This is a genomic window from Nocardia sp. NPDC058244, assembly GCF_042882065.1.
Classification (GTDB): Bacteria; Actinomycetota; Actinomycetes; order Mycobacteriales; family Mycobacteriaceae; genus Nocardia.
The window spans coordinates 481,434-595,408 of record NZ_JBHVWX010000002.1 but is presented as its reverse complement, the minus strand read 5'-3'; the positions used below and the strand labels follow the sequence as shown (position 1 = coordinate 595,408).

General features: G+C 69.6%; 101 protein-coding genes, 5 tRNA genes, 1 other RNA gene and 1 pseudogene (2 of these 108 cut by a window edge). 52 read left to right on the top strand and 56 right to left on the bottom strand.

All coding sequences use genetic code 11. The annotated features are described in order from the left end of the window. Positions 1-973: the 5' portion of a molybdopterin oxidoreductase family protein gene (locus tag ACFVW6_RS09010; RefSeq protein WP_378824786.1), read on the bottom strand. The gene continues 1,199 nt to the left of window position 1, outside the view; only the first 973 of its 2,172 coding nucleotides appear in the window; the start codon lies at positions 971-973; its stop codon lies beyond the left edge, outside the window. Positions 974-1,081: 108 nt separating this feature from the next. Next, positions 1,082-1,591 (bottom strand): hypothetical protein, encoded by a 510-nt coding sequence (locus tag ACFVW6_RS09005; protein ID WP_378824788.1) that lies wholly within the window; start codon positions 1,589-1,591, stop codon positions 1,082-1,084. A gap of 181 nt (positions 1,592-1,772) precedes the next feature. Here ACFVW6_RS09005 and ACFVW6_RS09000 point away from each other — a divergent pair, with 181 nt between their 5' ends. Next, positions 1,773-2,378 carry a DUF4282 domain-containing protein gene (locus ACFVW6_RS09000; RefSeq protein WP_378824790.1) on the top strand — a complete coding sequence of 202 codons (606 nt, stop codon included), beginning with the start codon at positions 1,773-1,775 and terminating at the stop codon, positions 2,376-2,378. Positions 2,379-2,512: 134 nt separating this feature from the next. Then, complete coding sequence (locus ACFVW6_RS08995; RefSeq protein ID WP_357345821.1) at positions 2,513-3,358, top strand: helix-turn-helix transcriptional regulator; 846 nt, start codon at positions 2,513-2,515, stop codon at positions 3,356-3,358. 1 nt (position 3,359) lies between these two features. On the opposite strand, the gene ACFVW6_RS08990 is transcribed toward ACFVW6_RS08995, so the two are convergent. Then, positions 3,360-3,761: a MarR family transcriptional regulator gene (locus ACFVW6_RS08990; RefSeq protein WP_355284772.1), complete on the bottom strand. Its 402-nt coding sequence runs from the start codon at positions 3,759-3,761 to the stop codon at positions 3,360-3,362. An 85-nt stretch (positions 3,762-3,846) separates the two neighbouring features. Here ACFVW6_RS08990 and ACFVW6_RS08985 point away from each other — a divergent pair, with 85 nt between their 5' ends. Next, entirely contained in the window at positions 3,847-5,325 is a 1,479-nt protein-coding gene (locus tag ACFVW6_RS08985; protein ID WP_378824793.1) for an MFS transporter, read from the top strand. 61 nt (positions 5,326-5,386) lie between these two features. Here ACFVW6_RS08985 and ACFVW6_RS08980 read toward each other — a convergent pair whose 3' ends face one another. Then, positions 5,387-5,935, bottom strand: a complete 549-nt coding sequence (locus ACFVW6_RS08980; protein ID WP_357345825.1) for a dTDP-4-dehydrorhamnose 3,5-epimerase — start codon at positions 5,933-5,935, stop codon at positions 5,387-5,389. Positions 5,936-5,943: 8 nt separating this feature from the next. Next, positions 5,944-6,816, bottom strand: coding sequence for a glucose-1-phosphate thymidylyltransferase RfbA (rfbA, locus tag ACFVW6_RS08975; protein ID WP_355284764.1), 873 nt, complete (start codon positions 6,814-6,816; stop codon positions 5,944-5,946). A gap of 235 nt (positions 6,817-7,051) precedes the next feature. Between rfbA and ACFVW6_RS08970 the strand changes: the two genes are divergently transcribed. Next, positions 7,052-8,107 carry an alpha/beta hydrolase gene (locus tag ACFVW6_RS08970; protein WP_378824796.1) on the top strand — a complete coding sequence of 352 codons (1,056 nt, stop codon included), beginning with the start codon at positions 7,052-7,054 and terminating at the stop codon, positions 8,105-8,107. Between the two features lie 119 nt (positions 8,108-8,226). Here the strand turns inward: ACFVW6_RS08970 and ACFVW6_RS08965 are convergent, their stop codons facing one another. Further along, positions 8,227-8,937, bottom strand: coding sequence for a hypothetical protein (locus tag ACFVW6_RS08965; protein ID WP_365009618.1), 711 nt, complete (start codon positions 8,935-8,937; stop codon positions 8,227-8,229). 324 nt (positions 8,938-9,261) lie between these two features. Here ACFVW6_RS08965 and rfbB point away from each other — a divergent pair, with 324 nt between their 5' ends. Beyond that, positions 9,262-10,263, top strand: coding sequence for a dTDP-glucose 4,6-dehydratase (gene rfbB, locus ACFVW6_RS08960; protein ID WP_355284089.1), 1,002 nt, complete (start codon positions 9,262-9,264; stop codon positions 10,261-10,263). Between the two features lie 22 nt (positions 10,264-10,285). Here the strand turns inward: rfbB and ACFVW6_RS08955 are convergent, their stop codons facing one another. Beyond that, on the bottom strand, positions 10,286-11,821 hold the full coding sequence (locus ACFVW6_RS08955) for a DUF2142 domain-containing protein (RefSeq protein ID WP_378824799.1): 1,536 nt from the start codon (positions 11,819-11,821) through the stop codon (positions 10,286-10,288). Then, a complete protein-coding gene (locus ACFVW6_RS08950) occupies positions 11,818-12,786 on the bottom strand; it encodes a glycosyltransferase (RefSeq protein WP_355284084.1) in 969 nt (322 codons plus the stop codon). Before ACFVW6_RS08950 ends, ACFVW6_RS08955 begins: the two co-directional genes overlap by 4 nt. 126 nt (positions 12,787-12,912) lie before the next feature. Between ACFVW6_RS08950 and ACFVW6_RS08945 the strand changes: the two genes are divergently transcribed. Continuing rightward, positions 12,913-13,443 (top strand): GtrA family protein, encoded by a 531-nt coding sequence (locus ACFVW6_RS08945; protein WP_365009624.1) that lies wholly within the window; start codon positions 12,913-12,915, stop codon positions 13,441-13,443. 113 nt (positions 13,444-13,556) lie between these two features. After that, positions 13,557-15,455, top strand: a complete 1,899-nt coding sequence (locus ACFVW6_RS08940) for a glycosyltransferase (protein ID WP_378824802.1) — start codon at positions 13,557-13,559, stop codon at positions 15,453-15,455. Positions 15,456-15,549: 94 nt separating this feature from the next. Here ACFVW6_RS08940 and ACFVW6_RS08935 read toward each other — a convergent pair whose 3' ends face one another. The 7 genes from ACFVW6_RS08935 to ACFVW6_RS08905 form a co-directional block, all read right to left on the bottom strand. Beyond that, positions 15,550-15,954 (bottom strand): hypothetical protein, encoded by a 405-nt coding sequence (locus ACFVW6_RS08935; protein WP_378824804.1) that lies wholly within the window; start codon positions 15,952-15,954, stop codon positions 15,550-15,552. Further along, entirely contained in the window at positions 15,951-16,577 is a 627-nt protein-coding gene (locus ACFVW6_RS08930) for a hypothetical protein (protein WP_378824806.1), read from the bottom strand. The genes ACFVW6_RS08935 and ACFVW6_RS08930 overlap by 4 nt, the downstream gene beginning before the upstream one ends. A gap of 1,190 nt (positions 16,578-17,767) precedes the next feature. Further along, positions 17,768-18,799, bottom strand: a complete 1,032-nt coding sequence (rsgA, locus tag ACFVW6_RS08925; RefSeq protein ID WP_378824810.1) for a ribosome small subunit-dependent GTPase A — start codon at positions 18,797-18,799, stop codon at positions 17,768-17,770. 197 nt (positions 18,800-18,996) lie between these two features. Further along, positions 18,997-20,034 (bottom strand): glycosyltransferase family 2 protein, encoded by a 1,038-nt coding sequence (locus ACFVW6_RS08920; protein ID WP_355284070.1) that lies wholly within the window; start codon positions 20,032-20,034, stop codon positions 18,997-18,999. Further along, on the bottom strand, positions 20,031-20,873 hold the full coding sequence (locus tag ACFVW6_RS08915) for an ABC transporter ATP-binding protein (protein WP_355284068.1): 843 nt from the start codon (positions 20,871-20,873) through the stop codon (positions 20,031-20,033). Before ACFVW6_RS08915 ends, ACFVW6_RS08920 begins: the two co-directional genes overlap by 4 nt. A gap of 12 nt (positions 20,874-20,885) precedes the next feature. Then, positions 20,886-21,713, bottom strand: coding sequence for an ABC transporter permease (locus tag ACFVW6_RS08910; protein WP_355284102.1), 828 nt, complete (start codon positions 21,711-21,713; stop codon positions 20,886-20,888). A gap of 227 nt (positions 21,714-21,940) precedes the next feature. Next, complete coding sequence (locus ACFVW6_RS08905) at positions 21,941-22,528, bottom strand: bacterial proteasome activator family protein (protein WP_378824813.1); 588 nt, start codon at positions 22,526-22,528, stop codon at positions 21,941-21,943. A gap of 86 nt (positions 22,529-22,614) precedes the next feature. Between ACFVW6_RS08905 and ACFVW6_RS08900 the strand changes: the two genes are divergently transcribed. Then, a complete protein-coding gene (locus tag ACFVW6_RS08900) occupies positions 22,615-23,817 on the top strand; it encodes a cysteine desulfurase-like protein (RefSeq protein ID WP_378824815.1) in 1,203 nt (400 codons plus the stop codon). Here the strand turns inward: ACFVW6_RS08900 and ACFVW6_RS08895 are convergent, their stop codons facing one another. Continuing rightward, on the bottom strand, positions 23,818-24,816 hold the full coding sequence (locus ACFVW6_RS08895; protein WP_378824817.1) for an NAD(P)H-quinone oxidoreductase: 999 nt from the start codon (positions 24,814-24,816) through the stop codon (positions 23,818-23,820). It lies immediately after the preceding gene. Positions 24,817-24,879: 63 nt separating this feature from the next. On the opposite strand from ACFVW6_RS08895, the gene ACFVW6_RS08890 reads away from it, so the two are divergent. Continuing rightward, positions 24,880-24,967: transfer RNA gene (locus tag ACFVW6_RS08890), tRNA-Ser, on the top strand. Positions 24,968-25,091: 124 nt separating this feature from the next. On the opposite strand, the gene ACFVW6_RS08885 is transcribed toward ACFVW6_RS08890, so the two are convergent. Together ACFVW6_RS08885 and ACFVW6_RS08880 are read right to left on the bottom strand one after the other, a co-directional pair. Further along, complete coding sequence (locus ACFVW6_RS08885; RefSeq protein ID WP_355284057.1) at positions 25,092-25,463, bottom strand: nuclear transport factor 2 family protein; 372 nt, start codon at positions 25,461-25,463, stop codon at positions 25,092-25,094. Positions 25,464-25,563: 100 nt separating this feature from the next. Continuing rightward, positions 25,564-26,514 (bottom strand): Lrp/AsnC family transcriptional regulator, encoded by a 951-nt coding sequence (locus tag ACFVW6_RS08880; RefSeq protein WP_378824819.1) that lies wholly within the window; start codon positions 26,512-26,514, stop codon positions 25,564-25,566. A gap of 83 nt (positions 26,515-26,597) precedes the next feature. Between ACFVW6_RS08880 and ACFVW6_RS08875 the strand changes: the two genes are divergently transcribed. Next, complete coding sequence (locus tag ACFVW6_RS08875; RefSeq protein ID WP_378824821.1) at positions 26,598-27,470, top strand: VOC family protein; 873 nt, start codon at positions 26,598-26,600, stop codon at positions 27,468-27,470. Positions 27,471-27,479: 9 nt separating this feature from the next. Continuing rightward, positions 27,480-28,001 carry a hypothetical protein gene (locus ACFVW6_RS08870; RefSeq protein ID WP_378824823.1) on the top strand — a complete coding sequence of 174 codons (522 nt, stop codon included), beginning with the start codon at positions 27,480-27,482 and terminating at the stop codon, positions 27,999-28,001. Here ACFVW6_RS08870 and ACFVW6_RS08865 read toward each other — a convergent pair. After that, positions 27,944-29,044 (bottom strand): nitric oxide synthase oxygenase, encoded by a 1,101-nt coding sequence (locus ACFVW6_RS08865; RefSeq protein WP_378825687.1) that lies wholly within the window; start codon positions 29,042-29,044, stop codon positions 27,944-27,946. The genes ACFVW6_RS08870 and ACFVW6_RS08865 overlap by 58 nt on opposite strands. 329 nt (positions 29,045-29,373) lie before the next feature. Next, on the bottom strand, positions 29,374-30,450 hold the full coding sequence (gene hisC, locus ACFVW6_RS08860) for a histidinol-phosphate transaminase (protein ID WP_378824825.1): 1,077 nt from the start codon (positions 30,448-30,450) through the stop codon (positions 29,374-29,376). Positions 30,451-30,539: 89 nt separating this feature from the next. Between hisC and ACFVW6_RS08855 the strand changes: the two genes are divergently transcribed. The 3 genes from ACFVW6_RS08855 (at position 30,540) to ACFVW6_RS08845 (ending at position 31,565) form a co-directional block, all read left to right on the top strand. Beyond that, on the top strand, positions 30,540-31,277 hold the full coding sequence (locus ACFVW6_RS08855) for a dienelactone hydrolase family protein (protein ID WP_378824827.1): 738 nt from the start codon (positions 30,540-30,542) through the stop codon (positions 31,275-31,277). Between the two features lie 93 nt (positions 31,278-31,370). After that, positions 31,371-31,460, top strand: a tRNA-Ser gene (locus tag ACFVW6_RS08850). Positions 31,461-31,492: 32 nt separating this feature from the next. Beyond that, a tRNA-Arg gene (locus ACFVW6_RS08845) sits at positions 31,493-31,565 on the top strand. A 55-nt stretch (positions 31,566-31,620) separates the two neighbouring features. Here the strand turns inward: ACFVW6_RS08845 and ACFVW6_RS08840 are convergent. Both ACFVW6_RS08840 and ACFVW6_RS08835 read right to left on the bottom strand, forming a co-directional pair. Further along, positions 31,621-32,346 carry a maleylpyruvate isomerase family mycothiol-dependent enzyme gene (locus ACFVW6_RS08840; RefSeq protein ID WP_378824829.1) on the bottom strand — a complete coding sequence of 242 codons (726 nt, stop codon included), beginning with the start codon at positions 32,344-32,346 and terminating at the stop codon, positions 31,621-31,623. A 143-nt stretch (positions 32,347-32,489) separates the two neighbouring features. Continuing rightward, a complete protein-coding gene (locus ACFVW6_RS08835) occupies positions 32,490-32,885 on the bottom strand; it encodes a RidA family protein (protein WP_357345864.1) in 396 nt (131 codons plus the stop codon). 85 nt (positions 32,886-32,970) lie between these two features. Here ACFVW6_RS08835 and ACFVW6_RS08830 point away from each other — a divergent pair, with 85 nt between their 5' ends. After that, positions 32,971-34,551, top strand: coding sequence for an esterase-like activity of phytase family protein (locus ACFVW6_RS08830; RefSeq protein ID WP_378824831.1), 1,581 nt, complete (start codon positions 32,971-32,973; stop codon positions 34,549-34,551). Here ACFVW6_RS08830 and ACFVW6_RS08825 read toward each other — a convergent pair. Beyond that, positions 34,544-35,233 (bottom strand): DUF998 domain-containing protein, encoded by a 690-nt coding sequence (locus tag ACFVW6_RS08825; RefSeq protein WP_378824833.1) that lies wholly within the window; start codon positions 35,231-35,233, stop codon positions 34,544-34,546. The two genes, ACFVW6_RS08830 and ACFVW6_RS08825, sit on opposite strands and share 8 nt — an antisense overlap. Positions 35,234-35,376: 143 nt before the next feature. On the opposite strand from ACFVW6_RS08825, the gene ACFVW6_RS08820 reads away from it, so the two are divergent. After that, positions 35,377-35,505, top strand: a complete 129-nt coding sequence (locus ACFVW6_RS08820; RefSeq protein ID WP_355284033.1) for a hypothetical protein — start codon at positions 35,377-35,379, stop codon at positions 35,503-35,505. 9 nt (positions 35,506-35,514) lie between these two features. On the opposite strand, the gene ACFVW6_RS08815 is transcribed toward ACFVW6_RS08820, so the two are convergent. Next, a complete protein-coding gene (locus tag ACFVW6_RS08815; protein ID WP_378824835.1) occupies positions 35,515-35,985 on the bottom strand; it encodes a very short patch repair endonuclease in 471 nt (156 codons plus the stop codon). Beyond that, the gene (locus tag ACFVW6_RS08810) at positions 35,982-37,115 is read right to left on the bottom strand and encodes a DNA (cytosine-5-)-methyltransferase (RefSeq protein WP_355284096.1); all 1,134 of its coding nucleotides are present in this window, start codon (positions 37,113-37,115) and stop codon (positions 35,982-35,984) included. Before ACFVW6_RS08810 ends, ACFVW6_RS08815 begins: the two co-directional genes overlap by 4 nt. A 234-nt stretch (positions 37,116-37,349) precedes the next feature. Between ACFVW6_RS08810 and ACFVW6_RS08805 the strand changes: the two genes are divergently transcribed. From ACFVW6_RS08805 to ACFVW6_RS08795, 3 genes are read left to right on the top strand one after another with little or no spacing between them, the layout of a single operon-like run. Next, positions 37,350-39,182 (top strand): ABC transporter ATP-binding protein, encoded by a 1,833-nt coding sequence (locus ACFVW6_RS08805; protein ID WP_378824837.1) that lies wholly within the window; start codon positions 37,350-37,352, stop codon positions 39,180-39,182. Next, positions 39,179-41,032 carry an ABC transporter ATP-binding protein gene (locus ACFVW6_RS08800; RefSeq protein ID WP_378824840.1) on the top strand — a complete coding sequence of 618 codons (1,854 nt, stop codon included), beginning with the start codon at positions 39,179-39,181 and terminating at the stop codon, positions 41,030-41,032. The genes ACFVW6_RS08805 and ACFVW6_RS08800 overlap by 4 nt, the downstream gene beginning before the upstream one ends. A gap of 49 nt (positions 41,033-41,081) precedes the next feature. Further along, positions 41,082-41,699: a putative glycolipid-binding domain-containing protein gene (locus ACFVW6_RS08795; protein ID WP_355284023.1), complete on the top strand. Its 618-nt coding sequence runs from the start codon at positions 41,082-41,084 to the stop codon at positions 41,697-41,699. 67 nt (positions 41,700-41,766) lie between these two features. Here ACFVW6_RS08795 and ACFVW6_RS08790 read toward each other — a convergent pair whose 3' ends face one another. Then, positions 41,767-42,714, bottom strand: coding sequence for a prephenate dehydrogenase (locus tag ACFVW6_RS08790; RefSeq protein ID WP_378824842.1), 948 nt, complete (start codon positions 42,712-42,714; stop codon positions 41,767-41,769). Positions 42,715-42,772: 58 nt separating this feature from the next. Here ACFVW6_RS08790 and ACFVW6_RS08785 point away from each other — a divergent pair, with 58 nt between their 5' ends. The 4 genes from ACFVW6_RS08785 to ACFVW6_RS08770 all read left to right on the top strand — a co-directional run bounded on the left by ACFVW6_RS08785 (position 42,773) and on the right by ACFVW6_RS08770 (position 44,289). Then, positions 42,773-43,312, top strand: coding sequence for a tRNA adenosine deaminase-associated protein (locus ACFVW6_RS08785; RefSeq protein ID WP_218721287.1), 540 nt, complete (start codon positions 42,773-42,775; stop codon positions 43,310-43,312). A gap of 26 nt (positions 43,313-43,338) precedes the next feature. Next, positions 43,339-43,773, top strand: a complete 435-nt coding sequence (locus tag ACFVW6_RS08780; RefSeq protein ID WP_355284093.1) for a nucleoside deaminase — start codon at positions 43,339-43,341, stop codon at positions 43,771-43,773. A gap of 46 nt (positions 43,774-43,819) precedes the next feature. Further along, positions 43,820-43,910: transfer RNA gene (locus ACFVW6_RS08775), tRNA-Ser, on the top strand. 187 nt (positions 43,911-44,097) lie between these two features. After that, complete coding sequence (locus ACFVW6_RS08770; protein WP_355284018.1) at positions 44,098-44,289, top strand: hypothetical protein; 192 nt, start codon at positions 44,098-44,100, stop codon at positions 44,287-44,289. Positions 44,290-44,294: 5 nt separating this feature from the next. On the opposite strand, the gene ACFVW6_RS08765 is transcribed toward ACFVW6_RS08770, so the two are convergent. Next, positions 44,295-46,583, bottom strand: a complete 2,289-nt coding sequence (locus ACFVW6_RS08765; RefSeq protein WP_378824845.1) for an MMPL family transporter — start codon at positions 46,581-46,583, stop codon at positions 44,295-44,297. 172 nt (positions 46,584-46,755) lie between these two features. Then, positions 46,756-49,050, bottom strand: coding sequence for an MMPL family transporter (locus ACFVW6_RS08760; protein ID WP_378824847.1), 2,295 nt, complete (start codon positions 49,048-49,050; stop codon positions 46,756-46,758). A 200-nt stretch (positions 49,051-49,250) separates the two neighbouring features. On the opposite strand from ACFVW6_RS08760, the gene ACFVW6_RS08755 reads away from it, so the two are divergent. The 5 genes from ACFVW6_RS08755 to tgt all read left to right on the top strand — a co-directional run bounded on the left by ACFVW6_RS08755 (position 49,251) and on the right by tgt (position 55,403). Continuing rightward, positions 49,251-49,847 carry a TetR/AcrR family transcriptional regulator gene (locus ACFVW6_RS08755; RefSeq protein WP_378824850.1) on the top strand — a complete coding sequence of 199 codons (597 nt, stop codon included), beginning with the start codon at positions 49,251-49,253 and terminating at the stop codon, positions 49,845-49,847. 47 nt (positions 49,848-49,894) lie between these two features. Beyond that, complete coding sequence (locus ACFVW6_RS08750; protein ID WP_355284008.1) at positions 49,895-50,371, top strand: Rrf2 family transcriptional regulator; 477 nt, start codon at positions 49,895-49,897, stop codon at positions 50,369-50,371. Positions 50,372-50,453: 82 nt separating this feature from the next. Beyond that, positions 50,454-52,187 carry an ABC transporter ATP-binding protein gene (locus tag ACFVW6_RS08745; protein WP_378824853.1) on the top strand — a complete coding sequence of 578 codons (1,734 nt, stop codon included), beginning with the start codon at positions 50,454-50,456 and terminating at the stop codon, positions 52,185-52,187. Beyond that, complete coding sequence (locus tag ACFVW6_RS08740; protein ID WP_378824855.1) at positions 52,184-54,091, top strand: ABC transporter ATP-binding protein; 1,908 nt, start codon at positions 52,184-52,186, stop codon at positions 54,089-54,091. The genes ACFVW6_RS08745 and ACFVW6_RS08740 overlap by 4 nt, the downstream gene beginning before the upstream one ends. A gap of 58 nt (positions 54,092-54,149) precedes the next feature. Further along, on the top strand, positions 54,150-55,403 hold the full coding sequence (tgt, locus tag ACFVW6_RS08735) for a tRNA guanosine(34) transglycosylase Tgt (RefSeq protein ID WP_378824857.1): 1,254 nt from the start codon (positions 54,150-54,152) through the stop codon (positions 55,401-55,403). 32 nt (positions 55,404-55,435) lie between these two features. Here the strand turns inward: tgt and ACFVW6_RS08730 are convergent, their stop codons facing one another. Further along, the gene (locus ACFVW6_RS08730) at positions 55,436-56,218 is read right to left on the bottom strand and encodes a queuosine precursor transporter (RefSeq protein ID WP_378825690.1); all 783 of its coding nucleotides are present in this window, start codon (positions 56,216-56,218) and stop codon (positions 55,436-55,438) included. A gap of 53 nt (positions 56,219-56,271) precedes the next feature. Between ACFVW6_RS08730 and ACFVW6_RS08725 the strand changes: the two genes are divergently transcribed. Next, complete coding sequence (locus ACFVW6_RS08725) at positions 56,272-56,835, top strand: DUF4190 domain-containing protein (protein ID WP_355283997.1); 564 nt, start codon at positions 56,272-56,274, stop codon at positions 56,833-56,835. 70 nt (positions 56,836-56,905) lie between these two features. On the opposite strand, the gene ACFVW6_RS08720 is transcribed toward ACFVW6_RS08725, so the two are convergent. From ACFVW6_RS08720 to ACFVW6_RS08710, 3 genes are read right to left on the bottom strand one after another with little or no spacing between them, the layout of a single operon-like run. Next, positions 56,906-57,592, bottom strand: a complete 687-nt coding sequence (locus ACFVW6_RS08720; RefSeq protein WP_355283994.1) for an RDD family protein — start codon at positions 57,590-57,592, stop codon at positions 56,906-56,908. A 43-nt stretch (positions 57,593-57,635) separates the two neighbouring features. Further along, positions 57,636-58,562 (bottom strand): tRNA glutamyl-Q(34) synthetase GluQRS, encoded by a 927-nt coding sequence (gene gluQRS, locus ACFVW6_RS08715; RefSeq protein WP_378824860.1) that lies wholly within the window; start codon positions 58,560-58,562, stop codon positions 57,636-57,638. Between the two features lie 9 nt (positions 58,563-58,571). Beyond that, positions 58,572-59,060 (bottom strand): DUF309 domain-containing protein, encoded by a 489-nt coding sequence (locus tag ACFVW6_RS08710; RefSeq protein WP_378824862.1) that lies wholly within the window; start codon positions 59,058-59,060, stop codon positions 58,572-58,574. A gap of 431 nt (positions 59,061-59,491) precedes the next feature. Between ACFVW6_RS08710 and ACFVW6_RS08705 the strand changes: the two genes are divergently transcribed. Together ACFVW6_RS08705 and ACFVW6_RS08700 are read left to right on the top strand one after the other, a co-directional pair. Continuing rightward, positions 59,492-59,689, top strand: a complete 198-nt coding sequence (locus tag ACFVW6_RS08705) for a DUF397 domain-containing protein (RefSeq protein ID WP_308248653.1) — start codon at positions 59,492-59,494, stop codon at positions 59,687-59,689. A gap of 87 nt (positions 59,690-59,776) precedes the next feature. Further along, on the top strand, positions 59,777-61,228 hold the full coding sequence (locus ACFVW6_RS08700; RefSeq protein ID WP_378824865.1) for a wax ester/triacylglycerol synthase domain-containing protein: 1,452 nt from the start codon (positions 59,777-59,779) through the stop codon (positions 61,226-61,228). Here ACFVW6_RS08700 and ACFVW6_RS08695 read toward each other — a convergent pair. Both ACFVW6_RS08695 and ACFVW6_RS08690 read right to left on the bottom strand, forming a co-directional pair. After that, a complete protein-coding gene (locus ACFVW6_RS08695) occupies positions 61,225-61,695 on the bottom strand; it encodes a helix-turn-helix domain-containing protein (RefSeq protein WP_378824867.1) in 471 nt (156 codons plus the stop codon). The genes ACFVW6_RS08700 and ACFVW6_RS08695 overlap by 4 nt on opposite strands. Before the next feature lie 265 nt (positions 61,696-61,960). Beyond that, a complete protein-coding gene (locus ACFVW6_RS08690; protein ID WP_355283981.1) occupies positions 61,961-62,605 on the bottom strand; it encodes a helix-turn-helix transcriptional regulator in 645 nt (214 codons plus the stop codon). A gap of 345 nt (positions 62,606-62,950) precedes the next feature. On the opposite strand from ACFVW6_RS08690, the gene ACFVW6_RS08685 reads away from it, so the two are divergent. Beyond that, complete coding sequence (locus ACFVW6_RS08685) at positions 62,951-64,402, top strand: threonine/serine exporter ThrE family protein (RefSeq protein WP_378824870.1); 1,452 nt, start codon at positions 62,951-62,953, stop codon at positions 64,400-64,402. Between the two features lies 1 nt (position 64,403). Here the strand turns inward: ACFVW6_RS08685 and ACFVW6_RS08680 are convergent, their stop codons facing one another. Then, positions 64,404-64,823 carry a DUF5994 family protein gene (locus ACFVW6_RS08680; RefSeq protein ID WP_355283976.1) on the bottom strand — a complete coding sequence of 140 codons (420 nt, stop codon included), beginning with the start codon at positions 64,821-64,823 and terminating at the stop codon, positions 64,404-64,406. Between the two features lie 258 nt (positions 64,824-65,081). Continuing rightward, positions 65,082-65,169: transfer RNA gene (locus tag ACFVW6_RS08675), tRNA-Ser, on the bottom strand. 147 nt (positions 65,170-65,316) lie between these two features. On the opposite strand from ACFVW6_RS08675, the gene ACFVW6_RS08670 reads away from it, so the two are divergent. Then, a complete protein-coding gene (locus ACFVW6_RS08670; protein WP_378824873.1) occupies positions 65,317-65,868 on the top strand; it encodes a TetR/AcrR family transcriptional regulator in 552 nt (183 codons plus the stop codon). A 2-nt stretch (positions 65,869-65,870) separates the two neighbouring features. Here ACFVW6_RS08670 and ACFVW6_RS08665 read toward each other — a convergent pair whose 3' ends face one another. Beyond that, positions 65,871-66,821, bottom strand: coding sequence for a hypothetical protein (locus tag ACFVW6_RS08665; RefSeq protein WP_378824874.1), 951 nt, complete (start codon positions 66,819-66,821; stop codon positions 65,871-65,873). 102 nt (positions 66,822-66,923) lie between these two features. Here ACFVW6_RS08665 and ffs point away from each other — a divergent pair. After that, an RNA gene (gene ffs / locus ACFVW6_RS08660) (signal recognition particle sRNA small type) lies at positions 66,924-67,018 on the top strand. 167 nt (positions 67,019-67,185) lie between these two features. Then, positions 67,186-68,478, top strand: coding sequence for an aminotransferase class I/II-fold pyridoxal phosphate-dependent enzyme (locus ACFVW6_RS08655; protein ID WP_378824876.1), 1,293 nt, complete (start codon positions 67,186-67,188; stop codon positions 68,476-68,478). A 42-nt stretch (positions 68,479-68,520) separates the two neighbouring features. Here ACFVW6_RS08655 and ACFVW6_RS08650 read toward each other — a convergent pair whose 3' ends face one another. Next, positions 68,521-69,327 (bottom strand): methyltransferase domain-containing protein, encoded by an 807-nt coding sequence (locus ACFVW6_RS08650; RefSeq protein WP_378824878.1) that lies wholly within the window; start codon positions 69,325-69,327, stop codon positions 68,521-68,523. Positions 69,328-69,406: 79 nt separating this feature from the next. Here ACFVW6_RS08650 and ACFVW6_RS08645 point away from each other — a divergent pair, with 79 nt between their 5' ends. From ACFVW6_RS08645 to ACFVW6_RS08635, 3 genes are all read left to right on the top strand, one after another. Then, positions 69,407-69,985 (top strand): HhH-GPD-type base excision DNA repair protein, encoded by a 579-nt coding sequence (locus ACFVW6_RS08645; RefSeq protein WP_355283963.1) that lies wholly within the window; start codon positions 69,407-69,409, stop codon positions 69,983-69,985. Positions 69,986-70,090: 105 nt separating this feature from the next. Further along, a complete protein-coding gene (locus ACFVW6_RS08640; protein ID WP_378824881.1) occupies positions 70,091-70,810 on the top strand; it encodes a hypothetical protein in 720 nt (239 codons plus the stop codon). A 372-nt stretch (positions 70,811-71,182) separates the two neighbouring features. Further along, positions 71,183-72,463, top strand: a complete 1,281-nt coding sequence (locus ACFVW6_RS08635; protein WP_355281012.1) for an ROK family protein — start codon at positions 71,183-71,185, stop codon at positions 72,461-72,463. Positions 72,464-72,524: 61 nt separating this feature from the next. Here ACFVW6_RS08635 and ACFVW6_RS08630 read toward each other — a convergent pair whose 3' ends face one another. Then, entirely contained in the window at positions 72,525-74,150 is a 1,626-nt protein-coding gene (locus ACFVW6_RS08630) for a DUF2207 family protein (RefSeq protein WP_355281010.1), read from the bottom strand. A gap of 277 nt (positions 74,151-74,427) precedes the next feature. Here ACFVW6_RS08630 and ACFVW6_RS08625 point away from each other — a divergent pair, with 277 nt between their 5' ends. Together ACFVW6_RS08625 and ACFVW6_RS08620 are read left to right on the top strand one after the other, a co-directional pair. Further along, entirely contained in the window at positions 74,428-75,339 is a 912-nt protein-coding gene (locus ACFVW6_RS08625; protein WP_355281009.1) for a neutral zinc metallopeptidase, read from the top strand. After that, positions 75,300-76,466 carry a neutral zinc metallopeptidase gene (locus ACFVW6_RS08620; protein ID WP_378824884.1) on the top strand — a complete coding sequence of 389 codons (1,167 nt, stop codon included), beginning with the start codon at positions 75,300-75,302 and terminating at the stop codon, positions 76,464-76,466. Before ACFVW6_RS08625 ends, ACFVW6_RS08620 begins: the two co-directional genes overlap by 40 nt. A gap of 3 nt (positions 76,467-76,469) precedes the next feature. On the opposite strand, the gene ACFVW6_RS08615 is transcribed toward ACFVW6_RS08620, so the two are convergent. Then, positions 76,470-77,750, bottom strand: coding sequence for an ammonium transporter (locus ACFVW6_RS08615; protein WP_378824886.1), 1,281 nt, complete (start codon positions 77,748-77,750; stop codon positions 76,470-76,472). 77 nt (positions 77,751-77,827) lie between these two features. Beyond that, positions 77,828-78,652 (bottom strand): hypothetical protein, encoded by an 825-nt coding sequence (locus tag ACFVW6_RS08610; RefSeq protein WP_378824888.1) that lies wholly within the window; start codon positions 78,650-78,652, stop codon positions 77,828-77,830. A gap of 440 nt (positions 78,653-79,092) precedes the next feature. Between ACFVW6_RS08610 and ACFVW6_RS08605 the strand changes: the two are divergent. The 3 genes and pseudogenes from ACFVW6_RS08605 to ACFVW6_RS08595 all read left to right on the top strand — a co-directional run. Then, positions 79,093-80,646, top strand: a pseudogene (locus tag ACFVW6_RS08605) (DNA polymerase III subunit gamma and tau); the annotation flags it as partial. A 1,892-nt stretch (positions 80,647-82,538) separates the two neighbouring features. Then, on the top strand, positions 82,539-83,753 hold the full coding sequence (locus ACFVW6_RS08600; protein ID WP_355281002.1) for an acetyl-CoA C-acetyltransferase: 1,215 nt from the start codon (positions 82,539-82,541) through the stop codon (positions 83,751-83,753). 39 nt (positions 83,754-83,792) lie between these two features. Next, positions 83,793-85,943: a 3-hydroxyacyl-CoA dehydrogenase NAD-binding domain-containing protein gene (locus ACFVW6_RS08595; protein WP_378824891.1), complete on the top strand. Its 2,151-nt coding sequence runs from the start codon at positions 83,793-83,795 to the stop codon at positions 85,941-85,943. Between the two features lie 74 nt (positions 85,944-86,017). Here ACFVW6_RS08595 and ACFVW6_RS08590 read toward each other — a convergent pair whose 3' ends face one another. Continuing rightward, complete coding sequence (locus ACFVW6_RS08590; RefSeq protein ID WP_378824893.1) at positions 86,018-86,893, bottom strand: exodeoxyribonuclease III; 876 nt, start codon at positions 86,891-86,893, stop codon at positions 86,018-86,020. Between the two features lie 253 nt (positions 86,894-87,146). Here ACFVW6_RS08590 and ACFVW6_RS08585 point away from each other — a divergent pair, with 253 nt between their 5' ends. Beyond that, positions 87,147-90,674 (top strand): protein kinase, encoded by a 3,528-nt coding sequence (locus ACFVW6_RS08585; protein ID WP_378824896.1) that lies wholly within the window; start codon positions 87,147-87,149, stop codon positions 90,672-90,674. A 46-nt stretch (positions 90,675-90,720) separates the two neighbouring features. On the opposite strand, the gene ACFVW6_RS08580 is transcribed toward ACFVW6_RS08585, so the two are convergent. After that, the gene (locus ACFVW6_RS08580; RefSeq protein WP_365009725.1) at positions 90,721-92,037 is read right to left on the bottom strand and encodes a class I SAM-dependent methyltransferase; all 1,317 of its coding nucleotides are present in this window, start codon (positions 92,035-92,037) and stop codon (positions 90,721-90,723) included. Then, a complete protein-coding gene (locus ACFVW6_RS08575; RefSeq protein WP_357346601.1) occupies positions 92,034-93,470 on the bottom strand; it encodes an FAD-binding oxidoreductase in 1,437 nt (478 codons plus the stop codon). The genes ACFVW6_RS08580 and ACFVW6_RS08575 overlap by 4 nt, the downstream gene beginning before the upstream one ends. 175 nt (positions 93,471-93,645) lie before the next feature. Here ACFVW6_RS08575 and ACFVW6_RS08570 point away from each other — a divergent pair, with 175 nt between their 5' ends. Then, positions 93,646-94,080 carry an SRPBCC family protein gene (locus ACFVW6_RS08570; RefSeq protein ID WP_355280994.1) on the top strand — a complete coding sequence of 145 codons (435 nt, stop codon included), beginning with the start codon at positions 93,646-93,648 and terminating at the stop codon, positions 94,078-94,080. 1 nt (position 94,081) lies between these two features. Here the strand turns inward: ACFVW6_RS08570 and ACFVW6_RS08565 are convergent, their stop codons facing one another. The 3 genes from ACFVW6_RS08565 to ACFVW6_RS08555 are packed head-to-tail and all read right to left on the bottom strand — an operon-like array spanning position 94,082 to position 95,870. Continuing rightward, a complete protein-coding gene (locus ACFVW6_RS08565; protein ID WP_378824899.1) occupies positions 94,082-94,432 on the bottom strand; it encodes a VOC family protein in 351 nt (116 codons plus the stop codon). Continuing rightward, on the bottom strand, positions 94,429-95,259 hold the full coding sequence (locus ACFVW6_RS08560) for a MerR family transcriptional regulator (protein ID WP_378824901.1): 831 nt from the start codon (positions 95,257-95,259) through the stop codon (positions 94,429-94,431). The genes ACFVW6_RS08565 and ACFVW6_RS08560 overlap by 4 nt, the downstream gene beginning before the upstream one ends. A gap of 44 nt (positions 95,260-95,303) precedes the next feature. After that, positions 95,304-95,870 (bottom strand): hypothetical protein, encoded by a 567-nt coding sequence (locus tag ACFVW6_RS08555; protein WP_378824903.1) that lies wholly within the window; start codon positions 95,868-95,870, stop codon positions 95,304-95,306. Between the two features lie 251 nt (positions 95,871-96,121). Between ACFVW6_RS08555 and ACFVW6_RS08550 the strand changes: the two genes are divergently transcribed. Both ACFVW6_RS08550 and recR read left to right on the top strand, forming a co-directional pair. Then, positions 96,122-96,439 (top strand): YbaB/EbfC family nucleoid-associated protein, encoded by a 318-nt coding sequence (locus tag ACFVW6_RS08550; RefSeq protein ID WP_378825692.1) that lies wholly within the window; start codon positions 96,122-96,124, stop codon positions 96,437-96,439. Continuing rightward, on the top strand, positions 96,439-97,047 hold the full coding sequence (gene recR / locus ACFVW6_RS08545; protein WP_019044526.1) for a recombination mediator RecR: 609 nt from the start codon (positions 96,439-96,441) through the stop codon (positions 97,045-97,047). Before ACFVW6_RS08550 ends, recR begins: the two co-directional genes overlap by 1 nt. Here recR and ACFVW6_RS08540 read toward each other — a convergent pair. Continuing rightward, a complete protein-coding gene (locus tag ACFVW6_RS08540) occupies positions 97,044-97,685 on the bottom strand; it encodes a hypothetical protein (protein ID WP_378824906.1) in 642 nt (213 codons plus the stop codon). The two genes, recR and ACFVW6_RS08540, sit on opposite strands and share 4 nt — an antisense overlap. A gap of 147 nt (positions 97,686-97,832) precedes the next feature. Here ACFVW6_RS08540 and ACFVW6_RS08535 point away from each other — a divergent pair, with 147 nt between their 5' ends. The 5 genes from ACFVW6_RS08535 to ACFVW6_RS08515 all read left to right on the top strand — a co-directional run bounded on the left by ACFVW6_RS08535 (position 97,833) and on the right by ACFVW6_RS08515 (position 107,898). Beyond that, a complete protein-coding gene (locus tag ACFVW6_RS08535) occupies positions 97,833-101,771 on the top strand; it encodes a DUF2126 domain-containing protein (protein ID WP_378824908.1) in 3,939 nt (1,312 codons plus the stop codon). 27 nt (positions 101,772-101,798) lie between these two features. Next, the gene (locus ACFVW6_RS08530) at positions 101,799-104,948 is read left to right on the top strand and encodes a circularly permuted type 2 ATP-grasp protein (RefSeq protein WP_378824910.1); all 3,150 of its coding nucleotides are present in this window, start codon (positions 101,799-101,801) and stop codon (positions 104,946-104,948) included. Beyond that, a complete protein-coding gene (locus ACFVW6_RS08525; RefSeq protein ID WP_355280986.1) occupies positions 104,945-105,841 on the top strand; it encodes a transglutaminase family protein in 897 nt (298 codons plus the stop codon). Before ACFVW6_RS08530 ends, ACFVW6_RS08525 begins: the two co-directional genes overlap by 4 nt. 4 nt (positions 105,842-105,845) lie before the next feature. Beyond that, positions 105,846-106,910: a putative zinc-binding metallopeptidase gene (locus tag ACFVW6_RS08520; protein ID WP_357345946.1), complete on the top strand. Its 1,065-nt coding sequence runs from the start codon at positions 105,846-105,848 to the stop codon at positions 106,908-106,910. A 103-nt stretch (positions 106,911-107,013) separates the two neighbouring features. After that, positions 107,014-107,898: a bile acid:sodium symporter family protein gene (locus tag ACFVW6_RS08515; RefSeq protein WP_378824912.1), complete on the top strand. Its 885-nt coding sequence runs from the start codon at positions 107,014-107,016 to the stop codon at positions 107,896-107,898. A gap of 3 nt (positions 107,899-107,901) precedes the next feature. Here the strand turns inward: ACFVW6_RS08515 and ACFVW6_RS08510 are convergent, their stop codons facing one another. From ACFVW6_RS08510 to ACFVW6_RS08475, 8 genes are all read right to left on the bottom strand, one after another. Beyond that, on the bottom strand, positions 107,902-108,678 hold the full coding sequence (locus ACFVW6_RS08510) for an ABC transporter ATP-binding protein (RefSeq protein WP_378824914.1): 777 nt from the start codon (positions 108,676-108,678) through the stop codon (positions 107,902-107,904). Then, positions 108,675-109,736: an ABC transporter substrate-binding protein gene (locus ACFVW6_RS08505; protein ID WP_378824917.1), complete on the bottom strand. Its 1,062-nt coding sequence runs from the start codon at positions 109,734-109,736 to the stop codon at positions 108,675-108,677. The genes ACFVW6_RS08510 and ACFVW6_RS08505 overlap by 4 nt, the downstream gene beginning before the upstream one ends. Beyond that, entirely contained in the window at positions 109,733-110,602 is an 870-nt protein-coding gene (locus ACFVW6_RS08500; protein WP_378825694.1) for an ABC transporter permease, read from the bottom strand. The genes ACFVW6_RS08505 and ACFVW6_RS08500 overlap by 4 nt, the downstream gene beginning before the upstream one ends. Positions 110,603-110,747: 145 nt before the next feature. Further along, the gene (locus ACFVW6_RS08495) at positions 110,748-111,107 is read right to left on the bottom strand and encodes a hypothetical protein (RefSeq protein ID WP_355280979.1); all 360 of its coding nucleotides are present in this window, start codon (positions 111,105-111,107) and stop codon (positions 110,748-110,750) included. Beyond that, positions 111,104-111,571, bottom strand: coding sequence for a hypothetical protein (locus ACFVW6_RS08490; RefSeq protein ID WP_378824920.1), 468 nt, complete (start codon positions 111,569-111,571; stop codon positions 111,104-111,106). The genes ACFVW6_RS08495 and ACFVW6_RS08490 overlap by 4 nt, the downstream gene beginning before the upstream one ends. Positions 111,572-111,610: 39 nt before the next feature. Continuing rightward, entirely contained in the window at positions 111,611-112,327 is a 717-nt protein-coding gene (locus tag ACFVW6_RS08485; protein ID WP_378824922.1) for a type 1 glutamine amidotransferase, read from the bottom strand. Next, positions 112,324-113,559, bottom strand: a complete 1,236-nt coding sequence (locus ACFVW6_RS08480) for a MurT ligase domain-containing protein (protein WP_357345957.1) — start codon at positions 113,557-113,559, stop codon at positions 112,324-112,326. The genes ACFVW6_RS08485 and ACFVW6_RS08480 overlap by 4 nt, the downstream gene beginning before the upstream one ends. A 57-nt stretch (positions 113,560-113,616) precedes the next feature. Then, positions 113,617-113,975, bottom strand: the 3' portion of a protein-coding gene (locus ACFVW6_RS08475) for a hypothetical protein (protein WP_378824925.1). 259 nt of this gene lie beyond the right edge of the window; only the last 359 of its 618 coding nucleotides appear in the window; its start codon lies beyond the right edge, outside the window — the gene reads right to left on this strand; the stop codon is at positions 113,617-113,619.

Below are 113,975 nucleotides of genomic sequence, written 5' to 3'. Positions count from 1 at the left end.
GGGCGTCGAGATTGCCGGTGAGCGCGTTGAGCGCGTCGACCAGCCACTGGGTGAGGGTGCCGAACTCGGCGGTGCAGGTGCCGATCCTGGCGTAGACGGCGGCGGTCGGCGCGGCGGCGAGGTCGCGGGCCAGCGCGCGGATGACGTCGGCGGGGATGCCGGTGCGCTCGACCACCGCGTCCGGGCCGAACGCCGCGGCCGCGGCGCGCAGTTCGTCGAGGCCGTCGACCTCGATCCGCAGGTCGACCAGGTTCTCGGCGAACAGCGTGTGGATCACCGCGAAGAGCAGGTACGCGTCGGCGCCGGGCCGGATGAACAGGTGTTGGTCGGCGAGGTCGGCGGTCCTGGTCGCCCTCGGGTCGACGACGACCAGCGTGCCGCCGCGCGCCCGCAGCGCCTTCAACCGGCCGGGGAAGTCCGGCGCCGTGCACAGCGAGCCGTTGGATTCGAGCGGGTTCGCGCCGAGCATCAGCAGGAAGTCGGTGCGGTCCAGGTCGGGAACCGGCACCGTCAGCGGGTCGCCGAACATGAGGCCTGCGGCGACCTGCTTGGGCATCTGATCGGCGGTGCTGGCGGTGTAGATGTGGCGGGTGCTCAGCGCGCGGATCAGCGCGGGCAGATACAGCGCCCCCGCGACGGTGTGCGCGTTGGGATTGCCCAGGTAGATCCCGGTCGCGCCGCTGCCGTGCGCGGCGTTCACCGCGGCGAAACCGGTCGCGATCAGGTCGAAGGCCTCGTCCCAGCTCGCGGGGCGGAACGTGTCGCCTTCGCGGATGAGCGGGGTGGTGACCAGGTCGGGGTCGTCGTCGAGCTTGCCGAAGCTGGCGCCCTTCGGGCAGAGGAAGCCCTTGCTGAACGGGTCGTCGCGATCGCCGCGGACCGAGAGCACCCGGTCGGCCTCGTCGAGGGTGATGGTCAGGCCGCAGACGGCCTCACACAGCGGACAGGTGCGCAGCAGCGTTCGCGGAGCCATGACTCCATCCTTACGCCGTCCGGTGCGCCCGGGTCCGGAAACGCCGAAAACCCGCTACCGCGACGTCGGGGAGGCGTCGCGGTAGCGGGTCTGCGGTGCTGTGCTGCCTCAGCTGGCCAGGGTCAGCGCGGGCGTGGTGGTCAGCGTGGCGCGCTTGCGGCTCGCGGCGGCGCGCACGGCGGCACCGAGCGCGACGACCGGCGGCACCCAGCGGGCCTCGGACGGGGCGACGCCCCAGGCGGCGGAGCCGGCGGCGAGCTGGGTCGGGGGCAGCGGGATGCTGGCACCGTCGGTGTGCACGACGACACCGGCCTCGCGCATGGCCTCGATCGCCATGGCGGCCTTGCGGATGCCGGTGACCAGGTGGATCTCGCGACGCTCCTGGCCCGGGATCTCGATCACGGGGCCGGACAGGTTGTTGGCGCGCAGGAAGCGGCGGACCTCGCCCGCCATCTCACCGGTGACCTCGATGGCCGAGATGTCATCGTCGGTGATCAAGCACAGGCCGTTGGCCGTTTCGGCAACCGTCCAGCCCCGCGCGGCGTACTCCTGCGCGGCGGCACCCTTCTCGGTGCCCATGGTGGTGGTCGGAAACGTCGTGCGCACTGTGTTCTCCATTCCCCGAAGAGCTCTGTTCCTGCGTTCATGGGGCGTATCGGCCGGGGGTGGCAGTCTCGTTACGCTGTTGCCGAAAAATATTCGAGAGTGTCTGCTTCGTCTCAGTTCGCACACCTTCGCTATCGGCGAAGGGATGCGAACCGGCTTGGCGTGCGGCCCGAAAACGGGCAGGATTTCGACCATGACCGACGCACCGGGCACCACCTCGTCTCCCGGCGAGGATCCCGAGGAGTTCGAAGCCGAATCGCGGTGGCTCTCTTGGAAAGAGACCGACGTGAAGCGCGCGGGGGCGCGGCAGGCGCCGTCCGCCGACGGCGGCGAATTTCCGGACGATTCGGACATGCCGCGCGATGCGGGCTTCGACGACCCGTTCCGGAGCACCGGATCCGCCAAGCAGTGGGCCGCCGAAGTCCTGCGCTCGCTGCTCGATGTCCAGTTCCGCAGGCCCGCGACCAGGACCTTGCTGCCGCTGGCCTACATCCTCGGCGTCGTCTCCTTCGGTATCGGCGTCCCGGTGGCCCTCACCGTGCTGATGTGGAAGGCCTCGGTGCTGCTCGGCATCCTCGCCGCGCTGGTCGCCGTCCCGCTGGGGCTGACCATCGCGGCCTCGGTGCGCCTGATGCTCGAGTTCGCCGACAACGCGGCCCGGCTGGCCGGGCGGGTCGAGCACATCAGCGACCTGGCCGACGGACTGTTCCAGGCGCTCTCCGATGTCGCCGAGCCGGTGAACCAGCTCTCCGAGGACGTCCGCGCCGTGCAGTTCTGGCGGTTCCGCAAGAAGAAGTAGCCCCGAAGTATGTGGTGCGCGTTGTCCGATTCATTGTGAAACAATCCGTACGCAGATCCGACGCCTATTGTCGGCTGCGTAGGGCGGTCTCCGAAAGAGATGGGGGAGACCGGATTTGGATACAGGGGGGCAGTATGGCTTCACCACAGGGCGTCACCGGTTCGACGATGCCGCGCAGGCAGCTGGGCAGGCACTTACGTGACCTGCGCAATCAGGCGCGGATGACGACCAGGACCGCGGCGGCGCAACTCGAGTGGTCGGAAGCGAAGATCTGGCGGATCGAGACGGGGCAGACGTCGTTGCGCAGCCTCGACGTCGAGGCCATGTGCAAGGTATACGGCGCGCCGGCGGAGCTCGTCGAGCCGCTGGCCGCGCTGGCTCGCGAAACCAAGGCACGGGGTTGGTGGACGAGCTACGGCGATGTGATTCCGGAGGGCTTCGAGGTCTACATCGGTCTGGAGGAAGCCGCGACCGGCCTGTCGATCTACGAGGACGGCCTGGTCCCGGCGCTGCTACAGACCGAGGACTACACCAGGGCACTGCTCGAGCAGACCGTCCCCGGCCTGACCGAGGAGGAGCTGGAGCGCAGGCTGCGCGTCCGCGCGGCCAGGCAGGCGCTGATCACCCGCGCGCAGGCGCCGCTGCGGCTCCAGGTCGTGCTCGCCGAAGCGGTGCTGACCAGGCGCATCGGTGACGACCGGGTGCTCGCGGGCCAGCGCGCGTGGTTGCGCGAGCTGGCCGAGCTGGACTCGGTGCGAATCCAGGTGGTCCCCGGCGATACCGGGTATCACGCGGGGCTGGAGTCGGGCCGGTTCGTGATCCTGGACTTCGGCATCGACGGTTCGCTGGACCGGCCGGAGCCGCCGGTGGTCTTCGTGGAGACCTTCGCCGGCTCGGCCTACCTGGACAAGCCGAACGACTACGACCGCTATCGCGGCGCGTTCACCGACATCAGCGCGGCGGCGTCCGGCGCGCTGTAACTCACCAGGAGTCGGCGAGCACCGAACGGTGCGTGGGCAGGGCACGGTCGTAGACCGCCCTGCCCTTTTCCGTGAGCCGGACGAAGATGGCGCGGCGGTCCTCGGCGCACATGGTGCGCTCGACCAGGCCGTCGCGTTCCAGTCTGGCCACCGCGCGCGAGAGCGCGCTCTGGCTCAGGTAGATGTCACCGGCCAGCTCGGTCATCCGGTACTTCTGACAGTCCGCGTCGACCAGTCGATCGAGGGTCTCGAACTCACTGAGTCCGATGCGGTGTTCGTGCTGAAGCGCCTTCTCCAGTGCGCAACTCACGGCGGCGTGCCGTCCGAGCAGTTCGCGCCACTGGCCGACCAGCTCGGTGGGCGCTCCATTGCGCCGAGCTGATGCTGTGGCCGGGTTCGACATGGCCCCATCTTAGTGGTCCGGACATCTCCATGCAACCGCATTTAATGTGTTGGCATTTAATGCGTGCGCATGTAATGTTCCCCGCATGACTTCGCCAGCAACGCTCTCGGCCGCAGATCAGGCGACCGATCCGACCAGATGGTCCGCCCGGCTCTGGGGCATGCTGATCACCCTGTGCATCGTCCTGTTCCTCGACGGTCTCGACGTTTCGATGATCGGCGTGGCGCTGCCGTCCATCGGCGCCGAGCTCGATCTGTCCACCTCCACCCTGCAGTGGCTCGTCAGCGGCTACGTCCTCGGTTACGGCGGCCTGCTGCTGCTCGGCGGCCGCACGGCCGACCTGCTCGGGCGCCGCAAGGTCTTCCTCATCGCCCTGGCGGTGTTCGCGATCGCCTCCCTGGTCGGCGGCCTGGTCAGCGATCCGACGCTGCTGATCGTCACCCGCTTCATCAAGGGCCTCGCCGCCGCGTTCACCGCGCCCACCGGCCTGTCGATCATCACCACGACCTTCGCCGAAGGAAAGGCGCGCAACAAGGCGCTGTCCATCTACACCGTGTTCGGCGCGGGCGGCTACTCGATGGGCCTGCTGTTCGGCGGCCTGATGACCGGCGTCGGCTGGCGCTGGACCTTCCTGCTCCCGGTCCCGATCGCCCTGGCCGCGCTGGTCGCCGCCTTCGTGCTGGTGCCCAAGGACGGTAAGGCCGAGGAGGGCGGACACGATCTGCTCGGCGCGCTGCTGTCCACCGCGGGCATGCTGCTGCTGGTCTACACCGTGGTCACCGCGCCGGAGGTCGGCTGGGCCTCGGTCCGCACGCTGGGCTCGTTCCTCGCCGTCATCGCCCTGTTCGCCGCGTTCGTGATCACCGAGCAGCGGGTGAAGCACCCGCTGGTGCGCCTGGGCATCCTGCGCAAGGTGTCGCTGGTGCGGGCCAGCCTGGCCATCATCGCGGTCGCCGGTTCGTACTTCAGCTGGCAGTTCATCGTCACCCTGTACATGCAGGACACGCTGGAGTGGTCGGCGCTCAAGCTGGCGATGGCGCTGCTGCCGGTCGGCATCCTGGTCGTCGGGTCGGCGTTCTTCTCGGAGAAGCTGATCGACCGCTTCGGCACCGGGCCGGTCATCGCCGTCACCATGTCCGTGATGGCCGTGGGCTACCTGCTGTTCCTGCGGGTCGACACCGCGCCGGACTACCTGACCGTGCTGCTGCCCGCCATCCTGCTGATCGGCATCGGCTGGGTCGGCTTCCCGGCGATCAACGTGCAGGCCACCAGCGGTATCGACGACGAGGAGCAGGGTCTGGCGGCCGGTGTGCTGCAGACCTCCATGCAGGTCGGCGCGGCCATCGTGCTCGCGGTGACCACCGCGATCGTCACCTCCGGCGCGCACGGCGCGGGCGCGACGCCGCAGCAGATGCTCGACACCTACCGGCCGGGCCTCGAGTTCGCCGCGGGCGTCACCATCGTCGGCGCGCTGGTCGCCCTGACGGTCTTCCTGCCGCGCCGCCGGTCGACGGTCGTCGACGCGCCCGCCGCCGAGGAGAAGCTGCTCGAGCCGGTCGCCTGACCGCACAACGCCGAACGGCCCCACCTTTTCCCAGGTGGGGCCGTTCGACGTTTCACGTGGATCAGGAAAAAGGCGGAGCCACTTCGTCTTTGGCGGAGCGGATATAGGTGAGCGGGGTGCCGTCGCGGCCCTCGGTCGGCCAGTCGATGCCGAGGCGGGCGTCGAAGGCGTCCATGTCCCGGTCGAATTCGGGGGTGTACTCGAGCGAGCACAGGTAGGTGACCGTCGAGCGGTCCTCCAGCGAGAGGATGGCGTGGCCGAGGCCCTCGGACAGGAACACCGAGCGGCGGTGCACGTCGTCGAGCAGGACGCTGTCCCAGCGGCCGTAGGTCGGCGAGCCGGGCCGCAGGTCGACCACCACGTCCAGGAACGCGCCGCGCACGCAGGTCACGTACTTGGCCTGCCCGGGCGGATCCTCGGTGTAGTGGATGCCGCGCAGCACGCCCGCCGCCGAGACCGAGGTGTTCACCTGGTGCAGTTCGAACGGACGGCCGGTGGCCTTCTCGAACTCCGAGGCCTTGAACGACTCACAGAACATCCCGCGGTCGTCGCCGAGCAGGCGGGGCGTCACCTCCCACGCGCCGGGGATGGCCAGTTCACGGATCTGCATGCCTGTAGTTACCAGTCTTTCCCGCGGTCGATCAGATCGAGCAGATAGCGGCCGTAGCCGGAGCGCACCATCGGTTCGGCCAGCTCACACAGCTGGTCGTCGCCGATCAGCCCGCGCCGCCAGGCGACCTCCTCCGGCACGCCGATCTTGAGGCCCTGCCGTTCCTCGATGGTGCGCACGTAGTTGGCGGCGTCGAGCAGCGAGTCGAAGGTGCCGGTGTCGAGCCAGGCGGTGCCGCGGGCGAGCACGTCGACGCTGAGCTTGCCCTGCTCCAGGTAGGCGCGGTTGATGTCGGTGATCTCGTACTCGCCGCGCGCCGACGGCCGCAGCTCGCGGGCGATCTGCACCACGTCGTTGTCGTAGAAGTAGAGGCCGGGGATCGCGTAGTTCGAGCGCGGCTTCTTCGGCTTCTCCTCGATGGAGACCGCGCGGCCCTGCTCGAACTCCACCACGCCGTAGGCGGTCGGGTCCTTGACCCAGTAGGCGAACACCGCGCCGCCGTCGATGTCGTGGAAGCGTTCCAGGCTGGCGCCGAGGCCGGGGCCGTGGAAGATGTTGTCGCCGAGCACCAGGGCCGCGGGCTCGCTGCCGATATGGTCGGCACCCAGCACGAACGCGCGCGCGAGTCCGTCGGGTTCGGGCTGGACCACGTAGCTGATGGCGACGCCGAACTGACTGCCGTCACCGAGCAGCCGGGCGAACGCGTCGGCGTCCTCCGGCGTGGTGATCACCAGAATGTCGTCGATCCCTGCCAACATGAGGGTGGACAACGGGTAGTAGACCATGGGCTTGTCGTAGACCGGGACGAGCTGCTTGCTCACCCCGCGCGTGATGGGGTGCAGCCGCGAACCGGTGCCGCCCGCCAGGATGATTCCGCGCATGGGGGAAGTCTGCCAGCTCTCCCCGCCGCGGAGTCGGGGAGGTTCCGACACGTCGACGAATTGGTCACGAACGTTTCGTATCCGGGTGTGTCGGGCGATAACTGGGACAGCACGGCGCTTATCTGATTATGTGAGCGTCGATGTGTGAAACATCACTATGTTAGATGTCAGCGTGGACATCCGTACCGGGCCAGCCTGGTGGGGGGTGACGCGCCAGCTGTGAGGTAGGTGCGCGATGGGATCGTCGAAGATCGCCGGGCCGGGTGTGGTGGGCGGGATCGCCGCCGCTGTCGTGGGGAAGAAGCCGGCGCGGGGGCCCGAACAGGGCATCATCGTCAATTCCGGGCGGACGAGTACCTCGTCGCGCGTGCTGATGGGCGCGTGCGTCGGCGTCATCGGGCCGCTGCTGCGGACCGTGCCGATCAACCGGGCGACCATCCCGATCGGCGCCGTCGCCGTCGACCTGCTGTCGCGGCTGCGGCCGGAACCGCACGGTATCGAGCGCGAGCAGATCCAGCTGGACGGCTTCCGGATGGAGATGGTCCGGCCCGCGGGCGGATCGCGCGCGCTGCGCCACGGCGCGGTGCTGTACATGCACGGCGGTGGCTTCGCCGTCGGCGGCCTGGAGTCGCACCGGGCGATCGTCGCCGGGATCGCGCGGCGGACCGGGCTGGCCGTGCTCAATGTCGAATACCGGCAGCTACCCGGTCGCGCGATCACCGAGTCGATCGACGACTGCGTGCTCGCCTACCGCTGGCTGCTGCGCCACGGCGCCGACCCGGCCAAGATCGTCTTCGCGGGCGACTCCGCCGGTGGCTTCCTCACCTTCGCCACCGCGCTGCGCTCCAGGGAGATCGGCCTGCCGCTGCCCGCGGCGCTGGTCGGGCTGAGCCCGCTGCTCGATCTCGACTACCGGGCCAAGGAGGGATACGTCAACGTCACACGTGACGCCTACATCCCGCTGTCGGGTCTGGAGGCCGTCGTGCGGCTGGGCGCGGAGGCCACCGGTCTGCTCGACCCGGCGCTGTCCCCGGTCAACGCCGAGCTCACCGGGATGCCGCCGGTGCTGCTCATCGCCGCCGAGGACGAACTGCTGCGCTACGACTGCGAGCTGATGGCCCACCGGCTGACCGCCGCGGGCGTGCCGGTCACCCTCGAGCTGTGGCGCGGCCAGGTGCACGCCTTCATGAGCATCCTGCCGAGCATGCCGGAGAGCCGTTCGGCGCTCGGCCGGGTCGCCAAGTTCGTGCGGGTGGCGCTGGAGCCCGCGCAGCGGGCTCGCACGGCCTGAGTACGGCTCGGACGGTCTTGACCACGGTCGGCCGGCCGAGCCTCCCGGGAAACGAAACAAGGGGCCCCGGTTCGGATTTCTCCGAACCGGGGCCCCTTGCTGATGGGGTGCTGGCCGAATTACTTGGCCGGCGAGGGAGCCGGGGTGGGGTACGGCTGGGTGATGGTGATGAAGTACTGGATCGCGGCACCGATCGCGACCGGGGCGGTCACGAAGATCTGGCCGGCGATGACGCCCAGCGCACCGATGGTGGTGGCGCCGACGACGCAGCCCGCGATGGGGCCGGCGCCGAAGAGGGCCAGGAGGACACCGGTCGCGACGAGGCCGGCACCGGCACCCGCGATGCAACCGACGGCAGCGCCACCGAGGCCACCGACCAGGGTGCCGATGGTGGCGCCCATGGAGATGGTCTGGGTCAGGCGGCTCCAGGCGGCCTGCTCACGCTCGTACTCGTTCTTCCAGGGAGCCTGGTTCTCGAACGGCAGGGCGACGGGCTTGTAGACGGCCTTGGAGGCGTCGTAGACCGGGCTCAGGGTGGCCTTGTTGCCCGAGATCTCGGCCGCGATGGGCAGCTCGAACTCGTCCAGGCGGAAGGTCAGCGGGGTGCCCGCGACGGTGGTGCCGTTGGCGGCCTTGACCTTGAAGGCGCCGTCCTCGACGACGAGCGAGCCCGCATCGGTGGTGATGACAGCCTTCGAGTCTTCGACGACCTCGGCGGAGTAGTTGATCGGAGCGGCCTCTTCGACCGGCGCGGCGTTGACGGTGCCGGCGGTGACGCCCATGGCAGCGATCAGCAGCGCCGAGGTGGCGGCGAATTTCCTCATCAGCATTTTGTGGAACCTCGATGTTGGAGCGTTCGGAGGGGACCCGCTGATCAAAATCCCTCGCAGCTAACGAGCGGTGAACCCGGTGTGACCGTCTATTCAAATTCCGTTCACCGTTGATACCCCAGTACCAGTGCGGTGCCCGAAACCTGAGCGATGACCGGGGTTTTTCTCAGGAAACCAGACCCGAAGTCGTAACCTGGGGCGCTCCATAGTGATGGACGTCACAGTGAATATATCTGGGACGTCACAGGTCGGACGCTGTACAGCATCGCATTCCGGCCCACCTCCTGTCCTGAAGAGCGCCGGCGAGCACGTATCGTTGGCCAGGTGCGAGTGCTCGTAACCGGCGGGGCCGGGTTCATCGGTGCGAATTTCGTCCAGCAGACCGTGGCCACGCGCCCGGATGTGCACGTGACCGTCCTCGACGCCCTCACCTACGCGGGTAACCGCGCGTCGCTGGATTCGGTCGCCGACCGGATCGAATTCGTGCACGGCGACATCGCCGATCTGGACCTGGTCGACAATCTGGTCAGCGGTGTCGACGCGGTCGTGCATTTCGCGGCCGAATCGCACAACGACAACTCGCTGGCCGAGCCGTGGCCGTTCGTGCAGACCAATATCGTCGGCACCTACTCGCTGCTGCAGGCCGTGCGCAGGCACGACGTGCGCTACCACCACGTCTCCACCGACGAGGTGTACGGCGATCTCACCCCGGACGACCCGGCTTTCACCGAATCCACCGCCTACAACCCGTCGAGCCCGTATTCGGCGACGAAAGCGGGCAGCGATCTGCTGGTCCGCGCCTGGACCCGCTCGTTCGGTGTCCGCGCGACCCTGTCGAACTGCTCCAACAATTACGGGCCGTATCAGCACGTCGAGAAATTCATCCCGCGCCAGATCACCAATCTGATCGACGGCGTGCGGCCCCGGCTCTACGGCGCCGGTCACCAGGTGCGCGATTGGATCCACGTCGACGACCACAATCGCGCGGTCTGGGACATTCTCGACCGCGGCCGGACCGGGCAGACCTATCTCATCGGCGCCGACGGCGAGCTCGACAATCTCAGCGTCGTCCAGCTCATCCTGCGGGCCTTCGATCGTGAGCCCACCGACTTCGACCACGTGACCGATCGCCCCGGCCACGACCAGCGCTACGCCATCGACGCGAGCCTGCTGCGCGAGGAACTGGGCTGGTCACCGCGGTACGCGGACTTCCGGGCCGGGCTCGCCGACACCATCACCTGGTACCGCGAGAACGAGGACTGGTGGCGGCCCAAGAAGGCCGCCACCGAAAGCGCCTACGCGGCGGCGGGCGAAAAGACACTCTGAGTCCGCGCCGTCGTCCGGGGAGTTATCCCCAGACGACGGTGTAATACGTCGCGGCCGCGCCGATCAGCGCGAAAACCGACGCGCAGGTGACGGTGATCGCCGTCGCGCGCGTGGGAATCACACCCTCGGAATCGGTGAGCCGCAAGGGCACCCAGCGGGCGACGACGGCCAGCCCCATGATCGCCAGCGGCACGAAATACCGGCCCTGCACACCGTCGATGATGTAGAAATCGACCGGCGTGAAAGACATGTACAACGTCACGTAGATCATCGCGACGCTCGCCAGTACGGTCAGCGCCACGATCAGCGTGCGCCGGAAAGTGGCTGTCGCGGTGTTCATCCGGTCGGCGATACCGAAACTCACCGCGAACGCGATCAGGCACGCCAGCATGGAGACGGCGGGCACGTCGACATACGCGAAACCGAGTTCCCCGAAGAACTGGTTGAACCAGCGGTGATCCCGCAGCGCGATACTCTCGCCGAAGGTGTGCACGAATTGCGCCGGGTCGCTGAGGATTCCCTTCAGCTGATCACCCGGGCGCACCTCGTACCACTGGTGCGGCGGCCGCATCAGGCCCATTCCCTCGCCGGTCGGCGCGGCGATCTTGGTCCAGGCCAGGAAAAGCGCGCCGCCCGTCGCGGCGAATGCCCACGGAATCAGCTTGAGTTTCCCGGTGAAACCGAGCCGGTCGGCCGGGACGATCACGACGAGCATCGCCAGCAGCACATAAGTCGGCTTGCTCAGCGGGAGCGCGATCGTGGCGGCCAGCAGCGCGCCGGTTTCCACCGGCCGCAGCCGGTCACCGATGAACAGCGCCTTCAGCAACAGCGCCGACACCATGATCGCGAGCGCGTTGGTGAGCGTGTCCGCGGTGACGGTGCCCGCCTGGAACAGCGCGATCGGCAGCACCGCGACGGTGAACACCAGCCACTGACTGCGCCGCTCGCGCAGCGCGTACAGCGCGAAGCCGACCACGGCCAGGTAGGCCACCAGCCCGGCCAGCCTGGTCAGCAGGTACATCCCGCCGACGTTCAGGCCGAGCGCCTCGCCGAGCCGGATGCCGACGGCGGCGGGCACGTACGGCACCGGCGAGTACGCGGCGGTGTTGGTGAACCACATCTGCTTGGTGGCCGAGCCGATCTCGGCCGCGCCGAGCCGGTCGTAGGCGCCGGGGTCGGCCACCATCGCGTCGGGCTCGTCGGGGTTGTCGTTGTAGTCGCGGAAGGCGTAGCCCATCAGCGCGTCCACGCTGACCGGGATCTGGCCGCCGTAGGCGACCCCGCGGTCGTCGGCGATGCGCTGCGGGAGCACCCCGCCGTGCGCCACCTGGTAGGCCCGGCCGAACTGGGTCAGCTCGTCGTGACCCCAGAACGGCGGCGTGAGCACGGCGAACAGGGCGCCGAACACGGTGGCGACCACCGCGAAGGCGACCGTGGCCGCGCCCAGCCTGGCGGTCAGGGTGTGGACCGGCGCGAGGACGCGATCCTTGGCGCTGGGTGCGGGCGGTGCGGTCTTGCTGAGCTCGACGGCGGTGTCCGGCTCGGTGGAAGTCGTCACCGACGGTCTCCGGCGGCGACGTCGTCGTGCGCACCGGCGGCCGAATACCGCAGGTAGACCAGGCGCGCCGCCTCGTGGCGGGACCGGCGGATGCCGTCGAGGATCATGCCGGCGGTCCACGCGAGGCTGCCGAGCAGCATCAGGGTGAACGCGAAGAACAGCGTCGGGAACCGCGCCACCTCGTGGGTGTCGTAGAACTCGACCACGATCGGGACGGTCAGGATCAGCGACACCAGCCAGGCCAGCGTGCCGAACAGGCCGTAGAACGCCACCGGGCGCTCGTGCCGGGCCAGGCCGAGGATCAGCGCCAGGATCTTGGTGCCGTCGCGGTAGGTGCGCAGTTTGGACTCGCTGCCCGCCGGGCGGTCACGGAAACCGACCTGCACCGCGGTCTGCGGCACCCGCAGGTGCAGCGAGTGCACGGTCAGCTCGGTCTCGATCTCGAACTCGCGGGAGACGGCCGGGAAGCTCTTGACGAAGCGGCGCGAGAACACCCGGAAACCGCTCAGCATGTCCTCGACGTTCTCGCCGAAGACCTTGCCGACGACGCCGTTGAGCACCTTGTTGCCGGTCTCGTGGCCGGAGCGGTAGGCACTGGTGTCGCTGTCGTCCTGCTTGCGCACACCGAGCACGTGATCGTAGGGGCCGTCGAGCAGCGTCTTGATCATCAGCGGTGCCGCGGACGCCTCGTAGGTGTCGTCACCGTCGATCATCAGGTAGACGTCGGCCTCGATGTCGGCGAAGGCGCGGCGCACCACGTTGCCCTTGCCCTTGGTGTTCTCGTAGCGCACGATCGCCCCGGCCTCGCGGGCGCATTCGGCGGTGCGGTCGGTGCTCAGGTTGTCGTAGACGTAGACGACGATCCCCGGCACGGCGGCCTTCAGGTCGGCGACGACCTTGGCGACCGCGGCCTCTTCGTTGTGGCAGGGGACCACGGCGGCAATGCGAAGCTCGGTGGAGTCCACCCGGGTCAATCCTCGATGTAGGCAGCAGTGGGACACCGGGAGGGTACACAGCGCACGTCCGATCCGCTCACCCGGTTCAGCGAGCTTAACGCGGGACCGAACGGGCCATCGGTGTACGGTCGGCCCGTGTCCCACCCCGAGTTGTCCGAGCCGGTTCCCGCGTCGTTGATGTCGAAGGTGGTGACGGCGCTGCGGCAGGGCGCCGCGTTCCTCGTCGTCGGCGCGATCGGTTTCCTGGTCGACGCGGGCACCTACAACCTGCTGGTCTTCTGGGGTGGCGGAGTCACCTTCACCGAAGGTGTGCTGTATCACTCGCCGCTGCTCGCCAAGATCATCGCGATCGCGGTGGCGACGGTGGTTACCTACTTCGGCAACAAGTGGTGGACCTTCTCCCACAAGAAGACCGACAACCCGGGTCGCGAATACCTTTTGTACGCGGTCTTCAATGTCGTCGCGATCGGGCTGCAACTCGGCTGCCTCGGCTTTTCCCGCTATGTGCTCGAACTGTCCAGCCCGCTGTCGGACAACATTTCCGGCACGCTGATCGGGCAGATCGTCGCGGTCGTCTTCCGCTATTGGGCCTACGACAAATTCGTCTTCACCGGCTCCTCGGCAACCGAGGAGCAACACGCGCGGGGTGCGGCGACGCCTCACTGACGGCGCGACGTCGGCGGGTGATTGATATCCTCACCCCCGCCTGCCGCGCCGCCCCTTTTCTTCACCTGACTGCTTGCGTCGGCGCAGTCGATACCGAGAATTTCGAGGACTTCATGGAACAGTCGGCTTCGGGAGCCGTGACCGAATCGAACGATCGGCGCGAGGCCGCGCCGGAATCGCTGCGTGGCGAACACGCGGCGCCGGAGCGGCTGGTGCTGGCCAGGGGCATCTTCACCGGCCCGTCGGCGCGGGTGAGCGACGAGCTCTACGCCGTCGTCAAGGGCGGCGCCGCGGTCCGCGAGCGCCTGGCGCTGCACCTGCCCAAGGGCGCCACCGCGCACACCAACACCTACTTCGGCCGTTTCGCGGCCAGCTACTGGCAGCGCTGGACCACCGTCACCGAGGTGACCGTGAACGCGACCCTCGAGGTCGGTGACAAGGCCAATGTGCGCCTGGTCGCCTCCGACATCGCGGGCCACCGCCGCATCATCGCCTCGCTGGTGGCGACCAGCAGCGGCCGGGTCAGCCTGAGCGCCCCGCTCGACCAGTACGTCGACGGTGGCGCGCTGTGGCTCGAGTTCGACGCCATCGGCGGCGCCGTCGACATCACCGACCTCGCCTGGACCGCGCAGGCGCCGGAGAAGGTCCGCCCGGTCGCGATCGCGATCTGCACCTTCAACCGTGCCGAGGACTGCGCGCACACGGTGGCCGCGCTGGCCTCCGACGCGACCGTGCTTGCCGCGATCGACGCCGTCTACGTCGTCGACCAGGGCACCGACCTGGTCGAGAACCGCCCGCTGTTCCAGCAGGTGCGCCCCGACTTCGGCGACAAGCTGCGCTATATCCGCCAGCCCAACCTCGGCGGCGCGGGCGGCTTCACCCGCGGCCTCTACGAGGTGTCGGCGGCCAACGAGCACGCCGACGTCATCCTGATGGACGACGACATCCTCTGCGAGCCCGAGACCGTGCTGCGGCTGCAGGCCTTCGCCAACCTGACCGTCGAACCGACCCTGGTCGGCGCGCAGATGCTGTTCCTGCTCAACCCCGACTACCTCAACGTCGGCGCGGAGGAGGTGCACCTGCACGAGCTCAAGCACGGGCAGAAGGTGCCCAAGGCGCTGCGCAACACCTCCATGCTCAAGAAGAACCAGGAGCGCCGCGTCGACGCGGGCTACAACGCCTGGTGGACCTGCCTGATCCCGGCCGAGGTGGTCGCCAAGATCGGCCTGCCGGTGCCGATCTTCTTCCAGTGGGACGACGTCGAGTACGGCATCCGCGCGCGTGAGCACGGTTTCGTCACCGTCACCCTGCCCAACGCCGCCGTCTGGCACGCCGACTTCTACTGGAAGGACTACGACGACTGGGCGCGCTACTTCTCCACCCGTAACTCGCTCATCGTCGGCGCCCTGCACACCGATCTCGACGGCAAGGCGATCACCAAGGACTTCTTCCGCTACATCGCCGAGCACCTGGTCGGCATGCAGTACGGCCTGGTGCACACCACGCTGCAGGGCATCGAGGACTTCATGAAGGGTCCGCAGGTGCTGCGCGACGGCGGCATCGACGCCCTGGCGGCGGCGCGCGGCACCCGCGGCGACTACCCCGAGACCATCAAGCACCCCGCCGCGACCCCGCCGGTGAACTCCGCCGACATCCAGGTCCGCCGCGCCAGCGGTGAGCCGAGCCGGGTCACCCTGGTGCTGATCAAGCGCGCGATCACGCAGTGGACCGGGCGCACCCAGCCCGGTCTGATCGGCGTCACCCGCGAGGACGCGCACTGGTGGCACGTCGGCCTGTTCGACCACGTGGTCGTCACCGACGCCTCCCAGTCCGGCGTGCGCGTGCGCCGCCGCGACAAGGCCCGCGCCCGCGCCCTGCTCATCCGCACCTACCGCACCCTGCGCAAGCTCCGCAAGGAACTGCCCGCGCTGCAGGCCGCCTACCGGAACGCGGTGCCCGAGCTGACCAGCCGCGAGAACTGGGCCAGGCTCTACGGGATCGATCCCAGCTGAGATCGTCGACGCCGCGTCGGAATCTGTTCCGGCGCGGCGTTTCTCGTGACAGCGAACAGCCCCGGTGCGGAACCGGGGCTGTTCGCGTAGCTGGTCAGCCGAGCAGGATCAGCAACAACGTCAGCAGGAAGAACACCCCGAGCACCGCGAACGGCAGCCAGAGGAAGATCACCCCCGGCGTCTTCTGCGGCTCCCACCCGATGGCGCCCTGGAAGAACACCGCCGCCGGCGACCGGTAGTACACCTTGCTCCCCGGCCCCGGCCCGACCGGCACCTGGATCTCCGCGGGCCCCATATCGAACAGCCACGGCGTCACCACCCGCACGTGATACTGCCCCGGCCCCACCGGCACATGCGTCTGCCCCCACCGAGCATCCGGCACCGGCTGCCCATTGACGAAGATCTTCGGCTTCACCAGCGCCAGCATGAACGAGGCCCACACATACGACGAATCCACCGTCAGCCCAGGCGGGTTCGGCCCCTGCGGCGCCCCGCTCACCGCAGGCCCACCGAACTGCCCCGGCCCGCCCTGCGGCGGCTGCCCGAACCGACCCGGTGCTCCCTCAGGCGAATGCCCGTGCGGTGGTTGACCATCGGGACCGAACGGGGCGGCACCGTGCGGTGGCGTCCCGCCGAATTGCCCTGGTGCTCCCGCGACCTGGTGATCACCTGTCCCGAATCGGCCAGGCTCACCTGGTGGTTGTCCACCGGGGCCGAAGTAGCCGGGCCCGCCGTGCGGTGGTTGGCCGCCGGAGCCGGCTTGGCCGGGGCCGCCGTGCGGTGGTTGTCCGCCGGGGCCGGCTTGGCTGGGGCCGCCGTGTGCCTGGCTGCTGAGCCCAGGTTGGCCGGGTTCCCCGAGTGGTTGGCCACCGAAGCTGGGTTGGCCAGGCCCGCCGAGTAGCCCGGGTGCTCCCGCGACCTGGTGGTCGCCGGTGCCGAACGGGCTGGCTGGGGGCGGTGGTGGCCCGCCGAATTGCCCTGGTGTTCCAGGGGGCTGGTGGTCGCCGGTGCCGAACGGGCCAGCCGTGTGCGGTGGCGGTCCGCCGAGTAGCCCAGGTGCTGCCGCGACCTGGTGATCACCTGTCCCGAATCGGCCAGGCTCACCGGGTGGTTGTCCGCCACCGGGGCCGAAGTAGCCGGGCGTGCCGTGCGGTGGTTGACCACCGGGGCCGGGGTAGCCAGGGCCGCCGTGTGGTTGGCCGCCGGGGCCCGGTTCGCCGTGTGGCAGTTGGCCGCCGGGGCCGGGTTGGCCGGGGCCGCCGTGCGGCGGTGGCTGGCTACCGGGACCGAACTGGCCCGGCCCGCTGTGTGGGGGAGGACCACCCGGAGCGAAGTGGCCGGGCGCGCCGTGGGGTGGCTGGGCACCCGGGACGAACCGGCCGGGTCCACCCTGGGGTGACGGACCGCCCAGCTGGCCGGGTGCGCCTGGCGGTGGGTTGCCGCCGGGGCCGAATCGGCCCGGTGTGCCCAGCGGTCCGCCCGCTTCGCCGGCCGGCGTCTCGTCAGGGGGCGGGCTGGCGAAACCGTCGAACGAAACGGTGGCCGAAGGGCGGTGCGGCGGTGGGAATCCCGGCTGCCCGGCTCCACCGGGCGCTCGACTCGGCAGCGCGCCGAACCCGGGCGGCGTCTGCGGATGCCCGACGCCCGCATCCTGCGGTCGCCCAGCACCGGCCGGTTCGCCGAAGCTCGGCGGCGGTCCGCCGAACCCGGCCGGTGGGGGACCGGAAGTGGCCGGACCGAATCCCGGCGTACTGGGTTCCGACGGTGGTTGGCTCCCGGGGCCTGTGGTTGGTCGGCCGAAGCCGGGGCCACCGGAAGGTTGGCCGGGGCCGGCGGGAGGCTGGCCGAATCCGGGAGCGCCGGGCCCGCCCGGCTGACCGAATCCCGGCGGCGGAGTCCCAGGACCACCGAATCCGGGTGGCGGAGTTGCCGGTCCACCGAATCCCGGTGGGGGAGGGCCGGGCCTGCCGTGGCCGGGCTGGGGGAACTCCGGCCCGCTCACCGACCACGGCTCGCCGGTCGGCGGGTGGCTCGGATCGGGCCGCGATGTGCCGCTGCCGGATTCGCTGGAATCCGTGGATCCCGGCTCGTCGGGGCGGTGTGATGGTGGTGGAAAGTCGCCGGGGCTATTCATTTATCCCTCCCGGATAGCGAACCGTGCGCCCGAACCCTACCCCGGCGTCGCGTCCCCGGCCGGGCGAGGACGGGCGGATGCGGCCTTCGTCGGCGGACCGGATCCGCGGACGAGGACACCGCGCTCCGGTGCAGGCAGAGACCCGCACCGGAGCGTAGTGATCATTTGTCCAGGTAGCTCAGCGTCGCCCGCGTTCGCGATACTGGCGACGCTGCTCCTTGGCGATGGTGCGCCAGACCTGGGCGCGTTCGGCGGCCAGGCGCTTGTCGGTGCGGGCCGCCATCCACTCGTTCTCCTTGGCGAGTTTGCGGTAGCTCGCCAAGCGGCGTTCGGGCAGCGAACCGTCGGCGAGCGCGGCCAGCACCGCACACCCCGGTTCGGTCTCGTGCACGCAATCGGCGAAACGGCATTCGGCGGCGAGCGATTCGATATCGCTGAAGGTCTTGCCGATGCCCTCGGCCGCGTCGTACAGCCCGATGCCGCGCAGCCCCGGAGTGTCGATGAGGGTGCCGCCGCCGGGCAGCGGCCGCAACTCCCGATGCACCGTGGTGTGGCGGCCCTTGCCGTCGACCGCGCGGACGGCGTTGGTGGCGAACACCTCCGCGCCGAGCAGCGCGTTGGCGAGGGTCGACTTGCCCGCGCCGGACGGCCCGATCAGCGCGACCGTGCCGGACAGCAGCGCGGTGAGCACATCGAGCCCCACCTCGGCGGTGGAGCTCACCGCGAGCACCGTCGCACCGGGTGCGACCGCGCGCACCTCGTCGAGCGGGATATCCACCGCCGCATCGGCTTTGGTGAGGACCACGATCGGCTGAGCATTGCTCTCCCAGGCCAGCGCGAGCATCCGCTCGATCCGGCCCAGGTCGACGTCACCGTCGGCGGCCGTGCAGATCAGCACGGTATCGACATTCGTCGCCAGCACCTGGGCGACCGAGCGCCCCGACACCGAAGAGCGGGTGATCGCCGAACGCCGCGGCAACAGCCGCCGCACCGTGTTGTCGGCATCGAGACCGACCCAGTCGCCGGTGCACAGCCCGGTGAGATCGCGCGGGCAGGCGGCCCTGGTGGGCCCGATCGGGGTCACCACATCGCATTCGCTGCGGTCCATCCGGACGATGCGCGCGGGCGCGAGGTCGCCGAGCAGGGGCAGGTATTCGGAAGCTACGGCTTCGGTCCAGCCGTAAGGGACGAGACGGTCGTGATCGACCATGAGGGAAGGTCCTTCGTCGGGGCCGAGCCCGACGGCGGGCTCAGCGAGAAGAGTTCGGGGTGGAGTCCACGTCGGCGGTGTGCGCACGCACAGCCCGCCGGGGCACGGCAATCCTCACGACCACGGACATCCACCTCCTCGTCTCTTCTCGCTGGTCCCCAGACCATGACACATCGCCGCGAACCACGGCAACCGATTTATTTCGGCTCGGGCTTACCGAACTGCTCGTTGCGCCCGAGCGAGCGCAGCCGGAACCATTCGCGCAGGCCGGCCGGGTCGCGCCGGGTCACCAGGAAGAACCAGGAGAACCGGATCCACTCCTGTGGCAGCAGCTTGCGCATGCCCGGCTGCGACATCAGGTAGCCGCGGTTGCGGTAGGTGAAGTAGCGCTTGACCGGGTCGTCCGGGTACTGGGTGTGCATCCGGCCGCCGAGGATCGGCTTGAACTCCTCGGCACCGTTGGGGTGCAGGTACGCCGTCTGCAGACAGGTGCCGAACGGCAGACCGGAGCGGACCAGGCGGCGATGCACCTCCACCTCGTCGCCGCGCACGAAGAGGCGCAGATCGGGCACGCCGATCAGGTCGACGGCCTTGGCCGAGATCAGCGCGCCGTTGAACAGCGAGGCGATGCCGGGCAGGAAGTCCTCGTCACCGAGTTCGGAGCGCAGCCGCCGCCACACCACCCCGCGACGCAGCGGGAAGGCGAGCCGGTCGGGTTCGTCGATATCGCACACCACCGGCGACACCTCGACGAGGTTGTGCCTGCGCGCGCAATCGAGCAGCGTCGCCAGCACCTCGGGTCCGTCCGGGCGGCCGTCGTCGTCGGCCAGCCACACCCAGTCCGCGCCCATGGTGAGCGCGTGCAGCATGCCGAGCGCGAAGCCGCCCGCGCCGCCGAGATTGTGCCGCGAGCCCAGGTAGGTGGCCTCGATCGGCTGCTGGGCGACCAGCTCGGCGACCTCGTCCTCGTTGGCGTTGTCGACGACGATCAGATGATCGATCGGCCGCGACTGCGAGGCCAGCACCTTCAGCGACTCGGCGAGCAGCTCGCGGCGCTTGTGCGTGACGACGACGCCGATGATCCGCGCCTGCGGCCCGGTCTCGGTGTGCAGGTCGGCCGGCTCGGCCCCCGGCGGCAGCTCGGCGTCGTCGGGCAGCACGGTGGTGTCGGCCTCCAGCCGATCGGTCATGCTGAACCCGCCGGGCACCGCCGGTTTACCGTCGTCCGCACTCATGCCTTGTTCTGCTCCAGTTCTCGTTCGCCGTCCGCGCCGTCCGCGCTCTCGGTCTCCAGCTCACGCAGCACCTGTGCCACGTGGTTACCCGCGTCGGGACCCTCGTACGCTCGCACGACTTCTTCGATGCCGCCCTGCAAGCGGATCTGACCGTGGTCGACCCACATCGCGGTGTCGCACAGCTGGGCGAGGAATTCGTTGGAATGGCTGGCGAAGACGAGGATGCCCGAGCGCGCCACCAGCGACTGCAGCCGCGTGCGCGCCTTCTTCATGAACTCCGCGTCGACCGCGCCGATGCCCTCGTCCAGCAGCAGGATCTCGGGGTCGATGGAGGTGACCACGCCCATCGCCAGGCGGACCCGCATGCCGGTGGAGTAGGTGCGCAGCGGCATCGACAGGTACTCGCCGAGCTCGGTGAAGTCGGCGATCTCGTCGATCTTGGACATCATCTGCTTGCGGGTCTGCCCGAGGAACAGGCCGCGGATGATGATGTTCTCGTAGCCGGAGATCTCCGGGTCCATGCCGACACCGAGATCGAACACCGGCGCCACCCGGCCGCGGATGCGCGCGCTGCCGCGCGAGGGCTCGTAGATGCCCGACAGCAGCCGCAGCAGGGTCGACTTGCCCGCGCCGTTGTGGCCGACCAGGCCGACCCGGTCGCCTTCCTTGAGCGAGAGATTGATGTCGCGCAGCGCCTCGACGACCACCACATCGGAGCTGTTGCGCCCGATCGCGCCGCCCGCCTTGCCGAGGAACGCCTTCTTCAGCGACCGCGACTTGGCGTCGAAGATGGGGAACTCGACCCACGCCTGCTGGGTTTCGATACTCACACGGCTCATCGGGGACTGCTCCTAAACCCAGTACGGGACGCGGGCACGGTACTGCTTGAGCGCCAGGATCGCGACGATCCAGCCGACCACCGTGATGGCGCCGACGATCGCCCAGTGGTGCCATTCCGACGGCTCGCCGAGCAGTGGCGCGCGCACGATCTCCAGGTAGTGGAAGGTGGGCACGATCTCGATCAGCTTGGCCCGGTCGCTCATCCCGCCGACCGAGTTCTCCAGCGCCTTGGTCGACCACATGACCGGGGTCAGCACGAACAGCATCAGCGTCATCGAGCCGAGGATCGGGGCGATGTCGCGGTAGCGGGTGGAGAAGATGCCGAACACGATCGACACCCACATGGCGTTGAGGAACAGCAACACGATCGCGGGCACGGCCAGCAGCACCGACCAGTTCAGATCGCGCCAGAGCGCGAACGCGACCAGCAGGACCGCGTAGATCGCGGCATTGTGGATGAAGAACAGGAACTGCCGCCAGACCAGGCGATACACGTGCACGCTCAGCGCCGACGGCAGCTGTTTGATCAGGCCCTCGTTGGCGATGAACACATCGGAACCCTCGAGGATCGAGGCGCTGATGACGTTCCAGACGATCAGGCCGATCGTCACATACGGCAGGTACTCGCTGATCGGCTGATCGAGCAGGGTCGAATAGAGCAGACCCATCGCCAGCGCCTGGAGGCCGGTCGCGATGGTGATCCAGAACGGGCCGAGCACCGAGCGGCGGTAGCGCTGCTTGATGTCCTGCCAACCCAGCGACAGCCATAGCTCGCGTTGATGGAAGCCGTCCCGCATGTCCTTGAAGGCGCGCCGGAAGGTCTGCGAGTCCGACACCATCGGCTCCGCGACCAGCAGGGGCGAATCCGTGGTGTGCTCGGCGTCGGCGATCTCGGCCAGCTCGGCCTCGGTCACCGGTGGGTTGTCGTCGGAATGCACGGGGCTCTCTTCGGTACGCGCGTCACTCTGGTCGGAGACCGAATCGGGACGAGCGGCAGCTGCGGGCACGGTCCCCGACCTTACAGGGTGGATCGGTGGCCGGTACGGCGTGTTCGGCCGGTCCGGGGCTACAGGTACTGCCCGCCGCCCACGTGGCCACCGGCCTTCTGATCACCCGCGTGCATGCCCGGCGGCAAGGCGCCCTGACGCATCTGTTCCAGCTGGGCGCGGGCGGCCATCTGCTGGGCGAACAGCGCGGTCTGGATGCCGTGGAACAGGCCCTCGAGCCAGCCGACCAGCTGGGCCTGGGCGATCCGCAGCTCGGCGTCCGAGGGCACCGACTCGTCGGTGAACGGGAGGGTCAGGCGCTCCAGCTCCTCGCGCAGCTCGGGCGCCAGGCCCTGCTCGAGTTCGCGCACCGAGGACTTGTGGATCTCCTTGAGCCGGGACCGGCTGGCGTCGTCGAGCGGAGCCGCCCGCACCTCCTCGAGCAGCTGTTTGATCATGGTGCCGATGCGCATCACCTTGGCGGGCTGCTCGACCATGTCGGCCAGCGACTCACCCGAATCGGCGTCGTCGGTGGCGCTCTGCGCGTTCTCGGGCACGACCTGCCCGGTGAACGTGGCGCCGCCGTTCTGATCGGCGGGCACGGTGAGCGGACGGCCGTCGGGGCCGATCACGACGATGGATTCCGGTACATCCTCGGAGTGCGTCATATCCCCATCATTGCGTGTGTGGCAGGTTCGCGCTAAAACCCCGACGCGGTTACACCGGGACGCCCGCTGCCCTTAAAGTGGCGGGCATGACTTATGACGTCGCGAGGGTTCGGGGCCTGATACCGTCCCTGGGCGACGGCTGGATCCACCTGGACCCGCAGGCGGGGATGCTCGTTCCCGACTCGGTATCGCGTGCCGTCTCAACAGGTTTCCGCACCTCCTCGTTTTCCCATATCGGCCGCCACGGTGCGGCGACCCGCAGCGGCGCGATCCTCGACGCCGCGCGTGAGGCGGTCGCCGATCTGGTCGGGGGAGATCCGGCCGGCGTCGTGCTCGGACCCGATCGCGCGGTCCTGCTGGCCTGGCTGGCGGAATCGCTGAGTTCCCGGCTCGGTCTCGGCACCGGCATCGTGCTGTCCCGGCTCGACGACGAGGCCAATGTGGCCCCGTGGCTGCGCATCGCCAACCGCTACGGCGCGCACGTGCGCTGGGCCGAGGTCGAGATCGAGACCTGTGAGATGCCGTCCTGGCAGTTCGAGGAGCTGATCGGCCCGACCGCGCGGCTGGTGGCGCTCACCGCGGCGTCCCCGATCGTCGGCTCGGCGCCCGCGGTCCGGGTGGCCGCCGACCGGGTGCACGACGTGGGCGGCCTGCTGGTCGCCGACGCGTTCGGCGCGGCGCCCTACGCCCTGATCGACATCGACGAACTCAACGCCGACGTGGTCGCCCTGAGCGCGCCGTCGTGGGGCGGCCCGCAGGTGGGCGCGCTGGTGTTCCGCGATCCGGCCTTCCTCGACCGCATCCCGTCGATGTCGCTCAATCCCTATGCCAAGGGTGCTGAACGGCTCGAGGTCGGCGGCCATCAGTACGCGCTGCTGGCCGGGCTCACCGAGTCGATCGACTTCCTCGCCGGACTCGACGAGCGGGCGCGCGGTACCCGGCGCGAACGGCTCGAGATGTCGATCACCTCGCTGCAGGACTATCACGACCAGCTCTTCGACCACCTCATGCAGGTGCTCGACAAGATCGACAACCTCACCGTGATCGGCCGCGCCTCCACCCGCATCCCCACCGTCAGTTTCACCATGGCCGGGATGCAGGCGGAGAAGGTGGCGGCCAAGCTGGCCGACAACCGGATCGGCACGGTCAGTGGCGTGCACGGCGGCAGCAGGCTGCTCGACGCGCTCGGCGTCAACGACGAGGGTGGCGCCGTCACCATCGGCCTGGCGCCCTACACGACCCGCTACGAGATCGACCAGCTCGGTCGCGCCCTCAGCTCGCTCGAATAGTCACCGGACGCGCAGCACGACCTTGCCGAAGGTCTCCGGCGAATCGAGCAGTTCGTGCGCGCGCCCGGCCTCGGTGATCGGCACCTCGGCGGAGATCACCGGCACCACCTCGCCCGCGGCGATCAGCGGCCAGAGCCGTTCGCGCACCGCCGCCACGACCTCGGCCTTGCTGCCGGCGCCGACGCGCGGCCGGTTGCGCACGTTCGTCGCGTGCACCGTGCCCCACTTGCCCAGCAGCGTGCCCAGATTCAGCTTCCCGGCGACACCGCCCTGCATCCCGATGACCACCAGCTGTCCGTGTGGGGCCAGCGCCTCCACATTGCGCTCCAGGTACAGCGCGCCCATGTTGTCGAGGATGACATCCGCGCCGAAGCCGCCCGCGGGCGACGGCTCGGCCGCGACCACCGCGACGAAGTCCTGCGTCTTGTAGTCGATCAGCAGTTCGGCGCCCAGCTCGGCGCACTTGGTCAGCTTCGCGGCCGATCCGGCCGTCACCGCCACCCGCGCCCCGAGCCGTCGCGCCACCTGGATCGCGTGCGTCCCGATCCCGCCGCCGCCACCGTGGATCAGCACCAGCTGTCCCGCCCGCAGTCCGGCCGTCAGCACCAGGTTCGACCACACCGTCGTCGCCACCTCGGGCAACCCCGCTGCCGCGACCAGATCGAGCCCGTCCGGAATCGGCAGCAGCTGGGTGGCGGGCACCGCGACCAGCTCGGCGTAACCGCCGCCGGACAGCAGCGCGCACACCCGATCCCCGATCCGCCAGTCCCGCACGCCGTCGCCGAGCGCGACGATCGTCCCCGAACACTCCAGTCCCGGCACCGAACTCGCGTCGGCGGGCGGCGGGTAGAACCCCCGCCGCTGCAACACATCCGCCCGGTTCACCCCGGCCGCGGCGACCTCGACCACCACCTCGCCCGGCCCCGGCTCCGGATCGACCGTGACGGTCCACTCCATCACCTCGGGCCCGCCGAACCCGTTCAATTCGATCGCCTGCATCAGGCCTGGCCGCCTCTCCGGGTCGCCGCGGTCGCGGATGCGTCCGCTAACATCTCACTCTAGGGAGACGTGGCAGAGCGGCCGAATGCACTCGCCTTGAAAGCGAGCGTCGCGAGAGCGACCGGGGGTTCAAATCCCTCCGTCTCCGCCAAGCTGTTCCGCCTCTCCGCGATTCTTGGCCAGACCTGGGTGCGTGGGGAGGTGGGGACGCGGCCGGGGGTGTGTTGATCGGCTGCGTTGGCTGTTGTCGGTGAGTTACCCATGTTCTCGCTTGATCAGGTGGTCTCGTCCCAGGCCTGGATTGAGGTCTGGTCGACGATGCGGCCGTCGCGGACGTCGGCCATGGAGTGGACCAGGACTCGGGTTCCGTCGGGGTAGCGGCAGGACTCGACGAAGGCGACGTGGTCGCCGTCCATCAGGACGCTCTCCAGTTTGTGGGTCATCTCCCGTGAGCAGACGTCGTCGAACATCTCGCCGATCGCCGAACGTCCGTGCAGCACACGGGGATGGCTGGGCTGGTCGTTGTGGTCGACCATGCGGATCTCGGCGTCGTCGCCGTACAGTGCCAGCAGTGTGGTCGCGTCGCGGCCTTCGATGCCACGGCGCAGTGCTTCGGCATCGAATCCCGAACTGGATGCGGTGCTCATCTCGGTCTCCCTCGCTCGTCGCCCAACGAGCCGGACCAGGGCGATTCGGCCCGTACTCCAGCACATTACGCCCGCGAACCCGTCGACGGAACGCCCGAATTCAGCGGACCGGAGCGGCCCGTTTGGCGATGGCCGTGATCGGGACCGGCTCGACGCGTTCGATGCCGTCGAGCGCGCCGATCCGCTCGGTGAGGTAGTCGAACAGGGCATCGGCGTCGCGGCACACCACGATCGCGACCAGGTTGGCGGTGCCGGTGGTGCCGCCGACGAACGCGGTCTCCGGGTGCGCCGACATGGCGCGGGCGACGGCGACGAGCCGAGCGGGCGCGACCGTCAGCCACAGCGCGGCCTGAACTGGGAAACCGAGCACCGCGGCATCGATCTCCACATCGAAGCGCAGCACGCGCTGCCTGCGCAGTTCGTCCACCCGGCGGCGCACCGCCGATTCCGACCAGTCGACCGCGCGCGCCAGCCGCGCGTAGTCGGCGCGGCCGTCGACGGCGAGGGCGGGCAGCAGCCGCCGGTCGAGGTCGGTCATCGTGACCGGGTCGGGGCGTTCGAGCAGCGGCGGGGCCAGCGCGTCGACCTGCTCGGGCGTCAGCGCCGACGTCCGGCCCTGCCAGCGCCGATCGGTCAGGTGCCGCAGCAGCCGCTGCACCTGCACCGTCTCGACCTGGGGATGCCTGGCCAGCGCGTCCAGCGGGACCGCGGCCTCGGCGCCGACCTGGAAGAAGCTGCTGATCTCGGCGCCACCGGCGAGCACGCTCACCCACGACGTGTCCGGCCTGCGCGCCAGCGCTCGCGCGAGGGTCGCCGCGCCGCCGGGCCGGACCCGGATCCGGACCAGCCACTCCGCGTGCCCGACCAGTCCGCTGGCGGCGATCCCGGTGACCCGCGCCAGCCCGTGCTCGCGCAACCGTGCGAACCGGCGCGCCACCGTCCGATCGGCGACGTCGAGCACCTCGCCGATCCGGCTGAACGAGGCCCGGCCGTCGACCTGCAGGGCGTGCAGCAAGCCCAGATCGACCGCGTCCAGCCTGACCGAATCCACCAGATCAGCGTAGGACGTGTCGGATTCCGGCGCAGCGGCCGAGGATCGGCGACATCGACCGAGGCCGGACCAACGATCGAGGCATGACAGCAGACATCGACGGCATCCACCACGTCGGCATCCTCACCCGCGATCTCGACGGCCTGGAGCGCCGCTACCGCTCCCTCGGCTTCACCCTCACCCCGCGCTCGCGCCACCTCCTCGCCGCCGCACCGGGGGAGCCGCCCGTCGCCGGCTGCACCGCCAATCTGTGCGCGGTCTTCCAGGACTCCTATCTCGAGCTGCTCGGCATCGTCGACGAAGCCGCGCCCGACCCGTGGCACACGAAGGCGATGGCCGACCAGTTCGAGGGGCTGCGCCTGCTCAATCTGGAGACCTCCGACGCGGAGAAGGCCGACCGGCTGCTGACCGAGGCCGGGTTGCGCACCTCCGGGGTCCTCGACCTCGAGCGCCCGGTCGACACCGGCGACGGGCAACGCACCCTGCGGGCCCGCGCCGTCCATGTCGACCCGCGCGCCACCCCCGAGACCTACCTCGGCGTCGCCCAGCACCTGACCCGCGAATACGTCCACCAGCCCCGCTACCTGCGGCACCCGAACGGTGCCCGCGGCCTCGGCTCGGTGCTGTACGTCGTCGCCGACACCGACTTCGCCGCCGTCGTCGACCGCTACCAGCGCGTCCTGGACCGCGCGCCGGAGCGTGAAGGTCCGCTCGTCATGTTCGGTGTCGGCTCGGCGCGGCTCGAATTCGTCCGGGCGAGCGACGCCGACCAGCTCCTGCCCGGCGAGCCCGCGCCCGCCGCCTCCTACCCGGCCGCCCTGACCGTCCGCGTCGACGACGTCGTGGCGGCCCGCGACCTCGTCGACGACGCGGGCACCCCGACCGTCGCGACCGCCGACGGCTTCTTCGTCTCCGCCGCCGACGCCTACGGCGCCGGTCTCTTCTTCACCGCCTGAGGACCCACCATGTTCACCACCCTGCTGCTGCTGTTCGTCCCCACCCTGCTCCTGCGCCTGCTCGGCGCGGTCGGCGTCCCCCGGTTCGCGACCTGGCGGGTGTGCGCCGCGCACGGGCTCGCGTTCATGCTCGTCGCCACCGGCACAGCGCATTTCGTGCCCGACAGCGTGACGGTGATGCCGAGTCACGACGACCTCGTCGCGATGGTGCCGTCGGCGGTGCCGTTCCCGCACGCGATGGTCTACCTCACCGGCGTCCTGGAACTGCTCGGCGCGCTCGGCCTGATCGTCGCGTCCACCCGCGCCGCGACCGGCATCGCCCTGGCCGTGCTGTTCGTGCTGCTCCTGCCCGCCAACGTGTACGCGGCACTGGAGGACATCCCGCTCAACGGGGAACCGCCAACGCCGTTGTGGTTCCGGATTCCCGAACAGCTCGTCTTCCTCACGGTGGCGCTGTGGGCCACCGGCGCCGCTCAGTTGTCGGCGCGTTTGACGAAGTTGGGGCGGATGTCCAGGTCGGGTTCGTCGTAGTACCTGTGGAAGGTGGGGGTCAGGCCCGAGGAGATCGGCGGGTTGATCCAGCTCCAGTCGGTGGGGCAGCGTCTGCCAGCGGCCTCCTCGCGCTGGACGTGATCGCAGAACTGCTTGGCGACCGTGTGGTGGTCGACCATGTGCACACCCGAGGTCCGGAAGCTGTGCAGCACCGCGTGATTCAGCTCGATCAGCGCCTTGTCGCGCCACAGCGTGCGCACCGAGGAGGTGTCGAGCTCCATCATGTCGGCGATCAGCGGCAGCATGTTGTAGCGATCGGAGTCGCTGAGATTGCGCGCGCCGATCTCGGTGCCGACGTACCAGCCGTTGAACGGGGCGAATGGGTAGGTGACGCCACCCACCTCCAGATCCATATTCGACACCGCCGGTAGCGCATGCCATTTCAGCCCGAGGGTGGCGAACCACGGGTAGTCGGGGTGGGTCAGATCGACCTCCCGGACCAGCTCGCGCGGCACGTCGAAGTACCGCAGATCCTCGTCGGGCGTGCTGATGAGGACGGGCAGCACGTCGAAAGGGGTGCGCGCGCCGCGCCAGCCCAGCGCCATCGCCTGCTCGGTGGCGGCGATATTGGCCGGATCGCCCGTGACGGTGCCGTCGCCGTTGGGATAGCCCGCGTAGCGGATCAGCTGGGAACTCACGATCCGGTACTCGCCACCGCCGGGGACGAGCTGCGGTCCGACCGTGATCATCGACTGGATCGCGCCGCCGTTGGTGGCCAGGCGCAGATGCTGCCAGCACGCCTCGGAAAGCTCTCGCGCGGAAGTAACTCGGCGGGCGTCCAGGAGTTTGAGCGAACGCCAGTGTTTGCGGCCGACGCAGCGCGCGTGGTTGCGCCAGGCCAGTTTGGCGCCGATCAGGATCTCCTCGGCGGTCTGCCGATAGGTGCCGGTTTCGCGTAGTTCGGCGAGCGCGCCGAGACGACGCTGGGTGGGTAGATGACCCAATTCGGGATTGCGGAAGAACTCGTCGCATTCGCGCAGCCGACGATCGAGGTCGGTGGCGGGCGGTGCGGCGACGACGATGTCACCGGCCGAAGTGACTGGGGTGGAGCCTTTTTCGCAGACAGCAGGGCGAGAACGTTGGTTCACGGTACATCTCCGGTCGGGCAGCAGGGTGCAGGGCCGTGCGGGCGTACCCGGGGATGCGGGGTATTCGCCCGCCGAGAACACACTGCCCGACCGGTGGCGCGCGCCGACCAGGTAATCGGTCGAGCGTCGCCGCATGCATAGTCGTCCTGTTCGAACACCGAGATTCGCTGCGAGCCAGCCTACGACCGGTGTGCTGGCGGTGTGCTCGAAATCGCGGTAATCCCACCGCGACTGGCGTCAAGACATGCTGACCGTGTGCTGACCTAACGGAATCGGGCGGCGTTCTCCGGTGCCGTGGCGAACGCCAGGAATTGCTCGTTCTCGTGCGGATCGCCGATCGTCACGCGCACGCCGTCGCCGGCGAACGGCCGCACCAGCACGCCGGCGGCGGCACTCGCCTCGGCGAAGGCGGTGGTCCGCTCGCCCAGCGGCAGCCAGACGAAGTTGGCCTCGCTCGACGGCACCTCGTACCCGGCCGCCAGCAGCGCGTCCCGCACCTGGTGGCGCTGCGCGACCAGGACATCGGTCCGGTCCAGGAGTTCGCCACGGGCCTCCAGCGAGGCGATCGCCGCCGCCTGCGCCACCCGGTTCACGCTGAACGGGATGTGCACCTTCAGCAGCGCGGTGATCACCTCGGGATCGCCGACGGCGTAGCCGACGCGCAGGCCGGCCAGGCCGTAGGCCTTCGAGAAGGTCCGCAGCACCACCACATTCGGCCGCGTGCGCCCGATCTCGACGCCGTCGGGACGGCTCTCCGGGGTCAGCCGGAGGTACTCGTAGTAGGCCTCGTCCAGCACGACGAGCACGTGCGCGGGCACCCGGTCCAGGAACCGCTCCAGCTCCGCGCGCCCGTGCGCGGTGCCGGTGGGGTTGTTCGGATTGCAGACGAAGATCAGCTTGGTGCGCTCGGTGACCGCGTCGGCCATCGCGTCCAGGTCGTGCAGGTGGCCCGCGGCGAGCGGCACCGGCACGGCGGTGGCATTGCCCACCTGGGTGACGATCGGGTACGCCTCGAACGAGCGCCAGGCGAAGACCACCTCGTCGGTCGGCGCGTCACAGGTGATCTGCACGAGCTCCTGGCACAGCGCGACGCTGCCGCAGCCGACGGCCACATTCGCGACCGTGACGCCGAGGAAGTCGGCCAGCGCGGCCCGCAGCTCGGTGACCTGGTTGTCCGGGTACCGGTTGGCCTGCTCGGCCGATTCCGCGATCGCCTTCGCCGCGCTCGGCAGCGGCCCGAAGGTCGTCTCGTTCGACGCGAGCTTCACCGCATCGGGGTGGTTCTTGCCGGGAACGTAGGCCGGGATCGTCGCGAGGTCGGGCCGGATGTGCGCTGTCACGCCTCCACCCTACGGTGACACGTCATATCGATGCGCGCCGCCGCCGGTCAGGCCTACCCAACCGCAGTTTCGCCGCCTACGCTGGGTTTATGTCGGGGACCTACGACGATGTCGCCCCACTCAGGTCGGTGGAGCCCACCGCCGTGGCGGGTGGCGCCGAAACGGCAGCCGTCGCCACGCGCACCGCTGTGCCCATCACGGTCGTCGAGCCGGAGCGCATCGCCCGCGGCGGCATCGTGGTCCTGCACGAATCCAGGGAATTCTCGCCACAGCTGCTCGATCTGATGCGGTCCCTGGCCTTCGAGGGCTGGATCGTCGTCGCGCCGCATCTGTTCGACCGGATCGCCGACGAGCAGGTCAACGAGGTCTTCGGCGACGAACTCTTCGACGACTTCGACGCCGGCTTCGACTGGCTCACCCGGCGCGGCGTCTTCCCCGACACCATCGGCGTGCTCGGCTTCGACACCGCGGGCACCGCCGCCTTCCTGGTCGCCACCACCCGCCCGATCGGCGCCGCGGTGAGCGTGGCCGCCCCCGGCATCACCGATCCGCTCCCGGACCAGGACGCCGCCCTGGTCGAGATCGCCGCCGCGTTGCAGGCGCCGTGGCTCGGCCTGTTCGGCGCCGACGACCCGGCCACCCCACCCGACGCGGTCGACCGGCTCCGCGACGAGGCCGCCCGGGCGAATGTGGCCAGTCTCACCATCACCTATCCGGGCCTCAGCCACCGCGCCGATCGCCCCGATCCGGACGACGACGCCGCCACCGCCATCCGGATCGACTCCCAGACCCGCATCTACGACTGGTTCGACAGCAACTTACGGTAGTTGACCAGGCGTTTTGGACTACATGAACTGCTCGTGTAATCTTCATTCCCGGCGGTTCGACAAGGACCGGTGCCCTCGAAAGAGAAGGCTCCAGGAGGCGTGCCAGAGCGGCCGAATGGGACTCACTGCTAATGAGTTGTCCCTTCACGGGGACCGGAGGTTCAAATCCTCTCGCCTCCGCCACACCCGGTTCGCCGGGTACAACTGAAGACCATGCGCCCGTAGCTCAACGGATAGAGCACTTGACTACGGATCAAGAGGTTAGGGGTTCGAATCCCTTCGGGCGCACAAAGAAAGGCCCCCAGCATTCGCTGGGGGCCTTTCTCGTGTTCGGGTGTGGCCGCTACTTCCAGGCGGGCAGTGGGGGGAGCGGGCCGGTGAGGTCGTGGCCGGGGGAGCGTCCGAGGAGCCAGGCGAGCAGGGCCGAGGAGGGGCCGAGGACCGTGTGGTGGGGGCGGCCGGGGCCGACGGTGGCGATGAAGTCGGAGTCGGTGGCCTGGAGGTCGAAGGTGGGGGTCGCGTCGGGGAGCAGGTTGGCGGACACGTCGGCGACGGCTTCGGGGAGCAGGCGGGCCACGAAGGCCGCCGGCCAGTCGGCGGGGGTGTAGTCGACGCCGAGATCGACGTGATGGATCTCGGTCTCGCGCAGGCGCATCCACGGAACCTGGTCGGCCGTGAGCGAACCGCCCTGCCGGTTGCGGACGACGGCCTGCCAGTCCGCGGCGGGCATCGTGGTGGCCACGGCCTGCCAGCGATGCGCCGAGGCGGTGAAGTCGGCGTGCTGGACGTCGAGGTGCCGCGGCGCGCCCGCCTCGATGTCGGCGTCGCGGGTCGCGACACTGGCGTACTGGGGGATCTCGATGCCGGTGCGCGCCCAGAGCAGCAGGTTCAGCAGACTGTCGGCATTGCGCGACATGTGCGCGACGACGTGCCCGCGCGTCCAGCCGGGGAGCCGGGACGGTTCGCTCAACTGCGCGTCGGTGAGCGCGCCGATCGCCGCGTCGAAGCGGGCGGTGGAGGCGGCGACCTGGGTGAGCAGGTCGAGGGGAGTAGCCGTTTCGCTGGTCACGGGTCCGAGCGTAGTTGCCCGGATCCGCGCGCACCGCCGTTCACCGCGGTGTCGGGGACCCCTGTGGATAACCCTGAGCCTGTGGACAACTGGGGAGATTTCGCGCTCGACGACCGTGGCGGCGAACCGCCGCGTGTCACGATTCAGCCGGCGACGATCGCGTCGGCTTCGATCTCGATCAGGAGCTCGGGGGCGATCAGCGCGGTCACCTCGTACATCGAGGCGGCGGGGCGGATGGTGTCGAAGACGGCCGAATGCGCGGCGGCGACTTCGGACCAGCGGGCGATATCGGTGACGAAGATGCGGGTGCGCACCACATCCCGCAGGCTCGCGCCCGCCTGTTCCAGCGCGGTGGCGATGCGGGCGAGGACCTCGGTGGTCTGCGCGCCGATGTCGTCGCCGCCGACGGCGCCACCACCGGGCACGGCGGCGGTGGTGCCGCTCACCACGACGTGGTCGCCGACGCGCACGGCCCGCGAGTAACCGACGACATCTTCGAAATCGGAGGCGGAAGAGATGTTCACCCGAGTTGTGGTCATGGCAGCCAGAATGATCCACCGCCTGGTGGATGACAATTCATTTGCCGGTCGGCTGCCGGTCGGCTCGACGCGGTACGCATGGCAGATGAACGCACGTCCAGGTATCCGCCTCCTCCCGCTCACCGCCGCCCTGTGCGCGGCCGCCGTCACCGCGGGCTGCTCCACGCCCGGGTCCGACGCCGACTTCACGGTGGGCAAGGACCAGTCGGTGGTCATCACGCTCGACGAGCTGGTCGCCAAGTCCGGCGGGAGCGCGGTGCTCGGGGTGGATCTGGAACCCGAGCACGGCCACCTGGCCCGTCGCACCGACGGCTCCTACGTCTACACCCCGATCGCGGGTTTCCAGGGCCTCGACCAGTTCAAGATCACCACCACCGACGCGGTTCGGCTGTACACCACCGACATTCCGGTGCTCGGCGAGTACGGCGGCGCCACGGTGCAGGGCAGCGGCTTCGGTTCGGCGTGGACCGCGGTGCCGGGCAGCACCGACGAGTTCTACGGTCTGACCGACCGCGGCCCGAATGTGGACGGCCCGGCGAAGAACGAAAAGCTCTCGCCCACCCCGGCATTCGTGCCCAAGATCGGCCGGTTCAAGCTGGTCGACAACCGGGCGGTGCTCCAGTCGACCATCGAGCTGCGCAGCAAGTCGGGCGTGCCGTTCAACGGTCAGGTCGACATCTCCGCCAGTACCGGCGAGACCATCAAGGACCTGCAGGGCACCGTCCTGCCGCCCACCGACCACGGCCTCGACCCCGAGGGCTTGGTCGCGCTCGCGGACGGCACCTTCTGGGTCTCCGACGAATACGGCCCGTTCCTGGTGCATTTCGACGCCAAGGGCACCGAGCTCGAGCGGCTCGCGCCCGGCAGCGGGCTGCCGAAGGAGATCGCCCTGCGCACGCCCAACCAGGGCATGGAGGGCCTGACCATCACGCCCGACGGCAGCACCCTCGTCGGCGTCGTGCAGAGCGCGCTCAACACCCCCGGCCTGAGCGGTTCGGCCAAGGAGGTGCCGTTCGCGCGGATCGTCACCGTCGATCTGAAGACCAAGGCGCAGAAGGAATTCCTGTACCCGCTGGAGAACCCGAAGCAGACCAAGGTCGCCGTCTCGGAGATCACCGCGCTGAGCCCGACCACCTTCCTGGTCGACGAGCGCGACGGCAACCTGGCCCCCAAGGCGGACAAGAAGATCTGGACCATCGATATCGCCGGCGCCACCGATGTCGGCCCGCAGTCGACGGTTTCCGGCGCGACCTATGACGCGGACAAGGGCGGCCTGCTGATCGACGGCAAGCCGCTGGAGACCTTCGTCGGCGTCACCCCGACCACCGACGCGGTCGCCGCGCTGACCAAGGCAGGCATCACCCCGGTCGCCAAGAAGAGCAATCTGGACCTGTCGGCCCTGGTCGCCGGGCTGGATGAGAAGGGCCGGTTCTTCGGCCACGACAAGATCGAGGGCATCGCCACCACCGACGGCGGCAAGACGATCTACATCGCCAACGACAGCGACTTCGGCCTGGCCGCCAGTCAGGGGGAGCAGCCGCCGTTCGGCCTGAAGCCCAAGACGCTGCCCAACGGTGTCCAGGACACCGGTGAGGTGCTCGCGGTCGACACCACCAAGCTGCCCGCGAAGGTCGACGGCTACACGGTGCGGATCTCGGTCAGCTAGTCCACTCGCGGGCCTCGACGAGGACGGCGGCGGCCAGCGCCACCAGCCACAGCGACATCGACCCGACCTGGATGCGCTGGGCGATGCCGAGGGCGTAGGAGCCGGACAGGTTGTCGGCGATCAGCATCCAGACGGTCGCCACCGAGCCGACGACGAGCACGACCACGCCGAACTCGCGCAGGATCCGCCAGCGGTGATAGCGGTAGGCGGCGGCACTGAACGCGACCGCCGCCACCGCGATCGAGGTGACCGCCAGGGAACTGGTCAGCGCGTGCGGCTGATGCAGCTGCGGGAACAGCTCGCTGTTGCCACCGCACGCGCTGACCGACGGGTCGCAGTCGCGCAGCGGGAGCATGGCGTCGGCGATCGTCGCCGCGCCGAAGCACAGCAGCGCCACCCAGCCGACGGTGGTCAGCCTGCGCCGGTGGAAGACCAGCAGACCGCCGATCGCGGCGGGGATCAGCAGCAGGCCGACCAGCTTGTCCGCGGTGGCGAACACCTCCCGGTAGGGCTTGCCTTCCGCGTCGAGTTCGCTGAGGAAGGAGTTGACCGGATCGGCGTCGATCGGCAGGAAGAACTCCAGCACCCAGGACGAATAGCAGAGTCCGGCGACCGCGATCGCCAGGGCGATCAGCAGCGGGTAGCCGCGGGGTATCCGGGTGGACTCGGGCACATCGACCATTGTGCTGCCCCGGACAAACCGCCTGGTTCATCCACTCGATCGGGCGCGTCGCACGCCGCGCACGTGGTTTCATCACAGCGCGCACAGGTTGTTGTCAGGTTCACCGGGCAGGGTGGGTGTCGTAACCAACCAGGAGGATTTCCATGAGCTACGTGATAGCGCTGGCAGGTTTTGCCATGTTCCTGGCGATGGCTGTCTCCGGTTTCGCCGCGGCCAACGCGCCGCGATCGCTGGTCCGGGTGCGCGTGCACAGCGACCCACGTCGCCGCTGACCTGGTAGTTCAGCGCCGCGAGCGCTCGCGGATCAAGGCAGAGATCCGCTGGGCCGCGACGTGCGGATCCTCGTGTTCCCACACCCGCACGACCTGCCAGCCCGCCGCCCGCAGCGCGGCGTCGGTGGCGCGATCACGCGCCACATTGCCCGCCAATTTGTCGGCCCACCACTGGGCATTGTTCTTCGGATCGGTCGCGTGGACCGGGCACCGATGCCAGAAGCAGCCGTCCACGTAGACGGCGACCCGCAGGCGCGGGAACACCACATCGGCGCGCCGCCGCTGGCCCTTGATCGGCGGGCGGTCGACGAAATAGCGCAGTCCCGCGCGATGCAGTTCGCGGCGTAAGGCCAGTTCCGGCGCGGTGTTCGCGCGCCGCTGGCGCGACATGCGGGCACTGGTCGCCGCGTCGGTGACCGGTTTCCCGGCAGGCGCCGGCGCGGCGGGATCGTCCCCGGGCCGCGCGCGCCGCCCGGTCATGCCGCCCAGCCGCCCATCCGGTCGAGGTGATCGCGCACGTCGTCGAGGAAGCCGGGCGGGAAGCGCAGGTTGCCCATCTCGGTACGGCGCAGGAAACCGGCCGTCGCGCGCGGCGACAGGAGCCGGGGCTCGGTGAGGAAGTTCTTGAGGTCCTCGTATGGTTCGTGCACCGGCCACGTCGACAGCGGAACCCGGTGCACGACCCCGGCCCGGCCCCACGCCGCGGTCGGCCACGGTGCGCCGGGCCGCAGCGGTTCCCCGACGGTCAGCGGCTCCGAGGGCGCGGCCAGCCGCTGACCGACCCAGTTCGCCATCCGCACGCTGACCGCGTTGCCCACCAGCTTCCAGCGATGTCCCTGCCGCACGCCCGGCACGTCGAGCGCGGGCGCGGTCCAGTCGGCGTCGAAGCCCTGCAACCGCTCGCCGTCGACGATGCCCGGCGTGACGATCTCGCCCGCGGGCAGCCGCACCGCGGGCGGACTCGCGATGCCCAGACCCGAACCACCCTTGAGCGTCGGCACGGCGTTCACCGCCCAGCCGAGACCGCGCACGCCCTCGGTCCAGTAGAAGCCGCACGGATCGCGGTCGGGGTCCCCGTATTCGCGCGGGCCGGCGTCGTCGCCGAAGAGCACCTCGCGCGGATCCTCGGTGCGCGAGGCCAGCATCAGCACCCGCTGACGCCGCTGCGGCAACCCGAACGCGCGGCCGTCGACGACGCGATAGGCCCAGGTGTAGCCGAGCTCCTCCAGCGCGGCGGTGATGTGGCGCATCGCCGCGCCCCGGCCCAGTTGCAGCATGAACGGGACGTTCTCGATCAGCAGCCAGCGCGGTCCGCGTTGCCGCCGGACCAGCCGGAACACCTCGTCGACCAGGCCGGACCGGCGGCCGGTGATGCCCGCGGTGCGCCCGGCCTGCGAGAGGTCCTGGCACGGGAACCCCGCGGCGACCAGTTCGGTGCGGGCGGGCAGGGAACGCAGCCGGGTGATGTCGCCGTGCAGGGGAGTGTCGGGGAAGCGCGCCGCGAGCACGCCCTGCGCGCCGGGATCGATCTCACAGAGCAACTCGGTCGACCAGCCGTTGCTGCCGAGGCCGAGTTCGAGCCCGCCGATCCCGGCGAACAGCCCGACCATCCGCGTCAACGACCCTCCCTGTGTCTGGCGGGCTCGCCGTCCGACGACCCGTGCTCGCGCCTGCGGCGCATTGTATCGGGCCGGGCGAAGCGCGAGCTCCGGCGGAAAATCAGTGGCTCGCGACGGTGCTCCGGTGCCACTCTTGATAGGCCGACTTGTCGGACCCTGGTGCGAACATCACCAGGCGTCCGTTCCGGAAACCAACCATCCAACCGGACATCAAGGGGGAGAGTCTTGTCTGTCACTTTGGAGCTGGCGGCCACCGAATCGGAGGCCGACAGATCGGGGCGGCCGTCGCCGTCGCCGAGCGGTAGATTGCGGTCGCTGCGCCGATTTCTGCCGTACCTGCGGCCCTACCGGGTGCCGCTGATCGCGGCCAATGTGCTCGCGATCGTCACCTCCAGCACCGCCATCGCGATCCCGCTGGTGATCGCCCGGGTCATCGACGGGCCGATCGCGCGGCGCGATTTCGTCGGGCTGCTGCTGCCCGTCGCGCTGATCTTCGTCCTCGGCGGGCTCGAGTCCTTCGGCATGTGGGGCAGGCGCTGGCTGGTGTCCAAGCCGTCGACGCTGTTCGAGATCCGGATGCGGGCCAAGCTTTTCGCCCAGCTCCAGGCGCTCTCGATCGGGCGCCACGACGGTTGGCAATCGGGTCAGCTGCTCTCGCGCGCCATCGACGATCTGTCGGTGCTGCGGCGCTTCGTCGCGTTCGCCGGACCGTTCCTCATCGTCAACAGCATCCTGCTGCCGATCGGGTTGATCGCGCTGTTCGCGATGAACTGGCAAGTGGGACTGATCTTCACGGTGATCTCGCTGCCGCTGACGCTGTTCTGCGTGCGCTTCGTGCGCCGGTTCGAGGTGGCCTCGCGGCGCTCGCAGGACCAGTCCGGTGACCTGGCGACCATCGCCCAGGAATCCGCGCAGGGCGTGCGCGTGCTCAAGGCGCTCGGCCGCGGCGGGTTCTTCGGCGCCCGCTTCACCGCGCTCTCGCGCGAGCTCCAGAAGACCGAGCTGGAGAAGGTGCGCCTGGACGCGACCCTGTGGGCCGCGCTGGTCACCCTGCCGACGGTCGCGATCGCCGTGTCGCTCGGTGTCGGTGGGTACTCGGTGGTGCACGGCTCGATGACGATGGGCACCCTGATCGCGAGCATCACGCTGGCGACCTTCCTGCAGTGGCCGATCATCTGGCTGGGCTTCCTGCTTTCGGAGCTGTTCGAGGCGCGCACCGCCGCCGACCGGTACTGGGAGATCATCGACACCCCGCTCGACATCACCGACCCGGCCCGGCCGGTGAATCTGCCCGAGGGGCTGCGCGGCGAGCTGGTCATCGACCAGGTGCGCTTCGCCTACCCGACCGGGGCCGACGGCGCGGACAAGGCGGTGCTGGAAGACATCTCGCTGCGCGTCCGGCCGGGGGAGACGGTCGCGCTCGTCGGCGCGACGGGCAGCGGCAAGACCGCCCTGCTCGAACTGATCCCGCGCCTCTACGACGTCGACGGCGGCAGCATCACCATCGACGGCGTCGACATCTCGACCCTGCGCCTGGCCGACCTGCGCCGGGTGGTGACGGTGGCGTTCGAGGAGCCGGTGCTGTTCTCGGCCAGCGTGCGCGAGAACGTGGCGCTGGGCGATCCGCGCGCCACCGACGCCGATGTGCGCCAGGCCCTCGATATCGCCCAGGCGAGCGAGTTCGTCGACGCGCTGCCCTGGGGCCTGGACACCAGGATCGGTGAGCAGGGCATGAGCCTGTCCGGTGGTCAGCGGCAGCGGCTCGCGCTGGCCAGGGCGGTGCTGATCGGCGAGGCCGCGGCCGAGCAGGGCCGGATCATGGTGCTCGATGATCCGCTCTCGGCGCTGGACGTGGAAACCGAAGAGCGCGTGCAGGATCGGCTGCGCACGGTGCTCGCGGGCGCCACCACGCTGCTGGTCGCGCACCGGCCGTCGACGGCGGCGCTGGCCGACCGCGTCGCCCTGCTGGCCGACGGCCGGATCGTCGCCGAGGGCAGCCACGAGAAGCTGCTGCGCACCAACAGCCGCTACCGCGAACTGATGGGAGGTGAATCATGACCACCGACACCGTGATCCAGACCCCGCCCGAGCAGACCGATCGGGCGGCGGACTGGCGCGGCATCGCCAAGGAGGACGACGCCGTCACCGGCACCGGAAACCTGGTGCTGGCCGGGCGATCCCGGCGGCTGCTGCTGGACCTGGTGCGGCCCTACCGCAAGCAGGCGGTGCTCACCTTCGTGCTGATCCTGCTCGACAACGCGGCCAAGGTGTCGATGCCGCTGTTCATCGCCTACGGCCTCGATCACGGCATCAGCCAGGGCAGGCAGGGCAATTGGACGCCGATGCTGGCCACGGTGGCCGGGTTCGTCGCGGTCACCGTGCTCGCCGGCCTGACCACGTACCTCTTCCTGCGGGCCTCCGGTTCGCTGAGCCAGCGGGTGCTGTTCGACCTGCGGGTGCGCGCGTTCCGGCACACCCAGCGGCTGAGCGTGTCGTTCCACGAGAAGTACACCTCGGGCAAGGTCGTCACCCGGCTCACCAGCGATATCGAGACCCTCCAGGAACTGCTGGAGGGCGCGCTCAACCAGGCGTTCAGCGCGGTGCTCTCGGTGGTCACCATCGCGGTGCTGCTGGTGTGGCTGGATCCGATGCTGGCCTCGATCGTGCTGCTCGGCTTCGTGCCGCTGGTCCTGGTGACCCGGTGGGCGCAGCGGCGGCAGCGCGCGGGCTACCGGCGCACGCGCGGCGCGATCGCGCGGGTCGTCGTGCAGTTCGTCGAGTCGATGAGCGGCATGCGCGCGGTGCAAGCGTTCCGTCGCGAGGATCGCAACCAGGAGGTCCTCGGCGGCGAGGACGACGAGTACCAGCGGGCGACCACCACCGCGATCCGCGGCATGGGCGACTACGTCGGCCTGTCCAACTTCATCGGCAAGGTGACCACGGTGATCGTGCTGCTGGTCGGCGCCTGGCAGGTGATGGAGGGCAATCTGGCGATCGGCGTGCTCGCCGCGTACCTGCTCTACCTCGACCAGTTCTACGGCCCGCTCGACGAACTCGCCCAGGTGTTCAACTCCTACCAGTCCGCCGCGGCGGCGCTGGAGAAGATCTCCGGGGTGCTCGAGGAGGAGCCCGCGGTCGCCGAACCCGGCGATCCGATCGCGCTGGACCGGGCGACCGGTGCGGTGCGGATGGATGGGGTCTGGTTCGGCTACACGGCCGAGTCGCCGGTGCTGCCGGAGTTCGACCTGGCCATCCCGGCCGGGCAGGTGGTGGCCCTGGTCGGTGCCACCGGCGCGGGCAAGTCGACGCTGGCCAAGCTGCTCACCCGGTTCTACGACCCGAGCGGCGGCGTGGTCACCCTGGACGGTGTCGATCTGCGCAGGCTGGCCGACGCCGAGCTGCGCAGGCACGTCGTCATGGTCACCCAGGAGGCGTACCTGTTCTCCGGAACCATCGCCGACAACATCCGCCTCGGCAGGCCGGACGCGACCGATGCCGAGGTCACGGCGGCCGCGCGGGCGGTCGGCCTGGACGCGTTCGTCCGGTCGCTGCCCGACGGGTACGCGACCGATGTGCGCACCAGGGGCGGCAGGCTCTCGGCCGGTCAGCGGCAGCTGGTCGCGTTCGCCCGGGTGTTCCTGGCTGACCCCGCGGTGATCGTGCTGGACGAGGCGACCTCGAGCCTGGACATCCCCGGCGAGCGGCTGGTCCAGCACGCGCTGGAGACGCTGCTGCGCGAGCGCACCGCGGTGATCATCGCGCATCGGTTGTCCACGGTGGCCATTGCCGATCGGGTGCTGGTGCTCGACGCGGGCCGCGTCGTCGAGGACGGCTCACCCGCCGAGCTCATCGCCGGACAGGGCCGCTTCGCCGGACTGCACGCCGCCTGGCGGGATTCGCTGGTCTGATGCCACCGTGTTGTACAGCAGCGGGGCTGGTGTCGCTTACCGTAGAGAGGTGACGACCCCAGCCCCGGGCCCGGCCGCAGGCCCCACCGAGAACAGACCGGCCTCCCGGTGGCCCGCGGTGCTCACCTGGCGTTCCCACGACAACACGCGGATGGAATCGGTCCGCGTGACCCTCAACGGCAACCGGATCAGGGCGGCGGGCCGGATGATCGGCAGCGCGTGTGACGAGCACCCGGCGTTCAGCGCGTCCTACGACCTGGTCACCGACGAGGCGGGCGCGACGCGGCGGTTGTCGCTGCGCACCACCACCGCCGCCGGGGAACGGCACGCGTCCATCTCCCGGGACGAGGAGGACTACTGGCTCGTCGACGCGGGCGGTAGCCACGTGCGCTCCACCTTCGCCGGCGCGCTCGATGTCGACGTGGTGCTGAGCCCGTTCTTCAATACGCTGCCGATCCGCCGGTTCGGCCTGCAGAACGCGGTGGGTGACGTGCAGGTGCCGGTCGTCTACGTGCGCCTGCCCGATCTGCTGGTGCAGGAGGCCGAGCTCACCTACTCGAGCGCCGCCGACGGCATCAATGTGCTGTCCCCGGTCTCCAGCGCGACGCTGACGGTCGATCCGGAGGGTTTCGTGCTCGACTACCCGGGGCTGGCCGAACGGGCGTGACGCCGAGTCGGCCGGTGCGGCGCCGACTTCCACCGCCCGGCGCGGATGACAGCGCGCTCGGCCGGGTTCACAGTGCGCGCAGCACCCCGCCACGCTGTCCGGCCCGGTGCAGCTCGTCGAGCCAGCCGTCCGCGCCGGGGACGATCCCGGTGATCTCCCAGCGCGTGCGCTCCTCGTACGCGGTGCGGCCGCGGTAACCCGCCTCGACAACGTCGCCGAGGGTGCCGTCCGCCCGCAACGCGTCTCGCGCGGTGACCAGCGCGGCGATGGTCTCGTCGAGCACCTGTCCGAGCGCGGCGGCGTTCGGTTCGCAGATGGCGCGCACCAGGTCGGGTGCGGTACCGGCGACGCGAGTGCCATCCCGGAAGGAGCCCGCGGCCAAGCCGAGCGCGAGCGCACCGCCGTCGGCCCCCGCCGCCGCCAGCGCCTCGGCCAGGACGTGTGGCAGATGCGAGATCCGCGCGACGGCCTGATCGTGCTCGTCGGCGACCACCGGAACCACCACCGAACCGCAGTCCAGCGCCAGCCGGGTCACCCGCACCCACGGCTCTACCCGCGTGCCCTCGTCGACCCCGACCGCCCACACCGCATCGCGGAACAGGTCGGGATCGGTTGCCGCCCAGCCCGATTCGGAGGTCCCGGCCATGGGATGCCCGCCGACGAAATTGGCTTCCAGCCCGTGCTTGCGCACCGCGTCGGCCACCGGTCGCTTGATGCTCACCACATCGGTCACCGGGCAGCCGGGGGCGAGCGCGGCGATCTCGGCCAGCAGCTGCTCGACCGCGGGCATCGGCACCGCGACCACCAGCAACGCGTCCTCGGCGGCGGCCCGGCGCAGCACCGCGGACAGGTCGGTCGACACGTCGAAACCGTCGCGACGCGCCGCCTGGGCACCCGAGTCCGAGCGGTTGTAGCCGAACGCCGGGTACCCCGCCGCGACCGCGGCGCGCAGCAGTGAGCCGCCGATCAAACCGGTTCCGAGGACGCAGACAGCAGCACGCTGGTCGAGGGTCATCGGAACAGATTGGCACACGAGTTCATCATTACGGGCGGGACAGACTACCGTTTGGTCCATGGCAGCACAGCGCTCGGGCACGAACAGGGCGACGTCGGACGACGACTTCGACGTCGAAGGGTTCGCAGTGGCGGTGGTCCGCGAAGAAGGCACGTGGCGATGCAGTCCGCTCAGCCACGACGCGCTCCTCGACCTGTCGGTCGCGGAGACCGAATTGAAGGCATTGCGCAGCTCGGGGGCGGTATTCGGGCTGCTCGACGTCGATGACGAGTTCTTCATCGTGTTGCGCCCCGCGCCGAGCGGCACCCGCCTCCTCGTCTCGGACGCGACCGCGGCGATCGACTACGACATCGCCGCCGACGTCCTCGACGCGCTCAACGTCGAGATCCCCGACATCGACCCCGACGACCTCGACGACGTCGAGCCGTGGGAGGAGGGCGACCTCGGCGTGCTGGCCGACCTAGGCCTGCCCGAGCCCGTGCTCAGCGTGATCCTCGCCGAGACCGACCTCTATCCCGACGAGCAGCTCGGCATGATCGCCCAGCGGCTCGGCTTCGCCACCGAATTCGCGGCGGTCCTGGACAAACTGCCTCGGTGACCGTCGAGGCAGTGACCGACGAGGACATGGTGCGCGCCGCGATCGCGGCCGCCGCCGCCGCCGACCCGCGCGATGTGCCGGTCGGCGCCGTCGTCTTCGACGCCGACGGACGTGAACTCGCGCGCGCGACCAATGCCAGGGAAGCCCTCGGCGATCCGACCGCGCACGCCGAGGTCCTCGCGCTGCGGGCCGCGGCCGCCGTGCACGGCGACGGCTGGCGGCTCGAGGGCGCGACGCTCGCCGTCACCCTGGAACCGTGCACGATGTGCGCGGGCGCGCTGGTGCTGGCCAGGGTCGGCAAGGTGGTGTTCGGCGCCTGGGAACCCAAGACCGGCGCCGTCGGCTCGCTCTGGGACGTCGTGCGCGACCGCAGGCTCAATCATCGCCCGGAGGTGCGCGGCGGCATCCTCGAGCCGGAGTGCGTGGCGCTCCTCGACGATTTCTTCCGAACTCAGCGCTGACCAGCCGATTTAACGATCCGGCACCCCCTCCGGTATCGTAGTCGGCGGTGGCGTGTCCGAGCGGCCTAAGGAGCACGCCTCGAAAGCGTGTGACGGGTAACCCCCGTCCGAGGGTTCAAATCCCTCCGCCACCGCCACGGAGCCCCTCACCTGATATGCCAGGTGAGGGGCTCTTTTTTCGTCGGTTGTTCACGCGGTACGGCCCCGCCCGCCGGGGTCGCACGTAATAGACTGGTAGTACCGAAATCCGGGAAGGAACGATGTCTTATGCGCGGGCGACAGCCGCCACCCGCGAAGTCCGGGATCGGGCTCGGGGGGAAGCTCATGGTTCTGGTCGTGCTGGGCTGGGTAGCCGTCGGGCTGCTCGCCGCGGGCCAGCGACACTACTTCGCCCAGCTGCCCAAGGAGTGCTCCGACTGGGCGACGATCGCGGTGACCGCCGCCGCGGGTCCGGCCAACTACATCGGCCTGAACCCGCGGGTCAGCCAGTGCGAGGTACCGCAGCCGAGCCAGTAGCCCGGCTAGGTGTGCGCGGGGACGGGGGTCTTCTCCTGCTGCTGTAGTTCGCGCAGGCGAGCGCCCTCGACGTCGATGTCGGGGACGATCTTGTCCAGCCACTTCGGCAGCCACCACGCCCACTTGCCGAGCAGTACCAGCAGCGCGGGGATGAGCACCATGCGGACGACGAAGGCGTCGAGGGCGACGCCGGCGGCGAGCGCGAAGCCCATCGACTTGGCGGTGACGTCGGACTCGAGCAGGAACGAGCCGAAGACCGAGATCATGATGATCGCCGCCGAGGTGACCACGCGCGCGCCGTGGTGATAGCCCTTGACCACGGCATCGGTGGGATCGGCGCCGTGCACGTACTCCTCGCGCATGCGGGTCACCAGGAACACCTGGTAGTCCATGGCCAAGCCGAACACCAAGCCGATCAACATGATCGGCAGGAAGCTGACCAGGGGATGCGGGTCCTGGATGAGGCCCAGCTCGCCCTCCTGGAAGATCAGCACGGTGGCGCCGAAGGTGGCCGCCATGGAGAGCAGGAAGCCGAGCGCGGCCGTCAGCGGGACCAGGATCGAGCGGAACACCAGGATCAGCAGGATGAACGCCGCGCCCGCCACGATCGCCATGTAGGGGACGATCTTGCTGAGCAGCACGTGGTCGATATCGGCGTAGATGGCCGTTGTCCCGGTGATGCCGTAGGACATCTTGTACTGGTCGTGCAGCCCCGGTTCGGCGTCGCGCGCCGATTGCACCAGGTCCTTGGTGGTCTGGGCGTTGGGGCCGGACTTGGGGATGCCGTTGATCAGCGCGCCGGCGCCGTCCTGGCTCAGCTGCGGCTCGGTGACCAATTCCATGTCCGGGTAGGACTGGAGCTGCTCGCGCAGGGCGAGCAGCGCGGCCTCGCGCTGGTCGACGGGGGTGTCGGACAGGTCGACGGCGATCTGCAGGATGCCGTTGCTGCCCTCGCCGAAGCCCTCGGTACGCAGGTCGTAGGCCTTACGGACGGTGGTCGACTTGGGCAGGCTGTCCTCGCCGGGCAGGCCGAGGTTCAGGTTGATCGCCGGCGCGGCCAGCAGCCCGAGCACCACGATGGCCAGCACCATCGTCACGGCGGGCCACTTCGCGATGACCCTGGCCACCCGGGTGCCGTTGGTGACGATGCTGTCGTCCTCGGGATCGTGCTGGGCGATCAGCGGCAGCTTCGGTTTGAACAGCGTCTTGCCGAACGCGCCGAGCAGGGCGGGCATCAGCGTGATCGCGGTGAGGACCGCGAACGCGGCCGCGACCGCGCCGCCCAGGCCCATGAAGGTCAGGAACCGCACGCCGACGATGCTCAGCCCGACCAGCGCGATGATGACGGTGAGCCCGGCGAACACCACCGCCGAGCCCGCCGTGCCCAGCGCCGTACCGGCCGCTTCCTCCGCCGAATCCTGCACCGCCAGTTCGTGTTTGTACCTGGACACGATGAACAGCGCGTAGTCGATCGAGAGCGCGATGCCGATCATCGAGGCCAGGAACGTGGTGAAGCTGGGAATCGAGAGCACCGAGGTGGACAGGAAGATCAGCGAGGTGGCCGCGCCGAGGCCGACGATCGCGGTGATGATCGGGACGAACGCGGCGACGATCGCGCCGAACGCGACGACCATCACCACCAGGGCCACCAGCATGCCGATCAGCTCGGACTTGCCGCTCGGCATCTCCTGTTCCATCGCGATGGTGCCGCTGATCTCGACCGTCAGCCCGGCCGCGCGGGCGGCGTCACCGACGGCGTAGGCGGCGTCGCGGTCGGCGGCGGTGATGTCGGCGAATTCCTTGATCGTGAACGGGACGCTGAAATACGCGACGGTGTCGGGGGCGGTCTTGTTCAGCACGTTCAGCGGCGCGCCGCTGCAGGTCGACGGGTCGGGCTCGGGGCCGAGGCAACCCATCTCCTCGGTCATCGCGATCGGATTCGGGATCGGCTTGCTGTGGTCGACGATGCCGAGCTGATCGAGCCGGCCGATCAGCGCATCGATCGCCTGCCGGTTGGCCGGGTCGGTGAGTTTCTGCCCGGCGGGCGCGCCGATCACGTAGGTGCCGGTCACGGCGTCGAAGGCGAAGGCCTCCGACATGCCGGGGAAGTGTTTGTCGAGGATCTCGGTCGCCCGTTCCGACGGCAGGTTGGGCATGCTGAAGTCGTCGGTCATCGGTTTCTGGAGCTGGGCGCCGAGGGCGCCGAGGATCAGGAAACAGACCAGCCAGACGGGTAGCACGATCCATTTGCGGCGAAAGGCCAGCTTGCCCCACCGGTACAGATAGACGGACACGGTTTTCTCCTCGCGGTGATCGGTGCGGAGCGGGAGGTAGAGCCGGGTCTAACCAGTCCGAGTCTGGTGCCAGGCCACCGCGATATCAAGCAACGTGCCAGGCGCGACGGGCGAAAAAGCAGGACGACCCCGCGATCCGGGATGGATCGCGGGGTCGTCCGATTCGAGCGGGTCAGGAGACCGGAAGCGGGTGCTTCACCGTCTCGGCGCCCTGGTTGCGGAGCTGTTCGAGCTTCGAACCCTCGACGTCGATGTCGGGCAGGATGCGGTCGAGCCACTTCGGGATCCACCACGACCACTTGCCCATGATGACCAGCAGCGCGGGCACCACGACCATGCGGACGATGAAGGCGTCGATCGCGACACCGGCGGCCAGCGCGAAGCCGAACGACTTCGCGGTGACGTCGGTTTCCAGGATGAACGAGCCGAACACCGAGATCATGATGATCGCCGCCGAGGTCACGACCCGGGCGCCGTGGTGGTAGCCGGAGACCATCGCGTCCTTGGGCGACTTGCCGTGCACGAATTCCTCGCGCATGCGGGTCACCAGGAACACCTGGTAGTCCATCGCCAGACCGAACACCAGGCCGATCAGCATGATCGGCAGGAAGCTGACCAGCGGCTGCGGGTCCTCGATCAGGCCGAGCTTGCCCTGCTGGAAGATCAGCACGGTGGCGCCGAAGGTGGCCGCCATCGAGAGCAGGAAGCCGAGGGCCGCGGTGAGCGGGACCAGGATCGAGCGGAACACCAGGATCAGCAGGACGAACGCGGCACCGGCGACGATCGCCAGGTACGGCACGATCTTGCTGAGCAGCACGTGGTCGACATCGGCGTAGATGGCGGTGGTGCCGGTGATGCCGTACTCCATGCCGAACTGCGCCTTCAGGTCGGCTTCGGCGCCGCGCGCCTCGGCGACCAGATCCTTGGTGGCCTGGTTGTTCGGGCCGGACTTCGGCACGCCGTTGAGCATGGCGCCCTGCTTGTTCTCGCTCCACTGCGGCTCGGTCACGTAGTCCATGCCGTCGTAGGAGGCGAGCTTGTCGCGCAGCGCGCCGACCGCGGCCTCACGCTGGTTCTCCGGCACCGCGCTCAGGTCGGTGACGACCATCAGCACGCCGTTGCTGCCCTCGCCGAAGCCCTCCGTGCGCAGTTCGTAGGCCTTGCGGACGGTGGAGGTCTTCGGGGCCGAGTCCTCGCCGGGCAGACCCAGGTTCAGGCCCGCGGCGGGCGCGGCGAGCGCGCCGAGCACGACCACCGACAGGATCAGCGCGACCCACGGGGCCTTGCCGATCAGGCGGGCGAAGCGCTGGCCGTTGGTGACCGAGTTCTCGTCCTCGGGATCGTTCTGGGCGACCAGCGGCAGCTTCGGTTTGAACAGGGTCTTGCCGAAGGCGCCCATCAGCGCGGGCATCAGGGTGATCGCGGTGAGCACGGCGAAGCCGGCGGCGATGGCGCCACCCAGACCCATGAAGGTCAGGAACTGCACGCCGACGATGCTCAGCGCGCCGAGCGCGATGATGACGGTCAGACCGGCGAACACGACGGCCGAACCGGCGGTGCCGAGCGCGGTACCGGCGGCTTCCTCGGCCGAGTCACGCACGGCCAGTTCGTGCTTGTAGCGGGAGACGATGAACAGCGCGTAGTCGATCGACAGCGCGATACCGATCATCGAGGCGAGGAAGGTGGTGAAGCTGGGGACCTCGATCACCGAGGTACCGAGCATGATCAGCGAGGTGGCCGCGCCGAGGCCGACGATGGCGGTGACGATCGGGACGACGGCGGCGACGATGGCGCCGAAGGCGACCACCATCACGACCAGCGCGACACCCATGCCGATCAGCTCGGACTTGCCGCTCGGCTGCTCCTGCTCCATCGCGATGGAACCGCTGAGCTCGACCGTCAGGCCGGCGTTGCGGGCTTCGGCCGCGACCTCGTAGGCGGCGTCGCGTTCGACGTCGGTGACGTCGGTGACGCCCTTGATGTTGAACGGCACGGTCAGCACCGCGACGCTCTCCGGCGCCGTCGAGCTGAGCACGTTGAGCGGCGCGCCCGAGCACTGCGACGGGTCCGGGGTGGCGAGGCAGCCCATCTTGTCGGTCATCTCGATGGGGCTCATCAGCGGCTTCGCGTGATCGACGATCGGCAGCTCACCGAGCTTGGTGATGAGCGCGTCGACGGCGGCGCGGTTGGCCGGGTCGGTGAGCTTCTGGCCCTCCGGGGCGCCGATCACGTAGGTGCCGGACACGGCGTCGAACTTGAACTGCTCGGACATGCCGGGGAAGTGCTTGTCGAGGATCTCGTTCGCACGAGCCGAGGGCAGCGAGGGCATGCTGAAGTCGTTGGTCATCGGCTTGCTCAAGGCGGCGCCGACGCCACCGAGCAGCAGGAACAGCAACAACCAGACCGGTAGCACGATCCATTTACGGCGGAAAGCGAACTTTCCCCATCTGTACAGGTATACGGACACGAGGGTGCTCCTAGCGCGAAGAACTCGGGTGGGATCAGGCTCGTAGACAGCACATGCGGGTCTCCCCTGACGACCCGCCTCCACATCGTCGTTTTCTGCCTACCGTGCGGTAGGTAGACTACCGATTCAGTAAGTGGAGAGGCAACCTCAATTTCGGGGGCGCCCAGTGAGTCACGCGCAGTGATGGGAGGATTGAATACATGGCTCCCCGAGACACCGTCGACGCCGTTTCCGCAGGTGGAGGCACCAAGCAGGCTATTCGCGACGCCGCGGTGCAGCTGTTCGCCGCCAAGGGATTCGAGCAGACGAGCCTGCGCGAGGTCGCCGATATGGTGGGGATCACAAAGGCGTCGCTGTACTACCACTACGCGTCGAAGCTGGATCTGCTCCTGGCGATCATCGATCCGATCATCGACCACATGCGCGACATCGTCACCGACATCGACGCCGTGCCCTACGACGACGAGGGCATCCGCGCGGTGCTGCGCACCTATCTGCGCGGGATGATCCGGCACCGCGCCGCAGGCGCGCTGTGTGTGCGCGATACGGCGGCGATCGTCAACGCCATCGCCGATCGCTATCCCGATCTGATGGAGCCGACCAGGGAACTGCGCACCTGGCTGGCCGGTCCCGACCCGGACCAGGAGGCGATGCTGCGCGCGGCCGCCGCCATCGAGGTGCTCGGGGTCGCGCTGCTGTCGTCGGAACTGGCGCCCGGCGCGACCGACGAGATGGTCGAGAAGACCCTGCTCGACGCGGCGACCTGCGTGCTGACCGCCTGCGGGCGGTCGGCCTGAGCGGGCGGCCCGCCGCTCCCGCCGGGCCGACCGCGTAAGTTCGAGACGTGCATATCACCGCCAGGGTCGATTACGCGGTGCGAACGCTGCTGGAACTCGCCGCGACCGACGGCGTCGTCAAGGCCGAGGCGATCGCCGCCGCCGCGCAGATCCCACCGAAGGTGCTCGAGACCGTGCTGGCCGAGCTGCGCCGCGCCGACCTCGTGCTGAGCAGGCGCGGCCCCGACGGCGGCTATCGGCTCGGCAGGCCGGCGCCGGAGATCTCGGTGGCCGATGTGATCCGCGCGGTGGAATCGCCGCTGGCCTCGGTCCGCGGACAGCGCCCGGAGGACGTGCGCTACCCGGGCGCCGCCGAACCGCTGCAGCAGGTGTGGATCGCGCTGCGGGTCAACATCAGGGCCGTGCTGGAGAACGTCTCCATCGCCGATATCGCCACCGACCGACTGCCAGGTTTCATCGGTGAACTGATCGCCGACCCCGGCGCCTGGGCGCGTCGCGAGCCGCGGACCCCCGCCGGCGCGTAGTTCATCCACAGGCTGGACTTGTCCACAGGGCGGGTAAAAGTCGGCGGCGACGGTCACCCGCACGCGGTAGCCTGCGACCACCATGTTGATCACCCTGCTGCGGACCTACCTGGCCCCGTACCGCGCTCAGCTGGCCGGTGTCCTCGTGCTCCAGCTGATCTCGGTCATCGCGATGCTCTACCTGCCCAGCCTCAACGCCGACCTCATCGACAACGGCGTGACCAAGGGCGATATCGGCTACATCTGGTCCACCGGCCTGTTCATGCTCGCGGTCAGCTGCGTGCAGATCGTGGCCTCGTCGGCGTCGGTGTACCTCGGTGCCCAGGCGGCCATGGGGGCCGGCCGGGACATGCGCGGCGGCGTGCTGCACCGGGTCGAGACCTTCTCGGCCAGGGAGGTCGGCATGTTCGGCGCGCCGTCGCTGATCACCCGCTCGACCAACGACATCCAGCAGGTGCAGCTGCTCATCGTCATGTCGGTGACGATTCTGGTGATGGCGCCGATCATGTGCGTCGGCGGCATCATCATGGCGCTGCGCGAGGATCTCGGCCTGTCCTGGCTGTTGCTGATCGCGGTCCCCGCGCTCGCGCTGGCCATGGGCACGATCGTGGCCCGCATGGTGCCCGGCTTCCGGCAGATGCAGGCGCGCATCGATGAGGTGAACCGGGTGCTGCGCGAGCAGATCACCGGCATCAGGGTGGTGCGGGCGTTCGTGCGCGAGCGGCAGGAGATCTGGCGCTTCGGGATGGCCAACACCGCGCTCACCGACGCCTCGCTGCGGGTCGGCAAGCTGATGGCGCTGATGTTCCCGACGGTCATGCTGATCAGCAACGTCACCGCCGTCGCGGTGATCTGGTTCGGCGGTCACCACGTCGACAACGGGACGATGCAGATCGGCTCGCTCACCGCGATGCTGTCCTACATCATGCAGATCCTGATGGCCGTCATGATGGCCTCGTTCCTGGCGATGATGGCGCCGCGCGCCGCCGTCTCGGCCGACCGGATCGGCGGGGTGCTCGAGACCGAGTCCTCGGTCCGGCCGCCGCGGCTGCCGCAGCCCTTCGCCGCCGACCCGGCCGCGGTCGACCTGCAGTTCGCCGAGTTCGCCTTCCCCGGCGCGGAGAAGCCGGTGCTGCGCGGCATCCGGTTCCAGGTCGCCCCCGGCACGACGACCGCGATCGTCGGCGCCACCGGCTCGGGCAAGACCACCCTGATCAACCTGATCCCGCGACTGATCGACGTCACCGACGGCGCGGTCTACGTCGGCGGCACCGACGTGCGTCACCTCGATCTCGAACTCCTGCGCGGCGGCATCGGCCTGGTGCCGCAGAAGGCGTACCTGTTCTCCGGCACCGTCGCGAGCAACCTGCGCTACGGCAAGCCCGAGGCCACCGACGAGGAACTGTGGCACGCGCTCGAGGTGGCCCAGGCGGCCGACTTCGTGCGCGAGATGCCGCAGGGGCTCGATACTCCCGTCGCCCAGGGCGGCACCACGGTGTCGGGCGGGCAGCGGCAGCGCCTGTGCATCGCCCGCGCGCTGGTGCGCAGGCCGAGCGTCTACCTGTTCGACGACTCGTTCTCGGCGCTCGACGTCGCCACCGACGCCCGGCTGCGCGCCGCGCTCAAGCCCGAGACCGCCGACGCGTCGGTGCTCATCGTCGCCCAGCGGATCGCGACCATTCGCGACGCCGACCAGATCGTCGTCCTGGAGGACGGCGCGATGGCGGGCATCGGTACGCACGAGCAGCTGATGCAGCGATGTCCCGAGTACCGCGAGATCGTCGAGTCCCAGCTGAGTGTGGAGGAGGCTCGATGAGGCCCGGTGCTCCGGTACCCGGCGCGCCGGGTACGAAGGCCAAGTCGTTCGGACCGTCGCTCAAGCGGCTGCTGCGCAGGCTCGCGCCGGAACGCTTCGCCGTCGGCGTGATCGTCGCGCTGGTGATCACCTCGGTGGTGCTCAACACGCTGGGCCCCTACCTGCTCGGCAAGGCCACCAACCTGGTCTTCGACGGTTTCGTCGGCAAGCAGCTCGACCCGCGGTTCAGCAAAGAGCAGACCATCCAGATGCTGCGCGACCGCGGCGAGAACACCCGCGCCGACATGCTCTCGGCGATGAACGTCATCCCGGGCACCGGCATCGACTTCGACGCCGTCGCGCGCGTGCTGCTGATCGTGCTCACCCTGTACGTGGCGGCCTCGGTGTTCGGCTGGTTGCAGGGCTACCTGCTCAACATCGTCATCAACCGGACCGTCAAGCGCCTGCGCGACGACGTCGAGGACAAGCTGCACCGGCTGCCGCTGCGCTACTTCGACTCCGCGCCGCGCGGTGACGTGCTCAGCCGCGTCACCAACGACGTCGACAATGTCTCGCAGAGCCTGCAGCAGACGATGAGCCAGCTGCTGGTCTCGCTGTTCACCGTGGTCGGCATCCTGATCATGATGTTCTGGATCTCGCCGCTGCTGGCGCTGATCGCGCTGCTCACCGTGCCCGCGGCGATCATCGTCACCGCGCAGATCGCCAAGCGGTCCAAGCCGCACTTCGTCGACCAGTGGAAGTACACCGGTTCGGTGAACGCCTCGGTCGAGGAGGCCTACACCGGCCACGAGATCATCACCGCGTTCGGCCGCAGCCGCGAGGTCGGCAAGGAGTTCGACGAGCGCAATCAGAAGCTCTACGACGCGAGCTTCAAGGCGCAGTTCATCTCCGGCCTGATCATGCCCGCCATCATGTTCCTGGGGAACGTGAACTTCGTGTTCATCGCGCTGGTCGGCGGGCTGCGGGTGGCCACCGGCAACCTGTCGCTGGGTGACGTGCAGGCGTTCATCCAGTACTCGCGCCAGTTCAGCCAGCCGCTCACACAGATCGGCGCGATGGCCAACCTGCTCCAGTCCGGCGTCGCCTCGGCCGAGCGGATCTTCGAGATCCTCGACGCCGAGGAGCAGAGCCCGGACCCGGAGACGGAGAACCAGCGCCCGGTCGACCGCGGGCGGGTCGAGTTCGAGGCGGTCTCCTTCGGTTACGACCCCGAGGTGCCGGTCATCGAGCGGTTGTCGCTGGTCGCCGACCCGGGGCACGTCGTCGCGATCGTCGGCCCGACCGGCGCGGGCAAGACCACCCTGGTCAACCTGCTCATGCGCTTCTACGAGCTCGACGCGGGCACCATCGCGATCGACGACGTCGACATCACCACCATCACCCGCGACCATCTGCGCTCGCGGATCGGCATGGTGCTGCAGGACACCTGGCTGTTCAAGGGCACGATCCGGGAGAACATCGCCTACGGCGACCCGAACGCCTCCGAGCACGACATCCTGGCCGCGGCCCGCGCCGCCTACGTCGACCGGTTCGTGCACGCGTTGCCGCACGGCTACGACACGGTGATCGACGAGGAGGGCGGCGGTGTCAGCGCCGGCGAGAAGCAGCTGATCACCATCGCGCGCGCGTTCCTGGCCAAGCCGTCGATCCTGATCCTCGACGAGGCGACCAGCTCGGTCGACACCCGCACCGAACTGCTGGTCCAGCACGCGACCGCGGCCCTGCGCCGCGACCGCACCAGCTTCGTCATCGCGCACCGGCTCTCGACCATCCGCGACGCGGATCTGATCGTGGTGATGGAGAAGGGCCGCATCGTCGAGCACGGCTCGCACGAGCGGTTGCTCGAGGAGCGCGGCGCGTACTACCGCCTCTACAACGCGCAGTTCGCGGCGGCGGAACTGTAGGCGACCGGCGCGTCACCCGGGCGGGTGCCGCGCCGGGCCGTGCTGGCACGATGGGCTGGTGGCCGATCCCAGCGAGTTCTCCTTCACCGTAGGCACCCGTCTCGACGGCGGGCGACACGGCCGTACCGGCGTCATCGGTACCCCGCACGGCGAGATCGCCACGCCCGCCTTCATCCCGGTGGGCACCAAGGCGTCGGTGAAGGCGGTGCTGCCGGAGGCGATGAAGGATCTCGGCGCGCAGGCACTGCTCGCCAACGCCTACCACCTGTACCTGCAGCCGGGCGCCGACATCGTCGACGAGGCGGGCGGCCTCGGCACCTTCATGAACTGGCCGGGCCCCACCTTCACCGACAGCGGCGGTTTCCAGGTGATGTCGCTGGGCGTCGGGTTCAAGAAGGTGCTCGCGATGGAAGCGGTCGACATCCGTTCCGACGAGGTGATCGCCGAGGGCAAGGAGCGGCTGGCCACCGTCGACGACGACGGCGTCACCTTCCGCTCGCACCTCGACGGCTCCAAGCACCGGTTCACCCCCGAGGTGTCGATGGGCATCCAGCACCAGCTCGGCGCCGACATCATGTTCGCCTTCGACGAGCTGACCACCCTGCTGAACACCCGTGGCTACCAGGAGAAATCGCTCCAGCGCACGCACGAGTGGGCCCAGCGCTGCATCGATGAGCACGAGAAGCTCACCGGCGAGCGCGGGCACCGGCCCTATCAGGCGCTGTTCGCGGTGATCCAGGGCGCGCAGTACGAAGACCTGCGCCGCAAGGCCTGTCGCGAGCTCGAGGAGATCCGCGGGGCCGGCGGAACGGAATTCGACGGCTACGGCATCGGCGGCGCGCTGGAGAAGCACAATCTCGGCACCATCGTCGGCTGGTGCTGTGACGAGCTGCCCGAGCACAAGCCGCGGCACATGCTCGGCATCAGCGAACCCGAGGACATGTTCGTCGCCATCGAGAACGGCGCCGACACCTTCGACTGCGTGAACCCGTCGCGGGTGGCGCGCAACGCGGCGATCTACGTCGACCAGGGCCGGTTCAACATCAACACCAGCCGCTTCCGCCGCGATTTCACCCCGATCGACGAGAACTGCGACTGCTACACCTGCGCCCACTACACCCGCGCCTACCTGCATCACCTGTTCAAGGCCAAGGAGATGCTCTCGGCGACGCTCTGCACGATCCACAACGAGCGGTTCACCGTGCGGCTGGTCGACCGCATCCGCGCCAGCATCGAGGGCGGCTACTTCGACGAGTTCAAGACCGAATTCCTGGGCCAGTGGCAGGGCCGGATCAAGGCGCCGGGGGCGTAGCGGCGGACCGGAGACCGATCCGCCGCGGCCGCCTAGTCGTGCAGGGCGTCGACCTTCGCCGGAGCGTAGGTCGGTTCGGTCTTCTTGAGGATCGCGATCACGCGGTAGGTGATCGGCATGACGAGGATCTCGACCAGCGTCTTCCACAGGAAGCCGACGATCACGTAGTTGACGAACGACTGCCAGCTGTCGATGCCGATAGCGGTGGCGGCGATCGAGCAGAAGATCAGCGTGTCGGCGAACTCACCGATCACCGTGGAGCCGAGCAGCCGCGCCCACAGGTGCTTTTCCTTGGTGCGTTCCTTGATCATCACCAGGGTGGCCGAGTTGAGCAGCTGACCGACGAAGTAACCGGCCAGGCCGGCGAGCACGAGCTGCGGGGTGGTGCCGAGGACCGTGCGGAACGCTTCCTGGTTCTCGTAGAAGCCGGCGGCGGGCAGCCGGATCGCGATCGCGAAGCACGCGACGGTGAGCAGCAGCGCGCCGAAACCGGTGTAGATGGCGTGGCGGGTGGCACGGAAGCCGTACACCTCGCTGAGCACGTCACCGAGGATGTAGGCGAGGGGGAATAGGAAGAAGGCGCCGTCGGTCGCGATCGGCAGGATCTGCAGCGGGCCGAGCATCACCGATTTGTCGGCGAAGAATTCGACGCCCTTGGTGGCACAGATGTTGGAGATGATCAGCGTCGCCGTGAACACGGCGACGATTACCGGGTAGAACCCCCGCGCAACCTGGGCGAATGCCGCGTGGTCCGGCGCGGGGCGCCCAGATTCGGCAGGTTGGTCGAGAGTGTTTGCATCAGTCACGGCTCCTATCCAACCAAGGTCGCGGTGCCTCACGGGCGTCGGTTGTGGAATACGCTGTACCAATGACGAATCCCGGCGATTCCGACGAATGGTGGAAGCAGTACGGCGGCTCCGGCGTGTCGCCGGAGTCCGGCGCGCCGGGCTCGGTGCCGCAGTACCCGTCCGCGCAGCCGTCGCAGCCCCCCAGCTACCCGTCGGCGCCGCAGTACCCGCAGCAGCCCGCCCCTCCGCCATCGCAGCCGCAGTACCCCAACTATCAGCAGCCGTCGGCGCCGCAGTACCCGCAGCAGCCGCCGCCGCAGCAGCCCGGCTACGGTGCCTACCCCGCCGCGGGCGGGTACCAGCCCTACGGCGGGTTCCCGCAGCCGCAGGGCACCAACGGCCTGGCGATCGGCGCGCTGGTCTCCTCGCTGGTCGGCCTGTGCACCTGCATCGGCTCGATCGTCGGCATCGTGCTCGGGGTGATGGCGCTCAACCAGATCAAGGAGCGCGGCGGTGAAGGCCGCGGCATGGCGCTGGCCGGCATCTGGATCGGTGCGATCACGCTCGTGCTCGGCCTGCTGTACGTGGTGTTCGTCATCGTGCTCGGAGTAGCGGGCGGGTTGGATTCCTCCTCGTCGTACTGACGTCCGGCGAAACGAACAGGGGCGCTTCCGGATTCGGAAGCGCCCCTGACGTTTGTGGTCAGCCGGGAAATCAGCCCTTGACGACCTGCGTGCCGCCGGCGAACTTGTCGTGCCAGCCCTGCTTGTTCGGGTCCTGGGAGATGGTGATCATGATGTAGATCGCCAGGCCCAGGCTGATCAGGCCACCGACGCACGGGATCAGGCCGACGATCTGGAACAGGTTGCGCTTGGCCGACTGCTCCGGGGTCAGGTTCGGCGCGCCACCGGGGGCGACGACCCGCAGGCCCAGGATCTTCTTGCCGAGCGAGGTGCCCTGGGTGACTTCCATGGCGATGAAGTAGCCGTAGACCGCCAGCGAGATGATGGCGCCGCCGATGAACTGGTAGGTGCTGCCGCTGAACACCAGCGCCAGCACGATCGCGAGCGGGATGCTGACGATCAGGTTGTCGATGAGGCGCGCGCCGATCCGGACGCCCAGGTCGGCAGGCTGCACGCCGCCGTACCCCTGCTGGCCGTATCCGCCCTGCCCGCCCGGGTAGGCCTGCTGGCCGTACGGGTCCTGGCCGTAGGCCGGCTGCTGCTGGCCGTAGGGGTCCTGGCCGTAGCCGGGCTGGGGCTGCCCGTACGGCTGCTGCTGCCCGTATCCCGGCTGCTGCTGGCCGTAACCCGGCTGCTGCTGGCCGTAGGGGTCCTGGCCGTAGCCGCCGGGCTGACCGCCCTGCGGGTACTGGTTGGGGTCGTAACCACCGCTGGTCATAAATTCGTCCTCGTCGTGATCAGGAGATCGGTCGATGCGTACGTTACGGACATCCCTCTGGTCGGAACAACCCGATAGGCTCGAGTATCCACGGTTTTGCCGGTATCCGCGCCGGGTCGAAAACTTCACGGAGCTCGGTTGTTGTCCGCGCGTCGTAGCCGAGGGAATCGGCGATGGCCGCCACCACATCCTCGGGCGTGTTGCCCAGGGCGCGCTGATCCGAAAGACTCACGGCACCGTCACGTTTGGCCAGCCGCTTGCCCTCGGCGTTGAGCACCAGCGGGACATGCGCGTATTGCGGCGCGGCCACCCCGAGCAGCTCCGCGAGGTAGGCCTGGCGCGGGGTGGACGGCAGCAGGTCGTCGCCGCGGACCACCTGGTCGACGCCCTGCTCCGCGTCGTCGACGACGACGGTGAGGTTGTAGGCGGGGATACCGTCGCCGCGGCGCAGCACCAGATCGTCGACGGCGCCACGGTATTCGCCGTGCAGTAGATCGGTGATCGGGTAGTCGTCGACATCGGCGCGCAATCGCAGTGCGGCAGGCCGTCCTTCGGCGCGCTTGGCCGCGCGCTCGGCGTCGCTCAGGTGCCGGCAGGTCCCCGGGTAGGCGCCCATCGGTCCGTGCGGCGCGGTCGCGGCCTGCTGGATCTCACGGCGGGTGCAGAAACATTCATAGGTGCGCCCGGCCGCGGCGAGCGTGGCGATGGCGCGGTCGTAGCGCGCGAGCCGCTCGGATTGGCGCACCACGGGGCCGTCCCAATCGATGCCGATGGCGGCGAGGTCGTCGAGCTGGCGTTCGGCGGCGCCGGGGCGGACCCGGTCGAGATCGTCGATCCGGAGCAGGAAGTCGCGTCCGGTCGTGCGGGCGAACAGCCAGGCCAGGATCGCGGTGCGCAGATTGCCCAGGTGCAGTTCACCCGAGGGGCTTGGGGCGTACCGGCCCGCGCCGGTGGAAGGGCTGGTTGGCACCGGACCATCCTAGGTGGCGGGCGGGTGGCACAGCCGCGGTCGCAGCTGCTCCTCGGCGATGGGGCCGCCCGCGTCCAGGGCGGCGAGCAGCAGGGTCGCGTGGGCGATCAGCCCGATCCGGTCGACATCGTGCTGCTGCGCATTCGCCGGGTAGGCCCCGAGCCGCTCGCCGGCGCGGCGCAGCAGAGTACCCGCGCCCTTGGCGTTCCCACGCTGGATGTGGGTGATGCCGACGGCGTATTGCGCCAGCCCCTGCCAGAGCATCCGCTCGGCTACCGGTCCGTTCTTCCACGCCGCCTCCAATACCTCGTGGGCATTGAATGCCAAACCGTCGTCCAGCAGTTGCTGAGCGAAGGCGAGAGTTTGCTGGGGTGCCAGCTCGAGGTCGTCCGGAATTCGGGCGACTCCGGCACTGCCGGGTGGCAGCGGCCTGCCGAGTCGGTCCCTGGGGCGGTCGTTGCGGGCACGACCTGCGGCGTCGCGGTCACGGGAGATCATTCCCCCATGATCCACGGGCGCCGTCGGTGGTGCTCGCGGGGCGGCTGAGACAGTCGAGAAATTGACGTATCACGGACTAATCACACGGATGTAAAAGTTGATGTGTCAGCCGGTTCGGGAATGGGTACCGGGGTCCGGCAATGCTCCCGCAAACGTGAAGCTTCGCAAGCTTGGCAAACCCATATGAGAAAGCAAATTCTCATCCGCAAACTTGCGGAAGACCTGCTAGTGTTTCTTCCGCGGGGGCAGCCCCCGGAGGCGGAAACGCCTCGATGCGCTGGTTCGTGCCGGTCGGTTGCGCGCACCCTGTGGCAGTGCTCTGTGTGCCACGAAGTAACTCGTCGATCGCACCGGATATCGGAATGTTGCAACGATTCCTGGAGTAATCCCGTTCTCGATCATGCAAAGGAGTAAGTGCCGTGGAAGTTGATGTGACGGACGCTGTGTGGCGGAAGAGCACCTACAGCGGACCCGATGGGAACTGCGTGGAAGTGGCCTTTCTCGCCGGCGGCGATGTCGCGGTCCGCGACACCAAGGATCGCGGTCGCGGTCCCGTGCTGGCCTTCGGACCGGGAGAGTGGCGCGCGTTCTTAGCCGACGTCACCGCGGGAGAGTTCGCGCGCGGCTGAGCCGCGCCATGCGCCTCGAGAAGGCAGCACGGGCCCCGGGTCGGTAGGACTCGGGGCCTTCTCAGTGGTGTGGCCTATCGTGGCCGGATGACCACGATGGCCGCGCGTGACGCGACGATGTTCTGGCTGTCGCGCCGCGGCGCCAATGATGTGTTCCTGCTCTACTGTTTCGCCGAAAACGACAGCAGCGCAGACGAACTCCGCGCTTTCATCGCCGACCGTTCGGCGCGCATTCCGGATCTGCGGATCCGGATTCGGGAGATTCCGGGCAACCTCGACTATCCGCGGTGGGAGCCCGCCGAATTCACGTCCCAGCAATTCGTGTACCACCGTCCCGATGGGCTCCGGTGGCCCGCGCTGCTCGACCGCGTCGGCGAACTGCTGGGTACCGGCGTAGACGGCACCGAAAGTCCTTGGCGCATCCACGTTTTCCGCGCTGTCCTGGATGCGCCCGCGGCGTCGGGGCCCGTGCTCGTCGTCGTGCTACAGGTGTCGCACGCCCTGGCCGACGGCACCGGGGCGGCCGCTCTCGCGCGCGCATTGTTCGCTCCGTCGCCGGTGCGCGAAGTTATCCCCAGCTCTCCCGGTGTGCCTGTGGACAACTCGGAAGATCCCCCGGTCGAGCCTGTGAAAACTCCTACCCGGCCTGTGGATTACTGGGGACAAATCTGTGCATGGACCACTCGGGCCGCCGGTCCGAGAGTGACTGGGGTGCTGCGGTTTCCCCGGCAGCTGGTGACCACCGCTCGCCGGGGACGCGCGGCGCAACTGGCCCAGCGCGAGCTCGCCGACCGCACCGCCGCGGGTGCGGTACCGGCGCCCACCACCGGTTTCGCGCCGAACCCACTGAATCCGAGTGCCCCCGTCGGGGTGTTCGACCACCGGGTTCGCCTGCTCGTCGTCGACGCGGCGCGGATCCGGGTCCCCGGCCGTACCGTGACAGTCGTTGCCCTGACGGCGGTTTCCCGCGCGCTCGCCGCCTACCTCGCCGAGCGCGGCGAGCACCCCGACCGCCTCGGCACCGCCCTGCCGATGGCGCTGCCCGGCCCCGGCGCGGCCCGCAACCACTACCGCGGCCTGTCGATCGACCTGCACATCGACGAACCCGATCTGGCCGTCCGCGCCGGGCTGATCGCCGACGACCTCGCGACCCGCCGGGAGCGCGCGCTGAATCCACTACTCGCCGTCCAGGATCGGGTCGGCGCGACCGTCCCGGCCGTCTTCGCCGCCCGCGATGTCGCCAGGGCCGATCTGGACAGCGTGCCAGCCGCCCTGGACGGAAACACCGTGGTCTCCAGCGTCTACCGCGGCGACGCCGACCTCACCTTCGCCGGCGCTCCCGTCCTGTTCACCGGTGGGTTCCCCGCTCTCGGCGCCGTCATGCACCTGACCCACGGCGTGCACGGCATCGGCGAAACCATCGCGCTGTCGGTGCATTCGGATGTGCGCGTGCTGCCCGATCCGGACCGGTATCTCGCCCTGCTCGCCGAATCGCTGGACGCGGTGGTCGCGGCGCATCGCGCGAACGAGCGCGGCTAGTCGCGCCCGCGGTCCAGCTCGACGCCGATGGCGCGCAGGGCCGAGTGCAGTGCGGTGGCGGCGTCGGTGCCCGCGGCCTCGCCTTCGATCAGGCCGTCGATGCGGAAGGGGCAGAAGAAGCCGGTTCCGTTGTCGCCCCGGTGTGGTCGATCGATCTCGATGAGCGGGCGGGTGGTGCCGCGACCGGCCGCGATGGCGCGGGCCAGCGCGGTGTCGGCGGCGCGCGGGTCGCGGCGCCTGGTGCCGGGGAGCGCGGGTGCCGCTTGGGCGTGCACTCGCTCGTACCAGTCGATCACCTCGGATGACGCTGCGCGCGTGCCGGTTTCGTAGTGGCCGAGGGCCGCCCGGCTGTACGGGACGCGGGTGGCCAGCGCGGTCAGGGATAGTCCGGCTTCCTCGCGGAGCTGTCGCAAACGTGCCCCGACGACGGTGATCTCGTCGTTCCCCTGCTCGCCCCGACTGGACATGGACACACCGTAGCGAACTGTAGACGTTTGTAGACGCTTTTTGCTGTCCAAAAGGTCTTGACGACGACCATACTTTGCTGCGGTGGCTTCGACACCACCATACCGCGCCACCCGCGTAGTACCGACTGGTTCGGAGGGGACAGATGGACATCTACCTGTGGATTGCTGTGGGCCTGTTCGTGTTCGGAGCGCTGACCCGCTACCTGCTACTGCTGCCACCCGTGGAGCCGGGGCGGCCGACCGTCGGCGACATCCTGCGCCGGCTTCAGGCCGAGCGTGAACTCCCCGGCCACGACTCGACCGTGCCGTCGGTGCGGACCAGTTCCGACAGGAGCTTCTCGGCGTCGGACTTCTCCCTGGCCAGCGCGCTCCAGCCGCGGACGACACCGTCGGGGCCGGATTTCGTCGTCCACGAGCCGACCGCATGAGCACCCTGGGGGTGCAGCGAGTAGTAGATGGTGCCGATCGGCCGCGCGACATCCATGCCACGGACCCAGCCGGTGAGCGCGTCACCGTCCCACACCCGCATCTCGCCGCGCATCTGCGCGGCCGGGTCGTCCTGCGCGGCAGCGGGTTCGGCGGCCGAGTCGATGAGCAGGTGGTCGCCCTCGTGCCGGATCGTCACCGGCGTTACCTCGACCTCGTCGCCGTGGTGCGCCGCTTTCTGCCAGGCTGCCCACCAGCGGCCCGCCAGATCGATCCGGTTGTCGACGATGCCCGCCAGCTCGGCGAGCGAGATCTGCAGCGCGTCGGCCAGCCGGATCGCCACCGGCAGCGTCGGCGACTGTTCCTCCGATTCGTACCGGGTGATCTGTCGCGAGCTCACCCCGATCGCGGTCGCGAGCGCGGGCTGCGAGAGCCCGAGCAACCGCCGCCGCTCCTGGATCACCTTCCCCGTCCCGGTGTTCATACAGTCATCGCCTCCATCGCCGGCCCCTACCGTCACACCCTGCTGGACACATCCGCACCAGACCCGCCCACATCGCGGGCCGCCACCCGTGGTCGCGAAGACCGCTGGCGCGCCGCGCATGCCGACTGCGTGGCCGATTCTCCCATCTTCTCGCTTCAGCAGGCTCGTTTCGTGCTGACTCAGCACGACGGCTGCGGTCCGCGCTGCCTCCAGCACCTGGCGGCCACGGCCTACAGCACCGGGCTGATCGAGGACATCTGAGATCGGCCGCGTGCGGCAGACGACACGTTGACGAACTCGTTGCGAGACGGCGAACCGGCCTCGAACGCCGTTACGGTCGAGAGTATGAGTGCGGACCCGGCAATGGAAGGCGACGGCGACACGATCACCGCCCGTCCAGGGCCGCGCTCGCGATGGTGGCGACTGCGCCGCCCGTTCGTGCTGCCCTCGCAGCGCGCCACGGCCGACAACATCACCATCGCCCCCACCCCGCTGCAACCGATCGACCTCACCGACGACGCCGAGGTGTCGCAGGTGCTCGACCTCGCCGTGCGGGTGGGGGAGGTGGTGCTCGCCGCCGGTACCGGTGTCATCGACACCTCGGCGCAGGTCCGCTTCATCGCCTCGACCTACGGCCTGGACAAATGCGATATCGACGTCACCTTCGACGCCATCCGCATCTGGGCCGATCGCGGCCCGCGCCTGCCCCCGGCCAGCGATATGCGGGTGGTGAAGTACCGCTCGCTCGACTTCACCCGGCTGGCCGCGGTCGACCGGCTGACCCGGCGGATCCGCAGCCAGGTCGTCCCGGTCGACCAGGCGCACGCCGCGCTGGACGAGATCGTCTCCGGGGCGCACCCGTATCCGCGCTGGGTCTCGACGATGGGCTGGTCCCTGCTGGCGGCGGCCATCGCGGTGCTGCTCGGCGGCGGCGCGCTGCTCGCCGTCATCAGTTTCGCGACCACGGCGCTGATCGACGTGGTCAACCGGGCGCTGCACCAGCTCGGCCTGCCGATCTTCTTCCAGCATCTGGTCGGAGGTGTCATCGCCGCCGCGCCCGCCATCGCGCTCGCCGCGATCAGTGATCACTGGCGGGCCGACGCCGCGCTGATCGTCGCCGCGGGCATCACGGTGCTGCTGTCCGGGCAGCAGCTGGTCGGTTCGGTGCAGGACGCCATCACCGGCGCGCCGATCACGGCGGCCGCGCGCATGCTCGAAGTGGTGATGATGACCGGCGGCATCGTCGCGGGTATCGGCCTGGCCCTGCGGGTTTCGACCATGCTCGGGATCGCGGTGCCGGAGATCGCGGACAGCGCGGGCCGCGACACCGAGTTCCTGGCGATCAAACTGAGCGCGGGCGCGGTGGCCGCGATCGCCTTCGCGATGGCCTGTTACGCCGAACGCCGGGCCCTGTTCGCGGCCGGGCTGAGCGGCGCGGCGGGCACCGTGGCCTACCTCGTCGCCCAGGACATCGGGTTCGGTCCGGTGGTCGCCTCCGGGATGGCGGCCACGCTGATCGGTCTGGCCGGTGGTCTGATGGCCCGCCGCGCGCTCACGCCGCCGCTGGTCGTCGCGGTCGCGGGCATCACGCCGCTGCTGCCGGGCCTGAAGGTGTATCGCGGCCTGTACGCGCTGCTCGAGGACGAGACGCTGCTCGGGTTCGGGCAGATCCTCGGCGCGTTCGGTGTGGGGTGCGCGCTGGCCGCGGGCGTCATCCTGGGCGAATGGTTCGACCGCCTGCTGAGCCGCCGTGGCGCGCCGCGCGACTTCGACCCGACCTACACCAGCGATCGATGAATCAGGTCTGGACGAGGGTGCGCGGCCCATCGGCCGCCGTCTCGGCGGGCGCTGGGTCCTGGACGCGTGGTTTGCCCGCGGCCCAGCGCATCTGACTGCGCGCCGCGGGTGCCTCGGTCGAGGCGGGGATGACGAGCAGCGCGAGGTCGGCGCCGTTGCTGCCCACCAGATGCATGATGCGCGAGGCCTGCTCGGCCGACGCCTCGGATTCGGTGGCATGCCAATCGAATCCGAGCCTGGCCAGCTTGCCGATCCGCGGCGAGACCGCCTGCACCAGCTGGTGCAGTTCGGTCATCGGCTGGTCGGTGCGCGGCCACCAGGCGCCGTCGATCGGGCCCGTGATGGCATGTCGCTCACGCAGCATCAGCCGGATCGGCCCGGACGCGTCGCGGCCGATGCTCGTGTCAGGTGATGTAGTCACTACGAATTTTCTTCCTGAAGTCTGGGGCGCCGTCGAAGAACAATCGACCGGCGCACGCCGTCCGTTTACGGACGGGCACTGGGGATGGGTACCCACTCCGCTGTGTCGGCACGCACACATCTGGGACGGCGGCGACACCGGCGGGTGGGTTGGTGGGGGTTTCCCGCACCATCGGGGCTCACTCTACGGAAGCCCACCGACAGATCCACCGATTAAACGAACAGGGCCCCGACCGGCGAACCGATCAGGGCCCTGCTGTGGCGGAGGATAGGGGATTTGAACCCCTGAGGGCGTTAACCCAACCCGCGTTCCAGGCGAGCGCCATAGGCCACTAGGCGAATCCTCCGTGGAGCAGCATAGCGGTCCCGGTGCCCCGGTGTAAAAACGGGTCGGGTCGGTCAGGGCGGATCGGGAGACTATACGGCTCCGTACACTGGTTGCTCCGGCCGCTCATCCGGCGGTCCGGCCGAGGCGATATGAGGTGGAACACGTCGTGGGTACCGCGCGAACTCCCCGGGAGCGCTGGGTCGAGGAAGGGCTGGCCGTGCTGGCCGCCGCCGGCGTCGACGCGGTCCGGGTCGAGGCGCTGGCCAAGCGCATCGGCGTCACCAAGGGCGGGTTCTACGGCTACTTCGCCGACCGGGACGCCCTGCTCGTGGCGATGCTGGAGCAGTGGGAGCGCGAGGCGGTCGACCAGGTGCTCGAACAGGTCGAGCGGGCGGGCGACCCGAAGGCCAAAGCCCGCCTGGCGGGTGTACTCACTTTCTCCAGCGACCGGCTACTGCCCATCGACCTCGCGATCCGCGACTGGGCCCGCCGCGACGACGACGTCGCCGCGCGTCTGCGCCGGGTCGACAATCGCCGAATGGACCTGCTGCGCGAGACGATCGGCGCCTTCTGCGCCGACCCCGACGAGGTCGAGGCCCGCAGCCTGCTCGCCTTCTGCGCGGTGATCGGCGGGCACTTCCTGGCCGCCGACCACCAGGGCCGCACCCGCACCCAGGTGCTGGCCCGCGCCGCCGACCTGCTGTTCGAGCCGCGCTGAGGCTACTTCTTCAGCCCCGTGAGCGCCTTCTGCGCCTGGGCTTTCGCGACCGTGGCGACCTCGTCGGTATTGATGGTCTCGCCCTCGGCCCGCGAGAGGGTGATCTGCACCTTCACCGAGACATTGCTGTCGGCGACGGCGACGGTGTAGGTCAGCCGCGGGCCGACGACGTCACGCGTCTCGGATTTCCAGTACCCCTCCGCGCCGATCCCGGTGACCGGGCCCGAGGCGAGGCCCGAACCCGAAGTGCCGGTGTCGTATTCCTTCCACCGGGTGTAGGAGGGGTCGCCGTAGGCGTCGTTGAATTCGACGTCCAGGTCGATCTCGGCGTCGTTGGTCTGGTACTTGCTGCGGGGCGATTTGCTCGAGTAGTCCGCGGTGCACGAGAGCCTGCCGCCGGTGGAGCTGGTGGGCTGGGTCTCCTTGTGCTCCGGGCTGCCCTTGGGGTCCGAGGACCACTTCTTCAGCACCGTCGGGTCGATGAGCGAGCAGGCGTTGGAGATGGAGGTCATCGCGTAGTTGCCCTCCATCTTCTTCTTGCGGTCGTTCTCCATCGAGGTCAGCGGGTCGGACGGGTCGTCGCGGGTGGCGACCGCGACGCCGACGACACCGATGCTGACCACCGCGAGCAGCCCGACGACGCCGGCGATGATCAGCCCGTTCTTGTTCCCGGACGGCCGGGGCGGCATCCCGTAGGCGGGCTGCTGGTAGCCGGGGCCGTACGGGGGAGGCGGCTGCTGTGGATAACCGGCCTGTGGCGCGCTCGGGACGGAGGGGTACGGGCCGTAGGCGGGCTGCGGCTGCGCCGGGTGGCCGTACCCCGGTTGCGGCTGGTCGGCGGCCGGATTGAACACCGTGGGATCGGCGCCCGCGTTGCCGGGCGTCGACCACCAGTGCACGGTCGGATCCGACTGTCCAGGCTGCTCGCCGGATCCCTGCTGGGAATTCGTCATGGTTCGGCCCCCTCCGGTTTCGATACGGGACAAGCCCCGTCGATTCGACGCGATCGTATCGACCCCCCGCTGCGAGGGGCACATCGAACCGCTACACTGGCCGACGGATCCCGCGCGGCGCGCATCCTGTGAACTCCCCCAGGGCCGGAAGGCAGCAAGGGTCAACGGGCTCTGCCGGGTGCGCGGGGTCCCCTTTATTTTTCGGGGACCCCCGCCGGATCGATCCGCCTACGCACCTTCGCAGCGTGCGAGCCTGATTCGGCCCGGATACCCCACCGATTCCGAGCAACCGCCGGGTAACGTTGCGGGTGTCGGCACGCGCAGCGTGCACCACCCACCTTGCTGCTTCGAAAGGCTGCCCAGGATGCCCCGGCAAACGCAGATCGGTTTGATGAGCCACGCGGAACTCGTGTCCGAGCACGAGTCCCAGACCGCGAATTACGCGACGCTCAAGACCGAGAAGCTCACCCTGGACCTCACCCGAGGTAAGCCCTCGCCGGAACAACTCGACCTATCCGCGTCGCTGCTCTCCCTCCCGGGCGACGGCGACTTCCGCGACGGGTCGGGTGTGGACTGCCGCAACTACGGTGGCCTCAACGGCCTGGCCGAGCTGCGCGCCATCTTCGGTGAACTGCTCGGCATCCCGGTCGAGCAGCTGATCGCGGGCAACAACGCCAGCCTCGAGCTCATGCACGACAACATCGTCTTCGCGATGCTCTACGGCACTCCCGACTCCCCGCGCCGCTGGGCGGCGGAGGAGACGATCAAGTGGCTGTGCCCGGCCCCCGGCTACGACCGGCACTTCGCGATCACCGAGGCACTCGGCATCGAGATGATCGCCGTCCCGATGAACAACGACGGCCCCGACACCAGGGCCATCGCGGCGCTGCTGGCCGACGACCCGCAGATCAAGGGCCTGTGGGCGGTGCCCAACTACGCCAACCCGACCGGCGCCGTCTTCTCCGAAGAGGTTGTCCGCGAGCTGGTTTCGATGAAGGCCGCCGCGCCGGACTTCCGGCTGTTCTGGGACAACGCCTACGCGGTGCACCCGCTCACCGACACCGCGGCGCCGGTGCTCGACGTGCTCGGCATGGCCGCGGCGGCGGGCAACCCGAACCGCCCGCTGGTGTTCGCCTCCACCTCCAAGATCACCTTCGCCGGCGCCGGCGTGAGCTTCTTCGGCGCTTCGAAGGCCAACCTCGACTGGTACCTCGGGCACGCGTCGAAGAAGAGCATCGGCCCCGACAAGCTCAACCAGCTGCGGCACCTGCGCTTCTTCACCGACGCCGAGGGCGTGCGCGAGCACATGCAGAAGCACCGCAGGCTGCTCGAGCCGAAGTTCGCGCTGGTGCGCCGGATCCTCGAGGACCGGCTCGGCGCGTCCAAGGTGGCGTCCTGGACCGAACCCAAGGGCGGCTACTTCATCAGCCTCGACGTGCTCGACGGCACGGCCGCGCGGGTGATCGCGCTGGCCAAGGACGCGGGCATCGCCCTCACCGCCGCCGGCTCGGCCTTCCCGTACGGCAAGGACCCCGACGACAAGAACATCCGCATCGCCCCCTCCTTCCCGCAGCTGCCGGAGCTGGAGAAGGCGATGGACGGGCTGGCGACCTGCGTGCTGCTCGCGGCGACGGAGAAGCTGCTCGCGGAGCACTGAGCGAGCGAGGCCGGGCGCGTGCCGACGCGCCCGGCCCTCGGCTCAGCTCGGCTTGTGCACCAGCACGCCGAACATCGTCACCGAGACGTGGACGTCACCGCGATCGGCGCCTGCCTGCAGGTCGGCGATCAGCCGCGCGTGCTCGGCCTCGGTGATCACCCCGCGCAGCACCGCCAGCCCGGCGATCCGGCTGACCAGCGCGCCCGCGCCGACGCTGCGGTCCTGCACCAGCGCGTGCGAGCCGATCTCGTCGACGACCAGTCCGGCGCCGCTGAGCAGCCCGGCCAGCCTGCGCCCGGACAGCGGGTTCGTGGTCGAGGAGATCAGGGTGTCGATCACCGCGCCGACCACCCGCGGGTCGCCCGGATGCACGATCGAGGTGGCCCAGTCGCTGTCGACCACCACCGCGCGGCCACCCGGCCGCAGCACGCGGGCGATCTCGGCCGCGGCGCGGGCGGGCGCGGTCAGATGCTGGAAGACGCGTTCGCAGAGCACCGCGTCGAAGCTCTCGTTGCCGAACGGCAGGCCGTAGGCGTCGCCGGTGGCGAAGGTCGCCGTCGACTCGCGCTCACCGGCGCGGCGCTGGGCCGAGGTGAGCAGGTTGAGGTCGGGTTCGACGCCGACGGCGGTGCCGGTCGGGCCGACGGCGTCGGCGAAGACGAACACCTCCGAGCCGGTGCCGGAGCCGATGTCGAGGGCGCTCTCGCCCGGTTGCAGGGCCAGCGCGGCGTGACTCCAGGCGCGTAGCCTGCGCATCCCGGGCTGGGTGACCTCCAGGTCGTGGGCGTCGATCAGTTGGTCCCGGCCCGCTTGATCGAAGCGGTCAGGGCGAGGGGTGTAGTCGGTCATACTTACCGCCATCGTGGAAGCTGCAGTCCTCGGGAGCATGGATCCAGAGGCTACTAGTGAAATGTGTCACGATGAATGTATGACTCGAACGCTGTGTCTCGCGCAGGAGGCCGAGGCCGACGAACTCCTCAGCACCGATGATTTCGCGTTGCTGCTCGGCATGCTGCTCGATCAGCAGTATCCGATGGAGCACGCGTTTCGCGGGCCGCGCAAACTCGCCGAGCGCATGGGCGGATTCGATCTGCGCCGGATCGCGGAGGCCGATCCGGCCGAATTCGAGGAGCTCGCCGCCACCCCGCCCGCCATCCATCGCTACGGCCGCTCGATGGCCCGCCGGGCGCAGGCGCTGGCCCAGTACGTCATCGAGCACTACGACGGCGTGCCCGCCAACCTCTGGACCAGCGGCGATCCCGACGGCAAGGAGGTGCTGCGCAGGCTGCAAGACCTGCCGGGCTTCGGCGCGCAGAAGGCCAAGATCTTCCTGGCGCTGCTCGGCAAGCAACGTGACGTACATCCCAATGGCTGGCGAAAAGCCGCCGGTTCCTACGGTGACGAGGGCTCGCGCCGCTCGGTCGCCGATGTCGTCGACGCCGAAACCCTCGCCGAAGTAAGGGAATTCAAGAAGCAGGCCAAGGCCGCCGCGAAATCCGCCGGGTGAATTCTTAGTTACGATCTGCCTGCTTTTTTCCCTCGTCATCGGTGGTCGTCTGCTCGAAGCTGGCTTCTCGAACAGATCGACAACCGATGAGGGATTGGCAGTTTTATGAAGATGAGGAAGCTCGCCGTGGTCGCGGCGCTCGTGACCATGGCAACCGGTGTTGCTGCGGGCACCTCCTACGCGGCTCCGGCGCCGGCCGACGAGGGCGCCGACGTGATCAACTACTCGGCCGAGGTGGTCGAGGATTCGAAGGCTGTCATCACGACTGACGCGGGTTCGCTCGTTGTCGAGGACGGCGCCTTCAAGGTCAAGGCCGCCAACGGCACCACCGTCGCGGGTACCCCGCTGACCTTCCGCCTGGACGAGTTCGAGCTGCCCATCGCGGCCGAGATCTCGGGCAACAAGGCCACCCTGAGCCCGGTCTACGACGCCTCCAAGGCCGTCTACAAGCCCGTCGCCCTGCCGTTCGAGAACCAGGCTCCCTGGAAGAACGAGTACGAGCGTGAGCAGGCCGCCTGGTCGCGTCTGACCCAGACCATCTCCCTGGGTGCCACCATCGGCACCCTGGTCGGTGGCCTCGGCGGCGCTGCCGTCGGTTGCATCGCGGGTGCCGGTGCCGGCCTCGTCGCGACCGGTGTGCTGCTGGCGCTGTTCGGCGCGGGCCCGATCGCGGGTTGCGTCGTGGGTGCCACCACGATCGGTGCCCTCGGCGTCATCGCGGGTCAGATCTTCGTGACCGCCCCGGTCGCGATCGGTGCCGCGATCCAGTACTTCATCACCATCACCCAGCCGTACCCGACTCCGGCCCCCTCGCCGGCCAAGTAGTCACCCGGCTCAGCGACCCCTCCGGAACCACGGTTCCGGAGGGGTTCTGTCGTCTGCCCGGGTAGACCGGAATCTGCATTGCGCGCCCGTCGCGCCCTTCTGACCTGCGGAAACGTTGTGCGTCGCGACACAATCCGCCGGTTCGGCTTGGATGGGTCCGGGTTAGGTGTTAACTTGATTGTTATGTCCGGCAACCATCTTCTCGCCAAGCGGGTCACCTACGTGACCGCCGCTCTCGGCTTGCGGTTGCCGTTGACGCGTGAACTTTGTCGTTCCTGATGCTGCAGCTGAGCCTTCTGCGGCTCGCGAGCTGCCACGCCATACGTGTCGGCAATTCCGTTGGGACAACGGGATTTCAGCAAGGAACTTCATATGTCTACTCCCATCATCGATCGCCCCGCCGCTCGGGCGGGCGCCGGTCGTCCTCGGGTTTCCCGCCCCGTCGTCGCCCCGGAACTGCGCCGTAGCGACAACCCCGCCGCCGCCGTGCTGCGGACCGCCGCCTCCGGCCCGGTCTCGCGCGACAATGCCGCGCGGGCAACGGGTCTGAGCATCGCCACCGTGAATCGCCAGGTGGCCTCCCTGCTTTCGGCCGGTCTGCTGCGCGAGCGGCCCGACCTGACCGCTGCCGGCGCGGTCGGCAGGCCCCGCGTGCCGTTCGAGATCGACCACGACGCCTACCTCACGCTCGGCATCCACATCGGTGCCGCGGCGACCAAGATCGTCGCGGCCGATCTGCGCGGCCGGATTCTGGGTGGCCTCGCCATCGCGACCCCGCAGACCGGCCAGGAGTTCGCGGTCACCACCGTCGCTCGCAGTGCCAAGGCGTTCCTGCAGCGCTGGCACCGGCGCACCCCGCTGTGGGCGGGTGTCGCCATCGGCGGTCGCGTCGATTCGCACACCGGGGTGGTCGACCATCCCAAGCTGGAATGGAAGGGCGCCCCGATCGGTCAGGTGCTCGGTGACGTGCTGGAGCTGCCGGTCTCGGTCGCGCCGCACGTCGAGGCGATGGCCGCCTCGGAGCTGCTGCTGCCGACCTTCGACGCGCGCAGGCCCGAGCCCGACACCGAACTGCCCGCCACCCAGAACGGCAGCAGCCTCTACTTCTACGTCCGCGAGACCGCGGGCATCGCCGTCACCCTCGACGGCCGCGTGCACACCCCGAACAACGGCCCCGGTTCCATCGCGCACCTGCCCACCGGCTCGGACGTGCAGTGCACCTGCGGCCGTCGCGGCTGCTTGGAAGTGACCGTCGGCGATCGCGCGCTGCAGGCAAGGGCCGTCGGCCGCGGCATCATCCCCGCGCACAACGGCACCGCGGGCACCACCATCGCCGACCTGTACCGGGCCGCCGAGTCCGGGTCCGACGGCGCGCGGGAACTGCTCGCGGAGCGGGCCACGATGCTCGGGCAGACCGTCGCGCTGGTCCGCGACATGCTCAACCCCGACCGCGTCGTCCTCGGCGGCCAGGCGTTCACCGGGTACCGCCCCGCGCTGCCGCACGTCGCCAGGGCCTTCACCCAGAGCACCCAGCTCCCGCCCACCGACATCCGGATCAGCGGATTCGGCGGCAAGGTGCAGGAATTCGCCGCCGTCGTCACCTCGCTCAGCGCGCTCTACGCCGACCCGCTGGCGGCCATCCGCCGGATCTGAGCGGAACCTCGGACAAACGAACGGCCGCCTCGACACAGTCGAAGCGGCCGTTCGGCGTTCGTCAGCGGGGGTTGAACGCGCCTTCCAGCGCGGTGATGAAGAACGGGAACTGCGCGGCGAAACGGTGCAGGTTGCGGTCGCGGTCGTAGCCGGCGAACCAGTACAGCCCCGGCTGGGAATCGGCCGACGGGTCCATGTCGCGGAAGGCGCGGATCCAGTTGTCGGCCCGGCCACTGATCACCGTGTACGGCAGGGCGCGGGAGAACACCGTCTCCTGATCGATCGGCGGGATCTGTTCGCGGGCCACGGTATCCAGGCCGCGCTGCATGGCGCGCACCCGGCCCGCGACGGTGTCGCCGAGGGTGGTCCTGGTCGGCAGGTAGTTCGGCAGCAGGATCGCGGCCACACCGGCCAGCGCGATCGCGACGCCGACCAGCGCGTGCCCGGAGGTCAGCGCGAGCACCACGGTGGCGATCACGCCGAGGACGATCAGCGCGCCGCCGATCCAGCGGGGGAGCGCGCGCTGCTTCGGGTCGGCGAAGGCGCCGGTGGCGACCGCGTCGGCGCGCATCGCGGCGCGGATCGGGTCGAGCTGCATCCGGCCAGGCGCGCGCAGCTCGCGCACGGCGACGGTGTCGGTGCCCTCGGGCAGCAGCATGTCGTAGACGGTGCGCTCGTAGTCGCGCAGCTGATCGTCGGGCGCGTTGACCCGGCTGATCCGCCAGTCGTCCTCACCGCGCGCGTTCACCGGAGTGATCCAGATGTAGCGCCGGACCGCGAGATCGACGACGGTGGCGGCGATGTCGACCGGGTCGACGTGCTCGTCGAGCAGCAGACCGGCCTCACCGGGAAGCACGCCGTCGGGGGAGGTGAAGTCCACCCGGCCGCCCTGCTGGACGATCGGCTGGAAGGTGTCGCTGCCAGCCAGCGCCGCCGCGGCGCGCTTCCTCGCGGTCAGCACGTAGGCGATCATCGCCGCCAGCGCCAGCAGCAGCGCGCCGAACGCGGCGAGCACCGGGGTGGTGAAGGCGAAGAAGTTGTCCGAGTCGCCGCCGCGCACATCGGCGTTGGCGGGCACGGTGCCGGGCGGCAGCTGCAGGGTGAGGTCGATCGCATCGCCCTTACGCAGGTCGCGCTGGCTCAGGTACAGCACGCCGTCGGGTTCGGTGTGCACATCGGCGCACGGCTTGGGGCTGCCCGCCGGGCCGAGTTTGCAGTCGACGATGCCCATTTGATAGCTGGGGCTGATCACCGACACGTCGAGCGCGGCGATGTCGGCGTTCATCACGCCGAGCCAGTGGAACACCTGGGTGCCCGGCGCGTCGGAGACGGTGTTGTGCACCGAATAGGTGAACTTGGATTCACCTGGCTTCGCCTCGACGACGAACTGGTCGTTGACCGTGGTGGCGGTGCCCGCGCCGCTCGCGGTGACATCGGTGACCTTGAAGACGCGCTCGACGTCGTCGCCGACCTTCAGGCGCAACGGCAGCGACATCGTGAAGTTGCCGTCGGCGGGCACCCCGACGGTCTCGGTGACCTGGAGCACACCGTCATCGGTCAGGGTGAGATCGGCGGTGATCGTGACGCCGGCCGGCGCGGGCTCCGTGTGGGCTACCGGCGCGGCCGCGAGCAATCCCGCCGAAGCGAGCAGCAGCGCGCCTGCGGCGCCCCCCCGAAAAGTCAGCATGGCTGCTTACTCTAGACAGCTTGCTATTCTGCGTCAGCGGCTGTCGGCGACTCACGAGACGAGGGGGTACGGGGGCGTGACCCAACCACCGTACGGTTATGGCCCGGTCGGTCCAGGTGGACGACCGGTTCCGCCGCCCCCTGGCTATGGGCAGCCCCCGGGATATCGACCGCAACCCGGTTATGGGCCGCCCGGTTATCAACAGCCGCAAGGTTATCCACCGGGCTACGGACCGCGACAGGGCTACGGTCCGCCGTCCGGCTACCGGCCGCCGCCGATGCCCTACGGCCCGCCCGGCAGGCCGACCCCGCCGCCGCGCAAACGCCGCGGCGGCCTGACCTCGCTGTTCCTCGTCGTCGTTTTCCTCGTGGTCGGCGGCCTGGTGAAGTTCGCCGTCAGCACCGGCCTCGACGCGGGCATCGGCGCGATCGGCCCGAAGCCGAGCACCACCTACACCCCGCAGCCCGGCACCGCGCCCGCGGCCACCGGCGACAATCCGCTGCTCACCGACGCCGACGGCACCCTGGTGCCCGCGTCCTGCGACTACGCGCCGTGGGGCACCCAGGTCGAAAAGGCGCGCGCCTTCTTCGAATCGGCGGCGACCTGCCTGGAGGCGGCCTGGAAGCCGTTGCTGGCGGCCAACAACCTGCCGTTCGAGTCGCCGACGCTGAGCGTCACCGCGACCACCGCGGGCATCACCACGCCGTGCACCGGGTCGACGAGCAACTTCGCCGCCTTCTACTGCGCGGCGAACAAGACCATCTACATGCCGATCAGCCAGCTGCAGACCGATCAGTTCCGCGACAACTGGGTCGTCTACCTGTCGGTGTTCGCGCACGAGTACGGCCACCACGTGCAGGCCCAGTCGGGCATCCTGCGCAAGGCCAACTCCGAACGCGTCGACGCGGGCGCCCGCTCGCCCAAGGGGCTCGAGCTCTCGCGCCGGGTCGAGTTGCAGGCCAACTGCTTCGACGGCATGTTCATCGCGTCGTCGAAGGGCGGCGGTTCGCTGTCGGCCTCGCAGGTCACCGTCGCCACCAAGGACTCCTACGGCCGCGGTGACGGCCCGGGCGACATGCGCGATCACGGCACCTCCGAGCACGGTGGGCAGTGGTTCGAGGCCGGGTTGCAGCGCAACCTCACCTCCCAGTGCAACACCTTTACCGCCGCCGCGAGCGAAGTGAGCTGATCGTCCTGTCCCAACCGCCCGGACCCTATGGACCCGGGGCGCCCTACGGATATCCGCAGCAGGGGCAGCCGCCCTACGGGTACCCCGCGTCCTACCAGCAGCCGATGTACCCGCGCCCGCTGCCGCCGCCGTACGGCTATGCGCCGCAGGGGTATCCGCCGCCGCGCCGAGGTGGTGGCGGCTGGTTCGGGTCGCTGCTCACCGTACTGACGGTGTGCGGGATCGTCGGCGCGCTGCTGGTCGCGGCGGTCTCGCTGTCGGAGGACTCGTCGAAGAAGAACGTCGCCAAGACGACGACGCCGAGTTTCACCTACAGCAGCTCGGCCACTCCGGCACCGACCACGACGACCCAGACCACCGTGCGCACCTCGGCCCGCACCACCGCGCCGACGACGACGAAACCCGCTGGGCCGCAACCGGTGATCGCGCTCGGCCAGCATCCGCTGTTCCGCGACAGCAGCGCGTTCCTGCCGAACATGGACTGCGATCTGCCGCGCTGGTCGACCGACGCGGCCACGGCCAAGGCCTTCTTCGCGGCCGCGCAGGGCTGCCTCGACCAGATGTGGCGGACCAACCTGGCCGCGGCGAACCTGCCGTTCCGCAGCCCCGGTCTCGAGGTCGCGGTGAATCCGTCCGAGCTGTCCTCGCCGTGCGGCGGCGCCACCAGCGACGCGTTCTACTGCAGTGCGTCGAGCACCATCTACATGTCGACGGCCGGACTGGTCCTGCACAACACGCCGTACCCGCCGATGGAGGCGCTGTCGGTGTACGCGCACGAATACGGCCACCACGTGCAGGGCCTGACCGGACTGCTGCAGGCCTCGTCGAATCAGCGCCGCGAGCAGGGCGCCACCTCGGCGGGCGGGCTGGAGACCTCACGCCGAATGGAATTGCAGGCCAGCTGCTTCGGCGGCATGTACATCGGCTCGGCGGAGGCGGGCGGTTCGTGGACCTCGCAGGAGGGCTACGCCGCGGTCAAGCACAACTACAACCGCGGTGACGGCAACGGCCGCCACCGCGATCACGGAACGCCTGAGCACAACGGCAATTGGTACAACCAGGGGTACTCGAAGAACCGCAATTTCGAATGCAACACCTGGTTGTCCCCGGCCGACGAGGTCAGCTAGGGGTCAGTGACCCCCGTAGTGCCCCTCGCCGAAGCGACGCGGCGAACTCCCGTGCACGCCTTCGGCGTACGCGGTCTCGGCGTGCAGGGCGAAGTCGATGCCCGCGGTCTCGTCTTCCTTGCTGACGCGGAACCCGATGACCTTGTCGATCAGCTTGCCGATCACGAACGACACCCCGAACGCGTACGCCGCGACCACGAGCACGCCGACCAGCTGCTTGCCGAGCTGGGCGAAGCCGCCGCCGTAGAACAGGCCGTTCACCCCGCCGGTCATCACCTCGGTGGCGAGCAGGCCGATCAGGATCGTGCCGACGATGCCGCCGACGAAGTGCACGCCGACCACGTCGAGCGAATCGTCGTAGCCCGCCCGGTGCTTCCAGCCGACGGCGAACGAACACACGACACCGGCCGCCAGGCCGACGAGCACCGCACCGAGGGTGTTGATCACGCCGCAGGACGGCGTGATCGCGACCAGACCGGCCACCGCGCCGGAGGCCGCGCCGAAGGTGGTCGGCCTGCCGTCGCGGACCTGCTCGACGATCAGCCAGCCGAGCATGCCGAGACTGCCCGCGACCAGGGTGTTCAGGAAGACCGCCGCCGCGGTGCCGGTGGCGCCGAGCGCGGACCCGGCGTTGAAGCCGAACCAGCCGAACCACAGCAGACCTGCGCCGAGCAGCACGAACGGCAGATTGTGCGGACGCATGGCGTCGATGTTGAAGCCGATGCGCGGGCCGAGCACCAGCGCCAGCGCCAGCGCCGAGGCGCCCGAGGTGATCTCGACGACCAGGCCGCCCGCGTAGTCGAGGGTGCCGAAACCGAGCAGCCAGCCGTCGGGTCCCCACACCCAGTGCGCGATCGGCGCGTACACGGCCAGCGTCCACAGCGGGACGAAGACCATCCAGCCGGAGAACTTGGCGCGGTCGGCGATCGCGCCGGAGACCAGCGCGGCGGTGAGGATCGCGAAGGTCAGCTGGAAGGTGACGAACAGCAGCTCCGGAATCGTGCCGCGCACCGAGCCGGGATTGATCCCGGCCAGGCCGACGTGCTCGAGGTTGCCGATCAGGCCGCCGCCCGCGTCGTCACCGAAGGCCAGGCTGTACCCGGCGACCAGCCACACCACCGTGACCAGCGGGATCGCGATGAAGCTCATCATCAGCATGTTCAGCACGCCCGTGGAGCGCACCATCCCGCCGTAGAAAACGGCCAGCGCCGGCGTCATCAACAGCACCATGGCGGTAGCCGCGAGAAGCCAGGCGGTGGCCGCAGGATCGATCGTTGCGGGCACGGTAACTCCTTTCACGCGTGATTGCGTTGCAAGGAAATTACCGAATGCTCACCGTCCGCGCTGGTGTCGCCCGGGTTCTAGGCCCGGTTTTCCTTCGCCAGCGCCCTGGTGCCGCGCTTGCCGGGAACGGGCAGGTCATCGCCGTCGGCGAGCCATTCGGCGGTGATCAGCCAGCGTCGCTGGGCGTGCGCGTCGGCCACATCGAAGAAGACCCGCCTGCCGCGATCGTCGCGGGCGTCCCTGGCCAGCGCGGCCCAGCTCGGCGGCCTGCCCCGCTCGGCGGTGTGCTCGACGACGAACCCGGCGACCAGCTTGCCGATCATGTTGACCGGTTTCTGCGAGACCCGATTGCCGTACTTGGTGGTGTGCCAGCGGCGGGCCGGGCACAGCGAACCGGGGTTCGCGTTCGAGGCGATCCAGCCCGCGCGCTGCGCCCGCTCGATCAGCCACAGATGCTTGACCGCCGACGGCGCGATCTCGCCGACCCGCTCGGCGATGAGCTCGGAGACCTCGGCGTCGGCGAGGATGTCGCGGCGGGTCGGCCCGATGCCGTGGTCGGTCCAGTGGGCGGCGGCGAGCCGGGCCAGGATGCGGCCGAACTCGTCGATGCTGCGCTGGGCGCGTCTGCCGAGACGCTCGATCCGCTCGGCCTCGCGGCGCATCTCGTTCTGCGCGGTGAGGGTGCGGATCGCCGCCATCGTCGGCACCTGCCCGCGTTCGAGCAGTTGCAGGATGGCCGCGGCGGTCGCCGGGTCCGCCGCGGCGGCGACGGGCAGCGAATCGCGCTTGATGTCGAAGTCCTGGGGGCTGATCGCCCGGCTCAGCAGGCCGACCGCGGCGTGGTCGCCGGCGAAGTCGGTGTGGGCGAGCCAGGCGGCTGCGATGTCATCACACGACAGCACGGTGAAACGTTCCTCCGGTCGGCGGTGGGGGAGCGATACGGTGCGCGAAGGTTGTGCCCCGGTCGGGATGAGGGACCGGCCGGGGTCACCAACCTGATGAAGGTTTGGCCACCGAAGTTGCCGAGATCCACGGTAGCCAGGCGCTTGCGCTGCTGTCACGACGATTGATTGTTTCGTTACATCTGGAAAGGGGCTGTCAATCGGGGAACGGGTACGCATTTCCGTCACAACCAGGATCAACCGCCGTTCCTTCGGGCATTCGCCGCGCGCGAAATAGTCGACAACTCGGCCGTAGCGCCTCGTCGACCGGGTTTGCCCACCCGCTCCGAACCTGCACTCGAACTGTGATCTGCATCACGTTTGTGCGACGGGATGCGGGCGAGACGGTGACGCGTCGGCCGCTCATCCACATGTCACAGTGCGGCGGTAGCCTGTGGGCCGTGGCTCTGTACCGGAAGTATCGACCGGCGACGTTCGCTGAGGTAGTGGGTCAGGAGCATGTCACCGACCCGCTGAGTACGGCGCTGGATACCGGACGGATCAGTCACGCGTATCTGTTCTCCGGTCCGCGTGGTTGCGGCAAGACCTCCTCGGCGCGCATCCTCGCCCGCTCGCTGAACTGTGTGGAGGGGCCGACCTCCACGCCGTGCGGGGTCTGCGCGTCCTGCGTGGCGCTCGGGCCGGGCGGCGCGGGCAATCTCGACGTCATCGAACTCGACGCGGCCAGTCACGGTGGTGTCGACGACACCCGTGAGCTGCGTGATCGCGCGTTCTACGCGCCCGCCGAGTCGCGCTATCGCGTGTTCATCGTCGACGAGGCGCACATGGTCACCACGGCCGGCTTCAACGCGCTGCTCAAGATCGTCGAGGAACCGCCCGCCCACCTGATCTTCATCTTCGCCACCACCGAACCGGACAAGGTGCTGCCGACGATCCGTTCGCGCACCCACCACTACCCGTTCCGGCTGCTGCCGCCCGCGACCATGCGCGGCCTGCTCGGCAAGATCTGCGAGCAGGAGCACGTGCCGGTCGAGGAGGCGGTGTATCCGCTGGTCATCCGGGCGGGCGGGGGTTCCCCGCGCGACAGCCTGAGCGTGCTCGACCAGCTGCTGGCCGGTGCCGGGCCCGAGGGTGTCACCTATCCGCGCGCGGTCTCGCTGCTCGGCGTCACCGATGTCGCGCTGATCGACGACGCGATCGACGCGCTGGGTGCCGACGACGGCGCCGCGCTGTTCGGCACCATCGACAGTGTGATGGAGGCGGGCCACGACCCGCGCCGCTTCGCCGTCGACCTGCTCGAGCGCCTGCGCGACCTGATCCTGCTGCGCGCGGTCCCCGACGCCGCCGAGCGCGGCCTGGTCTCCGGCCCCGGCGACGTCCTGGAACGCATGCGTGACCAGGCCGAACGTCTCGGCCCCGCCACCCTCACCCGCTACGCCGAACTCCTGCACGAGGGCCTCGGCGAGATGCGCGGCGCGACCGCCCCCCGCCTCCTGCTCGAGGTCATCTGCGCCCGCATGCTCCTCCCGTCGGTCTCCGACGCCGAATCCGCCACCCTCCAGCGCCTGGAACGCCTGGAGCGCGGATTCGCCGGTGGCGCAATCGCTCCCGCCCCCGCCCGCCCCGGCCCCGCCGCCGGTGAACCCGCCGCCGCGCCCGCCGCCGCCCCGGCCCCCCGCCCCGCGGGTGGCGAGAACCGTCGCCGCGGTGCCGAACTCCTGGCCGCCGCCCGCGCCGAAAAGGAAGCGGCCGCAGGCGGTTCGGTGCCGTCCGCGCCAAACCGTGAGCGTCCTGCTGCTGGTGGACCGGCCGCTGCTGGTGGTCCGGCCGCTGCTGGTGGTTCGGCCGCTGCTGGTGGTTCGGCCGCTGCTGGCGGATCGGCCGCGACTGGTGGACCGGCCGCGACTGGTGGACCGGCCGCGACTGGTGGACCGGCCGCGACTGGTGGACCGGCCGCGACTGGCGGATCGGCCGCGACTGGCGGATCGGCCGCGACTGGCGGATCGGCGGCAGCAGGCGGATCGGCCGCTTTTGGTGGTTCGGTCGCAGCAGGCGGATCGGAAGCTTCTGCCCCGACCGTGGCGCCGGTGCAGGATCTTGCGTCGCAGCCGTCCGCCCAGTCGAATGTGCAGACCGGGCCCTCCGGTGACCGTCCGTCCGCCGCCGTCGGGTCGGAAACGACTGCCTCGCACGCGCCTTCGGTGGTCGAGCAGGATGCCGCGTCCGCTCCGGCGGCACTCGTCGAGCCGTCGGCCGATACGCGTGGGCAGCGCCCCGGTGGGGCTGTGACCGGGCAAGATCCCGACCTGGCGCCGAACGGCCAGGGTGAACCCGCCGGGCCTGGTGCTGTCCCGCAATCTGGTGCGGCAATCACGCGTGGAACGGAAACGTCGGCACCGCAAGGTGATTCGCCCACGCGGACGGGTGATTTCCCAGCGCCGGAACCGGTCGCATCCCCGCCCGCGGCGTCGCGAGCGGCGGACGTCGCTCCGGTACCCGCCGCGGCGCACCAGCCGGAACCTTCCGGCGCCGCGCATCAATCAGAGTCCGCTGACGTGCATCGGTCTGAACCCGGCGCCGCGTATCGCCCGGAGCCCACTGCTGCACAGCGGCCGGATCCCGCTGCCGCGCAGCGGCCGGATCCCGCTGCCGCGCAGCGGCCGGAGCCCACTGCCGCGCAACGGCCGGATCCCGCTGCCGCCCACCGGCCAGAACCCACCGCTGCCGCGCAACGGCCGGATCCCGCTGCCGCCCACCGGCTGGAACCCACCGCTGCCGCGCAACGGCCTGAACCTGCTATCGCTGCGCACCAGCCGGAGCCTGCTGCTGCGCACCAGCCGGAGCCTGCTGCTGCGCACCAGCCGGAGCCTGCTGTTGCGCACCAGCCGGAGCCTGCTGCTGCGCACCGACCGGAGTCGGCCGCTGCCGCTCATCGGCCGGAGCCTGCTGCCGCGCACCAGCCCGAACCCGCTGTCGCTGCGCAGCGACCGGAGCCCAATGTCGCTCCGCAACCGGCCGCCGCGCCGCGCGAGGACCTCGTCGCCCTGGTAGACGGGGCCTGGGCGGAGATCAAGGGGAAGGTGCGGGAGTTCGGGCCGACCTTGCAGGCGCTGCTGTCGGGGGCGGCGGTGTCGCGGGCCGAGGGTGACGTGATCGTGTTCGCGCATCAGAGTCCGCCGTTGGCGCAGCGGCTGTCGGATCCGCGCAATATCGACGCGGTGCGGTCGGCGGTGCGCGCGGTGCTCGGCCGCGAGCTGGATGTGCGCTGGGAGACGGGTGCGCCCGCGCCACGTCCGGCGGCGAAGGCGGCGAGTGCTCCGGCGCGCGGTGCGGGTCAGGGTGAGGCCAAGCCGGCGGGGCGGCCCAAGTTCTCCCGGCCCAGCCAGGCCAACGGCAATCAGGCGGGTCAGGCCAAGCGGGCCGCCGACGACGACATCCCGCCGCCCGATTTCCCCGACCTTCCCGACGACCCCGGCCCCGATACGGGGTACGGGCCCGATTCGAGCCGGTCCGGTGGCGATTCCGGGCACGGTTCGAGGCCGGGCGACGCGGTGCTGGCGCCGCCGACCCCGGAAGAGGAGCAGGAGATGCTGGCCGCCGCCGCGGAGCCGGTGGCTCCCGGCGATCGGCAAGACCCGGACGAGGTCGCTCTGGCGTTGCTGCGAGACGAGCTCGGAGCGAAGAGTCTGGATGGTTGACAGCCACCGGCTCGACCACGTTAAGTTAACCGGAGTTCGCACACCACGGTAGTATGAACGGGTGGCCGGAATCGCCGGATGGAGCATGGCTCTGTGCTCCGTCGGCGCTGCCGGATTTGTACGGCGTCGAGACAGTTGGTCGTGGCGTTCGTGCGGCCACCGCACCCCAAGGAAGGAAACACTCCGATATGACCACAGAGGCCTACATCTACGAGGCCATCCGCACTCCGCGCGGCCGCGGCAAGAAGAACGGCTCGCTGCACTCGGTCAAGCCGATCGATCTGACTGTTGGTCTGATCCAGGAGCTGCGTGGCCGCTTCCCCAACCTCGACGAGGACCAGATCTCGGACCTCATCCTCGGCGTCGTCACCCCCGTCGGTGACCAGGGCATGGACATCGCCCGTGTCGCCGTCACCATCGCGGGTCTGCCCGACACCGTCGGTGGCTTCCAGCTCAACCGCTTCTGTGCTTCCGGCCTCGAGGCCGTGAACCTGGCTGCGCAGAAGGTTCGCTCCGGCTTCGACGACCTCGTCATCGCCGGTGGCGTCGAGTCCATGTCGCGCGTGCCGATGGGCTCCGACGGCGGCTCGTGGGCGCTCGACCCGGCCACCAACTACGACGGCTACTTCGTGCCGCAGGGCATCTCGGCCGACCTGATCGCCACCATCGAGGGCTTCTCCCGCGATGACGTCGACGCCTACGCGGTGCGTTCGCAGGAGCTGGCCGCCAAGGCCACCACCGGCGGCTACTTCGCCAAGTCGATCGTCCCGGTCAAGGACCAGAACGGCCTCGTCGTGCTCGACAACGACGAGCACATGCGTCCCGGCACCACCGCCGCCGACCTGGGCAAGCTGAACCCCTCCTTCGCCGGCATCGGCGAGATGGGTGGCTTCGACGCCGTCGCGCTGCAGAAGTACACCTACATCGAGAAGATCAACCACGTCCACCACGGTGGCAACAGCTCGGGCATCGTCGACGGCGCCGCCCTGGTGCTGATCGGCTCCGAGGAAGCGGGCAAGAACTCGGGTCTGACCCCGAAGGCCCGCATCGTCGCGACCGCCACCTCCGGTGCGGACTCGACCATCATGCTGACCGGTCCGACCCCGGCCGCCAAGAAGGCGCTGGCCAAGGCCGGTCTGACGATCGAGGACATGGACCTCGTCGAGATCAACGAGGCGTTCGCCTCCGTGGTGCTGAAGTTCCAGAAGGACCTCAACGTCCCGGACGAGAAGCTGAACGTCAACGGCGGCGCGATCGCCATGGGCCACCCGCTGGGTGCCACCGGCGCGATGATCACCGGCACCGTGGTCGACGAGCTGGAGCGCCGCAACGCGCGCTACGGCCTGGTCACCCTGTGCATCGGCGGCGGCATGGGTGTCGCCACCATCATCGAGCGCGTCTGATCCCCGGCCGAAACTTCTCATAGGAGAGAACGAAAACTTATGACTGACAACATCATCGGCTGGGAGAAGGACGCCGACGGCGTGGTCGTCCTGACGATCGACGACCCCAGCCAGGGCGCCAACACCATGAACGACGCCTACCTGGACTCGATGGCCGCGACCGTCGACCGCCTGGAGGCCGAGAAGGACGACATCACCGGTGTCGTGCTCACCTCCGGCAAGAAGACCTTCTTCGCCGGCGGCGACCTGAAGAACATGATGCAGGTCGGCCCGGAGGACGCGGCTGCGGTCATGGACATGGTCACCCGCGTGAAGGCCCCGCTGCGTCGCCTCGAGCAGCTCGGCAAGCCGGTCGTCGCCGCCATCAACGGCGCCGCCCTCGGCGGTGGCCTGGAGATCGCGCTGGCGACCCACTACCGCGTCGCGGCCGACGTCAAGGGCTCGGCCATCGGCCTGCCCGAGGTCTCCCTCGGCCTGCTGCCCGGTGGCGGCGGCGTGACCCGCACCGTGCGCATGCTCGGCCTGCAGGGCGCGCTGATGCAGGTGCTGCTGCAGGGTCAGCGTCACCGCGTCACCAAGGCCAAGGAAATCGGCCTGATCGACGAGGTCGTGTCCTCGGTCGAGGAGCTGCTGCCCGCCGCCAAGGCGTGGATCGCGGCCAACCCCGAGGCGGCCCAGCCGTGGGACAAGAAGGGCTTCAAGATCCCCGGCGGCACCCCGTCCACCCCGGCCTTCGCGGCGAACCTGCCCGCGTTCCCGGCCAACCTGCGCAAGCAGATCAAGGGCACCAACATGCCCGCCCCGCGCGCCATCATGGCCGCGGCGGTCGAGGGCGCGCAGGTCGACATCGACAACGCGCTGACCATCGAGGGCCGTTACTTCACGAGCCTGCTGACCGGTCCGGTCGCGAAGAACATGATCCAGGCGTTCTTCTTCGACCTGAACCACATCAACGGTGGCGGTTCGCGTCCGAAGGACGTGCCGAAGCGTGAGATCAAGAAGATCGGTGTCGTCGGCGCCGGCATGATGGGCGCGGGCATCGCCTACGTCTCCGCCAAGGCCGGCTACGAGGTCGTCCTCAAGGACGTCAAGCTCGAAGCCGCCCAGAAGGGCAAGGCGTACTCGGAGGCCATCGAGGCCAAGGCCCTCTCCCGTGGCAAGACCACCCAGGAGAAGTCCGACGCGCTGCTGGCCCGCATCACCCCGACCGCGGACGCCGCCGACTTCAAGGGCGTCGACTTCGTGATCGAGGCCGTGTTCGAGAACCCCGAGCTCAAGAACAAGGTCTTCCAGGAGATCGAGGACATCGTCGACGCCGACGCGCTGCTCGGCTCGAACACCTCGACCCTGCCGATCACCCTGCTGGCCGACGGTGTGAAGCGCTCCGAGGACTTCATCGGTATCCACTTCTTCTCCCCCGTGGACAAGATGCCGCTGGTGGAGATCATCAAGGGCGAGAAGACCTCCGACGAGGCGCTGGCCCGGGTGTACGACTACACCCTCGCCATCAAGAAGACCCCGATCGTCGTCAACGACAGCCGTGGCTTCTTCACCTCGCGCGTGATCGGTACCTTCATCAACGAGGCCATCGCGATGGTCGCCGAGGGCATCGACCCGTCCACCATCGAGCAGGCGGGCCTGCAGGCCGGTTACCCGGCGGCGCCGCTGAAGCTCTCGGACGAGCTGAACTTCACCACCATGCAGAAGATCTACAAGGAGACCGCCGAGGCCATCCTTGCTGCCGGTGGCGAGCTCAACGCCGCGTCCGCGAAGACCGCCGAGGTCATCGACTCGATGGTCAACGAGCACAAGCGTTCCGGCAAGCTGGGCGGCGCTGGCTTCTACGACTACGTCGACGGCAAGGCCACCGGCCTGTGGGACGAGCTGCGCTCGATCTACAACTCGCAGCGTGAGCTCCCGGAGGGTGTCACCTTCCAGGACCTCAAGGACCGGATGATGTTCGCCGAGGCCATCGAGACCCAGAAGTGCTTCGACGAAGGCGTGCTGACCAGCACCGCCGACGCGAACATCGGCTCGATCTTCGGCATCGGCTTCCCGGCCTGGTCGGGCGGCTCGCACCAGTTCATCGTCGGCTACCCCGGTGGCCAGGAGGCCTTCGTGGCCCGTGCGGACGAGCTGGCCAAGAAGTTCGGCCCGCGTTTCGAGGTCCCGGCCTCGCTGCGCAAGTAAGCGGCACCCGGCTCCGGCCGGACCGGAAGCCCGTCACCGTTCGCGGTGGCGGGCTTCCGCCGTGTCGGGCTGGGTCACCCGTAGGTCACCACGAGCGGCGCGTGATCGGAGAGCCGCTCGCCGGGTGACGATTCCTTGTCCGCGGCGACGGCCGTGGCCAGCCGGGCGAGGTTCGGTGTCGCGAGCTGGTGATCCACCCGCCAGCCCACATCCTTGACGAACGACTGGCCCGCCCAGCTCCACCAGGTGAGCGGGCCAGGCCGCTCGCCGTGCACCTGCCGCACCACGTCGACGAGCCTGCGGGTGCCCAGCACCGTGCCGAACCACTCGCGGTCGGCGGGCAGGAAGCCGTCCATCGTGCGCGCGGCACGCCAGTTGGTCACGTCGTGCTGGGTGTGGGCGATGTTCAAGTCGCCGGCGAGGAGGAACTCGCGTCCCGACGCGAGTGCCGCGAGTCGGTTCCGGCACAGTTCCCGGGCGAACGCCGCGAGAAACCGGTGCTTGCGCTCGTATTTGAGACCGCCGTCGGGCTGTTCACGCATCGATCCCGGACGCTGCAGATGCGCGGGCAGCCCGCCCTTCGGGAGATAGAGACAGGCCACCGTCACCGCGCGGTCGGCCAGGTCGACCTCGAGGTAGCGGCCCTGCGTGGCGAACTCGCCGAGTCCGCGGGCCTTGGGTGGATGGGTCACCCATGTCCGCACCGCGGCGGCGGGAACTCTCGTCAGCACCGCCACCCCGTTCCGGCCTGCCACGGAACCGACGTCGACAGCGGCCGAGTAGCCCGGAAAAGTTCCCACTTCCGAGGCGGGACAACGCAGTTCCTGCAGCGCGACGACGTCGGCCGACCGAGCCCGCAGCCACGTGTCGAACCCACGACGCCGCGCCGCGCGAATCCCGTTGACATTGAACGTGGCGACAGTGAACGAATCGACGACCGGCGAACTCATGCGCAACACTGTGCCGGAGCCGCGCACCGCCCGAGGCGCCGGGACCGCCCTGGTCACCGGCCGACGCTCGCCGACGATGGCGCGGCGCCGAACTCCGGTGTCGGCCAACCGTGGCCGCCACAGCATCGAATCTCCACCCGATGGATGCCATATCGCGCTAGCTTGGATATGTGCGGATATTCGGGCGCGCGCCCGATAGGTCGCACGCCGACCGATACGCCGGTGACGCCGATTCGATGTGTGAGGTGGTCACATGGATCCGCAGCAGACGCGCATAGCGAACACGCAGCGCCAGCAGGCTCCCGGCGAGGTCGACGAGACCGTGATCGCCGAGCTCGACGCCATGGGCCTGACCGGGGCCAAGGAGATCGGGCGCGGCGGATTCGGCGTGGTCTACCGGTGTCTGCAACCCGCGCTGGACCGGGTGGTCGCGGTGAAGGTGCTGTCCTCGGAGATCGACGAGGAGAGCCGCGAGCGGTTCCTGCGCGAGGAACAGGCGATGGGCAGGCTCTCCGGCCACCCGAACATCGTGGACATCCTGCAGGTCGACGTGACCGCGACCGGGCTGCCGCTGATCGTGATGCCGTACTGCTCGCGGGGTTCGCTCGAACGTCTCATCCATGATCGCGGCCCGCTGACCTGGGCCGACACCCTGCGCGCCGGGGTGAAGCTGGCTGCGGCGATCGAATCGGCGCATCGGGCCGGGATTCTGCACCGGGACGTGAAACCGGCGAACGTGCTGATCAGCGGGTACGGCGAACCGCAGCTCACCGACTTCGGGATCGCCCGCATCCCCGGTGGCTTCCAGACCTCGAGCAGCCTGATCACCGGCTCGCCCGCGTTCACCGCGCCCGAGGTACTCAAGGGCGAAGAACCAACCGTTCAGTCCGATATATACGGGCTGGGCGCGACCCTGTTCGCCCTGCTGACCGGGCACGCCGCCTTCGAACGGCAGGCGGGGGAGAAGGTGGTCGCCCAGTTCCTGCGGATCACCACCCAGCCGGTGCCCGACCTGCGCGCCCAGGACATCCCCGACGACGTGGCCGCGGTGATCGAGGCGGCGATGTCCCCGGATCCGGCCGACCGGCCCGCCTCGGCCTACGAGTTCGGCGAGATGCTGCGCGAGGTGCAGCGCGCGCACGGCCAGATGCCCGACGAGATGGCCCTGCTCGACACCGAGCCCGCCGAGATCGACGCGGGGACCCCGGAGGCGCTCAAGGCCGTCACCGCCCGGCGCAGCTGGCCGCTCACCCTGCAACCCGCGGGCGCCTCGGTGCCGTTGCGCAGTGGCGGCGGCGGATCCACCGGCACCTTCCCGCCCACCGCGGCCACCAAGTTCCGGCCGCCGACCCCGGCCCGCGAGCCGTTCCCGCGCCAGCGGCTGCTCGACGTGCTGCGCGCGGGGGGCAATCGCCGCTTGGCGCTGGTGCACGCGCCCGCCGGGTTCGGCAAGAGCACGGTCGCCGCGCAGTGGCGGGCCGACCTGGTCGCCAGGGACATCCCGGTGGCCTGGCTCGGCGTCGACCAGGACGACGACAGCGAGATCTGGTTCCTGGCCCACCTGATCGAGGCCATCCGCCGGGTGCGTCCCGATGTCGGCGCAGGCTTGGAGCAGGTGCTCGAGGAACGTCCCGCCGACGCGTCCGCCTTCGTGATCGCCACCCTGATCGACGAGATCCACGCCAGCGATCGCAGCGTGGTGGTCGTCGTCGACGACTGGCACCGCGTCCGCGACCCCGGCGTACACCGCGCGATGGCGGCGTTGCTCGACAACGGTTGCCACCATGTGCGTTTCGTGGTGACCAGCCGCGACCAGTCCGGACTGCCGATCAGCAGGCTGCGGGTGCGCGACGAACTGGTGGAGCTGGGCCCGGCCGAGTTGCGCCTCACCGAGGCCGAGACCCGCCAGATCCTGGTGGAGCGCAACGGTTTCGCGCTCACCGACGAGCAGGTCGAGCAGATCCACACCGCCACCGAGGGCTGGCCCGCCGCCATCCAGCTGGTGAGCCTGACCCTGCGCGGCAAGGCCGACCCGGTCCAGCTGCTCAGCTCGCTGGCCGAGGGCGGGCACGGCATGCGCGAGTACCTGGCCGAGAACGTTCTCGACAGTATCGCGCCGGAGCTGCTGGAGTTCCTGATGGCCATCTCGGTGGTCGAGCGGGTCAACGGCTCGCTGGCCACCGTGCTCGCCGACGTCCCCGACGGCGCGGCCCTGCTCGAACAGGCCGAACAGCGTGAGCTGTTCCTGCACCGGATCGAGCACGACCCGGAGTGGTACCGGATGCAGCCGCTGTTCGCCGAGTACCTGCGGGCCCGGCTCGAACGCGAACACCCCGGTCGCGCGAAGGTGCTGCACCGCAAGGCGGCTCGCTGGTACGCCGAGCATCAGCTGCTGCGCAAGTCGGTCGACCACGCGCTGGCCGCCACCGACCTCAAGCTCGCCGCCGACCTGCTGGAGAGCGGCGGCATGGACCTGATCGACCGGTCCCGGCTGGCGACGCTGCTCGGCAGCGTCTCGAAACTGCCGGTGCAGCAGGTGACTTCCCGCTCCAAGCTGCTGATGGCGGTCGCGCGGGCGAATATGAACCTGCAGGAGACCAGCACCGCGCGCACCGCGCTGGGCCGGTTGTCGAACCTGCTGGCGCGCGGTGGCGGCGGCGAACCCGAGCTGGCCGAACAGCGCTGCGCGGCAACGGTGCTCGAGGCTGCCGACCGGGTCGCGCACGACGACCTCGACGGGGTGGCCGACAAGCTGGCCGCCTGCCTGGAGTCGCCCGACGAGCTGCCCGCGTGGACGGTCTCGACCGCGGCCAACCTGGTGTCGTTCGTCCGGCTGTGCGAGTTCGATTTCGTGGGCGCGACCGAGATGCAGGACTGGGCGGTCGAGTATCACGTGCGGTCCAAGGACCCGCTCGGCCCGGTCTTCGGCCTGTGCGCGCGCGGTGCCGCCGCCTACGAGCAGCTCGACATCGCCACCTCCACCGAGTGTTTCGAACTGGCCTACGACACGGCGCGGGACCGGGCCGGGCCGCGCTCGGACGCCGCGCGGGTGGCCGCCGCGCTGCTGGGCGAGGTCGCCTATCGGCGCGGTGACCTGGACCTGGCCGACCGGCTGCTCGACGAGAGCCACGAGCTGGTCACCCGGGTCGGACCGGTCGACTTCCTGGTCGCGACCTTCGTGATCGGCGCGCGGGTGAAGGCCGCGCTCGGTGACCAGTACACGGCGTCGGCGCGGTTGGCCGAGGGCGCGCGGGTGGCCGCGGCGAACGGGCTGGCCCGGCTCGACGCGCAGGTGCGGGCCGAGCGTTCGCGCCTCGGTCTGCCCGCCGGTGACGGCACCGACCAGTTCGCCACCGACCTGTCGGGCAACGGCAAGCGGTCCAAGTCCGGTGCGGCGGTACTCATCGCGGAGGCGCGCGAATTCGCCGAGATCAGGACGCTGCTGGCCGAACAGCGCCTGCGGGCCGACGACCGGGCCGCCCGGCACGCGCGGGTGCTCTACGCGCGGCTGCTCGATCAGTCCCGTCCGCGCGCGGAACTGGACGCCACGCTGCTGCTCGCCGAGTGCCTGGCCTCGGCGGGCTGGGTCGGCGAGGCGACCGGACTGGTCCTGCCGGTGCTGCGCACCTGCGCCGACCTCGGCTGGACCAGGCCGCTGCTCGACGCGGGGCCGGGGGTCGTCGGACTGCTGCACGTCCTGCGCACGCAATCCCATGAGGGACAACCGCATCCACTGCTGGCCGAGGTGCCCGGCCACTTCCTCGACGAGCTCCTGGTCTGAGCCGATGGCTCGGGTGCGCGGCCACGCACCCGAGCTCAGGCTCGGATTACGGCTGCCACCACGGGCGCAGCGGGACGTCCCAGCTGCCGTTCTTGTCCAGCTTCACCCCGAGCACGTGGTGCAGCTGCACCACATTGCGCTGGAAGCCCAGCCGGCAACCCGCCATGTACAGGCCCCACACCTTCGCGGTGCCCTCGCCGACCTCGGCGACGCAGGCATCCCAGTTCTCGACCAGGTTCTTGCACCATTCGTGCAGGGTGAGCGCGTAGTGCTCGCGCAGGTTCTCCTCGTGCAGAACTTCGAGGCCGATGTTCTGGACCTCGGAGATGATCCGGCCCGAGCCGATCAGCTCGCCGTCGGGGAACACGTAGCGGTCGATGAAATCGCCCGCCTTGGTGGTGCGGGTGTTGTCCGGCCGGGTGATGCAGTGGTTGAGGAACAGGCCGCCGTCGCGCAGCTTGTCCTTGATGTAGCCGAAGTAGAACGGATAGTTGTGCACGCCGATGTGCTCGGTGAGGCCGATCGAGGAGACCGCGTCGAACTCGCCCTCCGGGATGTCCCGATAGTCGCTGTGCCTGACCTCGGCGAACTCGCCGAGACCCTCCTCCTCGATCTTCTGCTGCGCCCAGGCGGCCTGCTCGGCCGAGAGCGTGGCGCCGATGACCTTCACGCCGCGCCGGGCCGCGTAGCGGACCATGCCGCCCCAGCCGCAGCCGATGTCGAGCAGCCGGTCGCCTTCCTTCAGCCGCAGCTTCTCGAAGATCAGCCGGTACTTGTTCTCCTGGGCCTGCTCCAGGGTCCAGTCGGGCTCGCCGTAGACCGCGCAGGTGTAGGTCATGGAGGGGCCGAGGACGTACTCGTAGAACGTGTTCGAGACGTCGTAGTGGTGGTGGATCGCCTCGGCGTCGCGGGTCTTGGAGTGGCGTAGGCCCTCCAGCGCGATCCGGCGCCAGCGGGGCAGGGTCTCCTGTGGCGGTGGCGCGATCGGCTTGAGCCGCTCCCAGCCGAGCGAACGGGCGATGGTGACCAGCGACAATGCCGACGGGCGATGGAACTTCATCGCCTGCATGGCCTTCAGGATCTCGTAGGGGTCGCCGGGGTGCACGCCGTCGGCGACCATGTCGCCCGCGATGTAGGCGCGGGCCATGCCGAGGTCACCGGGGGCCGAGGCCAGGTAGTTGATGCCGCGCGGCGTCTTGATGTCGAGGGTGAACCGCGAGTCCTCCGGCCCGGTGGCGCTGCCGTCGTAGGCGGTCAGCCGGATCGGGATGTCCCCGTCGATGAGCGTCTCGAACACCTCGGCGATCGTGAGCCGGGTTCCCAGCTCGGCGAATACCTCGGATCGGTCCTTGAATGTCGTCACTTGCGTTGCACCGCCTTCGAATACAGATTCAGCAGTCGTTGGTCCGGGTCGTAACGGTTCTTCAGTTCGGTATAGGTCGCGCCGCCGTACAGCTCGGCGAACTCGTCCTCGGCGTAATAGGCGTCCGAGTACAGCGACTTGTGCCCGTCGAATTCGGACACCGTCTGCTCGATCGCGCGGTTGGCCGCTCCTTCCGGTTGTCCCGGCACGGTCGGGACGGCGGACCAGAACCCGACGTTGACGTAGGTGCGCCGTGGTTCGAGCGGGTACAGCGGCCACGGCCGCTCGCCCGCCGGGTCGCCGGCGGTCTCACGCAACCGCAACGGGCACAACCAGATCGGCTCGATCGGTATTTCCTTCAGGAACCATTCGACGAAATCGGCGGTGCGGTGCACCGGCACCTCGATGTCCTGGACCACCCGTTCCTGTGGTGGATTGCCCTTGCGGGCCTCCAGGCGGTCACCGATGTGGTATTTGCGGTCGAGGGCGACCAGCTTCCAGTAGAAACTGCTGCGGCGGTACGCCTTCGGCCAGAACCGGCGGATCTTCGGGTTCTGCGTGCCGAAGGCGCGGGAGCACCAGAACCAGTCGGTGTCCCAGCGCCACAGGTAGTCGTGGATGGTCAGCCGGTCGCGTTTCACGCCGTCGGCGTGCTGCAGCGAGCGGTAGTAGATGTCCATGCCGGTGTAGTCGCTGACCGGGCCCGGTTCGTCGGTCTGCCTGCCGAGGGTGAGGTAGCTCTCGGTCGCGGTGAACACGACGCCGTCGAGGTAGTCGACCTGCTCGCCGTCGTAGCTGCGCTCGGTGACGATGCGCTCGAGCTCGGCTTCGAGTTCGCGCAGGTCGTGGAAGCGCACGTGGCGCAGCGCGACATACGGCTTGACGGGTTCGAGCTCGATCTTCAGCCGGACCGTGTAGCCGAGCGTGCCGTAGGAGTTGGGGAAGCCGCGGAACAGATCGGCGGTCTCGCCCTCGGGTTTCACCGTGACGATCTCGCCGGAACCGGTCAGCACGTCCATTTCCAGCACGGATTCGTGCGGCAGGCCGTTGCGGAACGACGTGGATTCGATGCCGAGACCGGTGACGGCACCACCCAGCGTGATGGTCTTGAGCTGCGGGACGACCAGCGGCGCCAGACCGTAGGGCAGCGTCGCCGCCACCAGGTCCTCGTAGGTGGTCATGCCGGCGACATCGGCGGTTCTCGCTTCCGGGTCCACCGCGATCACCCGCCCGAGGCCCGACACATCGAGGCCGGGCGCGGTGGTGGCCGCCCTGGCCCGGAACAAGTTCGACGTCTTCTTCGCCAAGCGGACGACGGCGCCGGGTGGAATGGCGCGATAGCTTGCCAGCAGTCGCTCCACACCCTCCCGGTGCGCGGCATATCCAGACTCGCGTGCGGCCGGTTCGTGGCCGGCCCTACCCAAAAGACTCACTGCCACGTCATCGACGCTAGTACGACCGTGTCCGTCGGGCTACCGAATACCGCCCCGCCACGATGAAATGTCACGCACATGTTTCCCTTTCGCCCAACCTGGTCGGGCGATCCGGTGAGGCACAGGGCAGGATGTAACCCGGTCGAGATATCGCACCCCCGACAAGGAGTCAACAGTGGGACAGGTCAGCGCCAGCAGTTCGATCGTCGTCGCCGCGGATCCGCAGCGCACGCTCGAAGCGATCGGCGACTACGAGACGATCCGCCCGCGCATCCTCTCCTCGCACTACCGCGACTACAAGGTCGTCGAGGGCGGCAAGGGCGCGGGCACCGTGGTGGAGTGGACGCTGCAGGCGACCGAGAAGCGCTCGCGCAACGTGCGCGCGAGCGTCACCGTGTCGGACTCGATCCTCACCGAGCGCGACGCCAACTCCTCGATGGTCAACACCTGGACCGTCACCCCGGACGGCGCGGGCGCCCAGGTCACCCTCCGCACCACCTGGACCGGCGCCGGCGGCGTCTCGGGCATCTTCGAGGGCATCTTCGCCCCGCTCGGCCTGAAGAAGATCCAGGCCGAGGTGCTGGCCAACCTGGCCCGCGAACTGGCCTAGCTCACTCCTTGCCGATGTCGAAGAGGTTTCCTTCGGGGTCGGCGAGGGTGACCCACTGCTGGCCGTACTCGTCGAAGTCGCCGACGTGCTTGGCACCCAGGCTGATCGCGCGCTCGACGTAGTTACGCCATTCGGCGGAGTGGAAGTCCAGGTGCACGACGTTCTTGCCCGGCGTCTTGTCCGGCACCTGGACGAACATCAGCACGGGCGAGGCGCCCGAGGTCTGGCCGACGGTGGCGAAGGCCGCGGAGGCCTCCGGGTCGACGGGGCGATCGAGCAGCTGGGCGTAGAACTCGGCCAGGGTGTTCGCGTCGTCGCAGTCGAACGTGACGTTGCCGAGGGCGAGAGTCATCGGATTTCTCCTTCGGTGATCGGCCAGCACACTTCGGTGCGGTAGTCGGCCGGGTTATCGGTGATGTCCGGTCCGACGAGATAGCGCTCGCGGACCGGTTCGTCGGGAAGAACGGTGTCGTGCTCGGCGACGTGGCTGCCGAGCGCGCCGTAGGTGCGGTCGAAGTCCTCGAACGCGCCCGTGTGCACGGCGATGGCGAAGCGGCGGGCCGGGAACTCGGTGATCGCGAGCCCGTCGGGTGCGATCAGCGCCGTGCCGGGCGGCAGCGGCACATACGCGGTGACCGCGCCGGCCGCCTCGGTGAAGAACTCGGTCGAATAGGTCGCGCCCGCGACCCCGCCCGGCGTCACGCCCGCGGCGAGCAGGCTCACGTAGAGCTGCTCGAACGCGGTGCCGCACCACGGCGCGATCGCGTCGCGGTCGACCGATTCGGTGCGGGTGAGCGCGGTGAACGCGGGCTCGACCCGGTAGTCCACCCGCAGCGGCGGCGCGGGCACGGTGAGCAGCGCGCGCAGCGAGGCGACCACGTCGCGGGTCCGCTGTAATTCGGCTTCCATCCTGGTCAGATGGGCGCGCAGGGTGGCGTCGCGGTCGGCGGGTTCGGCCGCGGCGAGCACGGTGCGGATATCGGGCAGCGGCATGTCGAGATCGCGCAGCCTGCGGATCAGGTGCGCGGTCTCGACCTGGTCGGTGGAATACCGGCGATAGCCGGTGCCCGCGTCCACCGCGACCGGGGCCAGCAGCTCGATCTCGTGGTAGTAGCGCAGCGTCTTGACGCTCAGATGGGTGAGGCGGGCGAACTCGCCGATCGCCACGGTGGCTGTCATGAGATCAGCCAACACCCTCCAGCCGGGGGAGGGTCAACAACGACTCACGCGGGGGCGAGCACGAAGGCCGCCATCAGCGGCCAGTCGCCCTCCCGCCACCACGAGTAGCCGAACCAGACGCCCGGACTGATCTCGCGGATCTCGTCGTAGACCTGCGGTGTCGGCGACGGCGCGTAGTTCAGGGCCCAGGTCGGGCCGCCGTCGAGGATGGACGCCGCCCGGTAGACGTCGGCCGGGAAGGCCTCGATGCCCGCGCTGGTGACGCGATTGGTCAGGTTGCCGCCGTCGGGTCCGGTGCGGAACACCTTGCCGATCCACAGCGACGCCGCCATCGGTTCGAATTGCGGCGGGCGGGTCAGCCAACCGTTGGTGACGCCGGTCGGCACCGCGCCCTCGCGCGCGTCGCGGTAGATCTGATCCTGCTGGGTGACGCTGCAGCGAAAACGCAGCGAATCCAGGGTCACCGCGGAATTGCCGGGGTCGACGACACAGCCGCGACCGTAGTCGGTGAGCTCCGTGCCAGGGCCGGCCGACGCGGGCGCCGTGGGCAGAACGAGCAGGCCGACGGCGGAGAGCGTGGCGGTGATCAAGGACGCGCGAATGACACTCATCAGTTCTCCCTCGGATTGCTGAACCCTGTCCCGACCCAGGCTCGATCCTAGGCACGAGTCCCCGGACGGGTCTCATCGCGGACAGGCAGCAATCAACCTGTTACCGAGCAGGTCACGGGTAACGGCCCGGTCGGTATGCGCCATCGCCGGGGCGGGTGTGGGAGTATCCCGGCGGCGCGTGAGGACTACGCTTGACGCGGACGAAACTTCTGAGAGGACGTGCTGTGCAACCCGATGGTGGTCAGTTCGATATGCAGGCCCTGCTCGCCCAAGCCCAGCAGATGCAGCAGGCCGTGATGCAGGCCCAGGCCGAGCTCGCCGAGTCCGAAGTGCAGGGTCAGGCCGGTGGCGGTCTGGTCGCGGCGACCATCAAGGTCAGCGGTGAGGTCACCGCGCTCACGATCGACCCGAAGGTCGTCGATCCGTCCGATGTCGACGGCCTGCAGGACCTGGTGATCGGCGCGATCAACGACGCCATGGCCAACGCGCAGAAGCTGGCCGCCGAGCGCCTCGGCCCGCTCTCGCAGGGACTCGGTGGCGGTTCGCTGCCCGGTCTGCCCGACTTCTGATGTATGAGGGTCCGGTCCAGGATCTGATCGACGAGCTGGGCAAGCTGCCCGGCGTCGGTCCGAAGAGCGCCCAGCGCATCGCCTTCCACCTGCTGCAGGTGGAGCCGCCGGAGATCGACCGGTTGCAGGCCGCGTTGCAGAAGGTGCGCGACGGCGTGCAGTTCTGCGTGTCGTGCGGCACCGTCGCCGACGGTGAGCTGTGCCGGATCTGTGCCGACCCGCGCCGCGACCGCACGATGATCTGCGTGGTCGAGGAACCCAAGGACGTGCAGGCGATCGAGCGCACCCGCGAGTTCCGTGGTCGCTACCACGTGCTCGGCGGTGCGCTCGATCCGCTCAGCGGCGTCGGACCCGATCAGCTGCGGATCAGGGAACTGCTGACCCGCATCGGCAATCAGGACGACGGCGTCGACGTGAGCGAGGTGATCATCGCGACCGACCCGAACACCGAGGGCGAGGCGACGGCCACCTACCTGGTGCGCATGCTGCGCGATTTCCCCGGGCTCACCGTCACCCGGCTGGCCTCGGGCCTGCCGATGGGCGGCGACCTGGAGTTCGCCGACGAGCTGACGCTGGGCCGCGCGCTGTCGGGCCGGCGGGCGCTCTAGAACTCGACGCGGGTCCAGTCCACGCCCTTGCCCGCGGCGGGGTCCTCGGTGGTCCAGGCCCAGATGATGTCGGCGACCTGCGCCGGATCGTCGATCGTGGCGCCGAAGTGCTGGTCCGGGGACCCGTCGCGGTACTCCAGGGTGTAGGGGCCGCTCGGGTCGCGGTAGGTCTGGATGTAGCGCTGCTCGCCGCGCTCGACGATCAGGTACGGGTTCGGGTCGGCCAGTCCGGCGACCCAGCGCCGCGCCAGTTCCTCGGTGAGATACGGGAATTCGCCGGCGCCGCCGTGCGTGACGGCGATCGGCACGTGCCCGGCCGGGTCGATCAGCCAGGTCAGCTGCGGGTCGTAGACGGCGTAGCCGCGCGGGGTGGCCAGGTCGAAGAGCAGATTGCGGACGAAGCCGATCGCGTCGTAGGGCGAGGGAACATAGAGCGTCGTCCCGTTCGCGCCGCCGACCGACTCGACGTTCAGGAACGAGTCGTCCACCGGTAGTTCGGCGTTGCGGGCGTTCAGTTCGGTCGCGATCTCGACGATCTCCGCGGACTCCGGCTGACCTTCCTGGGCAGCCAGGTACGTGTCCACCTCGTCGACGGAGGTGGCGACGCCGGACGGCAAGAGGATGTGGTCGTAGCTCACCCGGTCAGCCTACGGGTCGGTCGGTTCGTGCTGGTTCGGCAGCCTTTGGTGCGGCTGTGTTGCCTGCGGGTTTCGACCTGATGCCCGTCGGGAAACTCCGGTTTCGTCACGCCCCGCCGCGCGGGTGGTCTGTGGTCAACTGGGTGCATGGGCATCAAGGTGTCACTCGAGCACCGGACCGCGTACTCCTTCGACCGTCTCGTCGAGGTGCATCCGCACGAGGTGCGGTTGCGGCCGGCGCCGCATTCGCGGACACCGATCGAGGCGTACTCGCTGCAGGTGTCGCCGGCCGCGCACTACGTGAACTGGCAACAGGACGCGTTCGGTAATTTCGTTGCGCGGCTGGTGTTTCCGGAGCCGACCAAGGAATTGTCGATCACCGTGGGGTTGATCGCCGATCTCGAGGTGGTCAACCCGTTCGACTTCTTCGTCGAGGACTACGCCGAGTACTTCCCGTTCGACTATCCCGCGGCGCTGGCCGCGGACCTGGAGCCGTACCTGCGCCCGGTCGACGAGGCGGAGCCCGGCTCGGGGCCGGGGGAGCTGCTGAAGGACTGGGTGCGGGTGCACCGGGCGCAGGGGCGGATCCGCTCGATCGACTACCTGGTCGAGCTGAACTACGCGCTGCGCAACACCGTCGACTACACAGTGCGGATGGAGCCCGGCGTGCAGTCGCCCGATCACACGCTGCGCACCCGGCTCGGGTCCTGCCGGGACTCGGCCTGGCTGCTCGTCGGCATCCTGCGCGAACTCGGGCTGGCCGCGCGGTTCGTCTCCGGGTATCTGGTGCAGCTGACCTCGGATACGCCGTCGCTGGACGGGCCGTCGGGGCCGAGCGCCGACTTCACCGATCTGCACGCCTGGACCGAGGTGTACCTGCCGGGCGCGGGCTGGATCGGCATGGATCCCACCTCCGGACTGTTCGCCGGCGAAGGCCACATCCCGCTCGCCGCGACCCCGCATCCCGGCGCCGCCGCCCCGATCACCGGCGCGACCGGGATCACCGAGGCCACCCTCGAATTCAGCAATGTGGTGCGCCGGGTGCACGAGGACCCGCGAGTCACCCTGCCCTACACCGATTCCCAGTGGGAGCGGATCACCGCCTCCGGCGCCGCCATCGACAAGCAAATGGCGGCCGCCGACGTCGGCCTGACCATGGGCGGCGAACCCACCTTCGTCTCCATCGACGACCAGATGAGCGCCCAGTGGACCACCGACGCCGACGGCCCGCACAAACGCGAGCGCGCCGTCGACCTGGCCGACCGCCTGCGCTCCCTCTACGCCCCCACCGGCATCGTCCAGTACCGCCAGGGCAAGTGGTACCCCGGAGAACCGTTGCCGCGCTGGGAGATCGCCATCGCCTGGCGCGCCGACGGCGAACCGATCTGGCGCCGCCAGGACCTCCTCGCCGACCCGTGGACCCCGGTCGCCCAGCGCGTGCTGTCGGCCCAACCGGCGATCGCCGAGGTTCCCGTCGCGCCGGTCGAGTCAGCGGACCCGGCGGAGCCCGTCGAGATGGCCGAATCTGCCGACTTGGTCGCGCCCGTCGACTCGGCTGGGTCTGCCGAGGCCGCCGAGCAGGCCGCGCCTGCCGACCTGCTCGAGTCCGCTGATCTGGCCGAGGCTGGAGGTGTGGCAGCGCCCGGTTCGGAGGTCGAGACCGCAGGGCTTGCCGGGCTGGGGGAGCGACCCGCCCTCGCCGACTCGACCGCGGCCGCCGAGTTGATCGGTGCTGATGTGGCTGAGGTCGCTGACGCGACCGAGTCCGGGATCTCGGCGGAGGTCGCGGAAGAGGCCGAGGTCGGGAACCACGCGGGGTCCGTGGAAACGGCGGAGGCCGTTGAGCTGGTCGAGGTCGGGAAGCCGGCCAAGGGGAAGAAGCAGACCGACAAGCAGCCGAAAGAGAAGAAGAAGGGGAAGCGGGCGCGGAAGAAGGCGGGGGTGAGGGCCGCTGATACGCAGCCGTTGAATGCGGCGGGGGTGCTGGTGGATCGGCAGCCCGCGGCCGATATCGATGCGGCGCGGCATCTGGTGGCCCGGATCGCGGACACGCTCGGACTGCCCGCCGGGCAGGTGCGGCCCGCCTTCGAGGACCCGCTGGCCCGGCTGGCGGCGACGGTGTCCGCGCCGTACGGTGATCCGCCGCCCGCCGATATCGACCCTGAGGAAGACTCGCCCGAGGTGCGGCAGCGGCTGGTGGAGAGCCTGGATCAGGCGGTGAACGAGCCCGCGGCCTTCGTGCTGCCGATTCATCGCCGGGCCGACGGCGCGGGCTGGGCGAGTGCCGACTGGCAGCTGCGACGGGGTCGCGACGAGGACGGGCCGGGACGCATCGTGCTCGCCGAGGGTGACTCGCCCGCGGGCCTGCGGCTGCCGATCGGTTCGGTGTCGTGGCTGTCGCCGCCGGTGCTGCCCGAGGCCGACCCGCTGTACCAGCGGCCGCTTGATCCGGAGCGGGACGAACCGCCCGCTCAGGTGGAGCCCGCGCATTTCACGCCGACGACCGCGCTCGTCGCCGAGGTGCGCGAGGGCCGGTTGCACGTGTTCCTGCCGCCGGTCGGCGAGCTGGCCGACTTCCTCGATCTGATCGCCCGGGTGGAATCCGCCGCCGTCGCGATCGGGCAGCCGGTGGTGCTGGAGGGCTACGCCCCGCCGAACGATCCACTGCTGCAAACGTTCTCGATCACCCCCGATCCCGGTGTGATCGAGGTGAACATCATGCCGACCAGTTCCTTCGCCGAACAGGCCGAGGTGCTGAACACCCTCTACGAACAGGCCAGGCTGGCCCGGCTGAGCACCGAGTCGTTCGACGTGGACGGCACCCACGGCGGCACCGGCGGCGGCAACCACATCACCCTGGGCGGGGTGACGCCCGCGCGCTCGCCGCTGCTGCGCAGGCCCGACCTGCTGGTGTCGATGCTGACCTACTGGCAGCGGCATCCGGCGCTGTCGTACCTGTTCGCGGGCCGTTTCGTCGGGCCGACCTCGCAGGCCCCGCGCGCCGACGAGGGCCGCGAGGACTCGCTCTACGAACTCGAGATCGCCTTCGCCGAGATCGCCCGGCTCACCGCCGAACAGGCGCTCGGCGACGCCACTCCGGCCGAGATCCAATCCGCCCCTTGGCATATCGACCGCGCCCTGCGGCACCTGCTGACCGACCTCACCGGCAACACCCACCGCGCCGAGTTCTGCATCGACAAGCTCTACAGCCCCGATTCGGCGCGCGGCAGGCTCGGTCTGCTGGAACTGCGCGGTTTCGAGATGCCGCCGCACTTCCAGATGGCGATGGTGCAGTCGCTGCTGGTGCGCGGCCTGGTCGCGATGTTCTGGGACCAGCCGTACCGGGCGCCGCTGCTGCGGCACGGCGCCAACCTGCACGGCCGCTACCTGCTGCCGCACTTCCTGATGAGCGATATCGCCGAGGTCGCGGCCGATCTGCGCGCGCACGGCATCGACTTCGACACCAGCTGGCTCGACCCGTTCACCGAGTTCCGTTTCCCGCGGATCGGGACCGCGGTGATCGGCGATGTCGAACTGGAGTTGCGCGGCGCGATCGAGCCGTGGCTGACCCTCGGCGAGCAGACCACCGGGCAGGGCACGGCCCGCTATGTCGATTCCTCGGTGGAACGGTTGCAGGTGCGGGTGGTCGGCGCCGATCGCGGCCGGTACGTGGTGACCTGCAACGGCATGCCGGTGCCGCTGCTGACCACCGACAAGGCCGACGTGCAGGTCGCCGGCGTGCGCTATCGCGCCTGGCAGCCGCCGAACTCGCTGCACCCGTCCATCACCGTGGACGCGCCACTGGTGTTCGACCTGGTCGACGCGGCGACCGGGCTCTCGCACGGCGGCTGCACCTATCACGTCGTGCACCCCGGCGGTCGCGCCTTCGACGACGCCCCCGTGAACGCGGTGGCGGCCCAGTCCCGGCGCAACCGCCGCTTCGAAGCGGCGGGACACACCGTGAATCCGATGGAGCCGGCCGAACTCCGTGCGAAGATCGCGGCGCAGTCGACCGATGTCGGTGCACCGGGCATCCTGGATCTACGTCGCGCGCGAACCGTGTGGGGCGCGACCGGCGGCCGGTAGGCAACAACAGGAAGCGAGGTCGGCTCGGTGACACAGCGCGACGAGGCGCTACGGGACGGGAACCGGACGGCACCGGGCGCACGCGCGCAGGTCGCCGAGCAGTTCGCGCGGTACCGGGCCGAGAGCAAGGCGGGATCGCGCTTCGACGAGTGCGGTCGGCCCACCCATGCCTATTACGACGAACTGGTGGACGGTCGCGGGCGGGTGCGGTCGATGTGGTCGGAGCTCTCGTCCGACTTCGTCGACCAGGGCACCGGCGGGCTCGGCCGGATCGATCTCCGGGTGCGCAGGCAGATCGAGGACGACGGCGTCACCTACACCGAGGTCGGCCTCGGTGACGACACGGCGACGCCTATGCCGTGGCGGCTCGATCCCATCCCGCTGCTGGTCTCGGCCGACGACTGGACCTGGCTGGAGAACGGTCTGGTGCAGCGCTCGCTGGTGCTCGACGAGGTGCTCACCGATGTGTACGGCCCACGCAGGCTGCTGAGTTCGGGGCTGCTGCCGCCGGAGATCGTCTTCGGCAACACCGGGTATGTGCGGGCGGCGCACGGCATCACGATCCCCGGCACGCACCAGCTGTTCCTGCACGCCTGCGACATCAGCCGCTGGAGTGACGGGCAGTTCCGGGTGCTGGCCGACTGGGCGCAGGCGCCCTCGGGCGCCGGGTACGCGCTGGCCGATCGGCGCGTGGTCGCCTCGGCCATCCCCGAGGCGTTCGAGCACGCGGGCCCGCGCCCGCTCACCCCGTTCGCGCGGGCCATGCGGTTGATGCTCGAGGAAGCCGCGCCCGAACTGGCCGACGGCGAGGAGCCGGTGGTCGTGGTGCTGAGCCCCGGTTCGCACTCCGAGACCGCGTTCGACCAGGCCTACCTCGCGCAGACGCTGGGCTTCCCGCTGGTCGAGAGCGCCGACCTGGTGGTGCGCGACGGCGCGCTGTGGATGCGCTCGCTGGGCAGCCTGGAACGGGTCGACGTGGTGCTGCGCCGCGTCGACGCGGAGTTCTCCGATCCGCTGGACCTGCGGCCGGATTCGCGCCTCGGCGTGGTCGGGTTGGTCGAGGTGTTGCGCAGGGGCGCGGTGACGGTGGTCAACACACTCGGCTCCGGGCTGCTGGAATCGCCCGCGCTGAGCGCGTTCCTGCCCCGGATCGCCCGCTCCGTCCTCGGCACCGACCTGCTGCTCGACGGCACGCCCGCCTACTGGGGCGGCGACGACACCGAGCGCGCGCATCTCATCGCCCATGTCGGTGACCTGGTGATCCGGTCGGCGGTCGACGGGTCGACCATCTTCGGGCCCAGCCTGGCCGCCGCCGAGCGCGCCGAGCTCGCCGCCCGGATCGAGGCCGAGCGGTGGAAGTGGGTCGGTCAGGAACCCGCGGAGTTCTCGGTCGCGCCCGCCGTCGAAGGCGAGGCGGGATTGAAGCCGGCACCGGTCGGGATGCGGTTGTTCTCGCTGGCCCGCCGTGGCGGCTACACCGCGATGTCGGGTGGGCTCGGCCAGCAGCGGATGCGGCTGGAGCCGACCCGCAGCATGATCAAGGTGGCGGCCAAGGACGTCTGGGTGCGCGCCGCACCCGCGACCGCGCCCGCCGTCGGCGCCGAGACACCGCACGAGGAGCGGCTGCGTCGCGCCGTGCCCGTCGTCGAGGCGGTCAGCTCGCCCCGTGTGCTCAACGACCTGTTCTGGATGGGCCGCTACAGCGAGCGCGCCGAATCGGTCGTCCGCCTGCTCGCCGCGACCCACGACGTCTACCAGGACTACCGCTACCGGCCCTGGCTGGACGGCGCCGAGGCGCTGCCGATCCTGATGCGCGCGCTGTCGGTGACCACCGGCACCAACGCGCCGGAATCCGTGCTGCCCAATGGAACCGGGCCCGTCGGCGCGCTCGTCCGGGTGTCACCCCCGGCGGACGCGGGCGCTGACGGATCCACCGCGCCGGATTCCGCGGTGCGGGCGGCATCCACCGCCGCTACGACCGGCTCGGCCGACGGTGCCGCCACGGCCCAGGACACCGACCGATCCGCCGAGCCGGGGACCGCCTCTCGGGCCCCGGCCGCTGACGGCGCTGCGCCGCCGCCGGAAACCGGGAAGCGGCGCCCGGCCACGGACGACACCGGCGCTCCGGACCCGGTCGATGCGGAGGCCACGGAACCGGAATCCGGCGACCCGGAAGCCCCGTGGGAGCGGGCGGGGACGAGCGCGCTCGCCCGCGCCTTGCGCACCACCGGTACGGCCGCCGAGCGGACGGCGGAGCAGTCAGGGGACACCGAACCCGCCGTGCCACGCACGCGACAGAAGCAGGGGCAGTTCACGACCCGGCCGATGGACGCCGCTGGCGGCGGTGCCGCGGGACGACGGACCGTCGCGGGCGCGTCCGCCGACGGCTTCGCGTTCCTGTCCGCGCTCACCGGCGACCGGAACCTGCCGGGGTCGCTGTCCTACGCGGTCGACCACTACGGATCGGCCGCTCGCGCCGTGCGTGACCAGCTCTCCGCCGACACCTGGATGGTCATCGGCGCCGTCGACCGCGCGCTGGCCGAATTCCGCGCCGCCAGTACCGAAAAGGAGACCGCGCTCTCCTCGGTGCACGCGCTCGCGCTGGCCGCGCTGCTGTCGCTGTCGGGGATCGGCGCGGAATCGATGGTGCGCGACACCGGCTGGTACGTCATGGATATCGGCAAGCGGATCGAACGCGGACTCGCGCTGACCTCGCTGCTCAATGCCGCACTGGCGCAGGCGAGGTCGCCGGAGGTGGAGCGGGTGGTCACCGACTCGGTGCTCGTCACCACCGAGTCGGCGGTGAGTTACCGCCGACGCCACCGTGGTTCGGCGCATGTCGCCGCGCTGGCCGGACTGCTGCTGTTCGACGCGGGCAACCCGCGCTCGCTGGTGTACCAGCTCGACCGGCTGGAGGCCGACTTCCAGGCGCTGCCCGGTGGTGCGGGCGCGTCGCGTTCGCAGCGGCTGCTCGCCGACGCCCAGCGCATGCTGCGCCGCGTCGACCCGGCCGACCTCGAACAGACCGACGCCGAGGGTGTGCGGACCGAGCTGGTGGAACTGCTGGAGGGGGTGCACTTGCGGCTGCGCAAGCTGTCGGAGTCGTTCGAGACCACCAAACTCGCTGTGCCGGTGGGTATCCAGCCGCTGTGGGGCAATACCAGGATGGTCGGATGAGCAGGCGCTACCGGGTGGTGCACCGAACCACCTACAGCTATTCCGACGAGGTCACCAGTTCCTACGGCCGGGCCTATCTGACCCCGCGCGAATTCGCCGGTCAGCGGCAGCTCGAGCACGAGATCCACATCGACCCGGTGCCGTCGGACCGTTCGGTCGGCACCGATGTCTACGGGAACACGACCACGTATTTCCATGTGACATCGGAACATCGGACGCTCGAGGTCACCGGCGAATCGCTCGTCGACGTAGACGGTGAGCACCCGTCGACGACGCCGGGCGCCGACGTGCCGTGGGAGGCGGCCCGGCCGAGCACGGCCACCGGACCGCTCGCGGTCGAGTTCACCCTCGATCTGCTGCCGCCCGAGATCACCCCGGAGGTCGCCGAGTACGCCGCGCAGAGTTTTCCGCCGGGCAGGCCGCTGCTCGAGGCCGTGACCGAGCTGAACACCAGGATCCACCAGGACTTCCGGTACCGCTCCGGCTCGACCACGGTGAGTACCAGCGTCGCCGACGTCTTCGTCGCGCGCGAGGGGGTCTGCCAGGACTTCGCCCGGATCGGCGCGGCCTGCCTGCGGTCGCGTGGCCTGGCCGCCCGCTACGTCTCGGGCTATCTCGCGACCGACCCGCCGCCGGGCAAGGAACGCATGGTCGGGGTGGACGCCACCCACGCGTGGGCGGCCGTCTGGCTGCCCGGGACCGACGAGACCGACCGCACCGGCCGCTGGATCGCCTTCGACCCCACCAACGACCAGTTCGCCGACGAGCGCTACGTGACCGTGGCGTGGGGGCGTGACTACCAGGATGTTCCGCCACTGCGTGGCATCATCTACACCGACGCCAAACAGTCCACGATCACGGTCTCGGTCGATGTTGCCCCGGTGGAGGTGTAGTCCCTTGCGTGATTTCGTCTGCCCGAACTGTGGGCAGCAGCTGGCCTTCGAGAACTCGGTCTGCCTGTCGTGCTCGAGCCCGCTCGGCTTCAGCCTGCGGGAGCGCGCGCTGGTGGTGATCGGCGATCCGCCCGGTGACGCGGCGATCGATCACGCGGGCGGCGTCGTCGACGGCGACCGGTTCCGGCTGTGCGACAACCTGCATGTGGCGCAGTGCAACTGGCTGGTCTCCACGACCGACCGCAGCGCGGGGCCGATGCTGTGCGCGTCGTGCGCGCTCACCAGGACCAGGCCCAACGACGCCGACGCCGACGGCTTGGCGGCGTTCGCCGAGGCCGAGGCGGCCAAGCGCCGCCTGATCTTCGAACTGGTCGAACTGGGTCTGCCGATCGTCGGCCGCGACGCCGATCCCACCCACGGCCTGGCCTTCGACCTGCTCTCCAGCCGCACCGACGGCGTGCTGACCGGGCACATCGACGGGGTCGTCACCCTCGATCTGGCCGAGGCGAACGACCCGCACCGCGAACAGCTGCGGATCGAGATGGCCGAGCCGTACCGCACCCTGCTCGGCCATTTCCGGCACGAGATCGGGCACTACTACTTCACCGTGCTGGTCGCCGACGACGAAGCGCTGCACCGATTCCGGGACCTGTTCGGCGACCCGTACGCCGACTACCAGGACGCGCTGAATCGGCACTACTCGCACGGCGCCCCGCCCGGCTGGGAGAGCGACTACGTCTCCTCCTACGCGACCATGCACGCCGCGGAGGACTGGGCCGAGACCTTCGCGCACTATCTGCACATCCGCGACACCCTCGACACCGCCGCCGCCTTCGGCTTCGCCCCGGCCGGCGCCACCCTCGATCGTCCGCAGGTCGGGCGGGCCGGTTTCGACAAGATCATCGAACTGTGGCTGCCGCTGGCCTGGTCGCTGAACATGGTCAACCGGTCGATGGGACACGACGACCTCTATCCGTTCGTGCTGCCCGATCATGTCCTGGAGAAGATGCGCTTCGTCCACGAGCTGTGTGAGCGCAGTGACTCCGCCGCGTCCCAGGTCGTCGCCTAGCGTTAGGCGATTTGCCCGTTTTCGCTGCGATCCGGGTCACAGCTGACTACCCTCTCGGTTTGAGACTAGCGAGTCTCAAACTCGGTGCTCGATGAGGATGGCTATGAACTCACCGCTGATATCCGTCGGATTGCCGCTGGCCCTGGCCGTGGTCATGTTCGGCCTCGGCCTGTCGCTCACCACCGCCGACTTCACCCGGATCGCGAAGAGCCCGCGGGTGGTCGCCATCGCCCTGGCCTGTCAGCTGATCGCGCTGCCGGTCATCGCGTTCGGCCTGGTGCTGCTCTTCGATCTGGAGCCGATCCTCGCGGTCGGCATGATGCTGCTCGCCGCGTCGCCGGGCGGGACGACGGCGAACCTGTTCAGCCATCTGTTTCGCGGTGACGTCGCGCTCAACGTGTCGCTGACCGCGGTCAACTCCGTCATCGCCGTCGCCACCGTCCCGCTGGTGACCAACTTCGCGATCGACTACTTCGACCCGGCGGGCAGCGGCGACTCGGTCGGCCTGCAATTCGGCAAGGTGGTCCAGGTGTTCGCCATCGTGCTCGTCCCGGTGGGCATCGGCATGCTGGTGCGCCGCTGGGCGCCCGCGTTCGCCGAGCGGATGGACCGCCCGGTGCGGATCGGCTCGGCCGTCATCCTGTTGCTGGTGATCGTCGGTTCGCTGACCGCCGAATCCGAGGACTTCTCCGCCCACTTCCCGAAGATCGGCGCGATCACCGTGCTGTTCTGCGTGATCAGCCTGACCATCGGGTTCTTCGTGCCACGACTGCTCGGCGCGACGGGCCGCCAGTCCATCGCCTGCTCGATGGAGGTCGGCGTGCACAACAGCACGATCGCCATCACCATCGCGCTCAGCGTCCTGGACAGCACCGAGATGGCGGTGCCCGCCGCGATCTACGGCATCCTGATGTTCCCGACCGCCGCCGTCTTCGGGTTCCTCATCACCCGCCGCCGGACCAGGACCGCGGTGGCCGCGGCCGAGTGAGGCTCAGGCGTGCGCCGCGTAGATGTGGCGGGCGAGTTCGTCACGGAGGGCGCCGAATTCCGGGTGCGCGCGGATATCGGCGAAGTCGGGGCCGACGTCGTCCTTGAAGGTGGGTGTCACGTCGTGGACCACGCGGCCGGGGCCCGCGCCCATCACCAGGACGCGGGTGCCGAGCAGCACGGCCTCCTCGATGCCGTGGGTGACGAACAGGACGGTCTTGCGGCGGTCGCGCCAGAGGGTGCGCAGCTCGCGTTGCAGACGTTCCCTGGTGAGCGCGTCGAGGGCGCCGAACGGTTCGTCCATCAGCACGATGCCCGGATCGTTCACCAGCACCCGGGCGATCTGGGCGCGCTGCTGCTGACCACCGGACAGCTCGTAGGGCTTGCGCTCGGCGAGCTGGTCCAGGCCGACCAGCTCGAGCAGTCGGTCGGCTTGCGCGCGGCGCGTCTTCCTGTCCACGCCACGGACTTTCGGGCCGAACTCGACATTGCCGCGCACCGACAGCCAGGGGTACAGCGTGGCCTGCTGGAACACCACCCCGCGATCGGGGTCGGGGCCGTCGACCACCCGGCCGCCGACCCTGACCTCGCCCCCACTGGGCGGGAGGAAGCCGGCCAGGATGTTCAGCAGCGTCGATTTGCCGCAGCCGGACGGGCCGACGACACAGACGAATTCGCCGGGCTCGATGGTGAGGTCAGTGGGCGCGAGCACCTCGACGTCACCCTCGGGACCGGGGTAGCGCTTGCTCACCCCGGTCAGCGTCACCCGTTCGGCGGTCACGAGGACGCGCCCGCCGCGGCCGTCGCCGAGATGCCGTCGCGGTACTGCTGCTCGCTGCCGACCGCGGCGATGCCGCCCTGGCTCAGCAGGAATCGCGCGGTGCCGGTGAGATCGTCGGCGAAGCCGCCGCCCAGGTAGCGCGGTCCGGCCTGCTCGGCGGCGGGCAGGTACTGATAGCCCGCCAGCTGGGGGACGACCTGGTCGGGCGCGATACCCAGCTGCGCGCCGAGGGAGACTGCGGCTTCGGCGGGCTGGGTCCGCAGCTGGCCCACCGCGTAGTCCTGCACCTTCGCCCAGGTCTTGGCGAAGGCGGCGTTGTCGGCCAGGAATTTGCGGCTCGCGAGCGCCACGTCGTAGGTCGGCGCGCCCGCGGCGGCGGTCTCGGCGCTGCTGGTGAGCACGGTGCCGCCCGCCGCCGTCAGCTTGGACAGGGTCGGGTCCCACACCCAGGCCGCGTCGATCTGATTGCCCTGCCACGCACCGGGAATCGCGTCGGGTTGCAGGTTGATCAGCTCCACCTGGCCGGTGAGTCCGGCCTTGTCGAGCGCGGCGAGCAGGCTGTAGTGGGAGGTGCTGCCGAACGGCGTCGCCACCTTCTTGCCGCGCAGCCCGGCCGGCGCCGTGATCGACTTGTCCTTCACCACCAGCGATTCCGACGTGCCGATCACATCGTGGATCCACACCACCTGCACCGGCAGGTTCAGCGGCGCCGACAGCGCCTTCGTCGCCGGGCTGGAGCCCAGCGTGCCGATGTCGAGGCTGCCCGCGCCGAAGGCCTGCACCACGTCGGCGCCGGAGGCGAACTGGCTCCAGGTGATCTTCGCGTTCGGCAGGCACGCCTGCAGCAGATTCCGGTCCTTCACCAGCAGATCGGCATTGGGGATCGCCTGGAACCCGAGGCGAACAGTGCTGGTGACGCCGGTGTCGGCGGCGAACGGGCAGCTCGCCGCGGCCGATCCCGTGTCAGCGCGACCGGATTCCACGCAGCCCGCGGTGACGGCGACGACAGCGGACAGCGCGACCGAGGTCGCGACGACCCCGCGCAGTGCGGATTTCATACTTTGCCTTTCCAGGGGACGGCCTTGGTGCCGATGAAGACGATCGCCGCGTCGAGCAGCATGGCCGCCACGCCGATCACGATGATGCAGGCGATGGTGAGCGGCGTATTCAGTTGCGTGCCCGCGATATACGCGAGTCCGCCGATGCCGGGGATGCCGTTGTTGAGTTCGGCGGCGACGACCGTCGTCCAGGCGAACGCGGTCGCGATGCGGATGCCGCTGATGACCGTGGGCAGCGTCGCGGGCAGCACGACGAGCGCGATCACCTGGGCGCGGCCGGCGCCGAGTGAGCGCGCGGCGTTCAGGTAGTCCCGCTTGACGCCGAGCACGCCGTCGAGGGTGGCGATGACGATCGGCGGGAACGCGGCCAGGAACAGCAGCCAGATCTTGGAGGTGTCACCGATGCCGAACCACACGATCAGCAGACCGATGTAGCCCAGCGGCGGCAGCGCGCGCAGGAAGTTCAGCACCGGTTCGGCCACCCAGCGCACCGGCGCGACCATCCCCATCACGAACCCCACCAGCGGGCCGACCAGAATCGCCGCACCGACCCCGACCGCGATCCGCTGCAGACTCGCCAGCAGATGCTCCCAGAGGAAATACCCCTGCTCCCCGATGACGACCCGATCCACCCCGTCGGCGATCCGATGCCGGGTATTGGCCCGCACGAACGCGTCCCACACCGCCCGCGGCGACGGCAGATACAGCGGATCAACCAGCCCCGCCGCCGTCACCACGGTCCACCCCGTCAGCACGAGGCCGACCGCGACCACCGCGGCCAGTGCTCGCCGCCCCCGCCGCGGACGCGATCCGGCCGCCGGCGCGATGGCGGGCCCGACAGCCCGCTCCTCCGTCGCCTCCGCCACTTCGGTCACGCCGACTCCTCCCACCAGGGTGTCGGCGGTGGATTCGGCGACACATGCGGGGTCTGACGCTATCGGCGCAGGTAGCGGCTCCGGGAGGGTAAAAGTCGAGCTGAGCCGAAGTCAGGGCGGTCGCCTGGCCCGGCGCTCAGTCGGTTTCCTTCGGATGGCCGGGCATGCAGCGCTCGAGCAGTACCCGACCTGCCGTGCGGCTGCCCTTGGGCGCGTGGTCGACGAAGTACCAGAGCCGCCCGCCGTCGGTGAACTTGTACTGGAACCGCTCGAACGTGCGGCCCTGGTATCGGCCGTAGCGGAGGTCGGCCTTGAGCGGGTAGAGCCGGGCCGAGACGGTTTCGGGCTCGCGGGTGAGCTGGTCCCAGGCATCGACGATGGCGTTGCGCGCCGCTGCCAGGCAGTCGGTCCAGCCCTTCTGTGCCTGGCTGGTGATGAAGACGATCTCGAACTCGGCCCGTTTCAGCGGCCGCGGTACCTCCGAGCGGCGGCTCACTCCCCGGCCCCTGGAGCAGGTACTGCCTCAGGGTCGTCCAGGTAGTGCAGGTCCGAACCGTCGACGCTGAGCGCCGGGTCGGCGTACGCGCGCGCCGTTTCCTTCCACGATTCGAGAGTGGTGCCGAGCCGGTCCACCCGGCCGACCGAGATCCCACCGCGCGCGATGGCGAGGAATTCGCCGACGAACTCGATCCGGGCCGACTCGGGTAGCAGCTCCAGCCAGGGGAAGACGACAGCCAGGCGCGCCACCATGCGTTCCAGCACCTCGTCGTCCATGGCGACAGTCAGCAACTGCATCAGGACGCCGAGCGCGTCGGACGCCGCCGCCTCGGCATCGGCACTCGACAGCCGGACCGGCGGAGCCGAGCGGCGAACGAGGATCACGTCCCCGTTCGCCTCCATCTCCTCGATGATCCGGTTCGGGTCACGCAGGAACTCGGACCAGGTGGCTGTCGCGCTCATGCGACCAGATTATCAGAACTAGTTCAGATAACCCCGTGATCAGGCGCGGAGGCGTTCGCGGCGGAGGCGGTCGACCTCGGGGAGGTCGAGGGGGGTGAGGTCGGTGGGGGAGATGCCGAGGGCTCGGGCGATGAGGAGGTCGGCGAGTTCGGGGTTGCGGGCCAGGGCGGGGCCGTGCAGGTAGGTGCCGATGACCGAACCCTGGACGACGCCTTCGGTGCCGTCGCCGACGCCGTTGCCGACACCGCGGGTGACCTTGGCGAGCGGGGCGGCGTCGGGGCCGAGGAGGGTGCCGCCGCGATGGTTCTCGAAGCCGGTCAGCGGCGCGGACAGGCCGTCGAGGACGGGGGTGGTGGTCACCTCGCCGATGGCGCGGGTTTCCTGCGGGGAGGTGGTGACGTCGAACAGGCTGACGCCGTCGACCTTCTCGCCCGCCGAGGTCTCGTACCAGTTGCCGAGCACCTGGATCGCGGCGCAGATCGCGAGCACCGGGGCGCCCTTGGCGGCGGCCTGCTGGAGGCCGGGGTACTGCCGCAGGTGCCGGGTGGCCAGGCGCTGCGCCGAGTCCTCGGCGCCGCCGAGGGTGTAGATGTCGAACGAGTCCGGCACCGGGTCGGCCAGGGTGATGTCGATGATCTCGGCGTCGTAGCCGCGCATGCGCAGTCGCTGGCGCAGCACCAGCGCGTTGCCGCCGTCGCCGTAGGTGCCCATCACGTCGGGCAGGACGAGGCCGATGCGAATGGTCGACTCACTCATGCGCGCGCCTCCAGGTCACGGTTCAGATCGCGGAACGCGGTGTAGTTGGCCAGCACCTCGACGTGCCCGGCCGGGCAGGAGGCGATGGCGCGCAGCGGGTCGGGGATCAGGGTGTGCTCGACGCCCGCGTAGGTCAGGCGCACGGCCAGGTCGGTGGCGCGCTCGCCGGCGGCCACCACCTGCACGCCTTCGAAGTGCTCGAACCGCACGTCCCAGAGCCAGGACAGATCCTCACCGTCGGGCACCTGCCCGTTCACCGCGATCACCAGACCGGCCGAGGTCGGCTCGATCATCGACAGCGCCTCCTGCCAGCCCGCCGGGTTCTTGGCCAGCAGCAGCCGCGCGTCGTGCTCGCCGACGGTGACGGTGCGGTAGCGGCCCGCGATCTCGCGCACGGTGCCGGTCGCGTCGGTCGCCTTGGCGGGCTCGGCGCCCATCGCGACCGCCGCGGCGACGGCCTGCGCCGCGTTGCCGCGGTTCGCGCGGCCGGGCAGCGCCAGGTGCAGCGGAGCGCGGAAACCGTCGGGGCCGCACAGGTCGTCGCCCTCGAGCCACCAATCCGGTTGCGGACGATGGAAATCGGCGCCGGTCGAGCGCCAGTTCTCGCCCTCCCAGACGATCGGCTCGCCGCTGCGCGGACAACTCGTCGCGTCGACGGCCCAGCCGCTGCCCGCCGATACCCACACCACGTTGGGGTGGTCGTAGGCGATGGAGGCCACCAGCACGTCGTCGCAGTTGGCGATGACGACGGTGCCGGGATGCCGGGCCAGTCCGGCGCGCAGCTTGCGCTCGATCATGTTGATCTCGCCGACCCGGTCGAGCTGGTCGCGGCTCAGGTTCAGCAGCACGACGGCGGCCGGGTCGAGCGCGTCGCTGACGTGCGGCAGATGCAGCTCGTCGACCTCGATCGCGGCCAGCGGCACCCCCTGGTGCACGCTCAGCGCGGCGACGATGCCCGCGTCCATGTTGGCGCCGTCGGCCTGGGTGGCGACCTGGCCGAGGGTGCCGAGCGCGGCGGTGGTCATCCTGGTGGTGGTCGACTTGCCGTTGGTGCCGGTGATCAGCACCGTCCGCCTGCCGCGACCGAGCTGCGTCATGATCGTCGGATCGATCTTCAGCGCGATCAGGCCGCCGATCATCGAACCCTTGCCGCGACCCGCCTTCTGCGAAGCCCACGACGCTGCCGCCGCCGCTCGCAAAGCCAGGCGCCCACGCACCGAGATGTCTGCCACGCCGCGAGTCTATGTGCGCGCGGTCGCGGGCCGCGTGCGGGAGCGGTGTGAGGTACGTCAGCCCATCCGTGCGACGAGGGTTCGCACGATCTCGGCGGTGACCTCGTCGCGCCAGATCTGGAAGTGCGCGGGGCTGTCCAGGCCGCCGACCGAGGAGTCGCCGCTGACCGCGAACGCGAAATTCCCCCGATGACAGGCCACGGTGGATTCGATGATCTTGCCGTAGGTGCATTCGGTGGCACCCCACTCCGGAGCCACCGGGTCACCGGTGAAGCGCTTCATATCGGCGTAGTAGGCGGCGACGGCGGATTCCTCGCCGACCGAGGAGAACATGACGGTGATCTTGGCGTTGCCCGAGGACGCGGGCAGATCCGGCAGGTCGAAGGTGAACTGACACCCGCCCTGGGCGATATTGC

Coding starts and splice junctions, on each gene's coding strand:
- ACFVW6_RS08630 (WP_355281010.1), bottom strand. CDS start 74,150: ATGCTGACTTTTCGGGGGGGCGCCGCAGGCGCGCTGCTGCTCGCTTCG.
- ACFVW6_RS08905 (WP_378824813.1), bottom strand. CDS start 22,528: ATGACGCACTCCGAGGATGTACCGGAATCCATCGTCGTGATCGGCCCC.
- ACFVW6_RS08625 (WP_355281009.1), top strand. CDS start 74,428: ATGCCCTACGGCCCGCCCGGCAGGCCGACCCCGCCGCCGCGCAAACGC.
- ACFVW6_RS08710 (WP_378824862.1), bottom strand. CDS start 59,060: ATGATCTCCCGTGACCGCGACGCCGCAGGTCGTGCCCGCAACGACCGC.
- ACFVW6_RS08595 (WP_378824891.1), top strand. CDS start 83,793: ATGACTGACAACATCATCGGCTGGGAGAAGGACGCCGACGGCGTGGTC.
- ACFVW6_RS08515 (WP_378824912.1), top strand. CDS start 107,014: ATGAACTCACCGCTGATATCCGTCGGATTGCCGCTGGCCCTGGCCGTG.
- ACFVW6_RS08655 (WP_378824876.1), top strand. CDS start 67,186: ATGCCCCGGCAAACGCAGATCGGTTTGATGAGCCACGCGGAACTCGTG.
- ACFVW6_RS08725 (WP_355283997.1), top strand. CDS start 56,272: ATGACGAATCCCGGCGATTCCGACGAATGGTGGAAGCAGTACGGCGGC.
- ACFVW6_RS08780 (WP_355284093.1), top strand. CDS start 43,339: ATGGTGCGCGCCGCGATCGCGGCCGCCGCCGCCGCCGACCCGCGCGAT.
- ACFVW6_RS08985 (WP_378824793.1), top strand. CDS start 3,847: ATGACTTCGCCAGCAACGCTCTCGGCCGCAGATCAGGCGACCGATCCG.
- ACFVW6_RS08875 (WP_378824821.1), top strand. CDS start 26,598: ATGACAGCAGACATCGACGGCATCCACCACGTCGGCATCCTCACCCGC.
- ACFVW6_RS08800 (WP_378824840.1), top strand. CDS start 39,179: ATGACCACCGACACCGTGATCCAGACCCCGCCCGAGCAGACCGATCGG.
- ACFVW6_RS08590 (WP_378824893.1), bottom strand. CDS start 86,893: ATGAGTTCGCCGGTCGTCGATTCGTTCACTGTCGCCACGTTCAATGTC.
- ACFVW6_RS08920 (WP_355284070.1), bottom strand. CDS start 20,034: ATGAGTGCGGACGACGGTAAACCGGCGGTGCCCGGCGGGTTCAGCATG.
- ACFVW6_RS08565 (WP_378824899.1), bottom strand. CDS start 94,432: ATGACTCTCGCCCTCGGCAACGTCACGTTCGACTGCGACGACGCGAAC.
- ACFVW6_RS08965 (WP_365009618.1), bottom strand. CDS start 8,937: ATGCTGATGAGGAAATTCGCCGCCACCTCGGCGCTGCTGATCGCTGCC.
- ACFVW6_RS08940 (WP_378824802.1), top strand. CDS start 13,557: ATGGAACAGTCGGCTTCGGGAGCCGTGACCGAATCGAACGATCGGCGC.
- ACFVW6_RS08695 (WP_378824867.1), bottom strand. CDS start 61,695: ATGTCCAGTCGGGGCGAGCAGGGGAACGACGAGATCACCGTCGTCGGG.
- recR (WP_019044526.1), top strand. CDS start 96,439: ATGTATGAGGGTCCGGTCCAGGATCTGATCGACGAGCTGGGCAAGCTG.
- ACFVW6_RS08790 (WP_378824842.1), bottom strand. CDS start 42,714: ATGACCCTCGACCAGCGTGCTGCTGTCTGCGTCCTCGGAACCGGTTTG.
- ACFVW6_RS08785 (WP_218721287.1), top strand. CDS start 42,773: ATGGCAGCACAGCGCTCGGGCACGAACAGGGCGACGTCGGACGACGAC.
- ACFVW6_RS08720 (WP_355283994.1), bottom strand. CDS start 57,592: ATGACCAGCGGTGGTTACGACCCCAACCAGTACCCGCAGGGCGGTCAG.
- ACFVW6_RS08755 (WP_378824850.1), top strand. CDS start 49,251: ATGGCTCCCCGAGACACCGTCGACGCCGTTTCCGCAGGTGGAGGCACC.
- ACFVW6_RS09005 (WP_378824788.1), bottom strand. CDS start 1,591: ATGGAGAACACAGTGCGCACGACGTTTCCGACCACCACCATGGGCACC.
- ACFVW6_RS08525 (WP_355280986.1), top strand. CDS start 104,945: ATGAGCAGGCGCTACCGGGTGGTGCACCGAACCACCTACAGCTATTCC.
- ACFVW6_RS08645 (WP_355283963.1), top strand. CDS start 69,407: ATGACTCGAACGCTGTGTCTCGCGCAGGAGGCCGAGGCCGACGAACTC.
- ACFVW6_RS08505 (WP_378824917.1), bottom strand. CDS start 109,736: ATGAAATCCGCACTGCGCGGGGTCGTCGCGACCTCGGTCGCGCTGTCC.
- ACFVW6_RS08640 (WP_378824881.1), top strand. CDS start 70,091: ATGAAGATGAGGAAGCTCGCCGTGGTCGCGGCGCTCGTGACCATGGCA.
- ACFVW6_RS08820 (WP_355284033.1), top strand. CDS start 35,377: ATGAGCTACGTGATAGCGCTGGCAGGTTTTGCCATGTTCCTGGCGATG.
- ACFVW6_RS08600 (WP_355281002.1), top strand. CDS start 82,539: ATGACCACAGAGGCCTACATCTACGAGGCCATCCGCACTCCGCGCGGC.
- ACFVW6_RS08560 (WP_378824901.1), bottom strand. CDS start 95,259: ATGACAGCCACCGTGGCGATCGGCGAGTTCGCCCGCCTCACCCATCTG.
- ACFVW6_RS08650 (WP_378824878.1), bottom strand. CDS start 69,327: ATGACCGACTACACCCCTCGCCCTGACCGCTTCGATCAAGCGGGCCGG.
- ACFVW6_RS08815 (WP_378824835.1), bottom strand. CDS start 35,985: ATGACCGGGCGGCGCGCGCGGCCCGGGGACGATCCCGCCGCGCCGGCG.
- rsgA (WP_378824810.1), bottom strand. CDS start 18,799: ATGGTCGATCACGACCGTCTCGTCCCTTACGGCTGGACCGAAGCCGTA.
- ACFVW6_RS08555 (WP_378824903.1), bottom strand. CDS start 95,870: ATGAGTGTCATTCGCGCGTCCTTGATCACCGCCACGCTCTCCGCCGTC.
- ACFVW6_RS08535 (WP_378824908.1), top strand. CDS start 97,833: ATGGGCATCAAGGTGTCACTCGAGCACCGGACCGCGTACTCCTTCGAC.
- ACFVW6_RS08665 (WP_378824874.1), bottom strand. CDS start 66,821: ATGACGAATTCCCAGCAGGGATCCGGCGAGCAGCCTGGACAGTCGGAT.
- ACFVW6_RS08745 (WP_378824853.1), top strand. CDS start 50,454: ATGTTGATCACCCTGCTGCGGACCTACCTGGCCCCGTACCGCGCTCAG.
- ACFVW6_RS08830 (WP_378824831.1), top strand. CDS start 32,971: ATGAACGCACGTCCAGGTATCCGCCTCCTCCCGCTCACCGCCGCCCTG.
- ACFVW6_RS08870 (WP_378824823.1), top strand. CDS start 27,480: ATGTTCACCACCCTGCTGCTGCTGTTCGTCCCCACCCTGCTCCTGCGC.
- ACFVW6_RS08990 (WP_355284772.1), bottom strand. CDS start 3,761: ATGTCGAACCCGGCCACAGCATCAGCTCGGCGCAATGGAGCGCCCACC.
- ACFVW6_RS08740 (WP_378824855.1), top strand. CDS start 52,184: ATGAGGCCCGGTGCTCCGGTACCCGGCGCGCCGGGTACGAAGGCCAAG.
- ACFVW6_RS08825 (WP_378824833.1), bottom strand. CDS start 35,233: ATGGTCGATGTGCCCGAGTCCACCCGGATACCCCGCGGCTACCCGCTG.
- ACFVW6_RS08895 (WP_378824817.1), bottom strand. CDS start 24,816: ATGCAGGCGATCGAATTGAACGGGTTCGGCGGGCCCGAGGTGATGGAG.
- ACFVW6_RS08835 (WP_357345864.1), bottom strand. CDS start 32,885: ATGACCACAACTCGGGTGAACATCTCTTCCGCCTCCGATTTCGAAGAT.
- ACFVW6_RS08810 (WP_355284096.1), bottom strand. CDS start 37,115: ATGGTCGGGCTGTTCGCCGGGATCGGCGGGCTCGAACTCGGCCTCGGC.
- ACFVW6_RS08970 (WP_378824796.1), top strand. CDS start 7,052: ATGGGATCGTCGAAGATCGCCGGGCCGGGTGTGGTGGGCGGGATCGCC.
- ACFVW6_RS08690 (WP_355283981.1), bottom strand. CDS start 62,605: ATGAACACCGGGACGGGGAAGGTGATCCAGGAGCGGCGGCGGTTGCTC.
- ACFVW6_RS08635 (WP_355281012.1), top strand. CDS start 71,183: ATGTCTACTCCCATCATCGATCGCCCCGCCGCTCGGGCGGGCGCCGGT.
- ACFVW6_RS08700 (WP_378824865.1), top strand. CDS start 59,777: ATGACCACGATGGCCGCGCGTGACGCGACGATGTTCTGGCTGTCGCGC.
- ACFVW6_RS08685 (WP_378824870.1), top strand. CDS start 62,951: ATGAGTGCGGACCCGGCAATGGAAGGCGACGGCGACACGATCACCGCC.
- ACFVW6_RS08550 (WP_378825692.1), top strand. CDS start 96,122: ATGCAGGCCCTGCTCGCCCAAGCCCAGCAGATGCAGCAGGCCGTGATG.
- ACFVW6_RS08770 (WP_355284018.1), top strand. CDS start 44,098: ATGGTTCTGGTCGTGCTGGGCTGGGTAGCCGTCGGGCTGCTCGCCGCG.
- rfbA (WP_355284764.1), bottom strand. CDS start 6,816: ATGCGCGGAATCATCCTGGCGGGCGGCACCGGTTCGCGGCTGCACCCC.
- ACFVW6_RS08900 (WP_378824815.1), top strand. CDS start 22,615: ATGACTTATGACGTCGCGAGGGTTCGGGGCCTGATACCGTCCCTGGGC.
- ACFVW6_RS08995 (WP_357345821.1), top strand. CDS start 2,513: ATGGCTTCACCACAGGGCGTCACCGGTTCGACGATGCCGCGCAGGCAG.
- ACFVW6_RS08485 (WP_378824922.1), bottom strand. CDS start 112,327: ATGAGTGAGTCGACCATTCGCATCGGCCTCGTCCTGCCCGACGTGATG.
- ACFVW6_RS08490 (WP_378824920.1), bottom strand. CDS start 111,571: ATGAGCGCGACAGCCACCTGGTCCGAGTTCCTGCGTGACCCGAACCGG.
- ACFVW6_RS08585 (WP_378824896.1), top strand. CDS start 87,147: ATGGATCCGCAGCAGACGCGCATAGCGAACACGCAGCGCCAGCAGGCT.
- ACFVW6_RS08855 (WP_378824827.1), top strand. CDS start 30,540: ATGTCGGGGACCTACGACGATGTCGCCCCACTCAGGTCGGTGGAGCCC.
- ACFVW6_RS08915 (WP_355284068.1), bottom strand. CDS start 20,873: ATGAGCCGTGTGAGTATCGAAACCCAGCAGGCGTGGGTCGAGTTCCCC.
- ACFVW6_RS08910 (WP_355284102.1), bottom strand. CDS start 21,713: ATGGTGTCGGACTCGCAGACCTTCCGGCGCGCCTTCAAGGACATGCGG.
- ACFVW6_RS08885 (WP_355284057.1), bottom strand. CDS start 25,463: ATGAGCACCGCATCCAGTTCGGGATTCGATGCCGAAGCACTGCGCCGT.
- ACFVW6_RS09000 (WP_378824790.1), top strand. CDS start 1,773: ATGACCGACGCACCGGGCACCACCTCGTCTCCCGGCGAGGATCCCGAG.
- ACFVW6_RS08980 (WP_357345825.1), bottom strand. CDS start 5,935: ATGCAGATCCGTGAACTGGCCATCCCCGGCGCGTGGGAGGTGACGCCC.